Below are 115,343 nucleotides of genomic sequence, written 5' to 3'. Positions count from 1 at the left end.
TTTTAAATATGTAATTAGCTTTTTTCAGGGGTTTGGTTCGGGTTTCCTTCGGGAATTGTTCGGGTTTTCTCCGTAAAATAAGGTTTTTACCGAAGAATCCCCGAAGGAATGTCGAACATGACTCGAAGGAAACCCCTAAAATTGATTTTCAATTGAGTATGTATTTTCTTAAATAAATACAAGTTTTTGTAGGTGTTTATGTATATTTGGGTGTATGTATAATAAAAATAAACACACCAGTGTGTTTATTTTTATGTTGTGCGTAATTAAAATCAAGACTAAACAAAACTCTAAAAGCCAAAATATAATGACAAAAAAAACAATATTTCTCTTAGTCTTTCTTATAACTTCAATAATAATAAATGCTCAAAATACTGTAATCAAGGCAGGTCATTTCTTCGATGCTCGTAACGGCAAAATTTTGGAGAATCAAATAATAATTGTTCAAAATGGTAAAATAAAGGAGGTAGGAACTAACTTAAACTATGACAAGACAGATAGTATAATTGACCTATCAAACTCATGGGTGTTACCTGGTTTAATGGACTGCCATGTTCATATAACATCTAACTATCCTCATAGAAATGTTCAGATGGAAAAGAAATTCGTAGGCGAAAGCACATCTCTCCGTGCAATAAGGGGAACAGTTGTTGCTAAAGAATTTTTAGATAATGGATTCACAACAATTAAAGAAATAGGTAATGATGCAAACTACGCCACCGCAGACATCATTAAAGCTATTAATAAAGGTTGGGTTCAAGGTCCTACTATTATATATGCAGGTAAAATTATTGCCCCCTATGGTGGACAATCTAGCGGTGTGAATCCAGAGCACGAACATTTTTGGAATTTTGAATATATAGATGCAGATACTCCTGATGAAATAAAGAAAGCTGTAAGAAAGAATATTTATTATGGTGCTACTGTAATTAAATTAGTTAGTGAGGATAATGGAATTTATAATGAGGAAGATATAAAAGCAGCTGTTGACGAAGCAAAAAAATACGATATAAAAGTAACTGTTCATGTACAAGGAGGTATAGCAGCGACAAATGTCATTTCAGGAGGTGCAGCTGGAATTGAACACGGATTTGGATTGAGCAATGAACAGCTTCAATTAATGAAAGAAAAAGGAATCTTTCTAGTAGGCACAGACTTCTCTTATGACAATTGGTATGCTTATGGCATGGATTCTGAAACAGCAACAGCTTTAAACAATATGCTTATTGACAGACTTAAAAGAGCTTATAAAATTGGGACTCCAATGGCTTTTGGAACAGATATCATTGTTAACTTGCCAGAATTAAACCGTGTACAATCGAGTCTTAAAGTTTTAGAAACGTGGAAAGCAGCAGAAATACCAGCTTCATATATTTTACAGACCATGACAATCAAATCAGCTGAACTTCTAGGCATTGATAATGAAAGAGGAATCCTTGAGCCTAATTATTATGCTGATATAATTGCTGTTGAAAACAACCCTCTTAAGGACATTGAGGCAATAAAGACTGTTTATTTTGTCATGAAAGAAGGTGAAATAATTAGAAATGACAAAAAATAACCACGCACAACACCGTGTAAAAATAATTGCTTGGTTCTAGCCTACTCGGAAAATCCTGCGGATTTTCCTCTGGTTCGTTCCATTTTTAGTAAGTTAGTTGCTCGCACACGCAACTATCCTTACACAAACCGTTGGCAATAATTTGAAAAAAATGTTATGAACAGAATTAAATTATTAATTATCTCACTATCGTTAATATTATTTTTTTCTTGTGAGAAAGATGACGTTAGAGAAGAATTACCCGGAACACCGACATCAATCTCTGGAACTGTTAAAGACTATCATCGAAATTTAGATGTGAATAATTTTGAAATAAAACTAATTAAATATTGGTTGTGTCCTGATGGAGGAATGGGCCCCAATTATTGTACAAAAGAAATTGCAACAACTTATTCAGATATTGATGGAAACTACCAATTAGATTTTGACTATAATTTACGAAGTGATGAAAATTATCTATTAGCTTTTAATGAAACTGAAAACAACACCTATTATTATGAATTTGTTTCAAATTCTGGAGAATTTTATAGAGATTATGATACTTCGAATTTAGTTCAGGGGGAAAATAATATTCTAAATTTAAATGCTTTTATTCCAATTAAATTAAAATTTAACCTCACTGTTTTAAATAATCACACACCACCTTTAATTACTGGAATAGAATATAATGACAATTTTGACTTTGGTACTGAATTTACCTATGATAATTTTGAGTCGTTTGAAAGAAAAACTCGCCCAAATTCTGAAATTAATATTAAATTCTGGTATATCGAAAATTATAATTCCAATAGTCCGATTTTTCACTACGCACCAGTTGTCTCATATCAAACTGACGATAATGAATTGACAGAATTGAATTTTGAAATTGACTGTAATGAGTTTTAAAAAACTACTGCCAATAACTAAGCGTTCGTGTGGTCGGTACGGCCAAACATGAACGCCGTGTTGACTGAACCGGTAGTTGGTTAGCCTACTATGGGGATTGGTTTATTTTTTTAAGAGAAGTTTAAGTTTAACCGTTATGTAGGATTTGATGCAACGTTTTATATAAAGAAGCATCTACTTAATAAATATAAAGTATGAAGTCAAAAAATTTAATTTTAATCGGACTCATGTTAATTCTATCTTGTAACAGCGATGATGAAAGTCCGCAGGCTGTAATTAATGGTGAATACATTGGAATCTTTGAACGAGGCGAAAATAATTCAAATGTCGAGTTAATATTTAATAATGGAAATTGGAGAGGTGAAAGTGAAGTTGTAAAATTTCCGGCTTTATGTAATGGCACGTATTCAAGCTCAGGCAATGTAATTACCTTCGAAAATGCTTGTCCTTGGACAGCTGAATTTGATTGGAGTCTGATTTTAACTGGTGAATGGAATTATAGTCTGGATGGAAATTCGTTGATTTTGACAAAGACAAATGGAGATAAATACACTCTGACGAAACAATAAAAAATGCACTACAACAATGCTAACGCTAGTGCTAAACCGAAAAACAAAGTAAACCAAACCGATAACTGGCGGTTATACGAACCGTTGTGCAAAATTTAAAACCGAAACCTTAATGAAACTAATGACAAGATTCCTACTACTATCAATAACAATACTCTTTTTTAATTGTTCATCTAAAAGCGACTCGTTTCTTGAGATTAATGGAAAAACTGTAGGGACAGATACTGAGTCAATTCTGCTAGTCAAGGCTGGACAATATTTTGATTCTGACTCATTGATTGAAATACCTGTTAAAGATGGAACATTTCATTATAGAGCAAAGCTAGAGTTCCCAGAATCTGTTGAGTTATTTTTAGGAAAAGCAAAAAATCAAGGAGGAAGATATATGCCTTTATTCTTAGAGAATGACAAAATTAATTTGACAATATATTCGGAAGAAGAGTTTGATAAAAATTTAGTTATTGGCGGTAAACTAAATTCAGAATATAAAGAGTATAAAGAAAGTTATGACAATACATTCAACTCTAGAATACAACCTTTACACGACAGTATGAAAAAACTGTTTGAAAATGATCAGTATCATAGCGACAAAGCAAAAACACTATATGCAGAATTAAGGAAAGCTAAAAACCACGATGAAAAAATTATTATTTATAAAAAAATTGATGATTTAAAAGAGGTTAATCAACATTTAAGTCCTAAAGCAGAACGTATAGAAAACAAATTAAATCCAATCTACGATGAGCAAAAAAGGTTTCAGCAAACATATATAGAAAATAATCCTACTATAGTATCGTATTCATTCTTTATTAAAGACCTTATGTATAATAAAGATAATATGGATATTAATTTGGCAAAAAATAATTTTCAGAAACTTTCAAAAGCAAACCCTAATCATCCATACAACAAATTAGCTGCAAACTTAACAGAAGCAATTGAGAACATAAAAGTTGGAAAAAAATATACTGACTTTACGGCACCTGACTTAAATGGAAATAAAATAAAACTTTCTGAGAAAATCAATGGAAAAATAGTTCTATTAGATTTATGGGCAACTTGGTGCGGACCTTGTATAGCCAAAAGCAGAACAATGATACCTATATATGAAGAGTTTAAGGACAAAGGTTTTACAATAATAGGAGTCGCAGGAGAACGAAAAAACACTAAGAGATTAGTCAACTTTCTTGAAAAAGAAAAATGGCCTTGGCTAAATTTAGTTGAGCTCGACAGACAAAATAATATTTGGCAAAAATATAATGTTGATGGCGGAGGCGGTGGAATATTTCTAATTGATGAAAATGGACTTATTATTGCAAAAGACCCAACAGCAGAAGAAGTTAGAGAAGAATTAGAATCTCGACTGATTTAAATAAATTACTCATAATTATTTGATTTTGTGTTATGGCTCTAAATCATCATAGCCACTTTTTAAAATTATTGAAAGCATCTTAAACCTTTCATTAGCTTCTATTGTATATAATACATGACCAGGAATAATCATGGATTCATTCTTTTGTAAATATGTAGATTTATTGTCTACTACAATTTCTGCTTTCCCTTCAATGACATTCACAAAAGTTGAAAAAGGTGTTAGTTTTGGCTCATACACTTTACCATAGTCCAACGCTAAAGCCATTATATTGCCTGTTTTTTCATTTAAAATGTGTTTAACAATAATAGTATTCGAAACATATTTCAAATTATCGTTAATATTGAATGCCTTAAGTTTTTCAAATTCATAATTCTTCATAACTCGAATTGTATTTACTCATCCCTTTTTATTCGTTTCTTTTCTGCTTTAGCTTGTTTCTTTTCTTTGGCAGTCTTAGTTGGTGCTGTTTTACTATTTTTAGCTTTGCCGCTTTTTTCTTTAGACATGGTTATAATTTTTAACGTTAATTAATAAGGCGTTATACTTTATTTTATACAGATGAAAACTGTAGTTATATGCTTCATATATTTCATCAAAACAAGAAAGCAGACTTTTAAGTCTGCTTTTCTAATTCCAAATAAATTAATAATCTGAAACTCACTAACTGATTAATAGCTATGCAAATATAACTATGAGATAGCCTATTAAGTTATACACCTTATAGCTATAGTTACATAAATCACTGATTTAAAGTAAAACTGACAAAAAAAAACAGTTTAATAAAAAACTGTTCTTAATACTATAGACTTAACTTAAAATTCTAGATTGCATTTGCAATGCTATTATAATTTGATTTTAAGATACCTACAACTTCATTTCTGTCCTTCTGTAGCTTGTTTTCTAATCTTTTGATTAAATCTAGTTCTTTACCACTTTCAAATTTCACATCTTCAGAAGACAATTTTGGATATTTCACTTGCAATGCTTTTGATTGTTTATCCAAATCACCACTAAATTTAAATAGTTCACTTGTTTTTTTCTCCCCTTCTTTATTCTTGGTTTCCATAATTATTAATTAAAGTAGTGCTTAATTGTACTACTATCACAAAGATGATAACTAATGCCTCAAATTGTGTTACACAACTGACATCTATGATTACATATGTTACAGGTTCTCAAGATTCAACTTTCTTTTTTGTCCGATTTTTTTATAAAAGGAAGGTGTGTGTCCTGTAACTTTTTTAAATTGGTTGGATAAATGAGCAACACTACTGTAATTCAATTTATAGGCGATTTCAGTGAGATTAAGTTCATTGTAAAGAATCAATTCTTTTGCTCTTTCTATTTTGTGTTTGATAATAAAATGCTGAATAGTAATTCCTTTTACTTCTGAAAACAAATTAGATAAATACATGTAATCATAATTCAATTTTTGTGCTATGTAATCTGAATAATTAACTTTTGGGAATTCATCAGAATAATGAATCATTTCTATAATGACGTTTTTTATTTTATCTATAAGAATACTTCTATTATCGTCTATTAATTCTAACCCTGAAATAGCTAAATTTGATTTGAATTCCTGTTTTTGAGATTCAGAAATATCTTCTTTTATTTCAATCATTCCAAGTTCAATACGTATGTAGTGTAACCCTAGCTTTTCTAACTCGTTTTTAACGAAAAGTTTGCATCTTAAGCTTACCATATATTTAATATAAAGTTTCATCAATTTTTAGGAGTTAAAATGCGTTTGTTATTTAGTTAAAGATAAGCTATATAAGTCATTGCGATTAGAAAGTTGACTGAAATAAAGAATTTAGAGTCATTATGGTAGCCGTTGTACAAACCCATAATTTTGAAAAAGCATGATACATAAGCGCCCATATTAAGGGCGTTTGTTGTTTTTGAATGTGATTACAATCTAAATTCCAGATGACTATATGATCTTGTAATGGCGCCTATAACAGTTCTAAAACGATAAAAAACAAAGCGTAGACTTGCTGCCCCGCTTTTACTGTGTTTTTCTATAAATTTCAGGTGCTTTTAAGGTTATAAGTAATCGCGGATAGTTGCATACACCTATTGGCCTGCTTTATGCTTATGGAATTGACTTTTCTTAACCCCATAAACTGGGTGAGTGTTCCAAAAACGGGTTCTAGGGTATTGGTTTCTTTATACAGAAAGTCTAATGGTAAAACACCTTTTAAACGGTGGTATAAATTGTGCTCTGGAACGTGAACACTTAATTGAAAATTGTTGAACAATTTCTCCTGATCGTCTTTTTTGCTTTGCATTCCTGATAATAAGAACTTTCATGCAAATCTTAAAATTTTGAAGTATATTTGAGAAGTTGTGCAACAGGCACAACATTATAGGCAATGCCCTTAGGGACACTACGCGTAGCCAAATCGTTGTAATGCATTAAAACCGAATTCTTGAAATGAAGAAAATTATTCTTTTACTTTTTACTCTGTCACTCTTTTCGTGTGCTGAAAAACCGAAAGAAGTTGCATTTTCGAAAGAACAGGATGTAGTAAAGACCAATTTGGACGACTATTTTACTGCTTTAACGAAACTTAAAAAATTCAATGGAGTACTTCTTGCCTATACAAATGATACTTTGGTATTAAAAAAAGCTTATCTCATAAATGATCATGCTGAAAGTACAAGTTATGTTAGAGCTGATGACCAGTTCGACATTCACTCTGTCTCTAAATTAATGACTCATTATCTCATCGTAAAATTAAAAGAAAACAAGCATTTATCAGACGACCAAACTATCGACAAATTTTATTCTGATTTTCCAAAAGGAGATTTGATTACAATTGAAATGCTTCTTAACCATAGCTCTGGATTACCGCGGGAATTACAAAATTTGCCAGGAAAGGAAATCAATTTGACTTCTGATAAAATAGTTGATATGGCTAAAAAGGAAAAATTGCTTTTTCAACCAGGTTCTGACATACAGTATTCGAATGTTGGTTATGAACTATTGTATAATATCATTTCCAAAATTTACAAAAAGCCTTTTGCCCAATGTATTGTAGATGAAATATTTGTTCCTTTAAAAATGAATCATAGTGGCTCGCATTTCTTCACAATAGAAGACCGGAAACAAAACCTTGCAAAAAATCACATCTTAAAGGACTCGACTCTTACTGTAGTACCGAATATTTTGGAAGATGAATTTAAAACAGCCCGATTATATTCTACCGTTGATGATTTGAATAGATTCCTAGTTGCATTAGAAAAGGAGCCCTACAAATCTGTAATGACAAATAGTAAGGGGGTAATTGCTAAAGATGGTGGTTCAAAAGGAATAAGAGCTCAGGTTTATTCTGATTTAGAACGCAACTTCCGTTTTGTGCTTTTAGCGAATTATGACGGAATGCCGTTTTTTGAAACCATTGATGATGTTGCAAAAATTATGATGGGAGAACCTGTCGAAATACCGAAGGAATTGAATAGACTGGTAATTCCTGTTAAAAGAGAAATTCTTGAGCGCTACGTAGGTTCTTATTCATTTGCAGATTTTGATGGATTAATTTTAAAAATAGCTATAGATAGCAACAATCTTGTCGTTTTTCAAGACAAGGAAAAGATTGCTACACTGAAAGCTGAAACTGAAACAATCTTTTTTGAAAACCCAAAAGCAGCAGAATCCTTTGAGTTTATTAAGAATGATTCAGGTTCATATAACACGTTTATGGGATGGAAAGGTATAAGCGTTGAAGGTATAAAGGTGGATAAAAATTAAAAATAACGTATTACAATAATGGGTGTAAAACATAGAAAGGAAAGTGGTTTCCGCAAGTTTTGAATTCTCTCTTTGTCTCGGTCGGACAAGTTCGTCGTTTTTACTACATTTGCTCACAGACGTTTAGGTCTGTCCTTCGGTTGACCACCACGTCCGCATAGCAAGAGCGTTGACAACAAGCCGAAAAAAAATGTTTTGAAATAAAAATTCTTTAAAATGACTAAAATTATTTCAAGTCCAAATTGCGGAAATTCACCGAAAATGGAATTTCTAAAAGAATTTAATATTGCCTTTGCAAAAGGTAACGTGGAATTTATTACCGAAAGTGTAACGGATGGAATTGTTTGGAACATAATTGGCGATAGAAAAATTGAAGGAAAAGGAAAATTCATCGAGGAATTAGAAAAAATGAAATCCGAAAAGGCTACTGAGTTAATAATTGACCAAATTTTATCGCACGGAAAAGAAGGAGCTACAAACGGCATTATGAAAATGCAAAACGGAAAAAAGTATGCGTTTTCGGACTTTTATAAATTTAAAGGAGCAAAAGGAGTTAAAATAGAATCGATTACATCATACGTAATTGAATATAATGAAAAGTAAAAAAGGCCAGTTATTGTTCTTTACTTATACTTTCCTAGTGGAAAACCCTAGCGGATTTTCACGCAAAAACACCTTATCAAAACCGTTATACCTCACCAGTAAATTGAGGCAAAAACTAAACTTATACAGAATGGAAACTTTTGAAAGAAAAAAACATTGGGAGAACATATATCAAACTAAAGAACTAAAAGATGTTAGTTGGTATGAGCCTAATCCTCAAACTTCACTTGATTTTTTTAATCAACACAATGTATCCAAAACAGCTAAAGTGATTGACATTGGAGGTGGTGACAGTTTTTTGGTTGACCACCTGCTAGATTTAGGATACCAAGATGTAACTGTCCTTGATATATCAGAATCAGCAATTAAAAGAGTTAAGGAACGTTTGGGAGAACGAGCAAAACGGGTCAAATGGATAGTATCAGACGCAGCAACTTTCAAACCAACAGAAAAATATGACTTCTGGCATGACAGGGCTGCCTTTCACTTTCTAACAGACGAGGATGAAATTTCAAACTATTTAGAAACAGCTAAACAAAACATTAATTCTGATGGCGTTTTGGTACTAGGGACATTTTCCGAAAATGGACCTAAAAAATGTAGTGGAATAGATGTAAAACAGTATTCAGAAAAAACAATGACCGAGAGACTGAACAACTTCTTCGAGAAAATAAAATGTATAACGATTGACCACAAAACTCCATTTGATACGGTCCAGAACTTCGTGTTCTGTAGTTTTAAAAAATTGGAGACTATCTAAAATAAAAAAGGCGATGGCAGCATTCTTTATTAAATCATGGCTATTAAGTGGGTTAAGTAACTTTGGTTCTCTGTAGACAGTAAGTCAATCCTGCGAATTTACTCGATGTTAAACCGAAACTTTAGTAATTTAAAAACAGTCACGCTTCGTACAGGAGTGTTGGCAAATATTATAGCCAACCTCTATAAAAACCGAAAAACTTTAGTCAATTAATAATGAATATCGAAAAAGTATTAACTGAAATTGGGGAAATTTATTCGCCGATATCCAATGAATGTCAGCAAGAATTAATTACCAATTCAAAAATTAGTACGTACAAAAAGGGTGAGATTGTAGTACGTGAAGGACAATTTTCAAAAAAAGCGTACATTATTGTGCAAGGTTGTGCAAGAGCCTATTATTTAAAAGACGGTAAAGACATTTCGGATTGGTTTTCTTTTGAAAACGAAATTATGGCTGCAATAGTTAGTTTTTTCAGCAAAGAACCAAGTCCTCATTATGTGGAGTTTGTAGAAGATTCTGTTGTTATCGAGTTCTCAAAAGAAACAGTTGATAGTCTTTCAAGTAAATACCATGATTTTGAACGCTTTATTAGTAAAGTAGTAACCCAAACGATGTTAGGTTTGTGCGAAAGATTATATACCATTCAATTTAACAAAGCTGACGACAGATATAAACACTTATTAAATATTTATCCTGAAATAACAAACAGAATTCCGCTAACGCATATCGCTTCTTATTTAGGAATTACCCTTGAAACGTTGAGTAGAATAAGAAATCCTAAAATCCGAATTTGATTTATATCAAATGATATCTCTTCCATTAGTTTGACCTTTGTTACATGGAAGAAAAAAACGAACAACTCAAATCAATATGGGGAAAATGGTGGGAACCGATTAGAAAATGGTTTTACCCATCGTGGTTATTTTACGAACTCTCAATTCAGTTTTATGTCTATTCAACAGATGTTCATAATTACTTTATAGAACAACAAGATTGCTTTACTTCATTTATTGGAGAAATTGGGACTCAAATTTTAGCTCTTTTTAGTGGTGTAGTCACATTTGTTATTTGCACAATTTTTTTAACAATACCTGCTTGTTTCATACTTTATAAATTCTTCAAAATCGAAAATTTAACAAGCACCCTATTTGAAGAAAAAATGAAGAAATATTTATAGTACAGATGAAAAAAATACTGATAATAAACGGACATCCAGACAAGGAAAGTTTCGGTTTCGGACTTTCAGAATCTTATAAAAAAGGTGCTGAAAAATCAAATGCAGAAATTAAAGAAATTAATATAAGAGAACTGAACTTCAATCCAAACCTACAATTTGGATATAGAAAACGAACAGAATTAGAACCAGACTTATTAGATGCTCAAGCCAAATTAAAATGGGCTGACCATTTAGTTTGGATTTATCCTGTTTGGTGGAGTTCTGTACCCGCAGTAATGAAAGGATTTTTAGACCGGGTTTTACTTCCTGGATTTGCTTTTAACAGAAAAGATAATTCATTGTTTAATGATAAGTGCTTTACGGGAAAAACATCTAGAATAATTTGCACTTTAGACCAACCTGCTTGGTATTACAAGTTGATTTATGGAAACCCCAGTCACAATGCAATGAAAAAAGGAACGCTAAATTACATGGGAATAAAAAAGGTGAGAATTACCACTATTGGACCTATAAGACTTTCTAAGGAAAGTTTTAGGGAAAAATGGTTGAGAAAGGTTGAAATTTTAGGTCAAATGAACAAGTAACAAAGCACAACAGGTAGTGCGCTAGAGGGGAAAATAACGATTTGCAAACATCCTGTTTTATGTAAAGCACTAGTCAGGTTCTTTAAAGTTGACATGTGTGTTTTAACTGTCTCATTTTTATGTTTTTATACGTGTTTAATTGAGGGGGCAGGAATTAATCTTATCTTTAGGTTTAGAACTACCAAATCTGGTATACAAGCTAACGGCTTGAAATTAAGTTTAACTTATGGCTATATTTCAAGGGTGGACACAAAGCAGTGATTTGAATAAATTGTTTTAATAATGTTTCTTCTTTCTTTGTCCGGGGGCGTATGGTTTAGCTGATTTGCTACCTGTATATTTTTTTATTTGACCGGGTGCATGCGCTTTATTTGGATTGGGGTGAAATATATAAATCCTTTTACTGCAGCTTGTTGCAAAACAAAATAATAGTGTTAATAATGCTAGTTTTAAAAATTTTAAATTCATCCTTTTATATATTTATCATTGTTAAAATAGACTTTAAACAATAGTTGTTTGTATATTTAAATTACGAAAAGATTCAACATTTGGATGTTTTTTAGAATTACAAAACCAAAGTGATTTTAATTTAAATGAGCGGTAAACAATTAAAAAAAAAGCTTAATACTACCAGGTTTAATGTGTAGTTATATTTTAAAGACCAGACAATAACATCAACTATGAAACTTCAATCAATTACCTTTTATATTATTCTTTTTGCTGTTCAGTTTACATTCGCTCAACATGATAAAAATATTGTAACAGGAGAAAAAATCAAGATACATTCAGCAATTCTAAACGAAGATAGAGTGTGCCTATTAAGTCTTCCGGAGTTATACAATGACTCAACCAACGTCAAAAAAACATATCCTATTTTAATTTTATTAGATGGCTCTACGTACTTTAAAACAGCTTCAGGAATAGTTCATTTTATGAGTTCGGAGAGAAACCGAAATTATTTTATGCCGGAAACCATTATTGTAGCTATTGAAAACGTTGATCGCGAGAGAGATTTTACCGTAACAAAGTTGAAGACCAAACGTCCAAATCGTATGGGAGGCGGGAAGAATTTCTTGAATTTTATAGAAAAGGAGTTAATACCATTTATAGACAAAAATTATAGAACAGCACCTACAAGAACACTCGTAGGTCACTCTTTAGGAGGGCTTCTAACGTTAAATTCCTATATGAATGAAAATAGTATATTCGATGGCTATATTTCTATAGACCCAAGTATTTGGTGGGATGAAGAAACCATGAAAGCAAAAGTAGATTCTATCTCACCAATATCATTGAATAAAAAACTATTCATAGCAACAGCAAATCAAGGAGAGGCTAATTATGAAAGAAATAAAAAAAGACACGATCATCTTTATGACTTAATGAAAGAGAAATCGGGTGAGCATTTAAATATAGAGATTGAGTATTTTGAAAAAGAGAATCATCGCTCAGTTCCATTAATAGCTATTTATAATGGTTTAAAATATATAAATCAGGAACATTAAGATGGGGAGTATCTAGAAAGTAAAAGTACCTTTGCTAGAGGTGAAAACAGAAATTTAATGAGACAAAGCATAAGTATTTTAGGGTGTGGCTGGCTAGGATTAGCCTTGGCAAGTGATTTAACGGCTAAAGGATATGAGGTTTATGGTTCAACGACTTCAGTTTCTAAAATAGAGCACCTTGAAGAAAAAGGTATTAAATCGTTTCTAATAGATATTAGTAAGCCAGATCTTGATATTATTCGCGATTTTTTAAGTTCTAAGGTTCTGGTTATTGCTATTACATCCAAGAGTATTGACGATATTAAAAATTTGATAAAGCACATTGAAGTATCTGAAGTTCAAAACGTAATATTCATTAGTTCAACTTCTGTTTATCCGTTTACCAATGGCATTGTTACAGAAAACACCAACACACTCAGCACTCCACTGGCTGAAATTGAGCAATTGTTCATTAGTAACCCTTCTTTTAAATCCACTATCATAAGGTTTGGCGGATTATTTGGATACGACAGAAAACCAGGAAACTTCGTTAAAGACAATAAGCCTGTTGAGTATCCGGACGGATATGTTAATTTAATTCACAGAGATGATTGTATTGAAATTATTGAGCAAGTGATTTTTAAAAATGTCTGGAATGAAATTCTTAATGCTTGTGCTGATAGTCATCCAAAGCGACGAGATTTTTACCTTAGAGAAAGTCAAAAAACAGGAAAGTCTCAAATCGTTTTTAATGAAGCGACAGAAAGCAAGTATAAGATTATAAATAGCCAAAAATTAAAAAGATTACTGGACTATAAATTTATACATGCTGATTTAATGAATCTTGTATGATGATACAAAAATAAACAACATGTAGTCTATGGGATTCGCTCTGAGCTATAGGTGTTATATGCTGTCTTTTGTGAATCAAGCAACAAGATCGGCTGAATTTAAATTTAAATAATGAATCATAATTTTCCAAGAATAAAAACAGATCGATTGTTTTTACGAGAAATAACAGATTTTGATCAGGAAAACATTTTCAGGGGACTTTCCAATCCGAAAGTTATTCAGTATTACGGAATTAGTTTTAATAGTTTGGAAGCTACAAAAGAACAAATGCTTTGGTTTTCGGAAAAAACACAAATGTGGTGGGCGATTTGTTCTCCTGACAACCAAACATTTTACGGAGCAGGCGGATTAAATGATATTGACCATAAAGAAAAGAAAGCGGAAATAGGACTTTGGTTACTTCCTGATTTCTGGGGGAAGGGAATTATGAAAGAAGTCTTACCATTAATCGCTGATTACGGTTTTCAACAACTTAAACTAAACCGTATTGAAGGATTTGTGGAAAGTGAAAATATGAATTGTAAGAAGGCTATGTCTAAACTAGATTTTCAATATGAAAAAACATTAAAAGATTGTGAAATTAAAAATGGCAAACCAATAAGCATTGATGTATACGCCAAAACAATTTGATAAAAATGTATACTATACAAATCAGCGTTTGTTGTTTTTGTTTGAACATGACATATTCAAATTATAAAGTCTAATTGAATTGAAATAGTTACTATTTTAACCCCAGAATTATATACCCAATTATCTTGACTTTTTTATTATGTTTAAATTGAGATTACTCATTTTACCTTCGGTTTATTTTATAACACTACTAACGCAAGCCCAATCTCGAATAAACCAAGCAACTTCAGTTGTAGAGGGCATAGAATATGTTAAGCCTATTGATTGGAAACGTTTTGAAAACAATTCGAAAACCTCTCCTCAACAACTATTAATGGGGAAAATTTTACTCAACACCAATAAATATGCGCTTTCAACCTGGTGGGAAACCCGTGGTTTTTCAGAAACACAACCCGATGGTTATCTGAATTTAAAAGGGGTTTCCGAGCATTATATACGTCCTGTAGCTGTAGAAGCAGAGGCTTTAGCAACTTCATTAAGACTGGGACTTTACGATAGTGCAGTAACAGGAATATCTAAAACCGAAGCCGAAGCAAAGACTCTTCAACTCATCAGGAGTTTGGCGCATACGCATATTTCTAATTCTGAAAACGGATGGGGAAGAAAATGGCAATCGGCGTTATGGTCTGGGTATGCCGGTTTTGCTGCATGGATGATGTGGGATCAGTTGGATAAGCAAACACAGTTGGAAATACTGGTCATGATTTATAATGAGTGTGAATGGATTATGAATGATAAAGGGTTGCCTGCTATAAAAACGTATCGCGATTTGAAAGGGGAAATTGTTAGTCCCGGTGATACTGGTGCAGAGGAAAATGCATGGGATAGTCTCATTCTGTCTGTAGCCTGTGCTATGATGCCAGAGCATCCTAGTCATAATCAATGGATGAATAAAATGATATTTTTAAATCTGAATGCACTTGCTCGTCCGAGTGATTTGGAATCCAAGAAAAGATATCATGGAAAATTATTGAATGCCTGGTTGGTTGGTACCAATATTAATGAAGATGGCACGATAGTGAATCACCATTTTATTCACCCGGATTATATGACTTCACCTTTTGAATTTAATCCAATTATGTTTTTTGAGTTGGCAAAACAGCCGGCACCTAAGGCGGTAACCAGACATCTTGGTTTGGTTTTTGAAGCGTTTACAGTACTGGATTTTCATGTTGGAGATTCCATTACGGGTGGAGTTGTGAAGTTTCCGGGAGGTACTATATTTAAGGCTGATTCCGATGATATTTTTTATCCGTTAGGGACTGATTGGGGTAAAGGCCGACGAATGAACTTTGTGTCATTTAACAGTACTGTAGCAGCCTATGTTTCTGATAGAAAAACAAGAGAAGCCGCGACAAAGTTTGAGCTTAAGTATGGTCAGGCTGCTTTAGATATGCAAAATCGTTTTGATGATAGACGCACTTATTTAGATAAAAATGAAGATAATTATCCTTCACGAGAGGCATGGGTTGCCAATAAAGCTGCAACAGCTTATATTATTGAAACACTTAAACTATTAGGTAAACCAAAGTTTACGAATAAGGCTTATTCAAGAAACTTAGATCAAGAAATATAAAACAGATAATAGCGTATTCGGTTTGTTCGTGGATTTGGAGGGATGATGCACCTGGTATATTTTAGCCCTGAATTTAAATGATTAATATACTTTACTTTATAAAAAAAGACCACTTGTTTTTAAAGTGGTCTTTTTTATTTTAATTATTTACTTCTTATTCATTATTTCTAGTCGTTCTTTTCTCTTTTTGTTTAGATAATTACGAAGTGGGGTGTCATAAAATTTCATCACCAACCAGCTGAAAAGCACCATTGCAATAGTTCCAAGGATAATTATCCAGGTCAGGGTTTCTGTTGACGGGTTTTGGGTGGTGTAGTAATTTCCAAACCACCAGATGCCTACATAATGTGTCATATACAACGGGTATGAGATGTTTCCTAAAAATACGCATATTTTCTTAAAAGTTGAAGACAAAACGGAACCAGCGCCAAGTGATACGATTAGCGGAAAGTAAAACAATACCACTAAGGTTTGCGTTATCCAGTTAAGAGGCCCCCATGGCATAATGAATGCAGCGGTTAGCATAAGAGATAAACCTATAAATCCTAGTTTGTTTTTTATAATCCATCCTGATCGGTACACAACCAGTCCGGCAAGGAAGGAATAAAACATACGAATTCCGCCATCGGTAAAGGTGCCGCCGCTCCAGCCACCTAACAGATTTTCAGAAGAATATCCTACCCAAATTAGAGCTGCAGCTGCAGGGAATGGTAATATTCTTAATACTTTTTTTGATAGTCTTATGAGTATGAAAGCGTAAAGTAAATTGGCAATATATTCCCAGAATAAAGACCATGATGGGGCATTTATACTGAATAGATTAAAACCACGCTCTTCCATAGTGGGAAGTGGAATCATTAATAATGAACAAATCAAAATTAAAAGTAAAGCAGGAATAGAGTAGCCTTCAGCATGATTGGTAAACGGGTCGATTAATAATCCTATAAATCCAATTACCGATCCGAAAATTACCAAAGGGTGCAGACGAATAAGTCTGGATGTAAAGAAGGTTGTGAGTCCCATTTTTGGAAGTCGGTTGTCGTAAGCATACGCCATTACAAAACCCGAAAGACAGAAAAAGAAATCGACAGCTAAAAAGCCGTGTGCAATAAAATTTTTAGAAAAGTCGGAGTAGTAAATCCATTCCATGTAATGAAATACGACTACAGCCAATGCGGCGATGCCTCGTAATCCGTCTAAAATATGAAAATGTGTTTTGCTTTGTAGTAAAGAGGTGTCTTTGGGTAGACTCATTTAATTGATAGATTTGTAAGTTTATTTTTCTTGGCTGTAAACATATTAAAAAAGGCTGATGGTTGGAAATCTTTTTATTTTTTTGGCAAAAGGAATTACTGAGCTTGTAAAGGAAAGTTAAACATGTTTTATCCAGAATCTTATAGCTTTTAGTATCTTAGTAGAAGACGACCATTTTCAATAGGGAATAGATAATTTAAACCGATACACTATGCTGGGACTTCGAACAACCATTTACAAAGTGGGTCATATTGAGCAGGCTACCGAATGGTATAGCAAGGCTTTTGAAACCAAACCTTATTTTAACGAACCGTTTTATGTAGGGTTTAATATAGGAGGTTTTGAATTAGGGCTTCAGCCGGAAGACGAAACAACCACAGATAAAACTGAAAGTGTGGTATCCTATTGGGGTGTTGAGGATATCCATGAGGTATATCGTAAATTAATAGCTCTTGGTGCAACTGAACATGAAGCACCGTATAATGTGGGTGGCGAATTAATGACAGCTACGGTGAAAGATCCGTTTGGAAACATTCTGGGTATTATTTACAATCCGTATTTTAAACTGGAAACGACTTAAAATAATTAGGTTTATTATCTTCGTCTTTTATCTCCAAATCAAATGAATTTAAAGTATACCTTAAGCAAATCCGACTTTTTAGAATATCAGTTGTATGCTTCCTCTAAATCTAAATCCCAAAAAGGCCGTCGTTTTCGTAGTCGAATTATCATTCCTATTATTTATGTGGCCTTAGGGCTTTATGTTGGTAGCATAGATGAGAATTTTGCTGCCGGTTTGGTATTTGCAGCTGTTGGGGTGGTTTGGTTTATACTGTATCCGAAGTATTCCAAATGGCGTTATAAAAAACATTTTCAAAAGCATATTGAAGAACATTATGCTAGCCGTATTGATAAAACTGTAGCATTAACCATTCAGGATAATACATTAATCACTAAAGATTTTACTGCGGAAACCAAAGTGAATGCCAGTGAGCTTAATGAGTTGATAGAACTACAGCATCACTTTTTTATAAAGTTAACGACCGAACTGGCTTTAATTGTTCCGAAATCTGCGATTAGCGATTTGGAGGCATTTAAAAAGGAGCTTCTCACTTTAGGAGCCGATTATGTAGATGATTCAAGCTGGCAATGGAAGTAAAAGAATGTAGATTTTAAAGAAGACATGATTATGAAAACAAAAACAGCACTAGTAACCGGAGGGAGTAGAGGTTTAGGAAGAGATATGGCCATAAATCTGGCTAAAAAAGGCCTAGATGTTATCATTACTTACCACAGTAATGAAGTGGCGGCTCAAGAGGTTGTGAAGATTATTGAAGACATGGGGCAAAAAGCAAAGGCGGTTCAGTTAGACACCAGTACAACTTCGGGATTCGATTCATTTTTTGAAAACGTTACAGCATACCTAAATAAGGTTAATGGAAATCCCAATTTCGACTTCTTAGTCAATAATGCCGGAACCGGATTATATGTGCCTTTTATGGAAACCACCGAGGAGCAGTTCGACGAGATGGTTAATGTGCATCTTAAAGGCGTATATTTTTTAACCCAAAAAGCGGTTCCTTACCTGAATGACGAGGGCGGTATTGTAAATATTTCCTCAGGCCTGGCGCGATTTACTTTACCGAATTCATCAGCGTATGCGTCTATGAAAGGCGGGGTAGATGTGTTTACACGTTACTTAGCCAAAGAATTGGCTCATAAAAAAATCAGAGCTAATGTGGTGGCTCCCGGAGCTGTGGCAACCGATTTTGGTGGCGGTGAGAATAAGACGAATGAAGCTAAAAGGAAATTAATATCCGGTGCCACTGCTTTAGGTCGCGTCGGTGAACCTGAAGATATTGGTAGTATTGTAGCCTTTTTATGCACAGATGATGCCGGATGGATTAACGGACAGCGTATTGAAGCTACAGGAGGAGTGTTCTTGTAGGATATTAAAAGCGTAGCTTCTATTTAAAAATAATTGTGTAGTTTGGCTACGTTTTAAACCTCAATCCTTACATTATGAAATCCGTTCTGTTTTTTTCCTTTTTAGCGTCATTGGCAAAATCGGCCATTGTTATCTGTTTAGGCCTTTTGGTAAAAGATCATTTTAAAGCCTTTCTAACATTAATTAACAGAAAATCCATTCCGGAGAGTGAGGTAGAAACTATAAATTCTAAAAAGTTTAATGAAATTTTACGATGGATTGGTTTTTTCATAATGGCATTAGGTATTTGTATGGCTTTAGTGGCTTTTGCTAGTTTTATAGCAGGTATTGAAATGTCTTCAAATCGATTAAAACTTAATTTTTAAGGCGTAATTCGAAACTTGTTATTTATGAAGTTGTCATGTTTTTTAGTTTTAGCTGTTTTAATGTTTACCTCCTGCAAACAGGATAAACGCTCTATGATTGAAATTAAAACCGATTTAGGAATTATTGTTGCAGAATTGTACACTGATAAGGCCCCGAAAACCTGTGCTAATTTTATTCAGTATATAGAACAGCAAGCTTATGACGGCGCTCATTTTTACAGAACGGTACGTTTGGATAATCAACCGGAAAATAGTGTGAAAATAGAGGTGATTCAAGGTGGGATAGATCCCAAAGAAGCCATGTTTTCACCTGCGGAACATGAAACCACAAAAGTTACGGGTGTATTGCATGAAAATGGTACTCTATCGATGGCACGTTACGAGCCAGGAACTGCAACTACCGAGTTTTTTATTTGTATTGGTCGTCAACCAGAACTCGACTTTGGAGGCAAACGCAATCCTGATGGACAGGGATTTGCTGCCTTTGGTAGAGTTACAGAAGGCATGGATATTGTTAAAGCCATTCAGCAATTGAAAGATGAAGATCAGATGCTAGTTCATCCTGTGACTATTCAATCTATAATCATTAAATAAAACAAGTAGTAGGCTTAAGGTATAAGCCGCTATTTAATAGATGGGAATTTTAGTCATTCTAATCATTTTATCTTTTTATGGATTTGCTTATCACTATAAAAAGAATCTACTGCCAAGAATTAAAGGAGCACGAGGAGAAGATGAGGTTTCCAAAAAACTCAATCGGCTTAATAAACGCGCGTATATTGTTTTAAATGATATCTTATTAAAATTCGGCGATTCCTCAACGCAAATCGATCATGTGGTTATTTGTCAGTCGGGTATTTTTGTTATTGAAACTAAGAATTATAAAGGCTGGATTCACGGGCATCAAAATTCCGAATACTGGACGAAAACTATTTATAGATATAAAAAGAAACTTAGAAATCCTATCAAACAGAATTGGGTACATGTGTATGCGTTAAAGGACATTTTAGCTGAATTTGGCTTTATCGAATATTTTCCTGTGGTTGTTTTTGCTGGCGTCGGAAAGTTGATGAATGTAACCTCAGACTTACCTGTTATAAAAACCAAAAAGCTTCGTAAAACAATAAAGAAGTTAAATCGAACGGAATATTTATCGTATGATATCATGCAAGAGATTGCAGATACTATTTTAGAGTTAAATATTACTGATCGAAAGGAAACGAAGAAGCATATAAAACGGGTAAAAAGGCAAGTTCGAGTAAAGAAGGCGGATGAAGGCGGGAGGACTTGTCCTAATTGTGGTGGTAAACTGATTATTAGAGGCGGGAAATACGGAAGGTTTTATGGCTGTTTGAGTTTTCCGAAATGCAGATATACTCTCAAATATTAGTCCTGCTGTTTTTAATAGTATTAATAGGAATCGCCTTTGTGATGCAAAAAAAAACCTGTTCAATATAATTGAACAGGTTTTCTTTTATTTCTTTTTGTTGCGTTTATTATAGTTTTTGTCACCTCGGGTTTTTGGCTTTTTATATTTTTTAGCGATTTCCCGACGATACGATCCTCCAAGATTTTCTTTTTGGTTTTTGGCTTTCTTTTCATGAAATGCCGGTCCCGGAACGTCCTCATCGCTTCGCTTGGTTGGGTTGTTACGTTCTTTAACTTTTGTGCGTTCTTCTTCTAAAAGCTGATCAGATACTTCTACCACTTCAGGGAATTCCAACACCGGAATCTCCATATTCATTAGGCGTTCAATGTTACCTAGCCATTCCTGTTCTTTTTCCGTGGAGAATAATATTGTAGCCCCTTTACGTTCTGCACGTCCGGTTCTACCAATACGGTGCATATAATTTTCTGGGTAATCTGGGGTGTCAAAATTAATAACATGACTTACGTTATCAATATCCAGACCACGCGCCATGACATCGGTGGCGACTAAAATACGATTGTCTCCATTTCTAAATTGTTCGATGCTTCGTAAACGGTAGTTTTGCGTTTTGTTTGAGTGAATCACGCATAATTCTTCTTTAAAATGAAGATCTAATTCATCAAATAAGCGGTCAGCCATTTTTTTGTTTCCAACGAACACAATCACCTTATTAAAAGTCTCTCGGTCTCGAAGGATATGTGTTAGCAAATTCACTTTCGTGAAAAAGTTAGGTACATCGTAACGCGTTTGTTCGATGTTTTCTAAAGGTGTTCCTGATACGGCAATCGATACACGCTCCGGAATAGTGAAGAAATCGTTTAAGAGATCGTCGACATCTTCAGTCATGGTTGCCGAAAACATGATGTTCTGACGTTTTTCCGGAAGTATGTCAAAGATATTAATCAACTGATGTCTGAATCCTAAATCCAGCATGACATCGACTTCGTCAATCACTAACTTTTGAATCGATTTCAATTGTAACACGCGACTTAAGGCTAAATCGTATAAACGTCCTGGCGTGGCTACTAAAATATCTATGCCTTCGGCTACGGCCATCTTTTGTGTGTTGATGTTGGTGCCTCCATAAACGCCAAGTACTCTGGTGTTGATGTATTTGGTTAGCTTTTCAATTTCGTCAACCACCTGAACTACAAGCTCGCGTGTAGGCACTAAAATAAGCACACGCGGATTGTCTTGTTTCGAGAATTTTAAATTCTTTAAAATCGGTAACATGTAGGCAAAGGTTTTACCGGTACCGGTTTGGGCGATACCAACAATATCTTTACCTGAACTTACGGTATTAAAAGCCTCGGCCTGTATAGGGGTTGGTGTAGTAAAGCCTAAATCGTCTAAGGCGTTGTATAGTGGGGTATTTAAATTTAAATCTCTAAAAGTCAAAACGTGCTATTTATAGTGAGCAAAGTTACGCTTATTATTCTACTTACACTAAATGCGTCTTATGTATTTCTATACTGTAGGTTGCCATAAAGGTCTTACCGGGTTCTAAAGTTAAAATACCTTCTTTGGTTTTGAAATCCTGATTATGGGTTACACTATCGGCGATGCCTAACCAGGGTTCAATACAAACATAGTCTCCGGTTGGTTTGGCCCAGATACCTAAATAAGGAAAATCATGATAGCTTACCGTAAGGATATCACCAGAATTTTTGCTGTTTAAAGTGACTTTCTTCGATTTTAAATCTTTAAAAATAAGGGCGTCTTTATCGAATAAGTCATGAGTTAGCCGGATGATATTTGTATTATTGAAAAGCGGAGCTGTTTCATTAAAAATCAATCCATCAGTTAAACTAACCATATGTGTTTCTGAGTTTTCGGTATGTTCAAAAATCAAACTGTAATCGGTGTAGGTTTCATTATTGTGTACCGGACATTTAAAGGCCGGATGTCCTCCTAAAGAAAAGTACATAGTATTATCATCTAAATTTTTAATCGTATGGATGACATCTAAAGTTGAATCTTTAAGCTTATAGGTAATGAAAAACTCAAATTTAAACGGATATACTTTTAAAGAGGTTTCATCGTAAGAACGTTTAAAGGTTAAGCTGTCCTGAGTTTGTTTATGAAGCTCTATTTTGTCATTGTCTCTAATAAAACCGTGTTTCGGCAAATTATAAGCTTTATTATTCAGTAGGTAGGTGTTGTCTTTTAAAGCTCCTATGATTGGAAATAAGTTTGGAGCAAAGCCAGCCCAGACATCGGGGTTGGCATCCCACATAAACTGTGTTTTATTTTTTACAGCACTAATTTCGCATAATTCGGCACCGGTTTTTTTAACGCCAATTTTCAGCAGGTCGTTTTCTAATGTAAACATGAATAGAGTATTTTAAACTAATATACAAAACTTGTGAATTTTTAAGGATTCTGCCTAACTTTGTGCCATAATTTTTTCACTTGAGAGCAGTACAAAATCGGTTTATCGAAGATATTCAAATGTTTAAGCAGAAATTGTTGGTGTGGAGTCAGCAATTTGAAGATGTTGTTTGGTTAGATTCCAATAATTACAAGCAACAATACGGGCAATACGATGCTGTTTTGGCTGTTGATGCCTTTACCAGTATTAAAACCGATTATACACAGGCTTTCGAGCAATTAAAAGATTATCAAACACAAACTAAAGACTGGATTTTTGGGTATTTTACATACGATTTAAAAAATGCCGTTGAGCCTTTAGAGTCTAATAATTTCGATGGTTTAGGGTTTCCGGATTTATACTTTTTTCAACCAAAGCGACTGTTTTTTTTAAAAGATGATCAGGTTGACGTTCAGTATTTAAATATGGTGGATGATGAAATGGAAACCGATTTTGATGCCATTCAGGCGGTAAATATTTCAGAACATCAACACCATCGTGACCCTATAAGAATAAAGTTGCGTATTCATAAGGATGCTTATCAGGAAAAAGTGACCACAATGCTAGAGCATATTCATCGAGGCGATATTTATGAAGCCAATTTTTGTCAGGAATTTTATGCTGAAGATACACAGATTCCGCCCTTAGAGATTTACAATAAACTGAATAGCATATCTAATCCGCCTTTTGCTACCTTTTTAAAATGTGATGACAAATACTTATTATCGGCTTCCCCGGAGCGTTACATCAAAAAGGAAGGTAATAAAGTCATTTCTCAACCGATTAAAGGGACCGCGAAACGTGCTTTAGATTTAGTTGAAGATGAACAACTGAAAAAGGAGCTGTTTGAAAATGAAAAAGAGCGGAGCGAAAATATTATGATTGTCGATTTGGTGCGTAACGATTTATCGAAAACAGCCATTAAGGGAAGTGTTGAGGTCGAGGAGTTGTGTAAAATTTATACTTTCGATCAGGTACATCAAATGATATCAACGGTGACTTCGGAAGTCAAACCAGAAACACATCCGGTAGATATTATTGAAACCACTTTTCCTATGGGAAGTATGACTGGGGCACCAAAGTTTTCGGCTATGAAAATTATTGAAGCTTTGGAAGAAACCAAACGTGGGTTATATTCCGGTGCTGTGGGATATTTTTCTCCTACGGGCGATTTCGATTTCAATGTGGTGATTCGAAGTATTCTGTACAACGAAACCAAAAATTATGTGTCATACTCAGTAGGGGGGGCCATAACCGCAAAAAGCGACCCGCTAAAGGAATACGAGGAATGTTTAGTGAAAGCCAAAGCCATGCGTCAGGTTTTAGAGGACTAGTCTAAATTGGTTTCAAAGGCTTTTTTTACCCAGTTAATAATGTTTTCGATGCGTTTTTCTTCAATGTGTTTTATAGAAGCGATGTCTTTTACAGGCAATTTTCCGAAGACATATAAATCGATAATGTTTGATACATTTATGGGTAATCGGCTGTAAATGTTCCCAATGACTTGACCGGAATTATTGCGTTTAGAGGCTTTGGTGTTGAACGCATTTAATATGGAATGGTTATTGTCATCATATAAAAAAACAGGTTTGCCATGTCCGTTTTGCTGATAAGAAATATCATTTAAATCTTCCTGCATCACATAATCAAACCCGTCATCAATCGTGTATTTTTCCTCTAAAGCTTCTAATTCTTCTTCTAAAAAGTTGCGTGTGCTAATGGTGTTTTTGTGAAAAGCTTCTTTGTTATAAATATTATCCAATTGGGTATTCACCATTTTAAATAGCCTAAGTTTTAGGGAATAGCTGTCAATATCTATATCATAGCCTTTTTCGTAAAATGCCACCAAAGTATCGTCTACCACTCCATTTGATGAATACATTTTTCTGGGAATAATACCTGTAGATTCAGCAATATAAAGTCTGTGTTTTACATAAGGATGTAGTTGTTGAGAAGCTGAAAGAACCTTTTTGTTAAAAGCAACCTGTGTTGCTTTATCGTTTAATTTATCAATTGTACTCATATTCTCAGGTATTAAAATGACCCATAAAAGATACTAAATTTCGCGATTTAAAACTAAAATTTTATTGCATTTTAAATGCTTGTAGGATATCATTTTCAAAAGGCATTATTGTATATTTGAAGTATGCTTAAAGAATTTCAAGACCATTTAGAATCGCGTTTATCGTTCTTAAAGAATCGTAGATTACTCATTGCTATTTCCGGAGGCATTGATAGTGTTGTTTTAACGCATTTGTGTTACAAATATGACTTAAACATAGCCCTGGCGCATTGTAATTTTAATTTACGCGGCAAAGATAGTGATGCCGATGAGGACTTTGTGTTACAGCTGGCAGAAGATTTAGATTTAGAGGTGTTTATAGAAAGTTTTGATACAGAAGGTTACGCCGAAGAACACAAGCGTTCCATTCAAATGGCGGCACGTGAACTCCGCTATAATTGGTTCACAGAATTATCTGAACAGTTAAAGTTTGATTATGTGCTAACCGCTCATCATACCGATGATAACTTAGAAACTTTTTTAATCAATTTCACGCGCGGTACAGGGTTGGAAGGTTTAACCGGAATCCCGGAAGTAAATGATATTTTTGTGCGTCCGTTATTACCGTTTTCGAACGAGCAGATTGCCGATTATGCCAAAGTAAACCAGATTAGGTGGCGAGATGATAGTAGTAATAAATCCACTAAATATTTGCGAAATAAATTACGTCACGACGTGATTCCTATTTTAAAGGAAATTAACCCGAGTTTGCTACAGAGTTTTCAGAATACGCTGAGTAATTTAAACGACACTTCTTGTATTGTTGATGGTGCTATAGAAAGTTTTCGGAAAGAAACCATAGATAGTGTAACAAATCAAGACATAAAATATAAGGTTGAAGCTTTTAAAAAGTTGAAAGCACCCAAAGCGTATTTGTATGAAGTTTTCAAAGAGTACGGCTTCACTCAGTGGGATGATATTTTAAATCTGCTTACGGCCCAGCCCGGAAAATATGTGGCCTCATTAACACATCGATTAATTAAAGATCGTGATGTTTTAATACTAACAAGCATTAATAATGACGAGGCTGTTGAGGAAAGTATCACCGTTTTAGATACTAATAGCACCTTGAAAATTCCGTGTGGATTTTTAGAATTTTCCGAAGTCGATATGGTGAGTCATGAACATGATGAACATTGTATTTATATCGATAAAGGGTTACTTCACAGTCCGCTTACCATCAGGCAAAAAAAACAAGGCGACGCCTTTTCTCCGCTAGGAATGAAAGGTAAAAAGAAAAAGCTGAGTAAATTTTTTAAAGACGAGAAGTTTTCGTTAGTAGATAAAGAAAATACCTGGTTGTTTTGTAGTGATGATAATATTGTCTGGGTGATTGGCAAACGTGCTGACGACCGATTTAAAGTTACTGACAAGACTAAGCACATTTTAAAAATAGAACTTATACAATAATGACTGTATTACGAGGGCAGATTGTCGACATATTAAAACAACGGATTTTTAAAGGCGAAATTACTATTTCAGAAGGGAAAATAATCTCAGTTGAAGAAAAGGAGCATGATGTGAGCCATTATATACTTCCCGGTTTTGTCGATGGGCACATTCATATTGAAAGTTCTATGCTGGTGCCTAGTGAATTTGCTCGACTGGCAGTGACTCATGGTACGGTAGCAACGGTTTCCGACCCGCATGAAATCGCCAATGTCCTTGGAATTCCAGGTGTGGAATTTATGATAGACAATGGCAAGCAAGTACCGTTTAAATTCAATTTCGGAGCGCCGTCCTGCGTGCCTGCAACAACCTTCGAATCTGCCGGAGCAGTGATTAATTCCAATGATATAAAAACCCTACTTGAAAATCCGGATATTAAATATCTGGCAGAAATGATGAATTATCCCGGCGTTTTATTTGATGATGAAGAGGTGATGAAGAAACTGACTTGGGCGAAACATTATAATAAGCCTATAGATGGCCATGCACCTGGACTTAGAGGTGATGCCATTACAAAATATATCAATGCCGGAATAAGCACTGACCACGAATGCTTTACTTATGATGAGGCTTTAGAGAAACTTCAAAAAGGTATGAAAATATTAATACGTGAGGGTAGTGCAGCCAAAAATTTTGAAGCTCTCATAGATTTAGCTTCGGAAAATTTTGAGAATATGATGTTTTGTAGCGATGATAAACATCCGGACGATTTGCTCATCGATCATATAAACAAGCTTTGTGCGCGAGCCGTGGCTAAAGGTGTCGATGTGTTTAAGGTGTTGGAAATGGCGTGTGTGAATCCGGTGAAGCATTACGATTTAGAGGTTGGCTTGTTAAATATTGGCGATGCGGCCGATTGTATCATTGTTGAAGATTTAGTTGACTTTAAAGTACTTCAAACCTATATTAACGGTGAGTTGGTTTTCGATAACGGAGAATCTTTAATTAAACCTTTCGCTTTCGAAAATCTGAATAATTTCAACTGTGATAAAAAATCGGTTGAAGATTTCAAAGTCGAATCTTCAGCGAAGCAAATTCGTGTTATTGAAGCCTTAGAAGGTCAGTTAGTGACTAACGAACGCATTGAAGAAGCTTTAATTGAAAAAGGTAATCTGGTTTCTAACACCGACAAAGATATATTAAAGATGACGGTTGTAAACCGCTATCAAAATCAGAAACCAGCCATAGCCTTTATTAAAAATTTCGGATTAAAGGAAGGAGCTATAGCATCTTCAGTTGGTCATGATTCTCACAATATTATTGCAGTAGGCGTTTCAGATGAAGCCATTTGTAAAGCTGTTAATTTATTAATCGATAATAAAGGTGGAATTTGTGCCGTTTCAGAACGTGAAGAACAGTTGTTACCTTTACCGGTAGCAGGGATTATAAGTGATAAAGACGGAAAAACTGTTGGGGAAGCTTATGCGAAACTTGATGCCATGGCCAAACAATTAGGAAGCACGTTACAGGCGCCTTACATGACCCTGTCATTTATGGCATTATTAGTCATTCCATCATTAAAATTAAGTGATAAAGGGCTATTTGATGGCTCTCATTTTAAATTTACACCATTAGAAGTTCAGTAATTATGCCAGTAGTATACAGTACCTATAAACCATCATTTGTATTTAAAAACGGATTCGTTTCTACCGTGTATTCGGGATTGATTCGTTCAGTAAAACTGGAGCAGCAACGAGAGCGCATCACGTTAAGAGATGGTGATTTTTTAGATTTAGACTGGAGTTATGCTTCACAGAAAACCGATAAATTAATTTTGTGTTTTCACGGTTTGGAAGGCAATGGACAACGTCCTTATTTAACGGCTACCGCTAAGTTATTCAATGAAAATCATACCGATGCCATTTGTGTAAATTTTAGAGGCTGTAGTGGAGAGGATAATTTATTGTTCAGAAGTTATCATTCCGGAGCGACTGAAGATGTCGAGGATATCATTCAACATATTTTAAAAATGAATATCTACTCCGAAATTTACTTATACGGTATCAGTTTAGGAGCGAATCTCATTTTAAAGTATTTAGGAGAACGCAATGAAGTGCCTGCTGAAGTCAAAGCTGCAGTAGCTGTGTCCGTTCCGGCGGATTTAAATGGTTCTTGTAAAGAATTATTAAAACCGAAAAACCGACCTTACGCTAATCGATTTTTGAATCACTTAAAGAAGAAACTACTAAGTAAGGCGATTAAATACCCAGAAGATTTGTCGTTTGAAGCATTCTGCACCATCAACACATTAAGGGATTTTGATGATGTGTACACTGCCAAGGCTCATGGTTTTGAGGATGCTTCCGATTATTATGAAAAAAGTAGTTGTTTGCAGTTTCTTCCAAATATCACAACCCGAACACTTATTATTAATGCATTAAACGATTCGTTCCTCTCTCCAGAATGTTACCCGGTGAAAGAAGCCAAACAAAATCCGTATCTGTTTTTAGAAATGCCAAAGAATGGAGGACATGTTGGTTTCATTGATAAACGTAATGTGTATTACAACGAAAAACGGGCTTTAGAGTTTGTTTTGAAATCTTAAAAAAAACTTAAAAACCGAGAACAAGCATTCTTTTTTGTATTTTTAAACGAATTGGTTTTAACCAAATTATAAATAACCTTCTTTAACTTAAATACAAATTAATATGCCTGAATATAAATTACGCATTAATGGAGCTTCACATACAGTTAATGTTGATGAAGATACGCCGCTACTTTGGGTGTTGCGAGATGAATTAAATCTTTTAGGAAGCAAATTTGGATGTGGTATTGGTCAGTGTGGTGCCTGTACCGTGCATTTCGAAGGGGCTGCTGTGCGTAGTTGCTTGATAGAAGTTTCCACCATTGGAGAATCTGAAATCACAACTATTGAAGGCTTATCTGAAGACGGAGACCATCCGGTACAAAAAGCTTGGTTAGAGCATGATGTGCCGCAGTGTGGCTATTGTCAAAGCGGACAAATTATGAATGCTTCTGCGTTGTTAGCTGAAAATCCAAAACCAACAGATAAGGAGATCGATAATGCTATGAGCGGAAATATTTGCCGTTGTGGTACGTATGTGAGAATCAAGCAGGCCATTAAAACAGCATCTAACCAATAAAACCTAAATCATGACAAAAATAAAAACACAATATAATCGTCGTTCATTTTTGAAAATATCGGCAGCTGCAGGTGGAGGCATGCTCATTGGATTTAGTTGGTTAACCGGATGTGTTTCAGGAGGAAAAACTGAAGAGGCACTGGCGATTCCTAATGAATGGTTTGAGATTAATGGCTATATAAAAATTGGAGATACCGGTTTAGTGACCATTTATTCGCCAAATCCGGAAATAGGGCAGAATGTGAAAACGTCTATGCCTATGATTGTTGCTGAAGAGCTCGATGTGGATTGGAATAATGTCATTGTAGAACAAGCCCCGTTAAATACAGGCTTTTATCATAATCAGGTAGCAGGGGGAAGTCAGTCTATTCGTAAAGGTTGGCATGCTTTGCGTATGGCAGGAGCTACAGCCAGAAGAATGCTTTTAGAGGCTACGGCAAAAGCCTGGGGAGTTGAGGTTGCGGCCTTAACGGTTTCAGGTGGAATTATTAAAGAAATTAATGGTGATCGTACCATGGGCTATGGCGATATTGCTGCTCAGGCTGTTGCCATGGAAGTGCCTGAAGAAGTTGAACTAAAAGATATAAAGGACTTTAAGTTAATATCTACAAGTGTAAAAAATGTTGATGGTAAAAATATAGTGACCGGTAAACCTTTATTTGGATTAGATTTTAAACGCGAAGGAATGAAGCTTGCTATGATTCAGCATCCTCCGGCATTCGGCATGAAGGTGAAAGATTTTAATGAGGCTGAAATTAAAGCTATGCCTGGTATAAAAGATGCTTTTATTGTCGATATCACTGTTCCTGAACCCGGATATTTTGATGAAAAAGGATATCAGCAGTTGGTCGCTATTGTTGGAGATTCGACTTGGCAACTTATGAAAGCTAAAAAAGCACTTAAAACGAATTGGGAAGCGGTCAGCGAATTAGAAAATTCTGAAGATCACATGAAACGCATGGAGGCAACTTTGGCTTCAGGTGAAATGCATGAAAGTCGAAAAGATGGCGACCCGGAAACAGCATTTAAAAATGCTTCAAAAGTTATAGAGCGTACGTATAGTTCGCCGTTTCTTCCACATAACACCATGGAACCTATGAATTTCTTTGCAAACGTAACAGAAACGTCTGTAGAACTTATTGGTCCGACACAAACCCCTCAGGCTTTGGAAGGTTCGGTATCTAAACTATTAAATATTCCTATTGACGATGTAACGGTGAATATGACGCGCATGGGAGGTGGTTTTGGTCGACGTTTATATGTGAATTTTGGTGTTGAAGCCGCGGCCATTTCAAAACAAATAGGAGCGCCGGTAAAACTCATTTATACACGTGAGGATGACATGACGCAAGGCACCTATAAGCCAGCATATTTAACGACTTACAAAGCCGGTTTGGATGAAAATAATCATCTTATAGCCCTTTCGGTTAAAGGAACAGGTTTACCTGAAAGTCCGGTATTTGAAAACCGATTTCCGGCAGGAACAGTAGATAATTATCTTGCTGAAAAAGCCAGCACGAAAACCAATATTACAACAGGAGCATGGCGGGCACCAAGATCGCATTTTATAGCTGGAGCTGAGCAGTCGTTTTTAGATGAGGTTGCTGAGCTTGCAGGAAAAGACCCGATTGATTTCCGATTGGAATTGTTCGAAAAGGCAATAAAAAGTCCCGTTGGAAAAAGAAATGATTATGATGCCGAACGTTATGCCGGGGTATTAAAGCTGGTAAAAGAAAAATCGAATTGGGGATCCCCGATGCCTGGTATTCATCGTGGTGTTGCGGCATATTATTGTCATAATAGCTATGTTGCTGAGGTAGTTGATGTGGCTATGGAAGACGGAAAGCCTAAAATTAAAAAAGTGTGGTGTGCGGTAGATTGTGGTATTGTTATTAACAGAGATGCAGCCGTAAACATGGTGCAGGGAGGTGTTGTTGATGGTATTGGCCATGCCATGTACGGTCAGTTAACGTTCAAAGAAGGGGTGCCACAGCAAACCAACTTTAATCAATATCGTTTAATGCGTCATTCGCAGGCGCCAGAAGCGATTGAGGTGTTTTTTGTTGAAAATGATATCGATCCTACAGGATTAGGAGAGCCTGGATTACCTCCTGCTATCGGAGCTTTGGCAAATGCCTTGTATCAGGCAACGGGTGAGCGTTTATATCATCAGCCCTTTTCGTCATATAAGCCATTATTGGGGTAAATTGAATCTTAAAAATTATTTATGACACACGAACTGAAAACACTTATTGAAACCGCCATCACTTGGGAAAAAGAAGGTCTTAAAGCTGTTTTGGCAACTGTTGTTGCTTTGGATGGTTCGTCTTACAGACGGCCTGGAGTAAGAATGTTGTTGAATAATAATGGCCATTGGGTAGGAGCCGTAAGTGGAGGTTGTGTGGAAAAGGAAGTCTACAGAGAATCGCAAAGTGTCTTTGAAACTGGAGTAGCAAAGATGATGACTTACGATGGGCGTTATCGGTTAGGTTGCGAAGGTATTCTGTATATTTTATTGGAGCCCATTGCGTTGATTGATGGTTTTATTGATGCGTTTTTTTACTGTTTAAATGATAGAACAGAATTTACACTAACAACATATTATCATAAAAAAGAAGGAGTCTTTCCGGGGCTTGGTTCTGTGATGCATTTAAATAATATGGCGTTTTCACTTCAAGGTGAAGATGTTGCAGAAAACAGACAGGGAACGCAGGAAGCTTTGATTTTTAAACAAAGCATGACACCTTGTTTTAAGCTGATAATAGTAGGAGCAGAGCATGATGCTGTGAAATTATCTCAATATGCGAGTTTTACAGGATGGGAGGTGACCGTCGTAGCTAAAGCAACAGAGACTAAATCAAATAGGTATTTTCCGGGGGCAACCATGGTTCAAACGATGGTTCCTGAAGAAATAAGTAATCTGGTTATAGATGATCAAACAGCTGTTGTTTTAATGACCCATAATTTTGCTATGGATTTAAGGTACTTGGTAGCATTAAAAGATAAATCACCTAATTATATTGGTTTACTAGGATCCACAAGACGTCGAGATGATTTGTTGTCCCAACTTATTGAATATTGTCCTGAGATCTCAGATGAGTTTCTAGAGGTGATTTATGGACCTGCAGGTATCGACATTGGGTCGGAAACGCCGGAAGAAATTGCTATTTCTATTGTATCTGAAATTCTTGCTGTAACGCGAGACCGGGAAACCTATTCTCTTCGGAAAAAATCAGGAAAAATTCATTCAAAATCAAAATAATAAAATGTTATGATGCATTCAGCTCCAATAGCTTTGGTTGTTCTGGCCGCCGGAGCGTCGAAGCGCATGGGGCAGCCCAAGCAATTGTTACCTTGGGGAACATCGACGTTGTTAGAGCACAGTATTCAAACGGCTTTGCAGGCAGAAGTAAAAAAGATATTTGTCGTTTTAGGAGCCAATCATGATATATTAAAATCAAGTATAGAGAATAATCCCGTGGAAATTATTTTTAATTCCAATTGGGAACAAGGCTTAGGATCTTCAATTTCAAAAGCGATTCATCACATACAACAGTCGGATATGCAATTTGAAGGTGTGATGTTTATGTTAGCCGATCAGCCCTATATAACAGTGTTTTATTTAAATACGTTAATTCGTCGTTTTAAATCGAATAACAGACAAATTATTGCCACATCATACGAACATGGAGAAAGAGGTGTGCCGGTATTGTTTGATAAGGTTTATTTTAAAGAATTAATGACTTTAACCGGAGATAGTGGAGCTAAACCAATTATTAAAGCTCATGAATCTGAAGTCGACATTGTATTTTGTGGAATTAAAAACATAGATTTGGATACGCAAAACGACTATTTAATTGCTTACCAGGAAAATTTCACAAAGTAATATGAGTTCTTCAGCACAAGATAAAGCCAAAACACCAGAAACGTTTTCTAATTTAAAAGTGAAAACGCCTGCAACAAATAGTGCAGGGTTTCCAGCATTGGCTTCTGTAATTGGTCAGGTTTCAAAATATATGAATCTTGGTGATGCTTTAAAAATTTCACGAAAACTGAATCAAAAAGGGGGATTTGATTGTCCGGGCTGTGCCTGGCCAGATCCTGATGACGAGCGCTCGTCGCTTGGAGAATACTGTGAAAATGGAATAAAAGCTATGGCTGAAGAGGTTCAGAATAAAACCATTGGAGCGGATTTTTTCTCACAACATTCGGTTGATGAATTAGCAAGTTGGACGGATTTTGAAATTGGCAAATCCGGACGTTTGGCAGAACCTATGTATTTACCCGAAGGCGCTACGCATTACCAGTCTATTTCCTGGGATGAGGCTTTTAATAAAGTTTCCGAACATTTAAATGCTTTAGAGTCGCCTGACGAAGCAGTATTTTATACTTCAGGAAGAACAACTAACGAAGCGGCTTTTTTATACCAGTTGTTTGTACGTGAGTTCGGTACGGCTAACTTACCGGATTGCTCAAATATGTGCCATGAAGCCAGTGGTAAAGCCTTGTCTGAAACCTTGGGTATTGGTAAAGGCTCGGTAACATTAGACGATTTGTATAAGGCAGAATTGGTGCTGGTGGTTGGTCAAAACCCAGGCACTAACCATCCCAGAATGTTATCAGCGTTAGAAAAATGCAAAAAGAATGGCGGGAAAATTGTTTCCGTTAATCCATTAGCCGAAGCCGGTTTAGTACGATTTACCGATCCACAAAACCCGTTAAAAATGTTAACGGGCGGAACAAAACTAACCGATGTTCATGTGCCTGTATTGATAAATGGAGATGTGGCTTTTTTTAAAGCGATTTTATTGAAGCTCTTAGAAGCAGAGGAAGAAACGGGGAATGTTTTTGATAAAGATTTTATAAATGAGTTTACAAATGGTTATGATGATTTTATAGCGGATTTAAAACAATACAGTTTTTTTGATTGTTTACAAAAGTCTGGGGTAACTCAAGACATTTTTGATAGGGTGTTTGATTTAATTTTAAATCATGATAAAATAATCATTTGCTGGGCCATGGGATTAACACAGCATGAAAATGCCGTAGACAATATTCGAGAATTGGTTAATCTTTTGCTTTTAAAAGGGAGTATAGGTAAGGAAGGGGCAGGCACTTGTCCGGTGCGTGGACATTCTAATGTGCAGGGAGACAGAACGGTTGGAATTTGGGAGTCTGCACCTCAAAAGTTTCTGGATAAAATTGAAACAAAGTACGGGTTTAAACCAACAACAAAACATGGATATTCAGTGATTGATGCGATTAAAGCCATGTTCGAGAAAAAAGCTAAGGTGTTTTTTGGTTTGGGCGGCAATTTTATTTCTGCGGTACCGGATACTTTATATTCCGCACAAGCTTTAGCGAATTGTAATTTAACAGTGCATGTGAGTACCAAGTTAAATCGTTCGCATTTAGTAACCGGTAAAGAAGCTTTGATTCTACCTTGTTTAGGACGTGCTGAAAGAGACTATCAGAGAACCGGTGTGCAAATTCAGAGTGTTGAGAATTCTATGGGTGTTGTGTCATCTACCAAAGGAATTTTAGAACCATGTTCCAATAAGTTACTTAGTGAGGTTGCGGTGGTTTGTGGATTGGCACATGCTACTCTCAAGGAAAAATCAAAAATCAACTGGTTACAATATCAGGACGATTATAATTTGGTTCGAAAGGATATTGAAGAGGTCGTGGATGGTTTTGATGATTATAACAGCAGACTGAAACAACCTTCAGGGTTTTATTTGCCTAATTGTGCACGTATCAGGCAATTTCATACCCAAACAGGAAAAGCAAATTTTTCGATTAATAAATTACCTTCTCGGACATTAAAACCAAATGAATTAATTATGATGACTATACGTAGTCATGATCAATTTAATACGACTATTTATGGTTTAAATGACAGATATCGTGGTGTTTTTAATGAACGGCGTATCGTTTTTATGAATCGTGAAGATATGAACTCCAGAAACCTTCATGAGCAACAGATGGTTACTATTCGATCGGAATTTCAAGGCGTTGTGCGTAAGGCAGAAAAGTTTAAGGCTATTGGTTATGATATTCCTAAGGGCTGTTGTGCTACGTATTTTCCCGAAGCTAATATTCTTGTGCCTTTAGATAGTTTTGCACATACCGCTAAGACACCTGCATCAAAGAGCGTAGCAGTTACCATATCGACTAATTAGAAAACTTCAATCTTTTTAATTTCTAATACCTAAATTTTAATTAATACGTATAAAAACGTATTTTAATTTACGAATTATTAAATAATTCAGTGAATATACAATTTTGGTATATTTTAATTACGTATAATTACTTAGTTTTTACTTATATTTGTAATGTAAAATACGTAGTCATGAAAAAAATAATTGTTGTAGGTAACGGAATGGTAGGTTACAAATTTTGTGAAAAGTTTGTAGCTGAAGCTGAAAGTCAGGCTTATAAAATCACTGTTTTTGGTGAAGAGCCAAGACCCGCATACGATAGAGTGCATTTAAGTGAGTATTTTGAAAATCAGGATGCTAAAGCTTTGGAGATGGCACCTCGAGAATGGTATGAAGCGCACGGTATTGAATTGATAACCGGCGAGCGTGTGGCAGATATTCATAGAACATTGAAAACCATAACTACGGCAAAAGACAGAGAATTTGCGTATGATTTCTTAGTGTTAGCGACAGGATCTTCGCCATTTGTACCGCCTATAAAAGGGGTAGAGAAAAAGGGTGTTTTTGTTTACAGAACGATTGAAGATTTAGAAGGTATGCTGGCTTATGCTGCAGAATTGAAAACTAAAAACCCAAATGCCAAAGCAGCTGTTCTGGGAGGTGGCTTATTAGGTTTAGAGGCAGGAAAAGCGGTTTTAGATATGGGCTTAGAACCTCATATTGTGGAATTCGCTTCGAAGTTAATGCCTAGACAATTAGATATACGAAGTAGTCAGATTTTGAAGTTAACCTTAGAATCTATCGGATTACATATTCATTTATGTAAAGCAACGAATCAGATTTTAGGTGATGAAGCCATTACAGGAATGGAATTTGGTGAAGATGATGTCTTAGATGTTGATATGTTAATCATTTCAGCGGGAATTCGTCCTAGAGATGAACTAGGAAAAACCTGTGATTTAGAAATGGGTGTTCGTGGTGGTATTGTCGTCGATAATAAAATGCAGACGTCCGATCCTAATATTTATGCTATTGGAGAAGTCGCACTTTACAATCAAATGATTTACGGTTTAGTCGCTCCGGGTTACGATATGGCTGGAGTTGCGGTGCAGCAAATTCTGGGTAATGAAGATGTCTTAATGCCTGCAGATATTGATATGTCTACAAAGTTAAAATTGATTGGTGTTGACGTGGCGAGTTTTGGAGAACCTTTTATGCCGGCAAGTAAAGGGCATTCTATCATTTTTGAAAACAAAACACAACATTTATACAAACGAATTAATGTAAGTCTGGATGGTAAATCACTATTGGGAGGTATTCTGGTGGGTGATGCAGCGGATTATAATATGTTGCACCAGATTTATTTAAACGGCATGAAAATTCCTGAAGACCCTGCGAAACTAATTCTTCCGGTAAGTGAAGGCGGATCGTCTTTTGGAAGTGTGATGGATTTACCAGATGCTGCGCAAGTGTGTTCCTGTGAGAGTGTGAGTAAAGGCGCTATTTGTTGTTCTATTACCGAAAACGGAAGTAATACGTTAGGCGATGTGATTGCAGAAACCAAAGCCACAACAGGCTGTGGCGGGTGTAAGCCTATGGTGGTGGATTTGGTAAACGAAACCTTTAAATCTCTTGGTAAAGAGGTTAAAGAGGTCATTTGTGAACACTTTAGTTTTAACCGTCAGGAGCTATACGATTTGATTAAGGTGAATCAGGTTAAGGATTATGAGGAAGCCTTAAATTTATTTGGTGATGGCGATGGTTGTGAAGTGTGTAAGCCTGCTTTAGCATCCATTTTTGCAACGATTACCATGGAAACACCGAATAAGCAATTCGCTATTCAGGATACAAACGACCGTTTTTTAGCAAATATTCAGCGTAACGGAACCTATTCTGTGGTACCTAGAGTTGCCGGAGGAGAAATCACACCAGATAAATTAATCGTAATAGGCGAAGTCGCGAAGAAGTACGATTTGTATACCAAAATCACCGGAGGTCAGCGTATCGATTTATTCGGAGCACAAATTCATCAGCTACCGTTAATCTGGAAGGAATTGATTGATGCTGGTTTCGAAAGTGGTCATGCCTATGGTAAGTCCTTAAGAACAGTTAAAAGTTGTGTGGGATCGACCTGGTGTCGTTATGGTATGCACGAGAGTGTCACCTTTGCTATTGAAATAGAAAACAGATATCGAGGTCTGCGTTCGCCTCATAAATTAAAAGGAGGCGTTTCCGGATGTATACGTGAATGTGCCGAGGCCAGAGGTAAAGATTTCGGATTGATCGCTGTAGATGGTGGTTGGAATCTTTATGTGTGTGGAAACGGAGGTGCAACACCAAAACATGCTATTTTATTTGCAGAGCAGTTAGACGATGAAACGGCCGTTAAGTACTTAGATCGCTTCTTAATGTTCTACATTAAAACAGCTGGTCCGCTAGTTCGTACCGCACCGTGGTTAGAAAAATTAGATGGCGGTATAGAGTATCTGAAACAAGTGGTGATTGAGGACTCTTTAGGAATTGTAGACGATTTAGAGAAAGAAATGCAAAGCTTGGTGAATAAATACGAATGCGAATGGAAACAAGCTATTGAAGACCCTAATATAGCTAAACGTTTCAGACACTTTGTGAATTCTGATGATACAGACGATAACTTGGTGTTTGTACCCATGCGTGAGCAGAAAATGCCAAAAGCCTGGTAAATATTCAACCTTAAAATATAAAAAATGCAAGATATACTTAATCAATACAATACAGTAACCGAAGGCGATGTTACTACGTGGTTTGAAGTGGGTGCAGTAACCGATTTTCCTGAAAATAGCGGTGCCTGTATTAAGTACAAAACCAAGCAAATTGCGGTTTATAATTTTGTTAGAAAGAATAAGTGGTACGCTGCTCAAAATCTTTGTCCTCATAAAATGGAAATGGTATTATCCTTAGGAATGATAGGCGATAAGGACGGTATAGCGAAGGTGGCCTGCCCGATGCACAAGAAGAATTTTTCGTTGGAAGACGGGGCGAATTTAAACGGTGATGATTTGAAAATAGCGACTTATCCTGTTAAAATTAAAGACGGAAATGTGTATATTGGCTTTTCAGACTAATATATACCAAACCAAATGGAACCAACAAGATTTGAAACAGCTATAGCTTTAATTGATAAAAAAAATTCGGAAGACCCTAACGTGTATCACAGTCATGGTGTAGATTTTCCAAAGGAATTGTTGTATTCGCAGCGTATGTCTCAAAAACTCTTACAGTTTAAGCCAAACGCTTCAAGAGCGTTGCAACTGGCTGCCAGAGCGCAACATATTTGCCGATGGAAAATAGCCAGAGATGAATATCCCATGGATCGCGTAGGCTATTTAAAATGGCGTGAGACTCTAAAGAAAATGCATGCTGAAATTACGGCGGATATTTTAAAGGAAGTGGGTTATGAGGATGAATTTATCGATCGTGTTTCCTTTTTAATCAATAAAAAATTAATCAAGAAAAATGAAGAAAGTCAGACGATTGAAGATGTGATTTGTCTGGTGTTCTTAGACTATTATTTCGAAGAGTTTGCTGCGAAGCATGAAGATGAGAAAGTGATTGATATTCTTCAAAAAACATGGGTAAAAATGTCTGAAGAAGGACATGAAGAAGCTCTAAAAATTAAATTTTCAGAAAAAAGTTTAGCTCTGGTAAAACAAGCGATTTCTTAAACAATATTTAAATATGACAAATAACGGTAATTCATTAGATCAGCGTACGTTTGATAAGTTAAGCCGTTTGTATATTATTGCCTTAAGTACCATTGCGCTTTCGGTAATTATAAGTCAGATTCTTATTCGTAAGCATTTAAATGCCCAACAAAGTGACTCAACGGTTATCAATGTTGCGGGTAGACAGCGTATGCTTAGTCAGAAACTTACTAAAGATATTGTAACACTTTCTACTGAGCAGGAATTAGAAGAGCGTATTTTGCTTAAAGATAAAATTAAAGCAACACTAAAACTTTGGGAAACCTCGCATTTTGCACTTCAAGAAGGAAATGATAGTTTGGGGCTTCCTAGAGAGAATAGTGACATTATTTCTAATAAATTCCAGAAATTAAATCCAATATTTAATATCATAAGTAGTGCGGCGAAAACGATTATAGAAGATATCGAGAATGTACCGCCGTTACCAAATTCAGCCTTTTCGGAAGACATAAAAAAGGTAAGACAAAATGAAGGTGAATTTTTGTCTGTCATGGACGAAATTGTAAATCAGTATGATTTAGAAGCGAACGAAAAAGTAAGCTGGTTGCGTAGCTTAGAGATGCTACTTACCATATTAACACTTATTATTTTACTGGCTGAATTTTTATTCATTTTCTGGCCAACAGCAAAGTCGGTGAGAGCGACTTTAACCGAACTGTTATTAGCAGAACAACGCGCAAAAAAGATGGCTATTGATGCAGATGAATTTAGTGCCGCTAAAGAAAAATCGATGCGTGAGTTACGTGCTTTAAATCATGCTATGGATGAGACGCTTTTGTTTGCCAGAATTACACAAAATGGTCATGTGGTGCATATTGGAAAACGATTTTCACGATTGTTTAAATTTTCAGGATTTAATGTGACCACTAATTTTTCAGAAGTTATTTCTGTTCATGAAAAAGAGCAGCTGGTCATTGAGCAAATCATTTCCAAAAGCAAAAAAACAGGATGGCAAGGTGAGGTGAAAGCCACTACAAAAGATCATGAAGTGATCTGGCTGGAAATGTCTATTATTCCTTTTAGTCCAACCGATGACCGCTCGGAATTATTAATTATTGCTTCCGATATAACCTCCCGTAAAGCGGCTCAGTTGGAGATTGAGCGCTTAACAAAGGAGAGTTTCGAAGAGAAGATGGATCAGCAAAAAATCATCTCGAGTAAGATTATCGAAAATCAGGAAAAGGAGCAGAATCGTATCGCTAAGGATGTGCACGACGGCATTGGTCAAATGTTAACGGGATTAAAATATAATTTAGAAAGTATTGACATTTCTGATATTGAAAAAACAGCATCGAAAATTGAACATTTAAAGGAACTTACAACCAACATTATTAAAGGGGTTCGAACAGCAACGTTTAATTTAACGCCACCTGAGTTGACCGATCATGGTATTGTTCCGGCATTAAATAAATTAACGCGGGAACTGGCAAAGTTAACAGGAAAGCATATTGTGTTGTTTAATAAAACCGAGTTTAATCTGCGTTTAGATTCTCTGGTTGAGATTAATATTTACCGTATTGTTCAGGAAGCGATTAATAATGCTATTAAATATGCAAATTCTACACATATTTTAGTGTCTTTGTCACACAGTGAAAGCATATTAAGTATTGTGATTGACGATAACGGAAAAGGGTTCGATCCTTCAAAAGTGAAAAAGGTAAAAGAAGGTGATGGTGGAATGGGTATGACCTTTATGCGAGAGCGTATTAAGTATATCGAAGGTCGCTTTTTTATCCATTCCGAGCAAGATAAAGGCACCCGTGTCACTTTAAATATTCCAATAAAAGAGTAAGTATTTTCACTTAAAATTTATACTTTTGCTAAGTAAGTTTTTCGAGAGTATTATTATCAACTTTAAGGGAAGCTTTAGAATTTTAATTATCACTAAGTGATTAAATAAACCGTATTATGAGTGTAATAAATGTAGTTCTAGCCGACGACCATGTGTTAGTGCGAGATGGTATAAAGGCGCTTTTAGAAGATCAAGATGGTATTCAGGTAATTGATGAAGCTTCCAACGGATTAGAAGCTCTTGAAGTTATAAAGACGTGTAAACCACATTTATTAATTGTTGATATTCGTATGCCTGAAATGAACGGTATAGAGGTTGTTCAAAATATTAAAGAACAGAATATTGATGTAAAAACATTGGTGCTATCTATGCATGACTCCGAAGAATACGTGGTTAAAGCGATTCAGGCAGGAGCTGATGGTTATCTATTAAAAGGTGCCAGTAAGGAAGAATTTTTAAAGGCTTTAACCAGTATTGCTGTTGGAGGTAAGTATTTTACCGGAGATGTTTCGGCAATTATTATGAATAATTTTGTGAGTGGTAATGCGGGTAAAGAAACTCCAAGAGTAAAAAAGAAAATCAACGATCCGTTCAATCTTACCAAACGCGAACGTCAGATATTAGAACTGGTTTTGCAGCTTAAAAATAACAAAGACATTGCTGAAGAACTTGAGATAAGTAAGCGCACCGCTGAGGTTCATCGCTTTAACTTAATGAAGAAATTAGAAGTTAAAAACCTAATGGAATTAAGTAATAAAGCGAAAGAGTATCAATTGGTTTAACGGTTGTACTTCATTAAAATTTATTAATACTCGTATTATAAGCTGTAATACGAGTATTTTTTTTAGCAGATTCCTAAAATCATATTTCATTAATTAAGAAAATAGTATTTATCTAACAATACGTATTTTTTTGTTTTAAAAATTAAGTATTTATACTTAATTTTGTAATAACAGGAGGTGTTCTTAGTTGTTTTTTACTCGAAAATTTGTTAAATGTTATTTGTTTGGTAGGTAGTTTCTAGAACATATTCCCTTTAAAAACATAAGTTATGGTTCGTTGTGTTGTTAAATATAGAAAAGAAAGTATTCCTTTTTGCTGTATTCTCAATAATGTCGACTCCCGTGCTTGGTGAAATTAAAATGTTATAATTTAGTATAAAACACAGTGGTTTATGTTAAAAAATGAAATAAAAACAACGTGTTCGTATTGCGGTGTAGGTTGTGGAATTATCGTTAAAAAAGATAATAACAATAAAATCTTTGTTGAAGGCGATAAAGATCATCCTGTAAACAAAGGAATGCTTTGTTCTAAAGGAATGAACCTGCATTATGTTGCTAATGACACTTCAGACCGAATTTTATATCCTGAAATGCGCTGGAGTCGTTCGCACCCTCGTGAGCGGGTTAGTTGGGATGATGCTTTAGATCGTGCTGCGAGTGTTTTTAAATCAATAATTAAGAAACACGGTCCCGATAGCGTTGGGTTTTACGTTTCAGGACAAAGTTTGACAGAAGAATACTATATAGCCAATAAACTAACCAAAGGGTTTTTAGGAACAAATAACATCGATACCAATTCCCGTCTTTGTATGAGTTCAGCTGTAGTCGGATATAAAAAAACCTTTGGTGAAGATAGTGTGCCTATTTCTTATGCCGATATTGAATTGGCAGATTGTTTTTTAATTACAGGAGCTAATCCAGCCTGGTGTCATCCTATTTTATTCCGTCGATTAGAAAAGCATAAAGAGGAAAATCCCGATGTGAAAATCATTGTGGTGGATCCTCGTAAAACTGATACTGCTAATTTTGCCGATATCCATCTGCAACTCATTCCTGGAACCGATATCATTCTCTATAACGCTATAGCACGAAGTATTTTTGAACGCGGATTAATGAATGAAGAATTTGTTAAAAATTATACGGAAGGTTTTGATAAATACAATCAGCAATTAGGAGAAACTACTGTCAAGGAAGCTTCAAAATTATGCGGTGTTTCTGAAAAAGATATTAGAAAGGCTGCTGATTTTATTGGGTTGGCGAAAGGCTTTATTAGTATGTGGGCCATGGGGCTTAATCAAAGCGTGGTTGGGACCGATAAGAATTTTGCTTTATTGAACTTATCACTAATTACCGGTCAAATTGGTAAGCCGGGATCAGGACCGTTTTCGTTAACCGGTCAGCCTAATGCTATGGGGGGTCGAGAGGTAGGCGGTATGGCTAATTTATTGGCGGTTCATAAAGATTTAATGAATGAAGAACATCGCCGTGAGGTCGCTCAGTTTTGGGGGGTTGAAAAGATTTCACCTAATCCGGGTCTAACAGCAACACAAATGTTTGATGCTCTTGAATCAGGAAAATTAAAAGCCATCTGGATAGCCTGTACCAATCCGTTGGTGAGTTTGCCCAATACCCATCGTATAGAGAAAGCAATGAAGAACGCTAAGTTTGTCGTGGTTCAGGAAATTTCACATAAGTCAGACACGGTAGCCTATGCTGATTTGGTATTGCCAGCGGCAGCTTGGTTGGAAAAAGAAGGAACCATGACGAATTCTGAGCGACGTATTTCTTATTTACCTAAAGAAATTAATGCGCCAGGAGAGGCTAGACCGGATGTTGAGATTTTTTGCGATTTTGCGCAGCGTATGGGCTTTCGAGGTTTTAATTATAATAGTGCAGAGGAGATTTACGATGAGTATGCGTCTATGACCAAAGGGACTAATATAGATGTGTCTTTTTTAAATTACGATCGATTAAAGAAAGAAGGTACGTTTCAGTGGCCGGTTCCAGAATACAGACATCCAGGTACGCCGAGGTTGTTTCAGGATAAAAAATTCTATACGCCTTCACAAAAGGCCATATTTAATGTGCCGGCAGGTATCATTAATACATCGCTCCAGCCTAACGCAGACTATCCTTTAATTTTAACTACTGGTCGAGTACGCGATCAGTGGCATACCATGACGAAAACCGGAAAGGTATCCCGATTAAAAACTCATTATCCCACGCCAGTTCTAGAAATTAATCCGGTAGATGCGTTTTTATCTAAAATTAAAGATGGTGATATTACAGAGATAAAAAGTGAAAATGGTACCGTTCGAGTTCGGGCGAAAGTGACCGAAAACATAGGTAAAGGCGTGGTGTTTTTACCTATGCATTGGGGAAAACAATTGCAAAGCGACCTAAACAGAGCTAATAATTTAACGAATACACATGTCGATCCGCAGTCGAAAGAACCAGACTTTAAATTTACCCGTGTATCGGTTTCAAAATACAAAAAGCCGGTAGAAAAAATTATTATTGTGGGAGCAGGGGCGGCAGCGTTCAGGTTTGTGCAGAATTATAGAGAAAATAATCAGGAAGATGAAATTCATGTCTTTTCAAAGGAGCCGAATTTGTTTTATAATCGTGTATTGCTTCCGGAATATGTCACAGAAGAATTAACCTGGGAGCAACTGCTAAAAATCAAACAAACCGAGTTAAATAAACTGAATATTAAAATTCATACTGAAACACTAATAAATAAAATTAATTCAGAACAAAAAGAGGTAACCGATAGTTACGGAGAACAGCACACGTTCGATAAGTTAATTTTAGCGACTGGAAGCCGAGCATTTATTCCAAATGATGTTCAAATTAATCTTCCGGGTCGTTTTACCATGCGAAATAAAGGTGATGCAGATAGTTTTAAAGCCTATTTAGACGCCACAGGATTGCCTCCGGAAGAGCAGCACATCGTTATTGTTGGTGGTGGATTATTAGGGTTGGAGCTTGCAGCGGCGATGAAGCATAAAAATGTAAAAGTGACCATCATTCAGCGTGCTTCAAGGTTGATGGAGCGTCAGTTAGATGCGATTTCCAGTAAGTTGCTGTCGCTGGATGTTCAGGAGCGTGGGATTCAGATTTATTTTGATAACGAGGTAAGTACGGTGTTTGATGATGAAGATACCGGGGAATTAAACATTACCTTAAAGAGTGGTAAATTCATCACAGCTAACGCTATTGTTTATGCCATTGGTACGATTCCTAACGTGGAGATTGCTCGCGAAAATGGAATTGTTTGCGGACGAGGCGTTAAGGTTAATCAGCATTTACAGTCGTCACATCCCGATATTTTTGCCATTGGCGAAATAGCAGAATATAATAATCAGTTATTCGGAATAACTTCGGCTGCTGAAGAGCAAGCCAATATACTTTCAAACTTTATTGCGGGTGATATAAGTTGTGCATACAATGGCTCGGTATTGATGAATATTTTAAAATTTAACGATCTTAACCTGTGCAGTATTGGAGAAATCAATGTTCCTGAAAATGACGATTCTTACGAGGAAATTATCTTTACCGATATATCGAAACGCTACTACAAGAAATGCATTGTAAAAGATGATTTGTTAATTGGCGCGGTGTTAATGGGTGACAAAAATGAGTTTGCTGAATTTAAGACCATGATTGAAAGTAAAATTGAAATGGCCGATAAACGCAACACCTTGCTTCGCGGTGCTTCCAACGATGTGCCGGTACTTGGTAAGCTGGTGTGTTCTTGTAGTCAGGTGGGAGCGGGAAATATTGAAGAAGTTATTCAACATGGTTGTACAGATTTTACCGAGCTGTGTAATAAAACGGGAGCCGGTTTAGGGTGCGGAAGCTGCAAAACAGAAGTTAGAGAAATTTTAAGTAGCACAAAGGTTTTATCGTAAATAGTTATGGAAATTAAAAGAGAAGAATCGTATCGATTGAGAATAAACGGCGGTGTATTATCTCCGGGAGAGTTGAAATATATATGTGAAGCTGCCGAAGGTTTGGGTTTAGATGCCATTTCATTTGGTTCTCGACAAGATATTATATTCCCCGAACAAATAGATGAACGTAAATTTCCTGATTTCGATAAGATCAAGTTTACAAAACCCAAGCGAGATGGTATGGAAAATATCGTTTCGTCTTACGTGTCTGCCGATATTCTACCGAGTACTTCATGGTTAACCAGTGATCGGTATTTGTATGTTTTAGAACAGTTTAAACATAAGTTGAAACTCCGTGTTAACATTACTGATCCTAAACAGCGTCTAGTGCCTTTGTTTACGGGGAACGTTAATTTTGTAGCTTCAGAACATGAAGATTACTGGTATTTGTATGTGAGACTTCCGGAATGGAAAAAAACCGTGATGTATCCTGCTTTAATTTATAGCTGGGATATGTATAAAATAGAACGAGCCATTGAAAAGGTTTTAGTTGAAGAACCAGAAAACATAGAAACGCTTTTCGAACTGGTTAGTGATGCCGTCGACACAAATAACAGAACCGTAGACCGGCCTTTAGAAGTGCCTTTTTATCCCTTTCCGTATTATGAAGGGATGAACCGTTTTGGTGATAAATACTGGTTAGGCTTGTACTGGAGGAATAACCGTTACGACATTAGATTTTTAAAAGCTATGTGCGATTTATGTGCCGAAAATAAAATTGGTAAAATTTCCATTACGCCTTGGAAGTCTTTTATTGTAAAAGGGATTCCAATGAAATTTAAATTACAATGGGAAAAATTTTTAGGAAGTTACGGGATTAATGTACGGCATTCTATGTTGGAGTTAAACTGGCATTTGCCGGTTTTCGATTCAGCAGCATTAAATTTAAAAAAATACCTAGTCACCAATTTTGATCAGAATGATATTAGTACCTACGGACTCACCTTTGGTATTGCCAATTACGAAAGTAGAACCTATCATTTTACATCTATCGTTATTGAAAAAAATAAGCAACCCGAAAATTTAGGCGATTTTGTTATTCGTGATACCTATAATTTGCTGTATGCTAAAAATTTCGACCCGAATACCCGCGAATACATCATGCATGTTCAGGATGTAGATAAGGTAGAATTACCTGGATTGTTAATGGAGTTGAGTAAATTGTATTTTGAGCAATTAGGCACAGAATATGACAAAGAAGTGGAGAAGGATATTAAAAAAGAAGTTCACGAAGAGGAAGTCTACCAATGCAAAGAGTGTTTAACTATATACGACCAGATTTACGGCGATATAACGCAGCATATTTCTCCAAATACAGCGTTTGAAAATTTACCAGAGAGTTATGAATGTTCGCTTTGTGAGGCGCCAAAGAGCAGTTTTGAAAAGAAGGTATTGGTTAAGTAGGAAATTTAAAATCCATCCGTCGACACTTTTTTGTCATTGGTCTACACTTGAATTGAAATCAACGAAATCAAAGGCAGATTGACCGAAATAGTAATATTTTTGAGTTTCATTTTGATTAGATTTAATAATGAATCCCCCATTAAACATCTTACTTATTGAAGACGATGCTATTGAAATCATGAAATTACATCGTGCCATTTCATCGTTAAATCTTAGTCATAATATTATTGAAGCGCATCATGGAGAAGAAGCGCTTGAAATTCTGGAGCAAAAAGATAATCTTCCTGATATTATTCTTCTAGATTTGAATATGCCTAAAATTAATGGTATCGAATTTCTGTCAATTTTAAAGAATAATGACATTTTAAAATATGTACCAACCATTATTTTAACAACGTCTAGCAATCAAAAAGATTTATTGGAGTGTTATAAAATAGGAGTGGCCGGTTATGTTTTAAAGCCTTTAAAGTACGATGAGTATGTTTCAAAAATCGAAAATCTACTTAAATACTGGAGCATGAACGAGCTCATAAAATTATAATTTCAATAGTGCTTTTTTTTTTAGTCAAAAGCTTTCTTTTAAAAATTTATAAAGTAAATCCTACTTTTTTGTTTTCAATTCTCGTGTAATAATCGTTACTTTACTAAGAGAAACGAAATGTCGTGCCCTAATTTTAATACTATATTAATGAGTCAAGATGAAATTGACATATTAAAACAGCAATTAGCTAAAGAAACCGCTGCCCGTATTGCTCTAGAATCCCAGCTTTTGGAGATGAATAATCGTTTTGAGGATTCTAAAAATTTTCTTCAATTGGGATGTGAAAGTATTGTTGATGCTTTCTTAATTATGGATTTAACGGGTAACATTCTTAATATGAACGAAAGTGCCCGAAAAATCCTGAATTTAAAAGAGAATGGTATAGGTTACAACCTTATGGCTATGGTGAATGCTAACGATTTTGAAAAAGTTAGTTTTTCATTTAAACAGCTATTAAAAGAAGGTATTTTAACCAATTTCGAGTTAAAAATTACGACACCACTTCAACAGGAAAAAATAGTACATATTAATGCTAATGTTGTTTATGAAAACGGAGAAGCAATAGCCGCTCAGGGCATTATTCGTGATATTACCAAAGAAAAAGAAGCAGAAGAGAAATTAGTTGAGTCTGAAAACCGATTGGCTACGGTGATTTCAAATCTGGATAAAGGTATTTTGTTGGAAGATGAAAACAGAAATATTATTGTTACCAATAGTAAGTTTTGTGAGTTTTTCAATATTCCTTTAAAGCCAGAACAGATGGTTGGTTACGATTGTAGGGCAGCGGCAGAACAGGCCAAACATTTGTTTAAAGAATCAGACGCATTTGTTGATCGAATTGAAGAAATAATTGACGGCTGTGAAATGGTTTTGGGGGAAGAATTGGAGATGACTGATGGTCGGGTGTTTGAACGCGACTATGTGCCGGTTTTCAGAGATGGCGAACACAAAGGACATTTGTGGACCTATAAAGATTTTACCTTAAGACGTCAATATAGAGAAAACTTGGATCAGGAACGTTTAAAATACCGAAACGTCATTACTAAAATGAGTTTGGGTTTGGTTGAAGTAGACCTTCAAGATTGTATTACCGTTGCCAATGAAAATTTTTTAAGGATGTCTGGCTATTCTTCTGAAGAGCTTATGGGTCTCGATGCGAAAAACTTATTTAAGTTTGACCAGAAGTTTATGGAAGAGAAACGCGAAAACCGAGATCAAGGTTTAACCGATTCTTATGAAATTAAAATGATTACCAAAGCAGGAGAAGAACGGGATTGGTTAGTGAGTGTGGCACCTAATTATGATAGTACAGGTAATATGATTGGCTCTATTGGTATTCATTTAGATATTACCGATGTTAAAAGTTTAGAGCGTGAAAAGGTAAATCTATTGGAAGCTTTAGAGCGAAGTAATAATGAATTAGAGGAGTATGCCCATATTGTGTCGCACGATTTAAAATCGCCGTTGCGTAGTATAAATGCTTTAGTGAGTTGGATTAAAGATGACAATAAAGGGACATTAGACGCGCCCACAATTCAAAATTTAGGCTTAATTGAAACCACTTTAGAACGTATGGAGCATCTAATTTCAGATATTTTGGCTTATTCCAGTGTTGGGTTTTATGAAAATGAAAAAGAGCCTGTTGATACACAGGAGATCGTTCAGGATTTAATTCAGATTTTATACATTCCAGAACATATAACGATATACATACTAAAGCCGCTTCCGGTGGTGTTTGGACATAAAACTAAAATTCAGCAACTTTTTCAAAATTTAATCAGTAATGCCATTAAGTTTATTGATAAGGACAAAGGACTCATTTATATCTCTGTTGAAGAATTAGACGACTGTTATCAGTTTTCGATTCAGGATAATGGCATGGGTATCGAGAAGAAGTTTCATAATAAAATATTTAAGGTGTTTCATGCTTTAAAGAAGAGCGATGAATCTACAGGAATAGGCTTGTCTATTGTGCAGAAAATTGTGGAATTGCACAACGGAAAAATATGGTTGGAAAGTAAACCAAATAAAGGAACAACATTTTTATTTACGATAAAAAAAGGGTCAAATGGAACAGCCTAATATGTCATATATCCATAGTATGTCTGGAGGTGATAAAGTCTTCGAACAAAAGCTAATAGATATTATTAAGTGTGAATTTCCTGAGGAAAAAGCTGTTTTTTATTCTAATTTAGAATTGGAAGATTACCAGAAAGCAGCAGATAATGTTCATAAACTTAAACATAAAATTCTTATTTTGGGCCTTGAAAAAAGTTATCATACAGCAGTTGCATTTGAGGAGAAATTGAGAGAAGGAGACGTAAATTTAAAAGCTGAATTTGAAGCTATTTTAATAACCATAACCAATTACCTTAAAACATTATAATAGAGCTTTATGAATTGTATTATTATTGATGATGAAGAAACAGCTAGAGCGATATTAAGCCAACTGTGTTCTAAAACTGAAGATTTAACTGTTTTAGAGACGTTTCCTAATGCAATTCAGGCAATAAAGTTTTTAAATCAGCATCAGGTCGATTTAATTTTTCTGGACATTCATATGCCAGATTTTACAGGTTTCGACTTTATTCAGACCTTAAAAAATCCGCCCAAAATCATATTAACAACATCTGATTCTAAGTTTGCTATTGATGCTTTTGAATACGATTGTATTGTAGATTATTTAGTGAAGCCAGTGCTTCCTGCACGTTTTGAAAAAGCTGTTTTAAAAGCTAAAAAGACAGAGTTAAAGCAAGAGGTTATTATGGAGTCTGAACCTAAAGAGCCAACAGTTGCCGATAACGACCTGTATGTGAATATCGACAGACGACTGATAAAAATAGATATCCCAAGTATTTATCTTATCGAAGCTAAAGGAGATTATATTCATATTAAAACGCAAACTAAAAATTACACGGTACATTCTACTTTAAAGAAAATTGAAGAAAAATTACCTCACGATTTGTTTTTAAAAGTACATCGTTCATTTATTATTAATGTTGATGAAATTGTTGATATCGAAGATAATAGTGTGCTTGTAAAAAAAGATGTTGTGCCTGTAAGTCGATCAAATCGTCCGGAATTAATGAATCGCTTAAATCTGCTTTAACGAGTTAACATATCATTACTTCCATTCGTCTACACTAAAATTTCATTCGACGAAAAATACAGTTTAACTCATTTATAACGAATTACCTTTGTTATAGGTAAATAGTCATGGTGGGTTATTTTTAAGTGTTTTAACTTTTCATATTTTTTTAAGTTATTCTATTTACTCAATAATGTGTTAAAGCATGGGGGTGGTAGTCCATGCGACAAATAAAATAGAGGGACAATTATGTTTGAATGATTAATAGCAAAACTTCTATTTTAAAGGCAAAAACGAAAGTTTTTGCCTTTTCTTTTTAAATAAGATTTACTTTGAAAATTATCATTTTTAAGAATAATTATTAGATCATATTTCAACTAAAGTAAACAACCATTCGTCTACAGTAATTTGAATTTTAACTAAAATCATGAATCGATTTCGATAAAAATGACAAATTTGTGTAAATAAAATTGTAACGTTTGATGAGATTAGCAATAATAACCACATACCCGATAAGCAAAGATGCATTAGGTGATTATGCTTATCAATTAATTAAACATTTCAGGTTAAGCGAAGCTGTTTCCGAAATCATTTTATTAACTAATAAAAGATATGGAAGGAATGGTTTGTTTTTTACAGAAACAGGCTGCAGAATTCTGGTTAAAGATTGCTGGTCTTTAAATAGTTTATCAAATGGTTTTTCTATAAGTATAACAATCAATGACATTAAGCCGGATGCTGTAGTTTTTGATTACAGAGAATCGATGTTTGGAGAGAACAAGATAGCCAATACTTTAGTAGGATTAGTTCCTGTATTTTGCAGATTAAAAGGAATTCCTAATATCAATATTTGGCATCAGGTAGAAGATGAAAATCAGTTTGAATCGATTCGTAAATTTTTGTTAAAACAATTTAATAAATGGATGATAACAGCCAATCATATTATTGTAACCAACCTGTATGATGAACAACGTCTAAGGGAAAATTATAATATAAATAATATCTCATTTGTACCACAATGCATTAATATCCCTGAAGGACTAAATGTCTCTCAACTAACTAAACTAAACCGAATTTCGAACTTTGGGGGTATTATTGGGTACGATACAACAGAAGAATTGAGTGGGAAAACAGAAAAATCGATTTCGATTATTAAGGTGGTTGATGTTTGTGTAAACATGTTTGAAAATTTGGCTAAAACGGAAACAGGTTTATATGATAAAAAGGTGAGTCAAATTACCTTAAAAACAAGTTAGTGTATTGGGGTTACTCTCTCAATATTTGGTTTAAGCACCAAATTTTAACCCTTTCCTTCAAGGAAGTCTTTTGGCTTCCTTGATTTGTAAAAAAACACAGTATTACCCGCCAATAGTAATCATACTGCGGTTTAGGTTATGACGCTCAGGTTTCTGGAGTTTATCTAAGGTATTCATGCCACCACGAATTTTAAACTTTGCTTTTACAGCTTTTTCAATTACAGGATCTATGGAATTTCCTGCGCGAAGTGTTCCTAAAATATCAGATTCTGTAGCCGAGAACAAACAGTTTTTTAATTGGCCGTTAGCTGTTAAACGCAGTCTGTTACAGGAATCACAAAACGGATTAGTTACCGAACTGATTATAGCAAAACTGCCGGTGTAACCTTTTATTTTATAGTTTTTAGAGGTGTCGTTTGGAGCATCCTGTAGACGTTCGACTTGATTTTCAGAAAACGATTCGTAAACCCGATCCATAACATCTTTGTAGGATACCATTTTACTCATATCCCATTTATTACCATCAAAAGGCATGAATTCTATGAAACGCACCGATACCGGTAAGTCTTTCGTGAACTTTATGAAATTGATAATTTCATTGTCGTTAAAGTCTTTTATTAAAACGGCATTTACTTTGACTTTAAAACCTTCTTTAACTAAAAGTAAAATGTTGTTGTGAACTTTTTCAAAATTATCCCGGCGAGTAATTTCCTTGAATTTATCACGATGAAGTGAATCCAGACTAATATTCAAACTTTTTACGCCATAGGCTTTTAAGACGTCTACAAATTTGTCAATAATTACGGCGTTTGAGGTGATAGAAATTTCAACGGGGAGCGACGCCAGCTTTTCTAAAATTATCGGGAAATCTTTTCTAACCAAGGGTTCGCCGCCGGTTAATCTAATTTTTGTGACTCCATGTTTTACAAAGGTTTTTGCAATCTCGTAAATTTCTTCGTAAGTCATTAAATGGCTTTTAGGAGAAAGTGGCACACCTTCTTCGGGCATACAATAAGAACATCGCAGATTACAACGCTCTATTAACGAAATTCGTAAATAGGAATGGTCTCTACCAAAATTATCCTGTAATATGTTTTTTTCATTTTTCATGTTAGTCGTGTCTTACACCTCTTAATACTCCGAAAATATGTAATATTGAAGGGAAAACCGCGTCCATAGATTCTTTAGCTCCATTAGTGGAGCCTGGTAATGCCAGAACTAAAGTGTTTTTAATCGTTCCAGCCACACTTCTGGACAGCATCGCATAAGGAGTTCTATCCTGACCATAGTTGCGAATCGCTTCTTCAATTCCGGGAATGCGTCTGTCTAAAACGGGAATCAACGCTTCCGGGGTTACATCGCGATTTGAAAGTCCGGTACCGCCCGTATAAATGACTAAATCGATACCCGCTTCCTGATATTCTTTGGCTTTATTTTGAATGATTTCCGATTCATCAGGAATCACGATATAATCTTCAACTTCTACATTACTCGCTTCAAGTTTTTCAATAATGGCCTTTCCAGCTCTATCTTCTTTATCGCCTGCGGAAATAGTATCTGAACACACAATTACAGCAGCCTTAATATCAGTTCTAAAACGGTTTTTAAAATCTGATTTGCCGCCTTTTTTGTTTAGTAATTTAATGGCGTGAATTTCAATGCCTTTATCGATGGGTTTCAGCATATCATACATATTTAAAGCGACCACGCTAGCACCATGCATGGCTTCCACTTCAACACCTGTTTTGTAAATGGTTTTTACAGTGAATAACACTATAATTTCTAATCCGTTTATGTCGTATTCCACACCTGTGTATTCGATGGGTAAGGGATGGCAATCCGGTAAAATATCAGGAGTGCGTTTAACACCTAATAAGCCAGCGGCTTTACTCATAGCTAAAACGTTGCCTTTAGGAACTGTGTCGTTTTTGATGGCTTCAATAGTTTCCGGTTTACTGACTTTAACGATAGCTTGAGCCGTAGCAATTCGTAATGTGGTATTTTTGTGTGTAATATCTACCATTTTATGTTTTTTAGTTGGATGTTTTTTAGCTGTTATCGACTTAAGGATTTTACAACTAAACAAATCACATTTAATTATTCGCTTTCCATTGATGTGAGGCGTCTTCAAAAATTTCTTTTCCAAAAACGGGCACATGAGCTTTTATTTCTTCAACAATATATTCTAAAGCTTCAAAAACCACTTTTCGCCTTGGTGAAGACACAAAAACAAACAAACATATTTCGCCTGCTTTTACAGTCCCTAAGCTGTGGTAAATGTGCAGGCAGGTTAAATGAAATTTTTCAAAGGCAGCCTCACGAATCTCATGAAATTTTTCATTGGCCATACCTTCATACGCGGAATACTCAATGGCAGAAACCGTTTTTCCATCAATAATATCGGCGCGTACTTGCCCTAAAAATATATTATGAGCGCCAATGCTGGTTTTGGTTTGGTGTTTAGCAATAGAATTCCCAATGAATTCTGATGAAATAGCGCCTTGCTGAAACACATTTTTTATCTTTTTATCTGTCATTATTCTTGATTTTGTTGGATTAAGTATTCAATAATATCAGGAGCACCTTCTTTAATACTGTAACAATGTTTGATATTTAAATTTTGTAGTATAGAAGCCGCTTGTTTACTTCGGATACCAGACTGACAAAATATATATTTGTCTTTATTGGGGTCCAATTGATTGATATGCGCATTCAACTCACTTAAAGGAATAGAAGTTACAGATATGCCTTCAATTTTAGGAGTTTCATGTGTTTCTCGAACATCGATAAGCTGAATGTTATTTTTATCTAAAACGTCTTCAATTGAAACAACTATCGCTGGTATTTCGCAAAAAGTTTCTGTAGTTTGAGTGGTGAAACTGTTTTTGTTTTTTAGAACCTTTTCAATCTCATGATTGTTTTTAGAGATATTTAAAACAGTTGTTTGACTATGCAATGCATTGTAGCAAAGGAGTTTCCCTGAAAGTGTATTGCCGATTCCTAAAATGATTTTTAAGACTTCGTTAGCCTGCATGGAGCCAATAATACCAGGTAGTACACCTAAAACGCCAATTTCTGAACAATTAGGCACGGTGTTTTTCTCCGGTGCCTCCGGAAACAAACAGCGGTAGGTTGGTCCGTTTTGATAATTAAACACAGAAACCTGACCTTCAAACTTATAAATGGCTCCAAACACCAACGGTTTATTGGTAATCACGCATGCATCGTTGATTAAATAACGGGTTTCAAAATTATCGGTGCCATCTACAATGATATCGTATTGATCAAAAAGGTCTAACGCATTTTTATGGGTAAGCCTTTCTTGGTATTCGATAACAGAAATGCTGTCGTTTAAATCTTTTAGACGTTGTTTGGCGGCTAAAGCTTTGTTTTGGCCGATTGATGCTGTACCAAACAATATTTGTCGTTGTAGGTTGGTTATATCCACTACATCAAAATCTACAATGCCAAGTGTTCCAATACCTGCGGCGGCTAGGTATTGCAGAATAGGGCAACCTAATCCGCCTGCGCCAACTACGAGAACTTTGGTGTTAGAAAGTTTATCCTGACCAATTTGACCAATTTCTGAAAGTATAATATGTCTACTGTATCTATTCATGATTTTCATCCACCAGCAAATGGTGGTAATAGGGCAATTTCTTCGCCGGTTAATAAGGTTTCATTTGAAACTAATGTTTTGTTTTGAGCTACTTTAAATTCCTTTTGTTGTAAGGCTGGGTATTTTAAAGTGAGTGATTTTATTAATTCGTAAATTGTGGATTTGTCATGCTCGATAGTTTCTTCGTGTATTTGAGTTGCTTCAGCAATTTGGCCGAAATATTTAATAGTAATTGTCATTTTTAATTGGTTTAATTCTTCAAGGGTATTTATGTTTATCACACAATCGGCTAATTGATCATTTAATGTTATGGTTTTTACGCGGCATTGATTTACAGCGTATCGTAACCGACGTTCATCCTCATTTAAAAGGTTTATAAGGGTCTCGGCGCAGGACGTTTTGTAAAGTGCCACCAAAGGCATGGTTTTTCCGTAGCTTTCAACTTGAATAATATCGATGTCTTCAGAAGCATTATCAATCAATAATTGTAATGCTTCGGGTTTTATTAATGGAATATCGCAACTTAATACCAGATTAAACACTGTTTTTGAAGCTTTTAACCCAGAATAAATCCCGGCTAGAGGTCCGGAATCAGGAATAGCATCTTCAATACGACGTTGATTAAATATATCATAATCAGCATGGTTTGAAACGATAATAATTTCAAAAACCAGAGGAGATAATGCATCAATAACATGTTGCGTAAATGGTTTTCCGTTAAGGGAAATGAAGCCTTTATCGGTACCCATGCGGCTGCTTTTTCCTCCGGAAAGAATTATCCCCGTTATGTTATTTTTTGTTATCATGTTAGGTGAGGACTAATTTAAAACAAGCAATAACCAATACAAAAGCTAAAATGTAACGCAATGCTGTGTTGTTTATTTTTTTACTTCCCAAGTACCCTCCTAAAACTCCTCCGATAAGCGCAACGGCAACCAGGATAAAGGATTCTTTTTCTAAAGTGACGCCACTACTAAACTGACCAATGAGTCCTGATGCCGAATTAACCCAGATAAACAGTGCTGAAACGGCAGCAGCTTCTTTCATTTTACCCCAATGTAATAATAAAATTATGGGTGTAAGAATGATGCCGCCACCAATACCGATAAGTCCTGAAAAGAATCCTATAATACCGCCAACCAAAAGGCCTTGCCAAAGCTTAACCTCTTTAGTAGTTTCGTTCTCTTTTCCGAAGACATTCAGCATTTTTAAAATAGCGAAGACTAATAAAATGGCCAATATCTTTTTATAAATAGAAGCATCAATTTCAATAGTTCCGCCTAAAAAAGCGAGTGGAATAGAAGTGATGGCAAATGAAATAAATAGTTTTTTATTGAAGAATCCACCGCGGTAATAGTAGTAAAACGATATCCCGGCGACAAACAAATTTAAAAGCAGGGCAGTAGGTTTCATAGTTTCTGGAGCAAATGAAAACAACGCCATTAAGGCTAAATACCCGCTGGCGCCACCGTGACCTACACTGGCGTATAAAAATGATACCACAGGAAGTAGTAGCAAAAAGGCATATATATGTTGATTATCTAAAAGCATATTATAGGAGCTATGGGATTAAAGAGCTTTAATTTTTTCTAGTTGAAGTTCTAAAAAATCCCAGCAGTTTTTATTGATGTCATCAAAAGCGAGAATTAGCGATTTACCATATCCTGTTAATTCGGCTCCACCACCACCTTTACCACCAATAGTGTTTATGGTTACTGGTTTTTTAGCTGATTTGTTTACCGAATCGATTAAATCCCATGCTTTTTTATAGGAGATGTTTAAGGATTTGGCTGCTTTAGATAAGGAACCGGTTTCATCAATGGCTTTTAAGAGCTGTACTCGACCTTCGCCTAACAACACATTATCTTCATGCTCAATCCAGATGCGGCTTTTTATCTTGTAACTCATAACAATGGGGTTTTAGACAGGAAGCAAAATGACTTCAACCAAATCATCAACTTTTATTTTAGATTGATCTTCGGGCATAAATACCAGGGCGTTACAAATAGCATAGGTTTGCAGCATAGATGAGCTTTGACCTTCTAAAATAGTAACCGTATTGCCGTTATAGGTAGCTTTTAAGAATTGTGGGCGATCGCCATGTTTTTTGAATATAGAATCTGATTTTACCTGAATTCGAGGTAATTTATAAAATTCGCTATTCATTAGGCGTTGTAAAGCTGTAAATACATAAATATAAAAACATGTTAATGATGCCGCGGGGTTACCTGGTAATGCAAATATGTAAGTATCTTGTTTTGTTCCAAAAAACAGGGGTTTTCCTGGTTTTTGATTGACTTTATAAAAATGCTCTTCAACCTGTAATGCTTTTAAGGCCTGACCAACAAAATCGTAATCGCCAACCGAAATACCTCCGGAGATAATTACTAAATCATGTTCTTTAATAACATGATCTAATGTGTTAAGGGTTTCATGATAATCATCTTTTACTTTATGAATAGTTACATCGTAGAATTTAAAACTATATAAGGCGCTTAGTAGCATTTGCGAATTACTTTCATAAATCTGTCCGTATTCTAAGTGTATTCCAGGTTCCACTAATTCGTTTCCTGTGGTTAAAATCGCAACGGAAGGTTTTTTATAGACGTTCACTTCTTTAATGCCTAGTGAGCTTAAGTAACCAATGGCTGCTGGAGTAAGTTTAGTGCCTTTTGCTAAAGCCAACTGGCTTTTTTTTACCTGCTCACCAACATCTCTGATATTCATATTTATAGCAATAGGATTCTCCAGTTTAATGGTATTTTCGTTTCTAGTAACTTTTTCCTGCATGATTACTGTATTCGCAGAATCGGGAACCGGGGCGCCAGTAAAAATGCGAACGGCTTCCCCTTTTTTAAGAATAGGCTGATGGTTGTCACCAGCTTTTATTTCAGCAATTACAGTATAAGTCAGCTTATCGTGCCAGTTTAAAGCGTAACCATCCATAGCTGACTGCCTGAATGGAGGCATATTCATAGGCGCGTAAATATTACAGCTTAATTTGTAACCTCCTGATTTTTCCAGAGGTTTTGTGGTTTCTATTAGTAAAGGTAAACATTTGGTTTTTACTATGTCTATAGCTTCGTTAATTGTAATCATAAGAAGTCGTTATATATAAACAAATATAACGATATTTTTAAAATAAGAATAATAAATACGTAATTTTTGTATTTTGTTAAGTATTAATACTTATATTTGTTGTGGGTAGAAATTAATATTATAGTTTAATCATTCGTTTTTTAGTTGGAAACCACCATTCTAAGACATAAAGTTTTAACCGCAACACGTAAAAACATGCCAAACCATTCATCGTGTCATAACTGTGAAAATCAGAATTGCTTAATTAAGAGTAATATGTCTGTTTTTGAGGATGATGAGTTGGTTGTGAAAAAGAATAATCTACGTTGTAAAAAGGGGCAGCAGTTTATTATAGAAGGTGCACCAGTTAACGGGTTGTTTTTTGTTTTAAAAGGAAAGGTTAAGGTTTTTAGGACAGGAATTAATGGGAGAGAGCAAATTGTTCGTTTTGCTCGCGAGGGTGAAATTATTGGGCACCGTGGTTTTGGAACAGAGGAGTATTATTCCATTGGAGCTATTGCTTTAGAAGATACGGTGTTGTGTTATTTTTCTAAACACCTGTTACAGCAGGCTTTGATGAGTAACCCTAAGTTTGCTTACGATCTTATGTTGTTTTATGCTAATGAATTAAATAAGAGTGAATCTAAGGTGAAATCTATTTCGCAAATGACGGTTCGTGAGCGAGTGATTGATACTTTATTATATATTAATAGAAAATTTGGAGTGAATAAAGGGTTTTTGGATGTAAACTTAAGTAGAAAGGAGTATGCTGATTATGCAGGAACAACAGAAGAGCAGGTGATTAGAGTGTTTTCTGCTTTGAAAAAGGAAAAATTAATTATAGCGAGAGGAAAAAAAATAGGAATTAATGATATAAGTCTGTTAAAAGGAGAAATAAATGAGCATAATTTCTTCTTAGATAGTTAAAAGAGTTTGTTTTAAGTACTTTACCAACTTTATTAGTTATTGCCATGCGTATTTTACGTATGGCTTTTTTGTTTATAAGTAGTTTGTTATCTCTTGGTTTTATTGGGGTTTTTTAATAAACCTGTGTTTTAGCAGGTTTTTTATTGCTTAAAAAGATGATTTTCTATGTGATATCCCATTGAAAGGATTATTTACTACGTATATATTTGTTGAAAAATAAGTATAAATACGTAAATTAACTAAAATCCTTCAATATGAAATCAGTATTAAAAAAATCAGCATGGGCACTATCAGTTTCATTACTGTTGTTTTCTTGTGGTGGAAAAGATTCTAAAAAGAAAGCGATAACCGAAGAAATCGCAGAAAATGTATCTAAAACAAAAACTTTAGATATAGAGAAACCTCAGTTAACCTTTGGTTTCATAAAATTAACAGATATGGCGCCTTTAGCTATTGCTAAAGAAAAAGGCTTTTTTGAAGACGAAGGCTTATTTGTATCTGTTGAGGCGCAATCAAACTGGAAAAATGTTTTAGATCGAGTTATTGATGGTCAGTTAGACGGATCTCACATGTTGGCTGGTCAGCCTATTGCTGCTGGAGCCGGTTTTGGTAGGCAAGCAGAATTGGTAACAGCTTTTTCAATGGACTTAAACGGAAATGGTATTACCGTATCAAATGATGTCTGGTCTAAAATGAAGGCTAATGTACCTATGGGAGAAGATGGTAAACCAATACATCCAATTAAAGCAGATGCTTTAAAGCCTGTAATTGCTGAATATAAAAATAATGGTAATGCTTTTAAAATGGGAATGGTGTTTCCGGTGTCTACACACAATTACGAAATCAGATATTGGTTAGCGGCAGCCGGAATTCATCCGGGGATGTATACGGCAGAAAATGTGCAAGGACAGATTGATGCTGAAGTGTTATTATCTGTAACGCCTCCGCCACAAATGCCGGCAACTTTAGAAGCAGGAACGATTTACGGATACTGTGTGGGTGAACCATGGAACCAGCAAGCCGTGTTTAAGGGGATTGGAGTACCGGTAGTAACGAACTATGATATCTGGAAAAACAATCCTGAGAAAGTTTTTGTTATGACTAAAAAGTTTGTTGAGGAAAATCCTAATACAGCTATTGCGGTAACTAAAGCCTTAATTCGTGCAGGAAAATGGTTGGATGAACCAGGAAACAGAGCGGAAGCTGTGAAAATATTATCCATGCCGCAATACGTAGGTGCCGATGAAGTGGTGTTAGCGAATTCCATGACCGGAACCTTTGAGTTTGAAAAGGGTGATAAGCGTGAAATGCCTGACTTTAACGTGTTCTATAAGTATAATGCAACCTATCCGTTCTTTTCAGATGGTATCTGGTTCTTAACTCAAATGCGTCGTTGGGGGCAAATTCCGGAAGCAAAGCCTGCAGATTGGTATGCGGAAACAATTAAAGATATTTACAGACCAGATATTTGGAAAAAAGCAGCTTCCCTTTTAGTTGAAGAAGGATACATTCCGGCTTCAGATATTCCTCAAACCGACGGGTATAAACCAGTAACAACAGATTTTATTGACGGTACATCGTACGATGCAAAAGATCCAATAGGATATATCAACAGTTTCAAAATAGGAAACAAAGACAAGTAATACATTCAATATAAAATTTAGCAATCATGAAGCAGACTGTAACATTAGATAGAGTAACCAAATTTATGGGACTTGGGTTTTTAATGACAATAAAATCCTTGTTCACCGGAGATTTAGATAAAGAAGGGTTTAGAAACTTCTTAAGAAAAGTAGTTGTGCCAATCGCTTCCATATTCTTATTTATTGGCTTATGGCACATGGGCGCTAAATCGTTATATAATATAGAGGCGGATTATAAAATTGAAAAGGCATTAACCGAACAAGGGCAGGAGGCAGCAGATGTTATGAAAGCTTGTATAGCTTCTGGAGATATAAGTTGCCAGCCAAATACATTACCATCTCCTGCTCAGGTTTGGGAGTCGTATAGATCTTTGTTACGAGATCATCAAATTATTAAAGCTGATAAAGATGCTTTTGCGGAGAAAACAGCTACTCTAAATGCTAAGCGCATTGCAGAAGGTAAAGATCCTATTACGTATACTGGTCGTCCATCATTTGTTGATCAAATTTTAACCAGTTTGAAAACGGTTTTTGCAGGGTTTTTATTGGCTTTGGTTATTGCTGTACCGATTGGGGTTATTATCGGTTTAAGTAAAACCTTAAGAAGCTCGGTTAACTGGTTGATTCAGATTTTTAAACCGGTATCTCCTGTAGTGTGGTTGCTATTGGTGTTCATGATTGTGAAAACTTTGACTAAAGATTCAAATTCCGATAGTGCATTTATTATTTCGTTTATAAGTGTGGGCTTATGTTCTATGTGGGCAACTTTAGTAAATACCGCAATGGGTGTGGCGTCGGTAGATAAAGATTATATCAATGTGGCTAAAGTTTTAAAATTAGGACCAGTTCAGAAAGTATTTAAGGTGATTTTACCATCATCATTACCGTTAATATTTACAGGTTTAAGAATTACGTTGTCTGTAGCCTGGATGGTTCTTATTGCTATTGAACTGTTAGCGCAAAGTCCGGGCTTAGGATCTTTTGTTTGGGAAGAATTTCAGAACGGTGCCGTAGATTCCAATTCAAAAATTATTGTTGCCATGTTTGTTATTGGGGGAATCGGGTTTTTGCTAGATCGTATTATGTTAACCATTCAAAATGCCATATCCTTCAATAAAACAAGTGGTATTTAACGAATTAATTATTAACTTTTAAGGGTATAAAATGGCATACTTAGAACTAAATAACGTATACAAAACCTACGGACAAGGCGACTATGCAACCGAGGTACTTTCTAATATCAATTTAACCATTGAAGAAGGTGAGTTTGTGGCTATCGTAGGGTTTACAGGAAGTGGTAAAACAACTTTAGTAAACCTGATAAATGGGCTGTTGCAACCAACCCGAGGCGAAGTGCTTTTTAAAGGGTTACCTGTTTTGGGAACCAGTCATGAGCGCGGTGTGATTTTTCAAAATTACTCATTATTACCTTGGTTAACGGTGGGACAGAACATATTTATGGCGGTAAAAGAAGTTTTTCCTAAAAAGACTAAAAAGGAGCTTCAAGAACTTGTGGCAGAATATGTTGATATGGTAAATTTAACACCAGCAATAAATAAAAGACCAAAAGAATTATCTGGTGGGATGCGTCAGCGAGTGGCTGTCGCCAGGGCTTTGGCTATGAAACCAGAGATGATTATAATGGACGAACCACTGGGGGCATTGGATGCTTTAACTCGTGGAAATCTTCAGGATGAAATTTTAAATATCTGGGGCAAGGAAAAACGAACCGCTTTACTAATCACAAATGATGTAGATGAAGGTATCTACATGGCAGACCGCATTATTCCATTGCGTCCGGGACCAAAAGCGACTTTAGGACCAGAGTTTAAAATTAATATTGAACGTCCGCGAGATAAAACCGAACTTAACGATAATGCTAACTTTAAAGAAACCAGAAACGCTATTATTGAGTACTTAATGGATATAGGAAATGAGCGGAAGTCGGTAGAGCAGGAAGTTTACGAATTACCAGATTTAACACCGAAAAGCTTTGTTGGACGCTTTTAAAACATGGAAAATATGATTTCAAATACAATACACAATGACTTAGTTATCGAAAATGGCATTGCATTTCATGAAGATGTGATGTTGGATTTAAAACATCTTAAGAAAGTTTACCCAACACCAAAAGGAGATTATGTGGTTCTTGAAGATTTAAACCTTCAGATTATGAAGGAGGAATTCGTAACCATTATAGGGCATTCGGGTTGTGGTAAAACCACGATGTTATCCATGATTGCGGGGTTAAACGAAATTTCGGGAGGTAATATATCGGTTTTAGGACGTCATATTAAAGGACCTGGACCAGATCGAGGTGTTATTTTTCAGGCGCCAAGTTTAATGCCCTGGATGACCTCGCTTCAAAATGTGATGTTGGGTGTAAATCAGGTATTTCCTCATGCAACCAAGTCTCAACGCAACGATATTGCTAAATACTATCTTCAAAAAGTAGGTTTGGAAGATGCCTTTCATAAAAAAGCCTCCGATTTATCTCAGGGGATGCAGCAGGGTGTTGGTATTGCCAGAGCGTTTGCAATAAAACCCAAAGTATTGTTGCTGGATGAGCCTTTTGGTATGTTAGATTCTTTAACACGTGGTGAACTTCAGGATATTCTTATTGAAATCTGGAATAAAGAAAAAATTACAGCGGTTATGATTACACATGATGTAGATGAAGCCATTTTTTTAGCAGATCGTGTGGTGATGATGACTAGTGGGCCAAAAGCTAAAATCGGAGATATTCTAAATATAGATTTCGAAAGACCTAGAACACGAAAATCGGTTTTAGAGCATGACGATTATTATAAATACAGAAAACATCTTATTGATTTCTTAGAGCATTAAATAGGGATATGAGTTTTGTCATAAAATGAGACAAGGTTATCCTATATTTTTGAGAAATTGATTAAAAAGAAAAACAAACTAACCAATTTTTAAACTTAAAAAATAACAGATGAAAAAACAATATGTAATTCTAGGGCTATTATTAGGATGCTTGCAATATGTACATGCACAATTTACTTTAGATGGTGAATTTCGACCAAGAACCGAATACCGCCACGGATTTGGGAGTATAATTGCGGATGGTGCTGATGCGGGTTTTGGGGTATCGACCAGAGCACGATTAAATGCAGGGTTTGCAACAGAATCATATAAATTTTATTTAAGCCTGCAGGATGTGATGGTTTGGGGTGAAAACAGACAGATTTTGCCTTATGATCAAAATAATTCGTTTGCTGTGTTTCAGGCTTGGGCAGAACTTAATTTAGGTTCAGGTTGGACTACTAAATTAGGGCGTCAGGTACTATCATATGATGATCAACGTATTTTAGGAGGTTTAGACTGGGCACAACAGGGGCGTAATCATGATGCTGCATTGTTAAAATATAAAAAGGAAAAATTTGCTATAGATGTGGCCTTCGCATTTAATCAGGATTATTCGAATCCGGGAGGATTTGTAAATACAAGTACAGCATATAATACAACTGGGTTTTTCTCATATAAAACTATGCAAATGGCTCATTTAAGTCAGTCTTGGGAGAAATTATCAGGAAGTTTATTATTTATGAATAATGGATTTCAAGAATTTGATGATACCGATGCACCAGACGGAACAAGTAACCTTCAAACCTTTGGAACTCATTTAGATTATAAATCAGGAAGTTTTGGAGTAGCAGCAAATGCCTTTCTTCAAACAGGACAAAGACAAGGGGAAGTTGATGTGAAGGGGGCTTATTTAGTAGGACTTGATTTGAGTTATAAAGTGTCTCCTAAAGTAGGTTTAGGTGCCGGACTTGAAATTATCAGTGGGAGTGATGGTGATGCTGGAGAAACTGGTGCATTTTTCCCTTTATATGGAACAAATCATAAATTTAACGGATTTATGGATTATTTCTATGTAGGTAACCATGCAAATTCAATTGGGCTATTTGATGTGCATATTAGTGCTAACTTCACGTTGAGTGAAACCTCAAGTTTGTTGGTTAAAGCTTTAAACTTTAGTGGAGAGCAGGATTTGCCAAGTGGAGATAAAGCTTTAGGAACAGAAATAGATTTAGTGTTTACAAAGAAATTTAAGGGCTATACCTTAGTTATGGGATATTCTCAAATGTTTGCTGCAGATGGCATATACGAGTTAAAAGGAGTGTCTGAAGACGCTGCTGCTGATGGTCAAAATTGGGCATGGGCCATGTTAGTGTTGAAACCGAAATTTTTAAACTAATTAAAAAAGTGTCTATATAAATTGAGAGAATAAATTTATTGACTCTAACAAAATCCCGCTTGATGCGGGATTTTTTGTTAGAAATTGGTTTTTAGGGATTTAAAATACTTTTCTTACATTTATAAGGGAAAAATGATCATATATGCTGAAGAAAGTATTTGGAAGTGCCGTTTTTGGTGTTGAAGCTACCACCATCACTGTTGAGGTAAATTGCGATTCGGGTATTGGCTATCATTTGGTAGGTTTGCCTGATAATGCCATTAAAGAAAGTAATTACCGTATAGCGGCTGCATTGCAGAATAACGGTTATAAAATTCCTGGGAAGAAAATTACCATTAACATGGCGCCGGCCGATTTGCGGAAAGAAGGTAGTGCTTACGATTTAACTTTGGCGATTGGTATTCTTACTGCTTCCAAGCAGATTCAAGCCGAACATTTAGAAAAATATATTATCATGGGAGAGCTTTCACTTGACGGAAGTCTGCAACCCATAAAAGGTGCGCTGCCTATTGCGGTAAAAGCACGACAAGAAGGCTTTAAAGGTTTTATTTTACCGAGTCAAAATGCAAAAGAAGCTGCCATAGTGGATAATTTAGAGGTGTATGGTGTTGATAATATTAAACAGGTTATTGATTATTTCGATAAAGGAGTGTCGCTTGAGCAAACTATAATTAACACGCGAGACGAATTTTATAAAAATTTAGAATTTCCGGAATTCGATTTTAGTGATGTAAAAGGTCAGGAAGGGATTAAACGTTGTATGGAGATTGCAGCTGCCGGCGGACATAACATTATTTTAATCGGACCTCCGGGGGCAGGAAAAACGATGTTAGCCAAACGTTTACCCAGCATTTTACCGCCTATGACGCTTCATGAAGCTTTAGAAACGACTAAAATTCATTCTGTGGTTGGTAGGGTAAAAGATAGTGGACTCATGGCGCAACGTCCGTTTCGCAGTCCGCACCACACAATAAGCGATGTTGCTTTGGTTGGTGGTGGTGCGTTTCCGCAACCTGGAGAAATATCGTTGTCGCATAACGGCGTGTTGTTTTTAGATGAATTGCCGGAATTTAAACGTAGTGTATTAGAGGTATTGCGACAGCCTTTAGAAGATCGGGAAGTGACAATTTCCAGAGCAAAATTTACGGTAACATACCCGTCATCGTTTATGTTGGTTGCTAGTATGAATCCGAGTCCTGGTGGGTATTTTAACGATCCCAATGCTCCGGTAACATCAAGTCCAGCTGAAATGCAGCGTTATTTAAGCAAGATTTCAGGGCCGCTGTTAGATCGCATCGATATTCATATAGAAGTGACGTCTGTACCGTTTGAAAAGCTTTCAGAAGATCGGAAAAGTGAATCTTCAGTAGAGATTAGAAAACGTGTAACCGAGGCCAGAGCAATTCAAACGAAACGATTTTCAGAATCTGATACCGTGCATTACAATGCGCAGATGAATACAAAACAAATTCGTAAGCATTGTGTTTTGGATGAAGCCTCAAAACAGTTGCTTAAAACGGCTATGGAGCGTTTAAATTTGTCGGCGCGCGCCTATGACAGGATTTTGAAAGTTGCGAGAACAATTGCCGATTTGGAGCATTCAGAACGTGTGAATGGTTCTCATATAAGTGAAGCGATTCAGTATAGAAGTTTGGATCGGGAGGGGTGGCTTGTGTAAAAAAAAAGAGCAAGAATACATCTTGCTCCTTAATTTGTAGCTTGTAAAAGCTATTCCGTTACTTTTTCGTAAGTCGAAGTAGTCACAGAAGTAATAACAACATCGTTCACGTCAACAAAATTATAAGTCGTTTCAATGGTGAATTCGGTGTTTGTTTCGTTAACTTCAATTAAAGTTGATTGTTTAGCACAACTAGCAACAAGAGATAGAACAGAGGCTTCATTTAATTGCCAGGTTCCTGAAATGGTTTGTTCGTTTTCGCAGTCTGCTGCGGTTGTTCCAGCCAAAAAGGAATAGCTGCGATCGCTGTTAAATTCGTAGGCAACATCTTGTTGGCATTCGGTGTATTGACTAAATAGATCTGTGGTTGGATTTTCAACATCATCATCAGTTAAATCAATTTCTTCTTCCGTAACAATACTTTTAAGTTTCCAAAGTCCTGTAACATTAGTTTCAGTCTCTGTTAATTCGCCTGTAAATGCTTCTGGACATTTGTAGTCGTTGTCGTCATCGCAACTAACAGCAAGAAGACTTGCTACTATTAAGCTTTTTACAAGTAGAATAGGTTTTTTCATAGTTTAATAATTTTTTAATTCCCTTAAAAGATGTTGAGATTGCTAAATAGTTGCGTGAACTTGGTGATAAATTTTGATTTAAGTGAAGTTTTTTCTTGTAAGGTTTTGGTTTTGTGTAGTATGTGTTTTTTTGAAATTTCAGTTTTATAATGGAAATAAATATTGTCCGCGAATTTGTGTAGTTTTGATCTGCTAAGTTGATGATATTGCTTTTAAATAATGATATGATTACCTTAGATTGAAAAGTAAAAGGATAACTAAAATTGCGGATGTTATGGAACAGTTTCATGTTGATGTAAATGCTGATGTAGGGGAAGGAGTGGGTAATGAAGCGGAGTTAATGCCTTTTTTATCATCATGCAATATTGCTTGCGGAGGTCATGCCGGCGATACTGCTACTATGCGAAAGGTAGTGGCTTTAGCGAAGGTTCATGGAGTGAAAGTAGGGGCGCATCCGTCATTTCCAGATCGAGAGCACTTTGGAAGGCAGCCTGTAGAAATGTCTTGCGTAGCGTTATTTGCCTCCTTGAAACATCAAATAGATAGTTTATTGGCTGTTTTAAAAGAAGAGCAGGTGGGGTTGCATCATATAAAACCTCATGGCGCCCTTTATAATATGGCAGCTACCGATATAAAACTGGCTGAGGTTGTAGTTGAGGTTATAAGAAGTTATGCATTGCCCATGCAGTTGTATGTCCCTTATGGTTCGGTGATTGCTGATGTGGCGACTCAAAATAACATACCGATTGTTTATGAAGTGTTTGCAGATAGAAATTATAACGACGATTTATCTTTGGTATCGAGAGCTAAAAAGGAGGCTTTAATTCATGATGTTGACACCATGTTTGAACATGTTTACAGAATGATTTCTTTACAAGAAGTGAAAACCATTGATGGTACAAAAGTGCCGATTCGAGTGAATACTATTTGTGTTCATGGTGACAATATGGAAGCTATAAAATTAGTTCAAAATCTTTGGGGAAAGTTAGTCGATAAAGGTGTCAAAATTTACTAGTTTATGGCTTATAATTTATCATATAAACCCTATGGAGAACGTGCTATTTTTATCGAATGGCCGGCAATTATTGATGAAGAAATATTGAGAGATGTGCTTAGTTTTAAACACAAAATAGAAAAGTTAAATATTAAATCTTTACTTGAAATAAGGCAATCATATAATTCATTATTAGTTGTTTATGGTTTTGTTGAAATAAATTTTAAAGCTGAAATTGAGACTATAAATAAAATCTATAGTAAGTCTGAGAGTGCTATTTCATTAGATTTAATGCAGTGGACTATTCCTGTATGTTATGAAGAAGAATTTGGGATAGATTTAGAGGAGTTGTCTGGTTTGAAAAACGTGACAAAATCTCAAATTATCGAATGGCATTCTCAGTCCATTTATACGGTTTATTTTATAGGTTTCTTACCAGGGTTTTTATATTTAGGAGGCTTGGATAAAAGGCTTCATACGCCTCGAAAATCAACTCCTCGATTACAAATTAGAAAAGGGTCAGTCGCTATTGGCGGAAGCCAAACAGGAATTTATCCAATGGCGAGTCCGGGTGGTTGGAATGTTATAGGTAACACGCCGGTAACCTTATTTGATGCTACGAAGCAGTCGCCCTGTTTTGTGAAACCGGGAGACAAGGTGCGATTTAAGCCTGTATCGCTTGATGAGTACAAGAGCATTAAAATACTTGTAGAAGCAGGTGTGTATCAAATAGAAAGTGAGGTGATTCGTGATTAAAGTGTTGAAGCCGGGATTATATTCCAGTATACAGGATTTCGGGCGTTTTGGATGCCAACAATATGGGGTGCCGTATTCTGGTGTTATGGATCGCTATTCTGCGGGTTTGGCGAATATCATTTTAGGGAATGCTCCGGATTTAGCGGTTATTGAAATGACTGTAATGGGAGGGGTATTTCAGTTTGATTCAGATACGGTTATTTGTGTTACTGGTGCAGATATGTCACCAAAGCTTAACGGAGAAACTATTCCTCAAAATTTACCTGTAAAAATTGTAACAGGAGATGTCTTGTCGTTTGGGAAATTACGAAAAGGTGTTCGATGTTATGTGGCGGTTTTGGGAGGTTTGCTTTCTGAAAAAATACTCGAAAGCCGAAGCATGTATCAGGGAGTTACAAAGCAAAGTGTTTTATTAAAAAATGATATAATTGAAATCACTACAAGTAGTTCATTTTTAATTATTAAAAATGCATTAGTTAAACTTAAAGATGAGGTTTTTGAAAATGATTATTTGGAAGTTTTTAAAGGTCCTGAATTCGATTTGTTAACTAAAAATCAGCAGACATTTTTAATGTCAAATAGCTTTTCTATTTCAAAAAATAATAGCCGAATGGCATATCAATTAGAGGAATGTTTAGAAAATGTTTTAGAGCCGATTATTACCTCGCCCGTACTTCCGGGAACGGTGCAATTAACACCTTCAGGACAATTGATTATTTTAATGCGCGATTGCCAGACAACAGGAGGATACCCCAGAGTACTTCAGCTTAAAGAATCATCAATAAATGTGTTGGCTCAAAAATTCACAGGGGATAAAATTCAGTTTAATTTGCTGGAGTATTAACCGGAAGTTATTTTCCGGTAACAATAGTAATACCAGCCGAAGTACCAATGCGATCAACGCCTAGTTTGATGTATTCTATGGCGGTTTTAAAATCTTTAATGCCTCCGGATGCTTTAATCTTGGCATGATCTTTTGCGATAGATTTCATCAATCTTACGTGTTCAATGGTTGCGCCATGAGGACCAAATCCTGTAGAGGTTTTAATAAAATCTGCACCTGCTTTAATGGTTAGCTCTGAAGCTGTAATAATTTCGTCTTCGGTTAAATAGCAGGTTTCAATAATAACTTTTAAAACCTGATTAGGGAGGCGGTTTTTAACAGATGCAATATCTCTAATTACGCCTGTATAGTCTTTTGCCTTGAGGAGACCTAAATTAATTACCATATCAATTTCGTCGGCACCGTCTTTCAGAGCTTGAATAGTTTCGTAAATTTTAGCTTCTGTACTCATGGCGCCTAATGGAAAACCAACAACCGTACATACTTTCACGTTGCTGTTTTGTGTATGTTCTTTAGCTAATGATGTGAAATAACTGTTGGTGCAAACCGAAAAGAATCTGAATTTCTTTGCTTCTTCACATAGTTGAATAATCTCAGCTTTGGTAGCTGTAGGTTTTAAAAGGGTGTGATCGATATAACTGCTAAGGTGTGTCATAAAGTGTGGCGGTTATACTTAAAAGATAAAAGCAAAGCGTTCAGTAAATATAATACAAAGTACGTGTAAAAAAAATAGCGCAACAAACGTATTAACATTTGCTGAACGACTTGATGAGGAAATTTAAAGTCAGGTATTATCTAAGAGATGGGTCTGGCTTTTTTTGCTTTTTTATTCAGTAAGGCATTAAAGCCAATGCGATGCACGCCAACTTCTAAGTATTTCATGCTGGTTTCAAGATCTTCTATGTCGCCTGAGGCTGTTATTTTAGCTGAATCTTTAATGGTTTTTTTTATGATTTTTGTAGCTGTTAAAGTAGCGCCGCCTTTCGAAAAACCGCTTGAGGTTTTAATGAAATCGACATTAGCGTCCAAACAGATTTCACAAGCTTTAATGATTTCGTTTTTATTTAATTCTGAAATTTCTAAAATGACTTTTAGAGTTGTATTACCAATAGCCATTTTAACATCGCTGATATCTTTTAGTACAGATACATAATTTTTACTTTTTAAAAACCCAAGATTAATAACCATTTCGATTTCTTCAGCGCCGTCTTCAATCGCTTTTTTAGCCTCAAAAACTTTGGCATCGGTAGACATGGCTCCAAACGGAAAACCTACTACCGAGCATACCTTTGTAGGTGAATTTTCTAGTAGCTGACTTGCTAAAGCAACATAAGAGCTATTAATGCAAACACTATAGAAGTCATTTTGAATGGCTTCGTAGCAAAGATCAATAATCTCTCGTTCTGTTGTTGTAGGGGTTAATAGAGTATATTCTATATGCTTAGATATATTCATAGGGATAGGTAGGTTTTAAATGCTATTAATTTCTCGTTAATATATATACGAGTCATGTAGTTTTGGGGACTATCATTGACGCAAATTTAACTATTTTTATTTTACATTTTTTTAGAGTATTGGCTACTATTTATTAACAATTTAATACTCAGTTTATTGTATTTAGGGTTTTGTTAAGATACAATTATTCTTTTTTAAATGAAAGAAAAATCAACTTTTTCAATTGTTTTTGTTTTATAGATTTTTTTTAATGTTCTTATTTTGTTGATTTTAAGTTTTGTTATCTAAAGTTTAAGTTTGCTGAAAAAAAACAGGGTTTCCGTACGGAAACCCTGTTTTTAAATTAATAATTTGTTAGTCATACGTTCTCTGAAACCAAATCGCTTTGATTTCTGAAGACCAGTTGATCATCGAAGGCATCAAGTAAGATAATGCTGTCTGTAGTGACAGTTCCTGCGAGTATTTCTTTACTTAAGGCATTCAAAACTTCTTTTTGAATCACGCGTTTTACAGGTCTTGCGCCGTATTCCGGATTGTAGCCTTTGTCTGCCAAATAATCCACAGCTTCCTGCGTGGCATCAAAAGTGATGCCTTGTTTGTTAATCATTTTTGTGATGTTTTTAAGCTGTAATTCAACAATATCTCTGATGTTTTCCTTGGTTAGAGGGGTGAACATAATCGTATCATCTATACGGTTTAAAAACTCTGGTCGCACACTTTGTTTTAATAGTGCTAATACATCTATTTTTGCTGTTTCAATAGCGGAATCTATGTCTTTTGTGGCTTCAAAACGTTCTTGAATAATCTGACTACCAATGTTAGACGTCATAATGACGATGGTGTTTTTGAAATCAGCAACACGTCCTTTGTTATCTGTTAAGTGCCCTTCATCTAATACTTGTAATAAGATGTTGAAGGTGTCCGGATGTGCTTTTTCAATTTCATCCAACAACACTACAGAATACGGTTTACGTCTAACTGCTTCGGTTAACTGACCGCCTTCGTCATAACCTACGTATCCCGGAGGCGCACCAACTAAGCGACTAACTGCATGACGTTCCTGGTATTCACTCATATCAATACGTGTCATGGCGTTTTCATCATCAAATAGATATTCGGCAAGTGCTTTCGCTAGTTCCGTTTTACCAACTCCGGTTGTTCCTAAGAATAGGAAGGTGCCTATTGGCTTTTGAGGGTTTTGTAGACCGGCACGACTTCTGCGTACGGCATCACTAACCGCTTCGATAGCTTCTTCCTGTCCGACCACGCGCTTGTGTAATTCGTCTTCCAGTTTTAAAAGCTTTTCACGTTCACTTTGAAGCATTTTAGTTACTGGAATACCTGTCCATTTTGCAACAACTTCGGCAATATCATCATAAGTTACTTCCTCTTTTATTAGAGAGTTTTCAGATTGTGCCTGTAATTGTTTTTGGTAGCCCTCTAGTTGTTCTTGAGCTTCTTTTATTTTGCCATAGCGTAATTCGGCAACTTTTCCATAGTCTCCATCGCGTTCAGCGCGTTCAGCTTCCAGTTTGTAATTTTCAATATTCTGTTTAGTGTTCTGGATATTGTCAACAACTTCTTTTTCGCTTTTCCATTTCGCATTAATCTCGTTGCGTTGTTCTTTAATGTTTGCTAAATCGGCTTGTAAAGCTTTTAGTTTTGTTTCGTCTTTTTCGCGCTTAATGGCTTCAATCTCGATTTCCAGCTGCATAATCTTTCTGTCTAAAACATCTAGTTCTTCAGGTTTTGAGTTGATTTCCATGCGTAATTTTGATGCAGCTTCATCCATTAAGTCAATCGCCTTATCGGGTAAGAATCGATTAGTAATGTAGCGTTGTGATAATTCTACAGCACCAATAATAGCTTCGTCTTTAATACGAACTTTATGGTGCGTTTCGTATTTTTCTTTAATACCACGTAAAATAGAAATCGCACTTTCTGTATCTGGTTCATCAACCATGACTTTTTGGAAACGACGCTCTAAAGCTTTGTCTTTTTCAAAGTATTTCTGGTACTCATCTAAAGTCGTAGCTCCAATCGCGCGAAGTTCTCCGCGAGCTAAGGCTGGTTTTAAGATGTTTGCTGCATCCATAGCACCTTGTCCGCCACCAGCACCTACCAGTGTATGAATTTCGTCTATAAATAACACGATATCGCCTTCGCTGGTTGTTACTTCTTTTACAACAGCTTTTAAGCGCTCTTCAAATTCTCCTTTGTATTTGGCACCAGCAATTAAGGCACCCATATCCAGAGCGAAAATTTGTTTGTCTTTTAGGTTTTCAGGAATATCACCATCTACAATTCTATGCGCTAAACCTTCGGCAATGGCGGTTTTTCCTGTTCCAGGTTCACCAACCAGAATCGGGTTGTTTTTGGTGCGTCGTGATAAAATCTGTAATATTCTGCGAATTTCTTCATCACGCCCAATAACAGGATCCAGTTTCCCGTCTTTAACCAGTTGATTCAGGTTTTTGGCGTATTTGTTTAATGAATTGTAGGTGTCTTCCTGGCTTTGAGATGTTACATTTTCTCCTTTACGTAGTTCTTGAATACTAGCGGTTAAGGTTTTTTCTGTTACGCCTTGGTCTTTTAGCATCTGGGCAATTTTGCTGTTTGATTTAAAAATGGCGATGATTAAATGTTCTATCGAAACATAGTCATCTTTCATTTTTTTTGCAATAATAGATGCTTCGTTAAGTGTTTTTCCTGCTTCACGAGACAATATTAGTTCGCTACCTGTAACTTTTGGGAAGCTCTCAATTTGTTTATCTAAAGCTTGTTCTAAAATGTTAATATTTACATTCAGTTTTTTTAAAATGAATGGTAATACGTTTTCATCTACTTCAAGAATCCCTTTAAAAAGGTGTTCGTTTTCAATTTGTTGATGACCCAAGCCTTGCGCTATTTGTTGCGCTTGTTGTATGGCTTCTTGCGATTTAATAGTATAATTATTTAAGTTCATAAGTGTTCTTTTATTTGTGTTTCGCCAGAGCGATTCGTTAAATTTTAGTTTCTTTACACCTTGAATAAGTCAATAATCTTACCATCGCAAAAAGAGAGACAAAATGTCTTGTTTTGTTGGGTTTTTGGTGACGATTAGTCAGATGTAAGGTTATTGAATTATTTCGACTTAGGGCATAAACAGAATAAATATATGGGATTATTTGATAAAATATTTAACGGTTCGTCTGAAGAAAAAGAAGTTAAAAACTTACCGTGGATTGATTTAAAGGCTGTTGAGCAATTGCAACGTATAGTTGGGAAATCTTCCGAAAAACCTCAGATTATATTTAAACATTCTACACGTTGTGGTATTAGCCGAATGGTAAAAAGTCAGTTTGAATCAGATTATAAAATATCGGAAGGCCAGGCTGATTTGTATTATCTAGATTTACTAAACTACCGAGATATATCAAATGAAATAGCTCAAAAATTCGGTGTTTACCATGAATCACCACAATTACTAATTATAAAAAATGGCTCAGTTGCAGCACATGATAGTCATGGTGGAATAAACGATTTAGAATTGTCAAAATATATTTAAAAAAGCAAGAATTATAACATGTATAATACGCGTACAACGTACTTATTTGTTTACGGAACGTTATTGGAAGACAGTAAAAATGAAATGTCTGACTTTTTAAAGAGGCATTCAGAATTTTTGGGAAGAGGATTTTTTTGCGGTAAGCTATATGATGTAGGTGAGTTTCCGGGAGCTGTTTTGAGCGATAGCTTACAGGATAAGGTTTATGGGAAAATTTATGAAATTTCAGATGCTAATGAAGTATTCAAGATATTAGACGATTACGAAGGTATAGAATCCCTTGAAACTGAAAAAGGGCTGTTTAAGCGTGTGGTCGTCGAGGCTTTTCTGGAAGCCGGTCATACAGTAAAAACCTGGGTTTATTTATATAATAAGTCTGTATTGAACTTGAGGTTAATTCCTTCGGGAAATTATATAGATTCCTAGAAAGTAGACTGAAGTTTTAATTCTTTTATCTTTGCAGCGCCTTTAAAACCTGATATGACTCATTTTTGCGATTCCCGATTTCATCCTTTAAAATTTAGCGATAAGATAACGTTGCCTGAAAAGTTTACGTTTCCATTTTATTACGAGCCACATCCATTGTGTATTGAAGCCGCAAAGGATTTGCAACAGTATTTAGAATCTCAAACCGAGTTTGTTCATAATTTCGGATTAGATGCGAATATGGAAGGTTTGGTTATCGGGAAGATGTTCGGTGTTATGGTTGTTAAAAATCAGGCGGGAGACTTAGGGTACCTCGCGGCGTTTTCCGGAAAGTTAGCTGAAAGTAATTATCTGAATGGTTTTGTGCCTCCAATTTATAATACTTTAAATACTGATGGCTTTTATAAAAAAGGGGAAGCTGAATTAAATACGCTAAACCGACGTATTGAAACATTAGAAGCTGCTACGGAATTAAAGGAAGCTAAAGATATTTTGAAGCAAAGCAAAGATGAAGCTGAGGCTGAAATTCATGCCCATAAAGCTTTGATGAAGGCTGAAAAGAAAAGACGTAATCAGGAGCGAGATAAAGCTAAGCAGGTGATGAGTGAAGATGCCTTTCAAAAGCTTTTTGATGAGTTGAAGGAAAAAAGCATCGGCTATCAATTACAGTTGAAGTATTTGAAATACCATTGGGAGCAGAAGATAAATGAAGCTGAAGAGGTTTTAAATCGATTACAGCAACCTATAAACGATTTAAAAGCACAACGTGCCGCGCAGTCTGCTGGTTTGCAGAAGCGTATTCACGAGCAATATCAGTTTTTAAATGCTCATGGAGAAACCAAAGACCTCTTAGATGTTTTTCAAGACACAACGTCTCCTGTGCCTCCAGCCGGGTCAGGGGAGTGTGCTGCGCCGAAATTATTTCAGTATGCTTATGAAAATGGTTTTGAGCCGATTGCTATGGCTGAATTCTGGTGGGGAGCTTCCCCAAAATCAGAAGTGCGTCAACATAAACAGTTTTATCCATCCTGCCGAAGTAAGTGTGAACCCATTTTAGGGCATATGATGCAAGGATTGAAGGTGGATGAAAATCCTATAGAGCAATCTATAAGTTATGAAGCCGATTTGGAAATCGTTTATGAAGATGAGTATTTGTTGTTGGTAAATAAACCACATGAGTTTTTGTCTGTGCCTGGGAAAACGTTTAGTGAATCGGTATTAACCAAAATGAAAACTTACTTACCAAAAGCAAAAGGGCCATTGTTGGTACATCGTTTAGATATGTCAACTTCAGGATTGTTATTGGTAGCAAAAAGCGAGCGTATTCATAAGCATCTACAGAAACAGTTTATCGAACGTTCGGTAAAAAAACGTTATGTTGCCTTGTTGGATGGTGAGTTAAAAACAAAATCAGGTCAGATTAACTTGCCTTTACGCGTTGATTTAGATAACCGACCACAGCAGTTGGTGTGTTATGAGCACGGCAAACCAGCTGTGACTAATTTTGAAGTTCAGGCTATTGAAAATGGTAAAACCAGAATTCATTTTTATCCGGTTACTGGTCGCACGCATCAGTTGCGTGTACATGCTGCCCACAGCAAAGGTTTGCATATGCCTATCATTGGAGATGATTTATACGGCGTGAAAACCAACCGTTTGCATTTACATGCCGAACAATTAACGTTTACTCATCCTGTAACCAAAGAAGTGTTAACGATAACTTTTGAAGCTCCGTTTTAGGGGTTTATTCGTTTTTTAATCTATTGGAATTCGAGATTTATTTAATGTCAGCCATTTGTCAAAATTTTGCATTTCAGGATTCAGCTCTAATGAAAATATTTCATCTCGAATGCTGTTAAAGTCGTCGTTAAAATCTCTTTTAAATTGAAACATATTACCTAAGTCATCGGCACCAGGAAAACCAAAACTACGGTAAGTGTCTGCACTCACATTATTGTAAATCACATTTATATTTAAAGCTTTTGATAGCTTTTTAGCCATGTCGACCCCGCTTAATTTTTCACCTGCAATACCAACGGTTTTATTTATGAGTTGAGTTCCTTTTTTGAAGATACCGTAAGCGCATTTTCCAATATCTTCAGCAGCTATTCCGGCCAAAGTTTTATCCTCCATAGGAAATGCAATGTAGTAATTACCATCTTCACCTTTTTGTGGACCCATCCCAAAATAAATAAAATTATCCCAATAGAAAGAAGTTCTTAAAAATGTTACGGGCAGGCCGGCTTCGGTAAATAGTTTGTCGGATGCGCCTTTCTCATCGAAGTGAGGAACTTTATATTTTTCTTGTAATGTTGGCATGCGGTCATCATCTAAAGATACCCAGTTTCTAGTATCCTCTAAAGTAGACCAAATGATGTGTTTAATATCAGAATCTTTAGCGGCTTCAATAAAATTTAAAACTTCCTGATGTTCTTTTTCTGCTGAAAAATGTTCCCAAAAAAAGGTAACAAAGTAAGCGCCGTAAGCACCATGCAGTGCTTTTTTTATGCTTTGGGTATCATCAATATTGGCTTCAATAACATCTGCGCCTAAGTCGGCCAATATTTTTGCCTTTTCTGAGTTTGCATTTCTAGTTACAGCTCGTACTGTGAATTTTGAGTTGGAATCTGTAAGGATGGCTCGAACAAGTCCGCCTCCCTGAGCGCCAGTGGCGCCAAATACAATTATAATCTTTTTGTTTTCCATGATTTACTTTTTTTTTAAGTTTAAACAAGTAGACAAAAAGGAAAATGGTTTCTTTGGAGTATGTCCTCTAAAGATAAGAAAAAAATGAATTCAATTTGAAATTAGGATACCGATGAATTATAAACTTGCCATATCTTTAGAGTGGTCGGAGGTATGTTGTTGGTATACCTGTTTTACAATTTCTTTTAATTCCGGAATTACGTTTGAAGCAATTTTAGAGTGACTGTTTAGAAGCACACAAATTCCTAAGTCGTCTTCAGGAAATAAGGCAATTTCATTTCTAAAATCATTAACACTGCCACCATGATGTAGGATGGTTTTTTCTTTTTTAGTGTCTCCATCTGAATATTTATGAATTCGCCATCCAAAGCCGTAATACGATTTTAAATGCCCAGGCCAGCGTTGATAGTATTTACTGTGACCGCCGATTTCAATAAAAGGTTTAAACGCATCAAATAAGGCTGATTTATCCATAACTTCAGGATTGTGACCTAATAAAAATCGCATCCATTTTGCCATATCTAAAGCGCTAGCATTGATGCCGCCTGCAGCTATAGCGTTGTAGTATTTGTTAGTAAGTTTTATTGGTTTCCAACCATGTGTTCTTTTGATGTGTGGGAAGGCGACATTGTTTGCATGCGTTAATGTTTCGTGGTCCATGCACGTCGAGTGCATGTTAAGAGGTTTGAAGAAACGATTCATTAAAGCTGAAGCTAAATCCTGTCCGGTTTCTCTGCGAATAACCTCACCACAAAGAGCAAACATGGCATTTTGGTAACTGTACATAGCACCAGGTGCGCTAACCGGAGTAATGTCTTTGAAGCGGTCAACAATATCAGATAGAGGCAAGCCTGCTTCTACAAGATTGGTGAAACTGTGATATGGTGTTCCAGCAGTATGAGATAGTAGATTCGCTAATGTGATTTTATCGGTGTTGCTTTTATCGCCTAAACGAAACTCAGGAATATAGTCGCTAACTTTATCTTCCCAGTGTATAAGCCCTTCGTTTTCAAAGCTGGCAGCTAAAATTCCTGCAAACCCTTTAGATATAGAACCTAATCGAAAAATAGTTTCGCTATCAACCGGCTCTTTAAGATTAGCATTTCGTTTACCAAAGCCTTCAGAAATGACAATAGAATCTCCTTTTACAATACTTACTCCAGCACCTATAATATCCCCTTTTGCCAAGGCATTTTCAAAATAGGTTTCAATAGCTACTTTTAACTCGTTTTGTTTTGCTTTGTATTCCTGTAAAACTTTAGGATTTATAGCTGGCTTTTTTGGTAACTCAGCCGCTTCAACAACTTTTACACCTGGAGTTGATGTAAATTTAAATACGCTATACGTCAGACCGGTGATGGCCACGGTAATACATGCAGATTTAACTAAGACTTTTGATCTTCGCATTGGGTTAAGTTAAGGTTTACTACGGGTTGATTTTCGCAAATATAGGATAAAATGCATTGATAATCCGATAAAAAACATAAAATTATATCTTTTTTAAGAAATCAAGATATTGTTTGTCAGTGTATTGTGTGGTGTTTTTTTGTTGGATTTTTTTATTTTGAGCTATAAGAAGATGTGATGCAGATGTTGAGTTGATATTTTTAATAGGTTCAGTAACTAAAAGGGCCCAAACTCAGTTTGGGCCCTTTTAATTATATCTTAGTTATCTAATCGTATAAGAATTTATAATTTGCTTGAGTTGTGCTTTAAGATCTTCACCTGTATCATAAATCATTTGAGATTCACTAGGGAAGGGTACACGCTGATTGTTTAAATACTGCAATAAATCGGTTTCCAAAGCGCGGCGATCCCCTCTTGAGGTAGCAAAAATATGCTGAAACACAAATTCACTGGTAATCGGGAAAGCGTCTTCCAGTTGTTTGGTGTTTAAATTTACATATTCAACATTTCCGGTAACTTGGACCGATTTAAACTGTGTCGATTCGTAATACTCGCAACGCACGGTTTTTAAATTATCAACCTGAATGGCATTACCTAGACTGTCTTTTACCTGATTGCCGTTTGCGTCCAGTAAGTTTTTTTTGCCATCAACAATTTGTTTTTCCTTAATGATTTGTCGCTCCTTAATTTGCTCAGGCGAGATACCTATTTCTCTTAGGTTTACTCGCATGCTGTAATCGTATTTTACTTCTTTAACAGCTGTATTGTGGTATACCGTCCATAAATTATTTAGACCGTAAGTGCTGAAGTTTAACAAATCGTCTTCCAAACGTTCCGGTATTACTTTTTTGGTGTCGTTTACCATATCAACTATTACAAAATCGGTTCCTTTGGCATGAGCAACATCCATGAGTTGACGAACATCTTTGAAGTTCGGATTAATGTCTTCTATGGTTTTAAAATCGTTATAAGCCTGACGATAGTCCATTTTGTTTTTTGAGTCTAATAAAGCTAAAGCAGTGTTGTACATTTGTTGCGAGGCGTTGTTTTTAAACGAAATGATGTGATTTGAATAATCGTTAAAATCAAATTTAACCTCTTTCCCATTAACAAATAAAGGTAAAATCGGTTTGATGTGTTCCTGACGTTGATCGAGATTTACATAAGTATCATAAATACGAATGTAGTTTTCAGGATTATTATCTTTTTTTAAGAAGTTAACCGAATTTAAATCGCGTTCGGTAGCTTTATTGTAAGCTTCATGAAGCATTACAATATAATCTGCTTTTCCTTTTTTGTCTTTATTCGTTCTTAATTTACTAATGGCATCGTAAATTGCCTGATCGTAATTGCCGGAACTCAGTGATTTTTCAATTTGCTTGCTACTACTACAAGCACAAAGTATAAACAAGGAAAGAATGGAGAGTAGTTGTTTTTTCATGCTTAAAATTTTGGGTTTTGATTAGGGGTAAACAATAGTAATGCTATTTTATAATAAAAGAACCCTCAAATATATAATTTGAGGGCTTATAAATAGAAGTTAAATACTTTTTATTTCTTTTTGAAAACCGGGAGTAATTTCGTTGATACTTCACCGAAACCAATACGCGTGCCATCTTTTTCACAAAAGCCGCGCATAATTACCGTATCGTTATCGTTAATAAATTTACGTTCTGTGCCATCTTTTAATTTAATTGGCTTTTCGCCTTTCCAAGTAAGTTCCAGCATTGATCCGTAAGAATCTGGCGTTGGTCCTGAAATGGTTCCGCTACCCATTAAATCACCAGAATTCACAGGGCAACCATTAATGGTATGGTGCGCCAGTTGTTGTGAAATGTTCCAGTACATGTATTTGAAGTTAGATTTACTTACAAGGTTTTCCTTTGCGCCTTCCGGCTGAATAGAAACTTCTAAGTGAATATCGAAACTTTTCTTTTTGCTTGTAGATTTTAAATAATCTAACTGAGGTTTTATTGGTTTAGGACCTTCAACACGATAAGGTTCCAAAGCATCTAAAGTAACAATCCATGGTGAAATGGAAGTGGCAAAGTTTTTAGCTAAGAAAGGGCCAAGAGGCACGTATTCCCATTTTTGAATATCGCGCGCACTCCAATCGTTTAGCAATACTAGACCGAAGATGTATTCTTCGGCTTCATCAACTGGTATAGGTTCTCCTAAATCGTTTGCAGCTGTAGTGATAAAGGCCATTTCTAATTCGAAATCCACCAATTTACTTGGTCCGAAAACCGGTTCGGTAGCACCATCAGGTAAGGTTTGTCCTTGCGGTCTGTGTACCGGAATACCAGATGGAATTACTGATGAACTTCTTCCATGGTATCCCACAGGAATGTGAAGCCAGTTTGGCAATAAGGCGTTATCCGGGTCTCTAAACATGGTTCCAACATTGGTGGCATGTTCTATACTTGAGTAAAAATCGGTGTAGTCGCCTACCTCAACAGGAAGTTGCATTTCTATTTCGTCTAAGCGAAACAAAACAATTTCCTTGTGACTTTTATTGTTTTTTAAGGTGGTGTTATTGCTGTCGAAAATTTCAGCAATGCGATCTCTAACCGCACGCCAGGTTTTTCTGCCATCAGCAATAAAATCGTTTAACGAATCCTGAAGAAAAATATCATCGGTTAATGGGATGCCATCAAAATACCCCAACTGATGTAAGGCCCCTAAATCTATAGCGGTATCACCAATACGGGTTCCTATAGTAATGATATCATCACGTGTTAAAAACACACCAAATGGAATGTTTTGAATAGGGAAATCGGAGTTCTTATCGACGTGTAACCACGATGTTCTATCTGGATTGTTAGCTGATAACGGCATAACTTATATAATTTTTTTAATATGAATAATGTTCAAACCTACATAAAATTTTCATTTTTCAAGAAAAAAATAAATAAAAATTGGGTTTGAATAGTGGGTTAATAAAAAGGACAAAAACTTAATAGTAAATATATGTTTTTTGGTGAATTTAACTAATCTATTTGTTACTTTTGCTGCATATTTAACTAGAATTTAATTTTATATGCAACGCGACGAACAAATTTTTGAATTAATTCAAGCTGAGAAAGAGCGCCAACTACATGGTTTAGAGCTTATTGCGTCTGAGAACTTTGTTAGTAATCAAGTTATGGAGGCAGCTGGTTCAGTATTAACTAATAAATATGCTGAAGGATACCCTGGCAAACGCTATTACGGTGGATGTGAAGTAGTTGATGAAGTAGAGCAAATAGCAATTGATAGAGCAAAAGCTTTGTTTGGTGCAGAGTATGTAAACGTACAGCCACACTCAGGAAGTCAGGCTAATACAGCAGTTTACCATGCTTGTTTAAATCCTGGTGACAAAATTTTAGGATTCGATTTATCACATGGAGGTCACTTAACACATGGATCACCGGTAAACTTTTCAGGAAAATTATACAATCCTGTATTTTACGGTGTAGAAGAGGAGACAGGTGTGTTAAACTATGATAAAATTCAAGAGATTGCTACTAAAGAACAACCAAAATTAATTATCGCTGGAGCTTCGGCTTACTCACGTGATATTGATTTCGCTCGTTTCAGAGTCATTGCCGATAGTGTTGGGGCTATCTTAATGGCTGATATCTCTCATCCGGCAGGTATGATTGCAAAAGGTATTTTAAACGACCCAATGCCACACTGTCACATTGTAACCACAACGACTCACAAGACGTTGAGAGGTCCAAGAGGCGGTATGATTATGATGGGGAAAGATTTCGATAATCCATTCGGAATCACTTTAAAAGATGGTAGCTTACGTAAAATGTCTTCTTTATTAGATTCTGCTGTATTCCCAGGAAACCAAGGAGGACCATTAGAGCACATCATTGCTGCTAAAGCAATTGCTTTTGGCGAAGCGTTAACCGATGAGTTTTTACACTACCAGTTACAGGTAAAAGCCAATGCGGCTGCTTTAGCGAAAGCTTTAGTTGGAAAAGGATACAACATCATTTCTGGTGGTACAGATAACCATTGTATGCTTATCGATTTACGTAACAAAGATATTTCAGGTAAAGATGCAGAACAGGCTTTAGTAAAAGCAGATATTACGGTTAATAAAAACATGGTGCCATTCGATACGCGTTCTCCTTTCGTAACTTCAGGTATCCGTATTGGTGCTGCTGCAGTGACGACAAGAGGTTTAAAAGAAGCTGAAATGGAGCAAATCGTTGAGTTAATTGATGAAGTGATTATGAACTACCAAGACGAAGCTGTTTTAGAAGCTGTAGCCGATAAAGTAAATGCATTAATGGCAGATAGACCGTTATTCGTAGCTTAATAAGCTTTTCATGCTGAACTGGTTTCGGCATCTATAATAAATAAATCCCGCCCATTTAGCGGGATTTTTTGTTTTTGGGCGTTACCCTTCGTTGACACTTCGGGGCGGGCTTTACGCGCTACATGGTAGCTTGCTCCAATCCCTAACGCAATTAGATTTAGAATCTTAAAATCAATATAAAATTAGGTGTAAACTAAACCAATATTGCTAGTTTTGGGTAACGACTATAAAAACAAACTATCCTATGAGTATATTCGATATTGAACACACTGTTGAAAATTATTTTGTAAAGAATAATCCTAAATATTTAAAAATGGTTTTGGGTACAGATGATGTGATGCCGTTATGGATTGCCGATATGGATTTTAAAGTCGCATCTCCTATTACCGAAGCCTTACGAAACATTGTAGAACGCGGTATTTATGCCTATGAAGATATTAGTCCGCAGGTTAAAGAAGCTATGGCAAACTGGAATTTAAAGCGTCACGGCTTACAGATGAACCCAAATGCGTTCATTCAGGTGAATGGCGTGCTTACGGCTATTGCTGTTATTTTACGGGCGCTAACAAAAGAAAGTGATGGCATCATGATTCAAACGCCGGTGTATCATCAATTTTATAATGCTATCAAAACCGCCAATCGTACCGTTATAGAGAATCCGTTAAAAATTGAAAATGGACATTATGCTTTCGATTTTGAGCATATGGAGCAGCAACTTAAATCGGGTAATACCAAAATGATTTTGTTATGTAATCCGCATAATCCTGTTGGTCGCGTCTGGTGCCATGAAGAATTACAAAAGTTGGTGGATTTAGCCAATCAATACAATGTGATTATAGTCAGTGACGAAGTACATTCTGAAATTGTATTCAGTAAGACAAAATTCAACAGTATTTTATCACTTGAAAATATAGAAAATCATATTGCAGTTTTAGGCTCGCCGGCAAAAACCTTTGGTATGCAAAGTATTGCCAATGGATATATTTATGCTGAAAACAAAGCACAGTTTGAAGTTATAAACAGTTTGGTAACCTCTATGTATTTGCATCAAGGAGGTGCTTTGTCAGCTTATGCTATTTTGGCGGCCTATACAAGTGGTCATGCCTGGGTAGACGAGTTGGTCTTGTATTTAGAAGAAACGGTAAACTGGATTGAAGACTTTTTAAAAACTGAATTGCCACAAGTAAAAATGATTCGTCCGGAAGGCACGTATCAAGTATGGTTAGATTTTTCAGCACTTAATCTTAACAAAACCCAATTAAAAGCCTTAGTATTTAATAAAGCAAAGGTGGGGTTAGCTTTAGGGTCGACATTTGGAGCCGATTACGAGTTGTTTATGCGTATGAATATCGCATCGCCATTAGCTAAAATTCAACAAGCATTTCAGCGAATTAAAGCAGCGATTGACTCTTTATAGTTTGAATTACAATAAAAAAATCCCGCTGAAAGATGCGGGATTTTTTATTATAATGTGGTATGTTTTCTATAAATTATCGACGATATACAAGTATAATAAACCTATTGAAATGGCTAATCCGAAACTGATTAAGGTTCCTATTAATATGTATTCAGTTAGCTTTCTGTCTTTGGCTCTGGACAGGTCTCCAAATCTAAAAACCGATTTTGCGGCTATCAATAATCCAATAGCACTCCATTGATTGAGGAGGATAAATCCAAAAACGAACAGACGCTCCAGTATTCCTATATATTTACCGGCACTTTCTAAAGAATCTTCCGACTTGTCTTCTTCTAAAATCCATTTCCCCATGATTATTTTCATAATTATTGAAGATACAAAAGTTAGCGTTAGTAAGGCGAGTACAAACAGAAGGGCTTCCGTAGAATATATTTTGTTGAATTCGATAACGTAGGGCGTGTGCATATAAACCACGATGCCAATAACACCTAAATGTAATATTTGATCAAGGGAAAACAGTACTCTCGAATTAACGTGACCCTCCAGTTTTAGTTTAACAAGATCAATAATCAGGTGACTGACAACAATTAGGATTATGGAACCTAGGTAAGACCAGTTAAATTGCAGTAAAACTAATAGCGCTATAAAGTGAACCAGGCCATGTAAATAGAGGTGTTTAGATTTAAAGGTTTTGTTTTTTTTCGATTCGACCCAACTGTTAGGCTGTAGAACAAAATCACCTATAACATGAGCAACCAATAATTTTATTATAAGATTCATCATAATTTAGAAATATTTTTTACGTAAAACGCGTTCATGTTCATGATTTCTTCGTAGCCGCCTCTTTTTAAAGCTTCACTAATATTACTTTGTGATCGGTTTAAAAGTTTAGCCAAGTCCTGCTGATTTTTTTCGGGGTGCTCAATAGCTGCTTCAATCACTTTCGAGACTACACTACTCCAGTTATTGGTGGTTAAAAGCGATAATTTTAACATGATGTTTAACGATTCATCTATTGCTGGATAATCAGATTTCAGTGCCAGAGTATATTTTTTTAAATCTTCAAAGCATTCACCTGAATACACAAATGCCGGACCATTCGATTCGGTTATTTTAGAAGCGTTGTACTTTGCTTCACCAATACCTATAGCCATTCTAACATCACGTGTTTTAGCTTGTTTTATTGTCGATTTAATATGAATGGCTGCAAGCAGCGCTTTTTCAGGAGCTAGTACCAACTGAAAACTATCGCCTCGGTATATTTCCCAGTGTTCAGGTTCGTTTCCGTAATGGTTAAGCGTCTCCTTTAAAGGAGCTATCCAGCTTTCAATGTCTCCTTTTCGGGAATTAATGATATCTCCGGTTATAACAGCAATCATGGTTTTGTTTTTCTCAAATATATCTATAAAAAAGCAGATACGCAAAAATATCTGCAATTAAGCAGATATTGTAAAATATCTTGTTTTAAGCAGATATTTGTGTGTTTAAGAATAACCATAACTTAAAGTTTAATAAAAATAGGAGGGAAACTTTTACAGGTTAATTCTGCATTTCCTGCAGTTTATACAAATCATATAGTTTTTGATTAAACGGATAATCCCAGCATCCCATACGGTGGTATAAATCGCCACCAAAGCCTTTTTTGTAAACATGTACACCGTGAAGCGGATGGCTTCGGTTTAGGTTAGGTGCCGAGCCAAACATATCGTATTCAGTGCAACCCCATGCTTTCGAAATCTTCATCGATTCCCATTGCAAAGCATAACTGGCGGTTAAATTGTTTTTATCATTTGCCGATGCGCCGTATAAGTAGGTGCCTCGTTTTTTAGACAGTACTAAAAACATAGACGAGAGGAACTTCCCATCTATATCGGCCATTAGCATTTTTACGGTAACGCCTTGTTTGCTGTTGTCCTGATTGTTAAAGATGGTGGAAAAGAAGGTTTCGTTTTGTGCAGGCATACCGTGTCGGTTGGCGGTTTCCAGATATAATTTATACCAGTCTGCCATGTGGTCTATGCCGTACTCACGAACGTTGATGCCTTTTTTACTCGCTCGTCTGATGTTGTATCGGGTATTGTAGCGCATGTTGTACAAGAGATCTTCCTCATCTAAGGTTAAATCCAGGAAGAAGGTGTTTTTAGGCAGGTTATCGCCAACGCTTTTTTGAAGGTTCCAGTTGTTGGTATTAAAATTTACGCGGAATTCCTGTGTTTGATTAGGTGGCGGACCAATCCAGTTACCGTTTTGATCGAAATATTCTTTTTCGGTAGCCCATTGGTTTTCCCAGATTAAATCGTAACGAATAAAAATGCAGTTAGAAGGGAGGTGCGGTTTAATAGATTCTGAAAGCTGCTCTAAAAATAGCCCTTGATTTTCAAAGTCCGGTTCTAATTTAGGTCCGTAAGGGACATAGGCAAAGCAGTGGTTTTGGTCGATGTACTTGATAAGTATTAGTAAATCTTCGCCTTTTTTTTCAATAGAACTCGCATCGCTAACCAATAAGTCTTTCGAAATGGTAAGTTCGAAGCCTTTAGGAATGAAACCCTGATTTTCTTTTACACGTCCCCAAAAGGGCGTTTGTGGTAGTATGTTTGTTGCATCAAATTCTTGAATATTCTTTTCGCGTAGCTCACAAATCATTTTTTTGGCGGCAAAACTACTGAATCATATAGATAATATGAAATTATTGGGGTGTTTATCTGGGAAATGAGAGGTTTGTTAAAATTTAATAATCTTCAATTTCATTTTCATCAAAATTTTTGTCCCAATATTCATAGTTTTCTATAAACCAAGTTAAATGTTTTGATAACCCTTCTAAGTCAGGGAATAGATTTAAATAATTAATTCCATATTGATTGAGCATATGGATAATTTCAACTTTGAGATTTGAAGGAATGATAATTTTAATTAAAGAACCATCTAAAGTATTATTGTTTAAAGGCGTTTCAGGGGGATTATGAACTGTGAAATGACCATATTGATTTGCAACTCTATCAGAAGCAGCGCTAGGATGATGCATTATAACAGGAATTTCAATATTAAACGGATCTATTTTTTCGTGTAAAATACTTTTGTTCGGTTTAAATACAAAAAAAGCTCCATCTTTATCTTGGTTTTCTGAAGCAGCAAAAAATAAAGCTACTGTCGGAACATGAGTCCAATCTAAAAACCTCGTAGGGAGACCTGTATGTTGCGCTACTGCTAAAAGTTCCCAGTCAGAGTAATTTTCTTTATTTAAAAAAGATATAGCTCTTCGTTTCCACTGATAAAAAATAACTTTGTCTGGAACTTTATCAAAACCTTTCCTTCCTGCCTTAGGAACTAAATCCCAAGAGGAATCGCTTTGCCCTCTAAATTTAAAAATGTTACTTTTTCTATATTTAGAAAGTAAGTCATGAATTTCGTTTAGAGAGTTAATTCTTATTTCGTTCAAATTAAAGTTTTTAAAATTTATTAATCTTAAAATTTGGGCATAATTTTTAATTCTCCTCTTCCGGAAACGTAATATGCTGGTAGGCTCCTAAATCGGGAGCAGTGGTGCGGTTTACGTTTAACAAATCGGTAGGCACTTGCGTAGCAAAACCAGATAACCCCTGATTAATGGCTGCTGAGTTTTCGCCAATAATAAGCATATTTTCGTTAGGCTTAAAGAAGTCTGGTGACTGATTGAAGATATTTCCTTCGTAATGCGTTGTGTCTTCAAAATTGTAATTAGGGCCATCAAAATAATTGCTGTTATCCTGAAAGCGAATCAAACAGTTCGTAAACTTAAAATTAAAAACAACTTCTTCATTTTCAACTTCATCTAAAAGTAGTTCCGGATTGTCGTTTCCGTAAATGATGCAGTTGTTAAAATTGGCTTCGGTTAAATCGGTAATTACCGTGTTATCGTCAGCGTCAATCATAAAGTTATTTAAAAGCAGAGCAGGGAACTGTCTGGAATTACTCCAGTAATTGGCAATGGTACAGTGTGTGAAATTGTAGCTTCCGCCAAAAGTACCGGCGAAGGCCGATTGTCCGGCATTATTTAACACCAGATTTTCTGCAGTAATCGATGTGTTTCTTCCTAAGATTCCGAATCCAGAGTTATTATAAATTTGAGTATTCGTAATTTTTAAAACATCTTCGGAAGCTTCAGCACCACCATCGCATAAAATCCCAATGGAACCATTTTTAATCGTCGCATAATTAATAATGTTGTTATCACTACCTTCAAATAGCCAGATGCTGCCCCATTGACCTGGAATATCAGCAAAGTCAGGTTCTAAGCGGTCGCCTTCAAAAATGACTTCGTTTTCCATCAAGTCTTGATTTGCACTAAGCTCACCATTCACGTGAAGTGAAGCGCCTTCAGACACCAATAGCCCTGAACTTTCATGAAAATGAATGCGCGCTCCGGCATCTATGGTTAAGGTGTAGCCGTTTGGCACGGCGGCATAACCGTAAATGACATAAGGTTTTTCGTTTGTAAAGTGGAGTTCGTTAGGTTGTAAGGTGCGTCCTTGAATATCGGTTTCGTATTCCTTACCGCCAATATTTAAAGTTAAGGTTTCAATGACTTTAGTGTCGTAATCGCGATTCGGATAAATAAATACCGCATCCTGAACCAAAGTTACTAATTCTACATTTTGTTGGTTGGTACCTGTATCGAATTGAATTTGATCGGTATATAAAAAGGTTCCGTTATTATCCAAATCGTTTATATTTATAGTCGATTCAACAAAAATATAAATAGAGTCTTTCGCCTGAATTTGCACATTATTGAATACTTTTCCAGCCATACCGTCGATGTTTAAGCGGTAGTTTGAAGCATTACCAAAACCTAATTGCACCGACGGAATATTGATGTCGGTACTACTGCGGTTATATACTTTTAAGGTGTAAGTACTGGAGCCGATGTTGGTAAAAGTGGTGTCTAAATACACAGTGTCTTTAGAGAATTCCAGATTTCCGGTACTTGGTGAAAACTCAAAATCTTTACGACAAGAACTCCATAATATTAAAAATGAAAAAGTAAGTAAAAAGTATATGTAGCGTTTCATTAAAGGCATTTCTTTTGTAGGCTAAAAATATAACTTTTGAAGTTATGATTTAGTGTATGACTTTAAAAAATAAAACCTGATGGGTACATCAGGTTTTATTTGGTTTTTATAGATGCTGAATCTTAAAGTAAGTTTCGAAGCATTTTTACAGCGCTTTCAGCTGTAATATCTCGCTGTGGCGAACCGAACATTTCGTAACCCACCATGAATTTCTTAACCGTTGCACTGCGTAATAACGGAGGATAGAAGCTCATATGCCAGTGCCAGTGACTGTTATCTTCACCATTGGTCGGTGCCTGATGTATACCACTTGAATAAGGAAACGAAGTATTGAATAACTTATCGTATGCCTTAGTGATTACCGAAATAGCTTCAGCAAATAGCAATGTATCTTCGCCGGTCATTTCAGAAATATTGGTCTGATGCTTTTTAGGAACAATCATCGTTTCAAACGGCCAAACCGCCCAGAATGGAATTAACACCACAAATCCATCATTTTCAAAAATGATACGTTCTTGTTGTTCTAATTCCTGAGTTAAATACGTTCCTAATATACTTTTTTGATGTTCCTTGAAATAGTTTCGTTGTTGTGTATCTTTCTTTTCAACTTCGTTTGGTAAGGTGGTCTGACTCCAGATTTGACCATGTGGGTGCGGATTGCTACAACCCATCACAGCACCTTTATTTTCAAAAATCTGGACGTAGTTGATTAAGTCGTTATCACCAAGTTCTTTATATTGATTTTGCCATTCTAAAACCACTTGCTCAATTTCGGTAGGAGCCATATCGGCTAAACTTTTAGAGTGGTCTGGGCTAAAACAAATCACTTTACAAATGCCTTGTTCGCTTTGCGCTTTTAATAAGCCATCATTAACCGAAAAGCTTTTTGAATCGGTTTGAAGTGCAGCAAAGTCGTTGGTGAATACATAAACATTTTCGTATTTCGGGTTTACCTCGCCGTTTATACGTGTATTACCTGCACATAGGTAACAGCTGTCGTCATAAGACGGTCGTACTTCGTTTGAAACTGCTTCATTTTGACCTTGCCATGGGCGTTTTGCGCGGTGTGGTGACACCAAAACCCATTCGCCGGTAAGTATATTTAATCGTTTGTGTGAGTAATCTTGTAAATCGGTATTCATCATTAATAAGTTTAGTCAGTTATCAATTTGGTTCCATCGGCTAATTCTACAGAATAGATAGAACAGTCTTTACCAAATTTGTTTTTATAACGTTCTGATATTTTTGTTTTAAAATCGTTAACGGCTGATTTTGCAATCAGGTTAATGGTGCAGCCACCAAACCCGCCACCCATCATACGAGCTCCCAGAATTTGGTGGTTTTCTTTAGCCTGATCCACCAAATAGTCAAGTTCCTCACAGCTTACTTTGTATTGATGTTGTAAACCATGGTGTGACCCATAAATGAGTTCCCCCAGGGTTTTTAAATCGCCATCAGTCATTGCTTTTGAAGCCAATTCAGCACGTTTGTTTTCCTGAATAACGAATAGAGCCTTCTGGTAATTTTCTTCGGTAACGTTGTCTTTTATTGTTTCTAAGTCGGCTTCAGTAGCATCTCTTAAGGCTTTAATGTTTAGCATTTCAGAAATGGATTCGCATACGGAACGGCGATCGTTATAAGCACTATCAGATAGACTGTGCTTTACGTTGGTGTTTATCAGCATCAATTCGTAACCTTCAAAATCAATATGAAAAGGTTTGGCTTCAATCGAGCGACAATCTAAAAGTAAAGCATGGTCTTTAATGCCAAACATGCTCGCGTATTGATCCATGATGCCACAGTTTACACCTACATAGTTGTGCTCTGCTTTTTGTGAAATGAAAATCATCTCTTCTCGGGTTAATCCTAAATCGAATAATTCATTTAATCCGAAGGCTACACTGTTTTCAAGTGCTGCAGAAGACGACATGCCCGAACCTGCCGGAATATTTCCGCTAAAAACCACGTTAAAGTTCCCAACGGTGATTCCTTTTTTTTGAATTTCAGCAATAACACCCAATACGTAGTTTCCCCAGCTCTCTTTGGCTAAAGGTTGAATGCTGTTTACTGAAAATTCTATGGTGTCATCCACATCAATAGCGTAGGCTACCGAGGTATCTGAATCGTTCTTTTGAAAGGCTGCCACTATACCTTTATTTACGGCTGCCGGGAATACAAAACCGTCGTTGTAATCGGTGTGTTCCCCAATAATATTAATACGCCCCGGTGAAAACACTACGAGTGGTTGCGTGTTAAATTTATCTACAAAGGTGTTTTTTACCTTGTTCACTAATGCATTATTCATAATTAACTATTGTAGTTTAATATTCCAGTTAAGGTGATAGGTCTCATTTGGTTTTAAGGTTTGTAACCCCATAACATTGTTAAAGCTATTTGAAACACCAGTGGTAGGCTCAATGGCCACATGTGTCTTTTTAGGAGGTGTATAGATTTGTAAAAAGCTTTCTTTTGAGGAGCTACTCATTACAAAACTGTATTCGGGTGTGTTAAATGTAATATTGTTGTGGTTTAACAAGAAACAATCATCAAGATATTTATCTTTGATTTCAAAACGTTCAGTCCCTGAAACATCTTTGGTTCCTGTGGTAATGCAACGATCGTTAAATGTTAATTGCTTGTTACTATCAAACTTTAAAGTGCTATCGAAAAGGTTTGCTGATTCAAAATACGGATGCCATCCTAAGGTAAAAGGAAACGTTTTGCTATCGGTATTTTTTACAGACACATTTAAATCTAAAGAGTTGGCTGTTAAAACATATTCCAATTGAATAGTAAATGTATATGGGAAACCTTTAGATACGTTTTCCTCAACATATTCCAAAGTTATTGCCGCCTGATGTTCATCTGTTACCTGTTTAATGAGCTTAAAAGTTTTATTAAACACTAATCCATGTAAAGCATTATTATTTCCCGGTTCATTAATTGGGAATTGAAATGTTTTCCCCTCAAAAGAATATGCGCCTTTGTCTATTCGGTTAGCAAAAGGAAACAAAATAGAAGAGGCGTAAGTGTCAGAATAAGGTAGCGGGTCTAATGCTGTGATTATTTGTTTTCCATTAAGGGTTAAAGCTTGTAAACTAGCCCCTAGACTAGTATATATTTTTGCGGAGGTTTGAATTGAGGTATTCTCAATTTCAATATATTCTAAACCGTTTGAATTATCCGTTTTAAGATTTATTGTGTACAATTGTGATTAATTAATAGATTGAGAGTACAAATATAAGAACTAAGACTCTATTTTGATATAAATAAATGTATTTTTTACCTTTATTTGGAATAGTATTTTTTTGAATAATCCAGCCTTTATTGCATTTTATTAAAAAAAAGCCCGTAAATGAATTTTACGAGCTTTTGAATTATGATAGAATTGATGTTTTATTGCTTTTGAAATTTCTTGCTGAATTCCAGAAATAAAACCCCACACATTATCCATGTTGGTAAGGTAACAAACGATAAAAAGATATCGAATTGAATAGAAATGAAGTAGAATAATCCGAAGCTAATAGCCCACGCAAATAGCACTGATTTATTGAATTTAATATTCGCATGTTCTGCGTAGTTTTTAATGATACCATATTTTTTAGCAAAGAAATGCTCGAATACAATCACAGCTCCAACTGGCGCTAAAATAAATCCGTAAAACGCGACGAAATCCAATAATTTCATTGCGAATGCAGGGAATAAGCCAGCCAAAGTTGCAATAGTACCAGCTATAATGGTTACCCAAAAAGTAGATACTTTAGGAATAATCGCCTGAAAGGCCAAACCTGCTCTGTAAATAGTTGGGTTAGCTGTCGTCCATCCTGCTAAAATTACAGCGATAATTCCGAAAACACCAATAGCGTTATAGGCTAAAGGCCCTGGAGCAACTGAGGGCGCTTGCCCATCACTAATTAAGGCTTGTGCCTCAGGTGACTGCAAATATACTGCGTATAACAAACAAGCCGCAATCCAGGCCATGTAGTGACCTACATACATTCCCGCAGCTGTAGTCCATCCTGAGCTTGCTTTTTTAGCAAAACGGAATACTGATAAATCCGACATGCCAATGTGCATGGCTGCGTTAGCAAACCAAGACCAGATTACTACGTGCCAGAAGGTGTATTTTATTTGTCCGGGGAAAGGGTCTGAACCTTCTCCCCAGATGTTCCAGAATTCAGAAAAACTACCGACACCTAACTGATTTAAAGCAACAATACCACAAGCTAAAAATGCTAAAACAATAATAGGAGACATATAGTTTGCTGCTTTCGAAACGGTATCGTAACCACGTGCAGCGATGATAGAAATTACCGCACCAATAGCCAATACAATAACAATCCATGTCACGCCATTAGGCATGGTATCGGTAAGCTTAGGCATAGGCATATCAAAAGGAATACCTACAGCTGTTGCCGACACTGTTATCATGGAGCCAGCCAGGAAACAGAATAAAATACCGTTGGCTAAATTATAAACGGTGACTAAGTTTTTACCACTAATTTTTTCAAGTTGAAAATATAAGGTTAAACGGTTTTTTACGGCAACTTCAGCAGTAAGGAAACGCCAGCTTAATACAGCTAAAAGGTTTCCTAAAAGTAATCCAATAATTAAGTCGAAGGCACTTACTCCGGCGGTTAAAAATAAAGGACCGATAACAAATTCGGTACCTGCGGCATGTTCACCGGCATACATGCCTAAAAAGCTTTTCCAGCCTTTTAATTTTGATTGCGGGACCGGGATTCTTTCAAATTCTCCTCCAGCAATATCTTCGATCATGTCTTCTTCTTGATGATATTGTGTCATACGTTTAAGTATTTTAATTTAGTTAGTTATTAGTTCAATAGGCTATTTTATAATGAATGGCACGTGTTTTTTTAATGAATAATTCTTTTTAAGGAATTTAGAATTCAGTTTGCTATCGGAAATACAAATGGCAGCGCCTAAAGCCGATCCTAATGAAGAATCGGTGGTTCTTAATTTCATATTTCTGAAATTATGCGATAATAGTTTAATGAATAAATCGTTGTCGCTAAAACCACCATCAACATACAAACGTTTAATTTCGTTGTCGTCAATCACATCTTCTATACTTTTTATCTGAAGTTCTACCAATTCCATCATTAACTGATGAAAGGCATGCTCAAAATCGGTATAAGGGAGTTTTGTTTCCGCGGGCATATCTTTTGACGACAGACTTTCCCATTTAAACATATGCTCAAAATTATCTACAATTTCGGTATAGATATCGTAATTAAATTTGATATGGCGGTGAGTATCTTCAGAAACGTTGTAATGTTTGTGAAGTTTACCAACCTGAATTTTGTATTCGTTACCTAGAAATAAACGTGTTGCTTTTACAGGTTTTCCGTTGATACGCATGTAATTGATAGAATCCTTATCATGTGTATCTTCAATAATCGGATGGTCTGCAAACGGATTTAAAGTAATGCTCCAAGTACCTGTTGATATTAAAACAAATTTCTTTTTAATGCTTCGTGCGTAAGGTAAAAGAGCTGAAGAACTATCGTGAATACCAACGCCAATTTTAATGCGTCGGCCGTTATAGTTCATATTAATGCTTGTTTCGGTAGAAACAATTGAGGGAAGAATATGATGTAATTCTTCTTTATATGCCCACTCGTGGTAATCTTTTTTTGTGTAATCCCATAGCGCAGTATGACAACCAATACTGGTGTATTCGCTTAATGGAATTCCGGTAAACACATAGCTTAGATATTGTGGGAGATGTAACGAATATTTGATTTTTTTGAATATCTCAGGTTTACTGTACTTTAACCAATACAATTGTAAACCTGAATTTAGCAAGCTTAAATCGAAACACCCGGTAGTTTTTAAAAACTCCTCTTTAGGACCGTATTTGTTTAAAAATGAATCAACAATCTCTTGGTCGAGAGGTTTTGTGTAGTTGTAAAGCGGCGTAAGTACCTCTCCGTTTTCATCGATATGCACAAAACTAGCTCCGTAAGTCGAAAAGTTAATCGCTTTAACATTAAACTCCTGAGCATCTAAAATGTTTTGAAACACACTTTTTAACCATGTTTGAAGCGCTTCTAAATTTTCGGTAGGATGACCATCTTCATCTTCAATTTCCTCGAAACTTGTATATTCTTTATAAACTTCTTTGTAGTCTTTATCGAATAGGAAGAATTTTTTATTGGTCTTTCCTATGTCAAATACAGCAGTTACATCTATCATACTTTTATAAACCTGTTGCGACAGTGTGTTTTCCTCTTTCTTCAATTAATGTATCTCTAACACCTAATGTGCGGTATGCGTTAATTGGGCTTAAAGCACCACCAGCCAGACGTCTGGCTTCAGCTAAAAGCGGACGAACATCGGTTCTGTAAGCGTCTTGTAAAATTTCCTGACACTTCACAACGTCATGATTTAATTGCGCTGCTTTTAATTCAGCCTGATCAACTAATAAAGCTTTAGCGTAAGCTTCCTGAATAGCTTCTAAAGATTGAATTAAATCCTCTAAAGGGTCTTTTACGTTGTGGCTGGCATCAATCATCCAAGCTAAATCCGGGTTTTGCGGATTGTTTTGCATACCGTAAACTAATTCGTTGAAAATTAAGAATAGGGCATAAGGCTTGATGCTTCCAACGGTTAAGTCGTCGTCACCGTATTTACTATCGTTAAAGTGGAAACCACCTAATTTACCTTTTAACATTAACACAGAAACAATCTGCTCAATATTACTGTTTGGTAAATGGTGACCTAAATCTACTAATGAGTACGCTTTTTCTCCACAAGCATTGGCTAACATGAACGATGTTCCCCAATCCTGAATAACCGTACTGTAGAAGTTAGGCTCGTAAGGTTTGTATTCGATTAACATACTCCAGTCGTCAGGAAGACCTTTGTAAATGTCTTTTAAACTGTTTTCAGTATGTTGTAATGCTGTTTGAAAATTATTTTGCCCAGGGAAACAAGAACCATCGGCTAACCAAACTGTTAAACTTTTAGACCCTAATTTGCTACCAATATTGATAACATCTAAGTTATGTTGAATAGCCTGTTGTCTTACCGCCTCGCTTGTGTTGCTTAAAGAACCGTATTTGTACGTTTCTTTAGCATCTTTTTGATCTTGAAAGGTATTCGAGTTAACGGCATCAAACTTAATGTTTAATCCGTTTGCTAAATCTTTAACTGCAGCGTAATCTTGCGGTATATCCCATGGAATATGTAAAGATACCGCGCCAGCTGTTTGTGTTAATGAGTGGATTAACCCGATATCCTGAATTTTTTGTTCTAAACTAGATGGCTCTCCGTAGAAAGAAAAACGTCCGAAACGCGTTCCGCCAGCACCTAAAGCCCAGCTTGGAATAGCGATTTGAAAGTCTTTTAATTTATTAATAATCGCTTCTACATTAGCACCTTTTTTAGAAAGGTTATTTGCTAAGAAATCGAAATTTTCCTTATGTGATTGTAAACCAGATTTATTCGTATCCTGAATGTGGTTTTGCTCTATTTTCATCTCTCTTATTGTAATTGGTTACTACAAGATACAATCATTTTTCAGTAAATTAAGTAAAGAAAATGAGGTATCTAAAATTGAAAAAAAAACTCCCATATATATTTGACTATAGTTATGGAAGTTTTTTACAAACTAAAACTAACTATCCTTTATCTTACAAATGCATTAGCCATTCCGCCATCTACATTTATAATATTACCTGTCGATTTATCCAAGATACCTACAAAAGTGAAGACACCGTTAGCAATATCCGCAGGAGTAATGATTTCGTTTAATAAATTTCTTTTGGCATAAAATGCAGGAAGTTCTTCTACGGTAATTCCGTTAGCTTTTGCACGACCTTCGGCCCAAGCGCCTTCCCAGATTTTACTTCCAACAATAACACCATCAGGGTTTACTGTATTTACACGTACTTTATCTTTAGCTAACTCGGCTGCTAATAAACGCACCATGTGTTGTTGTGCAGCCTTAGCTGTACCATAAGCGACATTATTTGGTCCGGCAACTAAACCATTTTTACTAGCGATAGCAATATAATCACCACCTAAGTTTTGTTGACGAGCAATAGTAGCGAATTGTTTCGCTAAGTCAAACTGCCCTTTCACTAAGATGCTTTGTAATATATTCCAGTCTTTATCTGTTGTGTCTTCTAGAGATTTAGAGATTGCTAAACCAGCACTGTGTACTACAATATCAACACCTCCAAATTCTAAACATGCTTTTTTGTAAGCAGCAGCAATAGAATCCGTATTGGTAACATCGCAAACCGCATAAGTAGAAACGTCGCGTTTGTAAGTAGCGTGAGCTTCTTTTAAGCTTTCTTCGTTAATATCTGTTAATACCACGTTAGCACCTTCTTCAGCTAATTTATCGGCAATTGCTTTACCAATTCCACCTCCTGCACCAGTAACGAACGCTACTTTACGAGATAATGGTTTTTCTTTTGGCATACGTTGTAATTTAGCTTCTTCTAGCAACCAGTACTCGATATCAAAAGCTTCTTGTCTAGGTAAGGACGTATATTCTGTAATCGCTTCAGCACCACGCATTACGTTAATAGCATTGATGTAGAACTCACTAGCTACACGTGTGGTTTGTTTGTCTTTAGAGAAACTGAACATACCAACGCCAGGATAAATAATAATTACCGGGTTTGGATCACGCATGGCAGGGCTGTTATCTCTTTTACAAGTATTGTAGTAATCTGCGTATTCTTGTCTGTATTGTTCGAAAGCAGGTTCTAGTTTTGCTAAAACAGCTTCAGCGTCTGATAAGTCTTCTTTAGGATCTAGCGTTAATACTAAAGGCTGAATTTTTGTACGTAAGAAGTGGTCTGGACAAGATGTTCCCATTGGCGCTAAACGCTCAAGATCGTTACTGTTAATGTATTCCATTACCACATCACTATCCGCAAAGTGACCAATCATTCTGTTTTCAGAAGAACATAAACCTCTTAATAACGGCATTAATTGTGCAGCTTTTTCAAGACGCTCTTCTTGTGGAAAACTTTCTACTTTTTGTCCGCCAAAAACAGAACCTTTTTCAGCTATCTTTTTAGTGATGTATTCAGAAGCCATTTCAATAACTTCTAAACTGTTCATATAACATTCGTAAGACGTGTCTCCCCAGGTAAATAACCCGTGGCTACCTAAAACAATACCTCTGATACCTGGATTTTCAGCTAAACATTTTTCTAACTGTAAGCCTAAATCGAAACCAGGACGTTGCCAAGGCACCCACCCCATAGTGTCACCCCAAATTTCTTTGGTTACTTTTTCACTGTCTTTTGCAGCAGCAACCGCGATAAGTGCATCTGGGTGTAAGTGGTCAATGTGTTTAAAAGGTAATAAACCGTGAAGCGGCGTATCGATTGACGGTGCTTTACTGTCTAAGTCATATATACAATGGTTAAATAACCCAACCATACGGTCTTCATCTTCTAAACCTCCATATACATTTTTTAAATCGCGTAATCTTCCAGTGTATAATCCAGCAATACCAGAACGAGTTAAGGTACCTATATCTCCACCAGAACCTTTAACCCACATTACTTCAACTTCAGCATTGGTTAATGGATCTTTTTCGATGGTTTTACAGCTTGTATTACCTCCACCATAGTTGGTAATTCTAAGGTCTGCACCTAATATATTTGAACGGTATAAAAATAAAGCTACCTGGTCATCACCTAAACTATCTGCTTTTTTATCATCCCAAAGATAATCTACGTATTTAAATTTTTTTTCAAGTGTATTCATGAGAATGTTTAAAATATTTGTTTCAAAATTAATTGAAGTGATTTTTGTTTCTATCCTGTACTGTACTGTAATATGATTAAAATTTTGATAAATTGATATTATTTTAACCTGAAAACCGAAATATTGTTATTATTTGAAAAGGTTTTTCGTGTCAAATTATCAGTTCTTTGTTTTTTGATTGTTAATAATTTAAAGAATTTTTAAAAGGAATATTTATTTTTTAAAAAATGAATAAACAGTACAGTGCAGTACAGTAAATGTAAAGTATATATGTAAATTTGCTTGCATCATCATGATTTTATAAACTAATCAAAGAATAAATGAGCCAATTTAATTTAGAAAATAAAGTTGTACTGGTTACCGGCGGCGGCGGTGTTTTAGGTGGCAGTATGGCCGAGTACCTTTTAGAGCAAGGTGCTACGGTAATTATATTACATTACAAGCAAGATACTGTAGATGCTACTGTTGAGCGCATGAAATCGATTAGCGAAAAGGTTGATGGATTTTTGTGTAACGTTGTAGATGAAGCAAGCTTGCAAAACGTATCGGATGCGATTATAGCAAACTACGGAAAAATCGACGTGTTGATTAATGCAGCCGGAGGTAATATGCCGGGAGCGACTATAGGACCAACACAATCGTTTTTCGACATCAATATGGATGACTTCAGAAAAGTAGTCGATTTAAATTTATTCGGGAGTATTATTCCTTCTATTATTTTTGGTAAAGAAATGGTGAAGAATAAATCAGGGGTCATTATTAATATTTCTTCTATGGCAGCCGAAAGAGCGATTACACGCGTAGCTGGATATTCAGCATCAAAAGCAGCGATTGATAATTACACCAAATGGTTAGCAGTAGAGTTAGCTACAAAATATGGAGATGGCTTACGTGTAAATGCCATAGCTCCGGGATTCTTCATCGGAAATCAAAATCGTGCTTTATTATTAAATGAAGATGGAAGCTATACCGATAGAGGAAATACTATTATTAAAAACACACCAATGAAACGTTTTGGAGAAGCCGACGAGTTACATGGGGCGTTACATTATTTATGTTCTGATGCTTCAAAGTTTGTAACCGGAATTGTAATTCCAGTTGATGGCGGATTTAGTGCGTTTAGTGGGGTTTAATTTTATTCAGATTTAAAACAATGCAAGAAACATTTAGATGGTTTGGGGTTTCAGACTCTGTTAAATTATCAGATATAAAACAGGCAGGAGCAACAGGTGTGGTAACGGCATTACACCATGTGGCGAATGGAGAGGTTTGGGAAGTTAGCGAAATTCAAAAAGTGAAAAATCTTATTGAAGATGCTGGATTGGCTTGGAGCTTTATTGAGAGTATTCCTATTCACGAAAACATAAAATTACGTAAAGGTGATTATTTACAACGTATAGAAAACTACAAGCAAAGTTTACGTAACGTGGCAGCTTGTGGTATTAAAAACGTATGTTATAATTTTATGCCGGTGTTAGACTGGACACGTACGCAGCTTTTCTGGAAACTGGAGGACGGAAGTACAGCGTTGCGTTTTGATAAAGTTGAAATGGCGGTTTTTGAAAAATTCATTATGGAACGCAAAGGGGTAGAAGAAGCCTATACTTCTGAAATTCTAACTTTAGCTGAACAGCGTTTTGCTGACATGTCTGCTGAAGAAAAACAAGCTCTTGAAGACAATGTGTTAAAAGGTTTACCAGGAACGGTAGATGATTTAACGATTCCTGTATTTAAAGACATGATAGCGCAGTACGATAACCTATCGCATGCTGATTTAAAAGCGAATTTATCATTCTTCTTAAATGAAGTGATTCCGGTATGTGAAGAAAACGGTATTGTGATGGCCATTCACCCAGACGATCCACCAATGGATATCATGGGTTTACCACGCATTATTAAATCGGAAGCCGATTTAGAAGATTTAGTGAACTTTATAGATAGTCCATCAAACGGAATTACATTTTGTACAGGCTCGTTAGGAGCAAACCCGGATAACGACTTACCGAGTATGATTAGAAAATTTGCTGATCGTATTCACTTTTTACACCTTAGAAATGTAAGACGGGAAGCTGATGGTAGTTTTTATGAAGACAATCACCTTGACGGTTCTACAGATATGTACGATGTAGTAAAAGCCGTTTTAGAAATAGAAAAACAAAGAAATATACATTTACCAATGCGCCCAGATCACGGTCACCAAATGTTAAGCGATTTAGAAAATAATAAAGCTTACGCGGGTTACACGGCTATTGGTCGTTTACGTGGTCTAGCAGAATTACGTGGTTTAGCACTTGGTATTTCAAGAAGTAATTAATAGTAATTAAAAATATATAAAAATGAAAGTCGGTTTATTTATACCGTGTTATATAAATCAACTCTACCCGCAAGTCGGAATTGCATCATTAGAACTTCTGGAGAAACTGGGAGTCGATGTAGAGTATCCATTGGGGCAAACTTGCTGCGGACAACCCTTAGGAAACTCAGGATACGAAGACGATTCTAAAGGAACTTGTCAGTTGTTTGTAGAGAATTTTAAAAATTATGACTATATCGTTGAACCTTCGGGAAGTTGTGTGTATCATGTAAAAAAGCATTTTGATATTTTAGAACAAACCGAAGATGTTATACGTGTTCGAGATAATACTTACGAATTATGTCAGTTTATATATCAAGTACTTGGTAAAACCGATTTAGGAGCATCTTTTCCGCATAAAGTAGGTATTCATAAAAGCTGTCATGGCTTACGTGGCTTACGTTTGGGGTCATGTTCAGAGCGTATGGATCCCCATTTTTCAACTGAAGAAAATCTATTGAAAGAAGTAAAAGGCTTAGAGCTTAAAACATTGAACCGTGCTGATGAATGTTGTGGATTTGGAGGAACATTTTCGGTGTTTGAAGAAGCCATTTCAGTGAAAATGGGTAAAGATCGAATTCAGGATCATATTGATAGCGACGTAGAAGTGATTACCGGTGCCGACCATTCGTGTTTAATGCATTTGGAAGGGCTAATCAACAGAAATAAACAGCCACTTAAGGTGATGCACATAGCAGAAATTTTAAACAGTAGTATCTAATTATGGCACATGCAGAAGCAGCAGCAAAATTTAATGAAAACGAAGCCAAGGTAAACTGGCACGATAAAGCGTTATGGTTTGTTAGGCAGAAACGCGATAAGCAAGCTCATAAAGTACAAGGTTGGGAACAACTTCGTGATTATGCCTCAGCACTAAAAGCCAATGTATTATCTAATTTAGATAGCTATTTGGTGCAGTTTGAAGAAAATGCCAAGAAAAATGGTGTTATTGTGCATTGGGCAGCCAATGCCGAAGAACATAATAAAATTGTTCACAGTATTCTTCAAAAACACAATGCTAAAAAGATTGTAAAAAGTAAATCGATGCTAACTGAAGAATGTCATTTAAATCCGTTTTTGGAAGCTAATGATATTGAAGTAATTGATACCGATTTAGGTGAGCGTATTGTACAGTTGGCTCAAGAACCACCAAGTCATATTGTGTTACCGGCGATTCATAAAACCAAAGAAGAGGTCGACGAATTGTTTCAGGAACATTTGGGCACCAAGCCAAGTGGCGGAAACCCGGAATACTTAACCCGTGAAGCCAGAAAGCATCTCCGTAGTAAGTTTTTACAAGCCGATGCAGCGATTACCGGTGTAAACTTTGCTGTGGCCGATACAGGCGGATTTGTAGTATGTACAAACGAAGGAAACGCCGATATGGGAGCACACCTAGCTAAAGTGCATATTGCCTGTATGGGAATGGAAAAATTAATTCCGCAGGAAAAACATTTAGGAATCTTTTTACGTTTATTAGCAAGAAGTGCTACCGGGCAACCTATTACCACGTATTCTTCATATTTCAATAAACCAGAAGAGGGTAAGGAAATGCATATTATTATCGTTGATAATGGAAGAACCGAGCAATTAAGTCGTGAAGATTTCAGAAGATCATTACACTGTATCCGATGCGGGGCGTGTATGAATACCTGTCCAATTTACAGACGTAGCGGCGGACATAGTTATGATGCGACTATTCCAGGGCCTATCGGTTCTATTTTATCACCAGGAAAAGACTTAACTAAGCACAGTTCGTTGCCATTTGCTTCTACACTTTGTGGGTCATGCAGCGATGTTTGTCCGGTAAAAATTAATATTCACGAACAGTTATATAAGTGGCGACAAATTATCGTTAAAGAAGTGCCACAACCCTTCGTAAAGAAAATAGTAATGAAAGCAGCTGGTAGTGTTTTAGCTAAACCAAAAACTTACGATTTTGTTGGTAAATCCACGCGATTCATGTTGAAGCATACGCCAAAATCTTTAATAAATTCGAAAATAAACACTTGGGGTCACGCCAGAGATTTACCTGAAGTAAAAGGTGATAATTTTGAAGATTGGTATAAAAAAAGACAGAAAAATGAGTAGAGAAGCTATATTAAAAGCTGTAAAAGCAAACAAGCCGGAAGCCTTACCATTACCAGATATCGATTTAAGTGTTTTTGATGAAGACATCAATCTTATTGAACGCTTTAAAGAAAATATTGAATTTGTTGGCGGCCGTCTTTTAGAAATAAATGGATTAGATACTATCGATGCTGAAATAAAAGCCTTGTATCCCGAAGCTTCAAAGATTGTTTCTTGTATGAAAGAATCTGCGTTAGGAACGGTTCCTGTTTCAAAAGATACCAATCCACATACACTGGAAGATATTGATTTAACCATTATAAAAGGAAACTTCGCTGTTGCTGAGAATGGAGCGGTTTGGGTTTCAGACCAGGAAATTGTTGTACGTGCTTTACCTTTTATTACCAACGATTTAATTTTGGTAGTCCCTAAAAATGCTGTTTATTTGCACATGCATCAGGTTTTTGATGCTATTTCTGAGCGTGAAAGAACCTTTGGAACCTTCATTTCAGGACCCTCAAAAACAGCCGATATAGAACAATGTTTGGTGGTTGGTGCTCATGGAGCCATCAGTTTAACTGTGGTTTTGTATTAAAAGACAGTCATTAGGATAAACTTCATTTTATCTGTGTACATAGCTTAATCGTTTAAGCAAAATAATTTAAAAAACTAAAACTATAAATTATGTCAGTTAGTTATGAATCGCGTTACGCATCAAGCCCTCAAGGAGTAAAAGGGTATGATACAGCGCAATTGAGAAACGAATTTTTAATTGAAAATCTTTTTGAAGCCGATAAATTAAATTTAGTGTATTCGCACTACGACCGTTTTATTACGGGAGGTGTGTTGCCGATTTCTAAATCCGTTTCATTAGATGCTATCGATCCGCTTAAAGCAGAATTCTTTTTACAAAGAAGGGAGCTTGGTATCATTAATATTGGTCAGACGGGAACAGTAACTGTAGATGGTACTGTTTATGAGTTAAACCACAAGGAAGCTTTATATGTAGGTCAGGGTAATAAAGACGTTGTATTTGCAAGTGCATCTGGCGATAGTCCTGCAATGTTCTACTTAAATTCAACACCTGCGCATAAAGCGTATCCAACAAAGAAAATTGGAACAGATGATGTTGAAGTGATTGAGTTAGGATCTCCTGAAACAGCTAATGCGCGTACTTTAAGAAAGTACATTGTAAATAGCGTAGTAGATGTATGTCAGTTACAAATGGGAATGACCTCTATTAAGGTAGGAAGCAGCTGGAATACCATGCCTGCGCATGTTCACGATCGTAGAATGGAAGTGTATTTCTATTTTGAAATTCCTGAAGGACAGTCAGTTTGTCACTTTATGGGAGAGCCGCAAGAAACAAGACACATCTGGATGCAAAATAATCAGGCAGTGATTTCTCCACCATGGTCTATTCACTCAGGTTCGGGTACAAGTAACTACTCGTTTATCTGGGGTATGGCTGGTGAGAATTTAGATTATGGCGATATGGATGTTTGTGCTATTCCAGAGTTGAGATAGTATTTATAACAGATTAAAAAGGCGTTAAGACATAGTTTTAACGCCTTTTTTTATGTTTAATTTATAGTAGTTCTAAGTCAAAATTAAGTTACATTTATACTACAATTTATTGTGTGATTTTAAAGATAAATATTTTGACTATCTCCCTTAATTCTCGTGCTGTTATAAGTTTATTTAGCGTATTTATTTCAATTGTTTTATTGGTTTCCTGTAAAGAAGAAAAAAAATATGAAGCCATAACAAAGAATGATATTTTTACATCTACAGCTCTAATTCCTGATGATCATTTTTTAGGTGATGAAACTTGTAAAACATGTCATAATTCAGAATTTAAAGACTGGCAGGGTTCTTATCATGATAAAGCCATGCAAATTGCAGATAGTACTTCTATTTTGGCAGACTTTAAAGGAGAAACATTTACCAGTCAGGAAGTCACTTCAAAGTTTTATAAAAAGAATGGTGATTATTATGTCAATACCGAAGGACCAGATGGTGCGTATCAGGATTATAAAATTGTTTATACTTATGGTGTAACACCTTTGCAGCAGTATATTGTGCAATTTCCCAATGGCGCTTTTCAGTGTTTAAGCACAGCGTGGGATTCTGTTGAAAAGAAATGGTTTAATCTGTTTCCGGATTTTAGGGTAGTCCACGACGAGTGGTTACACTGGACGAATAAAGGCTTAAACTGGAATACCATGTGTTCCGATTGTCATTCCACAAACGTTAGAAAAAACTACAGTTTAAAGAACGATAGTTATGACACCAAATATGCTTTAATCAATGTAAATTGTGAAGCCTGTCACGGTCCGGGAAAACAACATGTTGACGACGTTAAACGTTTGGGGAAAACATATGCGCCAACAGGAACTATGAAAATGACTAGTAATATAGAGCCAAAACAGTTGGTTGATGAGTGCGCTCGATGTCATGCCCGTCGTGAACAATTCACTGAAAATTATAATTATCAGGGTTCATTTTTAGATCATTATTTCCCGCATTTAATTGTAGAACCACAATATTATCCAGACGGACAGATTTTAGATGAAGATTATGTTTACACATCTTTTGTGCAAAGTAAAATGTATAAAAATGATGTGGCTTGTAACAATTGTCATAATTCACATTCATTGAAATTAAAAATGGAAGGCAATGCGCTTTGTACACAGTGTCATGTGCCTGCAAGATATAATACTTCAGAGCATCATAAGCATGAGATGGGAACTGAAAGTGCCGCATGTATTAATTGCCATATGCCTGGACGTTATTATATGGGTAACGATTTTAGACGTGACCATAGTTTTAGAGTGCCTCGACCTGATTTAAGTTTAAATTACAATGCGCCAAATGCCTGTGTAGGTTGTCATGAAACCAAAGATAATACATGGGCATGGGAATCTTTTCAGAAACTTTACGGAACAGTAGACTCATTACATTTTTCAGATAAGTTGGCTCCAGGTGTACTGGGAGTCGCTCATGCTGATGCCGGTTTAATTGATTTAATTCATAATACTTCAGAAAACGAATTGGTGAGAGCTTCCGCTTTGCGGGCGTTATCAAATTATGATATGCAGCAACATATAGACGAATATATAACCCGATTAAATGATGCATCACCTTTGGTTCGTGCAACGAGTGTCGATGTATTGAGTAACATCAACAATACCGATTATCTTAATTATTTGCTACCACTTTTAAAAGATCCTAAAAGAACGGTTCGTGTAAAAACATTTTATGCTTTGGCAGGAGTCAATGAACTTCAAATTCCAGAGGAGTATAAGGAAGTTTACACTAAAGTGAAAAAGGAATTTGATACCTATATCAATCTGAATACCGATTTTGCTGGTGGGTTGGCAAGAAAAGGCAATTATTATATAAAACAAGGCAATTTGCAACAGGCTATTTTTTATTATGAAAAAGCCTTGGAGGTTGATAATCTAGAAAATAATTTAAGGTTAACGCTAGCGAATTTATATTACAATACAGGAGATTATAAAAAAGCAGAAGACACATTTAAACTTATTATTCAACAAGAACCAGAATATGGTCCAACCTATTATTCTTTAGCCCTGTTGTTAGCCGAATTAAATAGGGAAGAAGAAGCCATTACATATTTAGAACAAACCATTATCAAAATGCCTGAGTATATTAGAGCTTACTATAATTTAAGTTTGCTCTACGATAAATTAAATCAACCTAATAAAGCAGAATCAATCTTAGCTAAAGGGTTGAAAGTAGATTCAAATAACGAAAGTTTATTGTATGCTTTGGCATATCATTATGCGAATCTCAACAATGAAAGTAAAGCAAAAAATATAGCCAAACGATTGGTCGAATTATATCCAAGCAACCAACAGTATGCAGTTTTTTACCAGCAGTTATCAAATGTGCAATAGAGAACTTTTAATTTATATCTTTTTACCGAATAGATTTAGATTATACATTTAATCATAAAATTTGTTAAAATCTATTATTCTAAGTTAATAAACCTGATGAAATAGTTATGAATATCCGCTAAATTTAATATGTTTGTGTACGAACACATTTTAAATCATTTATGAAAAACAAGTTAACAAACTTAACGCTCTTTTGTTTTAGTAGTTTATTATTTGCTCAAGAGTTACCTAATGACCTGAGGCATTATATTGAAAATCCGCAAGTGATTTCAGAGAATAAGGAAGAAACACATACCACATTTTATTCGTTTGCTTCAGAAAATGAAGCCTTGAAAAATAACTGGAAAGCGTCTGCTAACTACATTAGTTTAGATGGACAGTGGAAATTTAAGTGGGTTCGTAAACCGGCCGATCGACCTCAGGATTTTATGAAACCAGAAGTAGATGTTACTGGTTGGGATGATATTAAAGTACCAGGAAACTGGGAGGTTGAAGGGTATGGTGTTCCTATTTATGTAAACCATCAGTACGAGTTTGCCGATTATAAAGCGCCGGTTTCAAAAGAAATCACTTTTAAAGAAAAAATTTATCCGTCTAATCCTGGACAAGTACCATTCGATTATAATCCAGTTGGTTCTTATAGAAGAACATTTACGGTAAATAAAGGATGGAATGAAAAGGAAGTCATTTTACATATAGGTGCCATGAAATCAGGTGGATTTGTATGGATTAATGGTCAATATGTAGGGTATTCTCAAGGAAGTAAACTTCCGGCGGAATTTAATATTTCAAAATATTTAAAAGAAGGCGAAAACATGATTGCACTTCAAATTTTCAGATGGACAGACGGCTCGTATCTGGAATGTCAGGATTTCTGGAGAATCAGTGGTATCGAACGTAGTGTTTATGTATATGCTCAGCCTAAAGCTCGTATCAAGGATTTTGAGGTTATGGCTACTTTAGATAAAGGTTTTGAACATGGAAATTTAGATTTAACGGTTGCTGTTAAAAATTCAGATGTAAAATCGAAAACGGTTGATGTTTTTTATGAAGTGTTAGATGCTAATGCCTCTGTGGTTGCTAAAGGAAATCAATCCGTTAAGATTCCTTCAGACGGGACGATGAGTGTTAATTTGAAAACGCAAATTTTCAATGTATTACCGTGGACAGCTGAAACACCAAATTTGTATCAAGTAGTTGTTACTTCAAAGGAAAAAGGAAAGGTTTTAGAGTCTACGTCTTCAAAAATTGGTTTTAGAACCGTTGAAATTAAAAACGGATTATTACTTGTAAACGGACAGGTGATTACTTTAAAAGGTGTAAATACTCAAGAGCACAATCCGGAGACTGGCCATGTTGTCCCTGAAGCGCAAATTTTAAAAGATATTCAGCTTTGGAAAGAGAATAACATCAATGCTGTTCGACTAAGTCATTATCCGCAACAAGAAAAATTTTATGAGCTATGCGATATCTACGGAATTTACGTGGTAGATGAAGCTAATATAGAATCTCACGGTATGTATTACGGAAGCCATTCGCTTGCTAAGAAAGAAAACTGGGAAAAAGCACATGTCGATCGCATGATTCGTATGGTAGAAAGGGATAAAAACCATCCGTCGGTGATTATTTGGTCTATGGGTAACGAGGCAGGAAATGGCATTAACTTTTTTGAAGGCTACAAAGCTATAAAAGCGCATGATAAACAAAAGCGTCCGGTACAGTACGAGCGTGCTTATAAAGACGTTGATGGGAATTTATTCGATATGGATGAGAACACCGATATTATCGTACCACAATATCCATCACCAGCATCATTTGAAAATATAGGACGTTCGAAGACCGATCGCCCGTTTATTCCTTCGGAATACGCGCATGCTATGGGGAATAGTACAGGTAACTTCCAGGATTACTGGGATGTTATTGAGCAACACGATAATTTACAAGGCGGTTTCATTTGGGATTGGGTAGACCAGTCTATCTGGAAAACTAATGAAAAAGGTGAGAAGTTTTATGCCTATGGCGGTGATTTCGGAGAAGGTATGCCAACCAACAATACATTTTTAAACAATGGTATTGTTTTTCCAGATCGTACTGCGCATCCCGGTTTATATGAGGTTAAAAAGGCTCACGAGTTTATCAACTTTAAAAATAAAGGAATTAATGGAGATAATCAGGTTCGTGTTTTAGTAGAGAATCTTTACGATTTTACAAATTTGGATAAATTCGATATCAAGGCAAAAATTAAAGCAGATGGAGAAGTTTTAGATACTTTTGATGCCGGAAGTATTTCAGTAGAGCCTCATACAGGTAAATTGGTTAGAGTACCACTTAGTAATATTAATTTTAAGGAAAACACCGAATACTTTTTAGAAATTGAAGCGGTTCTAAAAGCCGATTGGGGACTTTTAAAAGCGGGATATGTCGTGGCTCATGAGCAGATTTTATTGGACAAAAAAGTGAAATGGCAAACGGAAACTGTTGCAGCTAATTCAGATGTAAAAGTGAATGATGCTAAATCGACATTAGCGCTTTCAGGCGATGATTTCAAAGTGGTGTTCGATAAAGCCGCAGGAAAAATGGTGTCTTACATTTTTGCCGATGAAGAACTGATTAAAGATCAAAACGGACCGAAACCAAACTTTTGGCGAGCACCAACCGATAACGATTTTGGTAATCGCATGATGAATAACAATATCGCATGGAAAGAGGCGTCGCAGAACTACAAAGTAGCATCGTTTGCTTTTGAAAAAACACAACAAGGAGAAGTTAAGGTAAATGTAACGTATCAATTATCGGGCGTGGAAACAACATTTGTGTCTTCTTATACAGTGTTTGCTAATGGAATTATAAAAGTAAACAACACGCTGAATGCGACGACTTACCAAGCTGATATTCCTAGAGTAGGTATGCGCATGCAGTTGCCTAAAGTTTACAATAATATGACGTATTACGGACGCGGACCATGGGAAAACTACACAGACAGAAAAGCTTCAGCATTTGTCGATGTGTATAATTCTTCAGTTTCTGAACAATATGTGCCATACATCAGACCTCAGGAAAACGGTTATAAAACTGATGTCCGTTGGGCTGCTTTTGCTAACAAAAATAATAAAGGGTTGTTAGTTGTGTCTTCTGCCGAAAATAAAAAGGATCTAGGATTAAGTGCTTTGCATATGCTTAATGAAGATTTCGATGCTACACCTGGACTTTCTTATGCTACAGAGGAAAAGGTAGAAGTACATACAACTAAAGATGAAAATTACAGCGATGGTATGCCAGAAGTAAATGTAAGCAAACACACAATTGATATCGTAGAACGCGATTTGGTTCAGTTGAATATCGATATGGATCAACGTGGTGTTGGAGGCGATAACAGCTGGGGAGCAAAACCGCAAAAAGAATACTTGTTATCAGGAGACCAAGTCAATACCTATAGTTTTTATATGATTCCGTTTAAAAATGGAAATAAAGAAAAGTTTACCGAATTATTCAAATCGGTGTACACGAGTAAGTAAGTTTCAGTTTTACTGAATTTTAAAAATCCGCAGTTGCAATAGCTGCGGATTTTTTGTTTGTTGAAGTAAAGTTTATTTAGAATGGTGTAACGTTTTATAAATTTAATAGTCTAACATGTATCAATCAAAAAAATCAATCATGAGACAAGATAACCAGCTTTTAGTTATAACCCATTTAAGTCAGTTAGTCACTTTGGTATTAGGCTTCGGTAGTTTACTATTACCGTTAATCATTTGGTTAACGCAAAAAGATAAAGTCTACCAAATGGATGAACACGGAAAAAACATTGTAAATTTTCAACTGAGTTTAATAGTGTATTGTTTACTGTGTATTCCTTTAATGTTACTATGTGGTATTGGACTTATTGGGTTTATTATAATAGGTGTTATATCTCTTATCTTTCCAATTATTAATGCGATAAAAGCCAGTAATGGTGAAGTTGCCAAATATCCGTTATCTCTTAATTTTATTAGTTAGTTTAGTTAGTTGAGGTAATAAAAAACGCTCACCATTGGTGAGCGTTTTTCTTTATATAAAATTATAATTTTTTTAGCTATTTAACATAACTGGCATCACAAGCATAGTAATTTGCTCGCCATCGTCTAATCCGTCGATAGGGGTTAAGATTCCGGCACGGTTTGGCATACTCATTTCTAACTGTACTTCATCAGAATTTAAGTTGTTAAGCATTTCGGTTAAGAAGCGCGAGTTGAAGCCGATTTGCATATCGTCACCCTGATAATCACAAGTTAAACGTTCTTCTGCCTTGTTGCTGTAGTCGATATCTTCAGCAGAAATGTTTAATTCAGCGCCTGCAATTTTTAAACGAATTTGGTGCGTGGTTTTGTTAGAGAAAATACTAACACGACGCACAGAGTTCGAGAATTGTGTTCTGTCGATGACTAATTTATTCGGATTTTCCTTAGGGATTACCGCTTCGTAGTTAGGGTATTTACCATCAATTAAACGACAAATCAAAGTCGAATTTTCAAAGATGAATTTTGCGTTAGAATCGTTGTACTCAATGGTTACATCTTCTTCGCTACCAGCTAAAATACCTTTCAATAAGTTTAAAGGTTTTTTAGGCATAATGAATTCTGCGACCTGACTCGCTTTAATATCTTCACGAGTATATTTCACCAATTTATGAGCATCGGTAGCTACAAAAGTTAAACCTTCAGTTGAGAATTGAAAAAACACACCGCTCATTACCGGACGTAAGTCGTCGTTTCCGGCAGCAAAAATAGTTTTGCTAATGGCTGTAGCTAAAACATCACCTAAAACCACTGTTTTACTAGGGTCTTCAAGTACCACGGCTTTTGGAAATTCTTTCCCGCTGGCATAAGCTAAAGCATATTTACCATGATTTGAGCTTATTTCAACCGTGTTATTATCTTCAATAACAAAGGTTAAAGGTTGCTCAGGAAACGTTTTTAAAGTATCTAATAACAAACGTGCAGGAATAGCAACGCTACCTTCACTATTACTTTCTACTTCTAAAGTAGAAGACATAGTTGTTTCTAAATCGCTTGCAGAAACGGTTAACTTAGATTGGTTTAATTCAAATAAAAAGTTATCTAAAATAGGTAAGGTATTAGAGCTATTAATAACCCCGCCTAAAACTTGCAATTGTTTTAATAAATAGGTACTTGATACTATAAATTTCATGTTTTAACTTTATGGTTTTGGTTGATTACATGCGACCATTACAAGCTAAAACTGTGTTTTGTGACACAGAAGTAACATGATGATGTGTTACATGTAAAAGAACTTCGTTTAAGTCTTGAATTATACTACTTACAAATATATTCCTTAGCTATTAATAAAGGAAACAAACTTATTAACATTTAAGCGCCGTATTTTTTCTTTCTTACGTAATTATAAGTAAAACCAAAGATTGTAAGCAATACAAGCGGTAGCGCAATGTTTATAAGTTGCCATTTGGTCTTTTCGGCGGCTATTTTTTGTAAATTTAAAAAAGCAACATCTATGCGTTTAGAACGAATGTTTATAAGTCCGGTATCGTCTAAAAGATAGTTCACAGCATTTAATAAAAACTCTTTGTTGCCGTAGGTTTGTCCGGTCCAGCGGTCGAAACCCAATTCCTGAGGAACACCTCTAACCACATCGTTTTTAATCACGTCGCCATCGGCTATCACAATCATTTTTGTTGGAACGCTTACATTTTTTTCCTGTTGTAATTTGAATGGTTTTATGCGATTGCCATAAACCGAAGGAAATTCGCCTTCAAGTAATACGGCAAGTGTCTGGTTGCCTTTATTGAAAAGCGCCGGATTTTGTTCTTTGGTAACTAAATCTAAACTAATTTCTCTTGGTGTACCTTCCAGTTTGGTTAACGGTGCACTTTCTAAAAGAATGGTTTTAGAAACGTTATTTTTTAAGGTATCAATCTGATTTGCGAAATCGAAGCGCACCAGATTTAAATTATTTACAATCGGGTGATTGATGTTATTTGAAGCTAACGGAGAATACGGCCAGCGTAAATTTTGAAACTGAGAATTACTGCCTTCACCAATAGCCAAAGTG

At 35.8% G+C, this 115,343-nt stretch carries 102 protein-coding genes and 1 pseudogene (1 of these 103 cut by a window edge); 65 read left to right on the top strand and 38 right to left on the bottom strand.

What is annotated here, in order from left to right:
* Nucleotides 1-307 precede the first annotated feature (307 nt).
* The 4 genes from ICJ84_RS10495 to ICJ84_RS10480 all read left to right on the top strand — a co-directional run bounded on the left by ICJ84_RS10495 (nt 308) and on the right by ICJ84_RS10480 (nt 4,384).
* The gene (locus tag ICJ84_RS10495; protein ID WP_188216349.1) at nt 308-1,561 is read left to right on the top strand and encodes an amidohydrolase family protein; all 1,254 of its coding nucleotides are present in this window, start codon (nt 308-310) and stop codon (nt 1,559-1,561) included.
* Nucleotides 1,562-1,717: 156 nt separating this feature from the next.
* Nucleotides 1,718-2,446 (top strand): hypothetical protein, encoded by a 729-nt coding sequence (locus ICJ84_RS10490; RefSeq protein WP_188216348.1) that lies wholly within the window; start codon nt 1,718-1,720, stop codon nt 2,444-2,446.
* A gap of 227 nt (nt 2,447-2,673) precedes the next feature.
* The gene (locus ICJ84_RS10485) at nt 2,674-3,015 is read left to right on the top strand and encodes an META domain-containing protein (RefSeq protein ID WP_241748736.1); all 342 of its coding nucleotides are present in this window, start codon (nt 2,674-2,676) and stop codon (nt 3,013-3,015) included.
* Nucleotides 3,016-3,127: 112 nt separating this feature from the next.
* The gene (locus tag ICJ84_RS10480; protein WP_188216346.1) at nt 3,128-4,384 is read left to right on the top strand and encodes a TlpA disulfide reductase family protein; all 1,257 of its coding nucleotides are present in this window, start codon (nt 3,128-3,130) and stop codon (nt 4,382-4,384) included.
* A gap of 30 nt (nt 4,385-4,414) precedes the next feature.
* Here ICJ84_RS10480 and ICJ84_RS10475 read toward each other — a convergent pair whose 3' ends face one another.
* The 4 genes and pseudogenes from ICJ84_RS10475 to ICJ84_RS17195 all read right to left on the bottom strand — a co-directional run.
* Nucleotides 4,415-4,765, bottom strand: coding sequence for a cupin domain-containing protein (locus tag ICJ84_RS10475; protein ID WP_188216345.1), 351 nt, complete (start codon nt 4,763-4,765; stop codon nt 4,415-4,417).
* A 442-nt stretch (nt 4,766-5,207) separates the two neighbouring features.
* The gene (locus ICJ84_RS10470; RefSeq protein WP_188216344.1) at nt 5,208-5,453 is read right to left on the bottom strand and encodes a hypothetical protein; all 246 of its coding nucleotides are present in this window, start codon (nt 5,451-5,453) and stop codon (nt 5,208-5,210) included.
* A gap of 99 nt (nt 5,454-5,552) precedes the next feature.
* Nucleotides 5,553-6,113: a helix-turn-helix domain-containing protein gene (locus ICJ84_RS10465; RefSeq protein WP_188216343.1), complete on the bottom strand. Its 561-nt coding sequence runs from the start codon at nt 6,111-6,113 to the stop codon at nt 5,553-5,555.
* Nucleotides 6,114-6,301: 188 nt separating this feature from the next.
* Nucleotides 6,302-6,561: pseudogene (locus tag ICJ84_RS17195) on the bottom strand (hypothetical protein); the annotation flags it as partial.
* Between the two features lie 266 nt (nt 6,562-6,827).
* Here ICJ84_RS17195 and ICJ84_RS10455 point away from each other — a divergent pair.
* The 10 genes from ICJ84_RS10455 to ICJ84_RS10410 all read left to right on the top strand — a co-directional run bounded on the left by ICJ84_RS10455 (nt 6,828) and on the right by ICJ84_RS10410 (nt 15,813).
* Entirely contained in the window at nt 6,828-8,144 is a 1,317-nt protein-coding gene (locus tag ICJ84_RS10455; RefSeq protein WP_188216342.1) for a serine hydrolase domain-containing protein, read from the top strand.
* A gap of 216 nt (nt 8,145-8,360) precedes the next feature.
* The gene (locus tag ICJ84_RS10450; RefSeq protein ID WP_188216341.1) at nt 8,361-8,747 is read left to right on the top strand and encodes a nuclear transport factor 2-like protein; all 387 of its coding nucleotides are present in this window, start codon (nt 8,361-8,363) and stop codon (nt 8,745-8,747) included.
* 130 nt (nt 8,748-8,877) lie between these two features.
* The gene (locus ICJ84_RS10445; protein ID WP_188216340.1) at nt 8,878-9,507 is read left to right on the top strand and encodes a class I SAM-dependent methyltransferase; all 630 of its coding nucleotides are present in this window, start codon (nt 8,878-8,880) and stop codon (nt 9,505-9,507) included.
* A 215-nt stretch (nt 9,508-9,722) separates the two neighbouring features.
* A complete protein-coding gene (locus tag ICJ84_RS10440) occupies nt 9,723-10,304 on the top strand; it encodes a Crp/Fnr family transcriptional regulator (RefSeq protein WP_188216339.1) in 582 nt (193 codons plus the stop codon).
* Between the two features lie 44 nt (nt 10,305-10,348).
* Nucleotides 10,349-10,687 carry a hypothetical protein gene (locus ICJ84_RS10435; protein ID WP_188216338.1) on the top strand — a complete coding sequence of 113 codons (339 nt, stop codon included), beginning with the start codon at nt 10,349-10,351 and terminating at the stop codon, nt 10,685-10,687.
* Between the two features lie 5 nt (nt 10,688-10,692).
* Nucleotides 10,693-11,271: an NAD(P)H-dependent oxidoreductase gene (locus tag ICJ84_RS10430; RefSeq protein WP_188216337.1), complete on the top strand. Its 579-nt coding sequence runs from the start codon at nt 10,693-10,695 to the stop codon at nt 11,269-11,271.
* A 680-nt stretch (nt 11,272-11,951) separates the two neighbouring features.
* Complete coding sequence (locus ICJ84_RS10425; protein ID WP_188216336.1) at nt 11,952-12,776, top strand: alpha/beta hydrolase; 825 nt, start codon at nt 11,952-11,954, stop codon at nt 12,774-12,776.
* Between the two features lie 57 nt (nt 12,777-12,833).
* Nucleotides 12,834-13,607, top strand: coding sequence for an NAD(P)-binding domain-containing protein (locus ICJ84_RS10420; RefSeq protein ID WP_188216335.1), 774 nt, complete (start codon nt 12,834-12,836; stop codon nt 13,605-13,607).
* 111 nt (nt 13,608-13,718) lie between these two features.
* Nucleotides 13,719-14,237, top strand: coding sequence for a GNAT family N-acetyltransferase (locus tag ICJ84_RS10415; RefSeq protein ID WP_188216334.1), 519 nt, complete (start codon nt 13,719-13,721; stop codon nt 14,235-14,237).
* A gap of 139 nt (nt 14,238-14,376) precedes the next feature.
* Nucleotides 14,377-15,813, top strand: coding sequence for a hypothetical protein (locus tag ICJ84_RS10410; protein ID WP_188216333.1), 1,437 nt, complete (start codon nt 14,377-14,379; stop codon nt 15,811-15,813).
* A 147-nt stretch (nt 15,814-15,960) separates the two neighbouring features.
* On the opposite strand, the gene ICJ84_RS10405 is transcribed toward ICJ84_RS10410, so the two are convergent.
* Complete coding sequence (locus ICJ84_RS10405) at nt 15,961-17,067, bottom strand: acyltransferase family protein (RefSeq protein ID WP_188216332.1); 1,107 nt, start codon at nt 17,065-17,067, stop codon at nt 15,961-15,963.
* 211 nt (nt 17,068-17,278) lie between these two features.
* On the opposite strand from ICJ84_RS10405, the gene ICJ84_RS10400 reads away from it, so the two are divergent.
* The 6 genes from ICJ84_RS10400 (at nt 17,279) to ICJ84_RS10375 (ending at nt 20,770) form a co-directional block, all read left to right on the top strand.
* The gene (locus ICJ84_RS10400; protein WP_188216331.1) at nt 17,279-17,647 is read left to right on the top strand and encodes a VOC family protein; all 369 of its coding nucleotides are present in this window, start codon (nt 17,279-17,281) and stop codon (nt 17,645-17,647) included.
* Nucleotides 17,648-17,689: 42 nt separating this feature from the next.
* Nucleotides 17,690-18,226 (top strand): YcxB family protein, encoded by a 537-nt coding sequence (locus tag ICJ84_RS10395; protein WP_188216330.1) that lies wholly within the window; start codon nt 17,690-17,692, stop codon nt 18,224-18,226.
* 24 nt (nt 18,227-18,250) lie between these two features.
* Nucleotides 18,251-19,015, top strand: coding sequence for an SDR family oxidoreductase (locus tag ICJ84_RS10390; RefSeq protein WP_206688700.1), 765 nt, complete (start codon nt 18,251-18,253; stop codon nt 19,013-19,015).
* A gap of 74 nt (nt 19,016-19,089) precedes the next feature.
* Nucleotides 19,090-19,380, top strand: coding sequence for a hypothetical protein (locus ICJ84_RS10385; protein WP_188216328.1), 291 nt, complete (start codon nt 19,090-19,092; stop codon nt 19,378-19,380).
* Nucleotides 19,381-19,404: 24 nt separating this feature from the next.
* Nucleotides 19,405-19,974: a peptidylprolyl isomerase gene (locus tag ICJ84_RS10380; protein WP_188216327.1), complete on the top strand. Its 570-nt coding sequence runs from the start codon at nt 19,405-19,407 to the stop codon at nt 19,972-19,974.
* 40 nt (nt 19,975-20,014) lie between these two features.
* Nucleotides 20,015-20,770, top strand: a complete 756-nt coding sequence (locus ICJ84_RS10375; RefSeq protein ID WP_188216326.1) for an NERD domain-containing protein — start codon at nt 20,015-20,017, stop codon at nt 20,768-20,770.
* 84 nt (nt 20,771-20,854) lie between these two features.
* Here ICJ84_RS10375 and ICJ84_RS10370 read toward each other — a convergent pair whose 3' ends face one another.
* Nucleotides 20,855-22,207, bottom strand: coding sequence for a DEAD/DEAH box helicase (locus ICJ84_RS10370; RefSeq protein WP_188216325.1), 1,353 nt, complete (start codon nt 22,205-22,207; stop codon nt 20,855-20,857).
* Between the two features lie 43 nt (nt 22,208-22,250).
* Nucleotides 22,251-23,141, bottom strand: coding sequence for an aldose 1-epimerase family protein (locus ICJ84_RS10365; protein ID WP_188216324.1), 891 nt, complete (start codon nt 23,139-23,141; stop codon nt 22,251-22,253).
* A gap of 80 nt (nt 23,142-23,221) precedes the next feature.
* On the opposite strand from ICJ84_RS10365, the gene pabB reads away from it, so the two are divergent.
* Nucleotides 23,222-24,514, top strand: coding sequence for an aminodeoxychorismate synthase component I (gene pabB / locus ICJ84_RS10360; RefSeq protein WP_394367624.1), 1,293 nt, complete (start codon nt 23,222-23,224; stop codon nt 24,512-24,514).
* On the opposite strand, the gene ICJ84_RS10355 is transcribed toward pabB, so the two are convergent.
* The gene (locus tag ICJ84_RS10355) at nt 24,511-25,203 is read right to left on the bottom strand and encodes a hypothetical protein (protein WP_188216323.1); all 693 of its coding nucleotides are present in this window, start codon (nt 25,201-25,203) and stop codon (nt 24,511-24,513) included. The genes pabB and ICJ84_RS10355 overlap by 4 nt on opposite strands.
* A gap of 123 nt (nt 25,204-25,326) precedes the next feature.
* Between ICJ84_RS10355 and tilS the strand changes: the two genes are divergently transcribed.
* From tilS to ICJ84_RS10255, 20 genes are all read left to right on the top strand, one after another.
* Complete coding sequence (tilS, locus tag ICJ84_RS10350; RefSeq protein ID WP_188216322.1) at nt 25,327-26,652, top strand: tRNA lysidine(34) synthetase TilS; 1,326 nt, start codon at nt 25,327-25,329, stop codon at nt 26,650-26,652.
* Nucleotides 26,652-28,277, top strand: a complete 1,626-nt coding sequence (gene ade, locus ICJ84_RS10345; protein WP_188216321.1) for an adenine deaminase — start codon at nt 26,652-26,654, stop codon at nt 28,275-28,277. The genes tilS and ade overlap by 1 nt, the downstream gene beginning before the upstream one ends.
* 2 nt (nt 28,278-28,279) lie before the next feature.
* A complete protein-coding gene (locus ICJ84_RS10340; RefSeq protein ID WP_188216320.1) occupies nt 28,280-29,236 on the top strand; it encodes a YheT family hydrolase in 957 nt (318 codons plus the stop codon).
* A 103-nt stretch (nt 29,237-29,339) separates the two neighbouring features.
* Nucleotides 29,340-29,795, top strand: coding sequence for a (2Fe-2S)-binding protein (locus ICJ84_RS10335; protein WP_188216319.1), 456 nt, complete (start codon nt 29,340-29,342; stop codon nt 29,793-29,795).
* A 10-nt stretch (nt 29,796-29,805) separates the two neighbouring features.
* Entirely contained in the window at nt 29,806-32,001 is a 2,196-nt protein-coding gene (locus ICJ84_RS10330; RefSeq protein ID WP_188216318.1) for a molybdopterin cofactor-binding domain-containing protein, read from the top strand.
* A 21-nt stretch (nt 32,002-32,022) separates the two neighbouring features.
* Nucleotides 32,023-33,057: an XdhC family protein gene (locus tag ICJ84_RS10325; protein ID WP_188216317.1), complete on the top strand. Its 1,035-nt coding sequence runs from the start codon at nt 32,023-32,025 to the stop codon at nt 33,055-33,057.
* A gap of 9 nt (nt 33,058-33,066) precedes the next feature.
* Nucleotides 33,067-33,681 (top strand): nucleotidyltransferase family protein, encoded by a 615-nt coding sequence (locus tag ICJ84_RS10320; protein WP_188216316.1) that lies wholly within the window; start codon nt 33,067-33,069, stop codon nt 33,679-33,681.
* A 1-nt stretch (nt 33,682) separates the two neighbouring features.
* Nucleotides 33,683-35,977: an FdhF/YdeP family oxidoreductase gene (locus ICJ84_RS10315; RefSeq protein ID WP_188216315.1), complete on the top strand. Its 2,295-nt coding sequence runs from the start codon at nt 33,683-33,685 to the stop codon at nt 35,975-35,977.
* Nucleotides 35,978-36,147: 170 nt separating this feature from the next.
* Nucleotides 36,148-38,658: a nitrite reductase large subunit NirB gene (nirB, locus tag ICJ84_RS10310; RefSeq protein WP_188216314.1), complete on the top strand. Its 2,511-nt coding sequence runs from the start codon at nt 36,148-36,150 to the stop codon at nt 38,656-38,658.
* Between the two features lie 24 nt (nt 38,659-38,682).
* The gene (gene nirD, locus ICJ84_RS10305; protein WP_188216313.1) at nt 38,683-39,060 is read left to right on the top strand and encodes a nitrite reductase small subunit NirD; all 378 of its coding nucleotides are present in this window, start codon (nt 38,683-38,685) and stop codon (nt 39,058-39,060) included.
* A gap of 15 nt (nt 39,061-39,075) precedes the next feature.
* Nucleotides 39,076-39,660, top strand: coding sequence for a DUF4202 domain-containing protein (locus ICJ84_RS10300; protein ID WP_188216312.1), 585 nt, complete (start codon nt 39,076-39,078; stop codon nt 39,658-39,660).
* A 13-nt stretch (nt 39,661-39,673) separates the two neighbouring features.
* Complete coding sequence (locus ICJ84_RS10295; protein WP_188216311.1) at nt 39,674-41,491, top strand: sensor histidine kinase; 1,818 nt, start codon at nt 39,674-39,676, stop codon at nt 41,489-41,491.
* A 116-nt stretch (nt 41,492-41,607) separates the two neighbouring features.
* Nucleotides 41,608-42,273, top strand: coding sequence for a response regulator transcription factor (locus tag ICJ84_RS10290; protein ID WP_188216310.1), 666 nt, complete (start codon nt 41,608-41,610; stop codon nt 42,271-42,273).
* A gap of 392 nt (nt 42,274-42,665) precedes the next feature.
* Nucleotides 42,666-46,187, top strand: a complete 3,522-nt coding sequence (locus ICJ84_RS10285; protein WP_188216309.1) for a nitrate reductase — start codon at nt 42,666-42,668, stop codon at nt 46,185-46,187.
* 6 nt (nt 46,188-46,193) lie between these two features.
* Complete coding sequence (locus ICJ84_RS10280; protein ID WP_188216308.1) at nt 46,194-47,633, top strand: rubredoxin domain-containing protein; 1,440 nt, start codon at nt 46,194-46,196, stop codon at nt 47,631-47,633.
* Nucleotides 47,634-47,760: 127 nt separating this feature from the next.
* Nucleotides 47,761-48,174: a response regulator gene (locus tag ICJ84_RS10275; RefSeq protein ID WP_188216307.1), complete on the top strand. Its 414-nt coding sequence runs from the start codon at nt 47,761-47,763 to the stop codon at nt 48,172-48,174.
* A gap of 147 nt (nt 48,175-48,321) precedes the next feature.
* On the top strand, nt 48,322-50,256 hold the full coding sequence (locus tag ICJ84_RS10270; RefSeq protein ID WP_188216306.1) for a PAS domain-containing sensor histidine kinase: 1,935 nt from the start codon (nt 48,322-48,324) through the stop codon (nt 50,254-50,256).
* Complete coding sequence (locus ICJ84_RS10265) at nt 50,243-50,560, top strand: Hpt domain-containing protein (protein WP_188216305.1); 318 nt, start codon at nt 50,243-50,245, stop codon at nt 50,558-50,560. Before ICJ84_RS10270 ends, ICJ84_RS10265 begins: the two co-directional genes overlap by 14 nt.
* A 9-nt stretch (nt 50,561-50,569) precedes the next feature.
* On the top strand, nt 50,570-51,283 hold the full coding sequence (locus ICJ84_RS10260) for a LytR/AlgR family response regulator transcription factor (protein WP_188216304.1): 714 nt from the start codon (nt 50,570-50,572) through the stop codon (nt 51,281-51,283).
* Nucleotides 51,284-51,744: 461 nt separating this feature from the next.
* Nucleotides 51,745-52,518: a glycosyltransferase family protein gene (locus ICJ84_RS10255; RefSeq protein WP_188216303.1), complete on the top strand. Its 774-nt coding sequence runs from the start codon at nt 51,745-51,747 to the stop codon at nt 52,516-52,518.
* 102 nt (nt 52,519-52,620) lie between these two features.
* Here the strand turns inward: ICJ84_RS10255 and moaA are convergent, their stop codons facing one another.
* From moaA to ICJ84_RS10215, 8 genes are all read right to left on the bottom strand, one after another.
* Nucleotides 52,621-53,628 (bottom strand): GTP 3',8-cyclase MoaA, encoded by a 1,008-nt coding sequence (gene moaA, locus ICJ84_RS10250; protein WP_188216302.1) that lies wholly within the window; start codon nt 53,626-53,628, stop codon nt 52,621-52,623.
* A 1-nt stretch (nt 53,629) separates the two neighbouring features.
* Nucleotides 53,630-54,541: a bifunctional molybdenum cofactor biosynthesis protein MoaC/MoaB gene (gene moaCB, locus ICJ84_RS10245; protein ID WP_188216301.1), complete on the bottom strand. Its 912-nt coding sequence runs from the start codon at nt 54,539-54,541 to the stop codon at nt 53,630-53,632.
* Between the two features lie 70 nt (nt 54,542-54,611).
* Entirely contained in the window at nt 54,612-55,055 is a 444-nt protein-coding gene (locus ICJ84_RS10240; protein WP_188216300.1) for a molybdenum cofactor biosynthesis protein MoaE, read from the bottom strand.
* Complete coding sequence (gene moeB, locus ICJ84_RS10235) at nt 55,055-56,137, bottom strand: HesA/MoeB/ThiF family protein (protein ID WP_188216299.1); 1,083 nt, start codon at nt 56,135-56,137, stop codon at nt 55,055-55,057. Before moeB ends, ICJ84_RS10240 begins: the two co-directional genes overlap by 1 nt.
* A 5-nt stretch (nt 56,138-56,142) precedes the next feature.
* Nucleotides 56,143-56,943, bottom strand: a complete 801-nt coding sequence (locus ICJ84_RS10230; RefSeq protein ID WP_188216298.1) for an NTP transferase domain-containing protein — start codon at nt 56,941-56,943, stop codon at nt 56,143-56,145.
* Between the two features lies 1 nt (nt 56,944).
* A complete protein-coding gene (locus ICJ84_RS10225; protein ID WP_188216297.1) occupies nt 56,945-57,688 on the bottom strand; it encodes a sulfite exporter TauE/SafE family protein in 744 nt (247 codons plus the stop codon).
* 18 nt (nt 57,689-57,706) lie between these two features.
* Complete coding sequence (locus ICJ84_RS10220; protein WP_188216296.1) at nt 57,707-58,045, bottom strand: winged helix-turn-helix domain-containing protein; 339 nt, start codon at nt 58,043-58,045, stop codon at nt 57,707-57,709.
* Between the two features lie 12 nt (nt 58,046-58,057).
* Nucleotides 58,058-59,236, bottom strand: coding sequence for a molybdopterin molybdotransferase MoeA (locus ICJ84_RS10215; protein ID WP_188216295.1), 1,179 nt, complete (start codon nt 59,234-59,236; stop codon nt 58,058-58,060).
* 255 nt (nt 59,237-59,491) lie between these two features.
* Here ICJ84_RS10215 and ICJ84_RS10210 point away from each other — a divergent pair, with 255 nt between their 5' ends.
* The 7 genes from ICJ84_RS10210 (at nt 59,492) to ICJ84_RS10180 (ending at nt 67,688) form a co-directional block, all read left to right on the top strand.
* Nucleotides 59,492-60,142 (top strand): Crp/Fnr family transcriptional regulator, encoded by a 651-nt coding sequence (locus ICJ84_RS10210; RefSeq protein ID WP_241748735.1) that lies wholly within the window; start codon nt 59,492-59,494, stop codon nt 60,140-60,142.
* A 254-nt stretch (nt 60,143-60,396) separates the two neighbouring features.
* Nucleotides 60,397-61,785 (top strand): CmpA/NrtA family ABC transporter substrate-binding protein, encoded by a 1,389-nt coding sequence (locus tag ICJ84_RS10205; RefSeq protein WP_188216293.1) that lies wholly within the window; start codon nt 60,397-60,399, stop codon nt 61,783-61,785.
* Nucleotides 61,786-61,811: 26 nt separating this feature from the next.
* On the top strand, nt 61,812-62,918 hold the full coding sequence (locus ICJ84_RS10200; protein ID WP_188216292.1) for an ABC transporter permease: 1,107 nt from the start codon (nt 61,812-61,814) through the stop codon (nt 62,916-62,918).
* 31 nt (nt 62,919-62,949) lie between these two features.
* Nucleotides 62,950-63,795, top strand: coding sequence for an ABC transporter ATP-binding protein (locus tag ICJ84_RS10195; protein WP_188216291.1), 846 nt, complete (start codon nt 62,950-62,952; stop codon nt 63,793-63,795).
* A gap of 12 nt (nt 63,796-63,807) precedes the next feature.
* Complete coding sequence (locus tag ICJ84_RS10190) at nt 63,808-64,632, top strand: ABC transporter ATP-binding protein (RefSeq protein WP_188216290.1); 825 nt, start codon at nt 63,808-63,810, stop codon at nt 64,630-64,632.
* 109 nt (nt 64,633-64,741) lie between these two features.
* The gene (locus ICJ84_RS10185; RefSeq protein WP_188216289.1) at nt 64,742-66,010 is read left to right on the top strand and encodes an alginate export family protein; all 1,269 of its coding nucleotides are present in this window, start codon (nt 64,742-64,744) and stop codon (nt 66,008-66,010) included.
* Between the two features lie 142 nt (nt 66,011-66,152).
* Nucleotides 66,153-67,688 carry a YifB family Mg chelatase-like AAA ATPase gene (locus ICJ84_RS10180; protein WP_188216288.1) on the top strand — a complete coding sequence of 512 codons (1,536 nt, stop codon included), beginning with the start codon at nt 66,153-66,155 and terminating at the stop codon, nt 67,686-67,688.
* A gap of 50 nt (nt 67,689-67,738) precedes the next feature.
* Here ICJ84_RS10180 and ICJ84_RS10175 read toward each other — a convergent pair whose 3' ends face one another.
* On the bottom strand, nt 67,739-68,263 hold the full coding sequence (locus ICJ84_RS10175) for a DUF5004 domain-containing protein (protein ID WP_188216287.1): 525 nt from the start codon (nt 68,261-68,263) through the stop codon (nt 67,739-67,741).
* 274 nt (nt 68,264-68,537) lie between these two features.
* Between ICJ84_RS10175 and pxpA the strand changes: the two genes are divergently transcribed.
* The 3 genes from pxpA to ICJ84_RS10160 are packed head-to-tail and all read left to right on the top strand — an operon-like array spanning nt 68,538 to nt 70,857.
* Nucleotides 68,538-69,278: a 5-oxoprolinase subunit PxpA gene (gene pxpA / locus ICJ84_RS10170; protein WP_188216286.1), complete on the top strand. Its 741-nt coding sequence runs from the start codon at nt 68,538-68,540 to the stop codon at nt 69,276-69,278.
* Between the two features lie 3 nt (nt 69,279-69,281).
* On the top strand, nt 69,282-70,013 hold the full coding sequence (gene pxpB / locus ICJ84_RS10165) for a 5-oxoprolinase subunit PxpB (RefSeq protein WP_188216285.1): 732 nt from the start codon (nt 69,282-69,284) through the stop codon (nt 70,011-70,013).
* Nucleotides 70,006-70,857, top strand: coding sequence for a 5-oxoprolinase subunit C family protein (locus ICJ84_RS10160; RefSeq protein ID WP_188216284.1), 852 nt, complete (start codon nt 70,006-70,008; stop codon nt 70,855-70,857). The genes pxpB and ICJ84_RS10160 overlap by 8 nt, the downstream gene beginning before the upstream one ends.
* 7 nt (nt 70,858-70,864) lie before the next feature.
* Here ICJ84_RS10160 and deoC (ICJ84_RS10155) read toward each other — a convergent pair whose 3' ends face one another.
* The 3 genes from deoC (ICJ84_RS10155) to clpB all read right to left on the bottom strand — a co-directional run bounded on the left by deoC (ICJ84_RS10155) (nt 70,865) and on the right by clpB (nt 75,277).
* Nucleotides 70,865-71,512, bottom strand: a complete 648-nt coding sequence (gene deoC, locus ICJ84_RS10155) for a deoxyribose-phosphate aldolase (RefSeq protein ID WP_188216283.1) — start codon at nt 71,510-71,512, stop codon at nt 70,865-70,867.
* A gap of 140 nt (nt 71,513-71,652) precedes the next feature.
* On the bottom strand, nt 71,653-72,312 hold the full coding sequence (gene deoC, locus ICJ84_RS10150; protein WP_188216282.1) for a deoxyribose-phosphate aldolase: 660 nt from the start codon (nt 72,310-72,312) through the stop codon (nt 71,653-71,655).
* A gap of 358 nt (nt 72,313-72,670) precedes the next feature.
* The gene (gene clpB / locus ICJ84_RS10145; protein ID WP_188216281.1) at nt 72,671-75,277 is read right to left on the bottom strand and encodes an ATP-dependent chaperone ClpB; all 2,607 of its coding nucleotides are present in this window, start codon (nt 75,275-75,277) and stop codon (nt 72,671-72,673) included.
* 192 nt (nt 75,278-75,469) lie between these two features.
* On the opposite strand from clpB, the gene ytxJ reads away from it, so the two are divergent.
* From ytxJ to ICJ84_RS10130, 3 genes are read left to right on the top strand one after another with little or no spacing between them, the layout of a single operon-like run.
* Complete coding sequence (gene ytxJ, locus ICJ84_RS10140; RefSeq protein WP_188216280.1) at nt 75,470-75,859, top strand: bacillithiol system redox-active protein YtxJ; 390 nt, start codon at nt 75,470-75,472, stop codon at nt 75,857-75,859.
* Between the two features lie 18 nt (nt 75,860-75,877).
* Nucleotides 75,878-76,285 (top strand): gamma-glutamylcyclotransferase family protein, encoded by a 408-nt coding sequence (locus ICJ84_RS10135; protein ID WP_188216279.1) that lies wholly within the window; start codon nt 75,878-75,880, stop codon nt 76,283-76,285.
* Nucleotides 76,286-76,339: 54 nt separating this feature from the next.
* Nucleotides 76,340-78,025 (top strand): RluA family pseudouridine synthase, encoded by a 1,686-nt coding sequence (locus ICJ84_RS10130; protein ID WP_188216278.1) that lies wholly within the window; start codon nt 76,340-76,342, stop codon nt 78,023-78,025.
* Between the two features lie 15 nt (nt 78,026-78,040).
* On the opposite strand, the gene ICJ84_RS10125 is transcribed toward ICJ84_RS10130, so the two are convergent.
* The 4 genes from ICJ84_RS10125 to fahA form a co-directional block, all read right to left on the bottom strand.
* Entirely contained in the window at nt 78,041-78,991 is a 951-nt protein-coding gene (locus ICJ84_RS10125) for an NmrA/HSCARG family protein (protein WP_188216277.1), read from the bottom strand.
* Between the two features lie 117 nt (nt 78,992-79,108).
* Nucleotides 79,109-80,398, bottom strand: coding sequence for a serine hydrolase domain-containing protein (locus ICJ84_RS10120; protein ID WP_188216276.1), 1,290 nt, complete (start codon nt 80,396-80,398; stop codon nt 79,109-79,111).
* Between the two features lie 262 nt (nt 80,399-80,660).
* A complete protein-coding gene (locus tag ICJ84_RS10115; protein ID WP_188216275.1) occupies nt 80,661-81,839 on the bottom strand; it encodes a hypothetical protein in 1,179 nt (392 codons plus the stop codon).
* Nucleotides 81,840-81,949: 110 nt separating this feature from the next.
* Nucleotides 81,950-83,236 carry a fumarylacetoacetase gene (gene fahA, locus ICJ84_RS10110; protein ID WP_188216274.1) on the bottom strand — a complete coding sequence of 429 codons (1,287 nt, stop codon included), beginning with the start codon at nt 83,234-83,236 and terminating at the stop codon, nt 81,950-81,952.
* A 202-nt stretch (nt 83,237-83,438) separates the two neighbouring features.
* Between fahA and glyA the strand changes: the two genes are divergently transcribed.
* The gene (glyA, locus tag ICJ84_RS10105; RefSeq protein ID WP_188216273.1) at nt 83,439-84,713 is read left to right on the top strand and encodes a serine hydroxymethyltransferase; all 1,275 of its coding nucleotides are present in this window, start codon (nt 83,439-83,441) and stop codon (nt 84,711-84,713) included.
* 244 nt (nt 84,714-84,957) lie between these two features.
* Nucleotides 84,958-86,130: a MalY/PatB family protein gene (locus ICJ84_RS10100; RefSeq protein ID WP_188216272.1), complete on the top strand. Its 1,173-nt coding sequence runs from the start codon at nt 84,958-84,960 to the stop codon at nt 86,128-86,130.
* Nucleotides 86,131-86,196: 66 nt separating this feature from the next.
* On the opposite strand, the gene ICJ84_RS10095 is transcribed toward ICJ84_RS10100, so the two are convergent.
* From ICJ84_RS10095 to ICJ84_RS10040, 12 genes are all read right to left on the bottom strand, one after another.
* Nucleotides 86,197-86,913: a DUF3307 domain-containing protein gene (locus ICJ84_RS10095; protein WP_188216271.1), complete on the bottom strand. Its 717-nt coding sequence runs from the start codon at nt 86,911-86,913 to the stop codon at nt 86,197-86,199.
* Nucleotides 86,910-87,509 carry a SatD family protein gene (locus ICJ84_RS10090; protein ID WP_188216270.1) on the bottom strand — a complete coding sequence of 200 codons (600 nt, stop codon included), beginning with the start codon at nt 87,507-87,509 and terminating at the stop codon, nt 86,910-86,912. The genes ICJ84_RS10095 and ICJ84_RS10090 overlap by 4 nt, the downstream gene beginning before the upstream one ends.
* 160 nt (nt 87,510-87,669) lie before the next feature.
* Entirely contained in the window at nt 87,670-88,773 is a 1,104-nt protein-coding gene (locus ICJ84_RS10085; RefSeq protein WP_188216269.1) for a lipid II:glycine glycyltransferase FemX, read from the bottom strand.
* Between the two features lie 85 nt (nt 88,774-88,858).
* A complete protein-coding gene (locus ICJ84_RS10080; protein WP_188216268.1) occupies nt 88,859-89,566 on the bottom strand; it encodes an FRG domain-containing protein in 708 nt (235 codons plus the stop codon).
* A gap of 46 nt (nt 89,567-89,612) precedes the next feature.
* A complete protein-coding gene (locus ICJ84_RS10075; protein WP_188216267.1) occupies nt 89,613-91,175 on the bottom strand; it encodes a hypothetical protein in 1,563 nt (520 codons plus the stop codon).
* Nucleotides 91,176-91,297: 122 nt separating this feature from the next.
* Nucleotides 91,298-92,317 (bottom strand): UDP-glucose--hexose-1-phosphate uridylyltransferase, encoded by a 1,020-nt coding sequence (locus ICJ84_RS10070; RefSeq protein WP_188216266.1) that lies wholly within the window; start codon nt 92,315-92,317, stop codon nt 91,298-91,300.
* Between the two features lie 11 nt (nt 92,318-92,328).
* On the bottom strand, nt 92,329-93,480 hold the full coding sequence (locus ICJ84_RS10065) for a galactokinase (protein WP_188216265.1): 1,152 nt from the start codon (nt 93,478-93,480) through the stop codon (nt 92,329-92,331).
* A 6-nt stretch (nt 93,481-93,486) separates the two neighbouring features.
* Entirely contained in the window at nt 93,487-94,383 is an 897-nt protein-coding gene (locus ICJ84_RS10060; RefSeq protein ID WP_188216264.1) for an aldose 1-epimerase, read from the bottom strand.
* A gap of 188 nt (nt 94,384-94,571) precedes the next feature.
* Nucleotides 94,572-95,981: a purine-cytosine permease family protein gene (locus ICJ84_RS10055; protein ID WP_188216263.1), complete on the bottom strand. Its 1,410-nt coding sequence runs from the start codon at nt 95,979-95,981 to the stop codon at nt 94,572-94,574.
* A gap of 42 nt (nt 95,982-96,023) precedes the next feature.
* On the bottom strand, nt 96,024-97,394 hold the full coding sequence (locus ICJ84_RS10050) for an FGGY-family carbohydrate kinase (RefSeq protein ID WP_188216262.1): 1,371 nt from the start codon (nt 97,392-97,394) through the stop codon (nt 96,024-96,026).
* 4 nt (nt 97,395-97,398) lie between these two features.
* Nucleotides 97,399-98,679 (bottom strand): sugar isomerase, encoded by a 1,281-nt coding sequence (locus ICJ84_RS10045; RefSeq protein WP_188216261.1) that lies wholly within the window; start codon nt 98,677-98,679, stop codon nt 97,399-97,401.
* Nucleotides 98,680-98,828: 149 nt separating this feature from the next.
* Entirely contained in the window at nt 98,829-100,934 is a 2,106-nt protein-coding gene (locus ICJ84_RS10040; RefSeq protein ID WP_188216260.1) for a bifunctional aldolase/short-chain dehydrogenase, read from the bottom strand.
* Between the two features lie 320 nt (nt 100,935-101,254).
* Between ICJ84_RS10040 and ICJ84_RS10035 the strand changes: the two genes are divergently transcribed.
* The 9 genes from ICJ84_RS10035 to ICJ84_RS09995 all read left to right on the top strand — a co-directional run bounded on the left by ICJ84_RS10035 (nt 101,255) and on the right by ICJ84_RS09995 (nt 113,273).
* Nucleotides 101,255-102,067 (top strand): SDR family oxidoreductase, encoded by an 813-nt coding sequence (locus tag ICJ84_RS10035; RefSeq protein WP_188216259.1) that lies wholly within the window; start codon nt 101,255-101,257, stop codon nt 102,065-102,067.
* Nucleotides 102,068-102,087: 20 nt separating this feature from the next.
* On the top strand, nt 102,088-103,248 hold the full coding sequence (gene uxuA, locus ICJ84_RS10030; RefSeq protein WP_188216258.1) for a mannonate dehydratase: 1,161 nt from the start codon (nt 102,088-102,090) through the stop codon (nt 103,246-103,248).
* Nucleotides 103,249-103,270: 22 nt separating this feature from the next.
* Nucleotides 103,271-104,008, top strand: a complete 738-nt coding sequence (locus ICJ84_RS10025; RefSeq protein WP_188216257.1) for a (Fe-S)-binding protein — start codon at nt 103,271-103,273, stop codon at nt 104,006-104,008.
* Nucleotides 104,009-104,010: 2 nt separating this feature from the next.
* Nucleotides 104,011-105,378, top strand: coding sequence for a lactate utilization protein B (locus tag ICJ84_RS10020; protein WP_188216256.1), 1,368 nt, complete (start codon nt 104,011-104,013; stop codon nt 105,376-105,378).
* The gene (locus ICJ84_RS10015) at nt 105,371-105,952 is read left to right on the top strand and encodes a LutC/YkgG family protein (RefSeq protein ID WP_188216255.1); all 582 of its coding nucleotides are present in this window, start codon (nt 105,371-105,373) and stop codon (nt 105,950-105,952) included. Before ICJ84_RS10020 ends, ICJ84_RS10015 begins: the two co-directional genes overlap by 8 nt.
* Nucleotides 105,953-106,041: 89 nt before the next feature.
* Nucleotides 106,042-106,884, top strand: a complete 843-nt coding sequence (gene kduI / locus ICJ84_RS10010; protein WP_188216254.1) for a 5-dehydro-4-deoxy-D-glucuronate isomerase — start codon at nt 106,042-106,044, stop codon at nt 106,882-106,884.
* Between the two features lie 134 nt (nt 106,885-107,018).
* Nucleotides 107,019-109,280, top strand: a complete 2,262-nt coding sequence (locus ICJ84_RS10005) for a tetratricopeptide repeat protein (RefSeq protein ID WP_194408549.1) — start codon at nt 107,019-107,021, stop codon at nt 109,278-109,280.
* 161 nt (nt 109,281-109,441) lie between these two features.
* Nucleotides 109,442-112,795 (top strand): glycoside hydrolase family 2 TIM barrel-domain containing protein, encoded by a 3,354-nt coding sequence (locus ICJ84_RS10000; RefSeq protein WP_188216253.1) that lies wholly within the window; start codon nt 109,442-109,444, stop codon nt 112,793-112,795.
* Between the two features lie 139 nt (nt 112,796-112,934).
* Nucleotides 112,935-113,273, top strand: a complete 339-nt coding sequence (locus ICJ84_RS09995) for a DUF4870 domain-containing protein (RefSeq protein WP_188216252.1) — start codon at nt 112,935-112,937, stop codon at nt 113,271-113,273.
* A 72-nt stretch (nt 113,274-113,345) separates the two neighbouring features.
* On the opposite strand, the gene dnaN is transcribed toward ICJ84_RS09995, so the two are convergent.
* Both dnaN and gldG read right to left on the bottom strand, forming a co-directional pair.
* Entirely contained in the window at nt 113,346-114,464 is a 1,119-nt protein-coding gene (gene dnaN / locus ICJ84_RS09990) for a DNA polymerase III subunit beta (RefSeq protein WP_188216251.1), read from the bottom strand.
* Nucleotides 114,465-114,643: 179 nt separating this feature from the next.
* Nucleotides 114,644-115,343: the end of a gliding motility-associated ABC transporter substrate-binding protein GldG gene (gldG, locus tag ICJ84_RS09985; RefSeq protein ID WP_188216250.1), read on the bottom strand. 968 nt of this gene lie beyond the right edge of the window; 700 of the gene's 1,668 nt are visible here — the last part of the coding sequence; its start codon lies beyond the right edge, outside the window; its stop codon occupies nt 114,644-114,646.

Source organism: Aestuariibaculum suncheonense, from assembly GCF_014596935.1.
Lineage (GTDB): Bacteria > Bacteroidota > Bacteroidia > Flavobacteriales > Flavobacteriaceae > Aestuariibaculum > Aestuariibaculum suncheonense.
This window is presented reverse-complemented; position numbering and strand designations above follow the sequence as displayed.

Coding starts and splice junctions, on each gene's coding strand:
- ICJ84_RS10495 (WP_188216349.1), top strand. CDS start 308: ATGACAAAAAAAACAATATTTCTCTTAGTCTTTCTTATAACTTCAATA.
- ICJ84_RS10490 (WP_188216348.1), top strand. CDS start 1,718: ATGAACAGAATTAAATTATTAATTATCTCACTATCGTTAATATTATTT.
- ICJ84_RS10485 (WP_241748736.1), top strand. CDS start 2,674: ATGTTAATTCTATCTTGTAACAGCGATGATGAAAGTCCGCAGGCTGTA.
- ICJ84_RS10480 (WP_188216346.1), top strand. CDS start 3,128: ATGAAACTAATGACAAGATTCCTACTACTATCAATAACAATACTCTTT.
- ICJ84_RS10475 (WP_188216345.1), bottom strand. CDS start 4,765: ATGAAGAATTATGAATTTGAAAAACTTAAGGCATTCAATATTAACGAT.
- ICJ84_RS10470 (WP_188216344.1), bottom strand. CDS start 5,453: ATGGAAACCAAGAATAAAGAAGGGGAGAAAAAAACAAGTGAACTATTT.
- ICJ84_RS10465 (WP_188216343.1), bottom strand. CDS start 6,113: ATGAAACTTTATATTAAATATATGGTAAGCTTAAGATGCAAACTTTTC.
- ICJ84_RS10455 (WP_188216342.1), top strand. CDS start 6,828: ATGAAGAAAATTATTCTTTTACTTTTTACTCTGTCACTCTTTTCGTGT.
- ICJ84_RS10450 (WP_188216341.1), top strand. CDS start 8,361: ATGACTAAAATTATTTCAAGTCCAAATTGCGGAAATTCACCGAAAATG.
- ICJ84_RS10445 (WP_188216340.1), top strand. CDS start 8,878: ATGGAAACTTTTGAAAGAAAAAAACATTGGGAGAACATATATCAAACT.
- ICJ84_RS10440 (WP_188216339.1), top strand. CDS start 9,723: ATGAATATCGAAAAAGTATTAACTGAAATTGGGGAAATTTATTCGCCG.
- ICJ84_RS10435 (WP_188216338.1), top strand. CDS start 10,349: ATGGAAGAAAAAAACGAACAACTCAAATCAATATGGGGAAAATGGTGG.
- ICJ84_RS10430 (WP_188216337.1), top strand. CDS start 10,693: ATGAAAAAAATACTGATAATAAACGGACATCCAGACAAGGAAAGTTTC.
- ICJ84_RS10425 (WP_188216336.1), top strand. CDS start 11,952: ATGAAACTTCAATCAATTACCTTTTATATTATTCTTTTTGCTGTTCAG.
- ICJ84_RS10420 (WP_188216335.1), top strand. CDS start 12,834: ATGAGACAAAGCATAAGTATTTTAGGGTGTGGCTGGCTAGGATTAGCC.
- ICJ84_RS10415 (WP_188216334.1), top strand. CDS start 13,719: ATGAATCATAATTTTCCAAGAATAAAAACAGATCGATTGTTTTTACGA.
- ICJ84_RS10410 (WP_188216333.1), top strand. CDS start 14,377: ATGTTTAAATTGAGATTACTCATTTTACCTTCGGTTTATTTTATAACA.
- ICJ84_RS10405 (WP_188216332.1), bottom strand. CDS start 17,067: ATGAGTCTACCCAAAGACACCTCTTTACTACAAAGCAAAACACATTTT.
- ICJ84_RS10400 (WP_188216331.1), top strand. CDS start 17,279: ATGCTGGGACTTCGAACAACCATTTACAAAGTGGGTCATATTGAGCAG.
- ICJ84_RS10395 (WP_188216330.1), top strand. CDS start 17,690: ATGAATTTAAAGTATACCTTAAGCAAATCCGACTTTTTAGAATATCAG.
- ICJ84_RS10390 (WP_206688700.1), top strand. CDS start 18,251: ATGATTATGAAAACAAAAACAGCACTAGTAACCGGAGGGAGTAGAGGT.
- ICJ84_RS10385 (WP_188216328.1), top strand. CDS start 19,090: ATGAAATCCGTTCTGTTTTTTTCCTTTTTAGCGTCATTGGCAAAATCG.
- ICJ84_RS10380 (WP_188216327.1), top strand. CDS start 19,405: ATGAAGTTGTCATGTTTTTTAGTTTTAGCTGTTTTAATGTTTACCTCC.
- ICJ84_RS10375 (WP_188216326.1), top strand. CDS start 20,015: ATGGGAATTTTAGTCATTCTAATCATTTTATCTTTTTATGGATTTGCT.
- ICJ84_RS10365 (WP_188216324.1), bottom strand. CDS start 23,141: ATGTTTACATTAGAAAACGACCTGCTGAAAATTGGCGTTAAAAAAACC.
- ICJ84_RS10355 (WP_188216323.1), bottom strand. CDS start 25,203: ATGAGTACAATTGATAAATTAAACGATAAAGCAACACAGGTTGCTTTT.
- tilS (WP_188216322.1), top strand. CDS start 25,327: ATGCTTAAAGAATTTCAAGACCATTTAGAATCGCGTTTATCGTTCTTA.
- ade (WP_188216321.1), top strand. CDS start 26,652: ATGACTGTATTACGAGGGCAGATTGTCGACATATTAAAACAACGGATT.
- ICJ84_RS10340 (WP_188216320.1), top strand. CDS start 28,280: ATGCCAGTAGTATACAGTACCTATAAACCATCATTTGTATTTAAAAAC.
- ICJ84_RS10335 (WP_188216319.1), top strand. CDS start 29,340: ATGCCTGAATATAAATTACGCATTAATGGAGCTTCACATACAGTTAAT.
- ICJ84_RS10330 (WP_188216318.1), top strand. CDS start 29,806: ATGACAAAAATAAAAACACAATATAATCGTCGTTCATTTTTGAAAATA.
- ICJ84_RS10325 (WP_188216317.1), top strand. CDS start 32,023: ATGACACACGAACTGAAAACACTTATTGAAACCGCCATCACTTGGGAA.
- ICJ84_RS10320 (WP_188216316.1), top strand. CDS start 33,067: ATGATGCATTCAGCTCCAATAGCTTTGGTTGTTCTGGCCGCCGGAGCG.
- ICJ84_RS10315 (WP_188216315.1), top strand. CDS start 33,683: ATGAGTTCTTCAGCACAAGATAAAGCCAAAACACCAGAAACGTTTTCT.
- nirB (WP_188216314.1), top strand. CDS start 36,148: ATGAAAAAAATAATTGTTGTAGGTAACGGAATGGTAGGTTACAAATTT.
- nirD (WP_188216313.1), top strand. CDS start 38,683: ATGCAAGATATACTTAATCAATACAATACAGTAACCGAAGGCGATGTT.
- ICJ84_RS10300 (WP_188216312.1), top strand. CDS start 39,076: ATGGAACCAACAAGATTTGAAACAGCTATAGCTTTAATTGATAAAAAA.
- ICJ84_RS10295 (WP_188216311.1), top strand. CDS start 39,674: ATGACAAATAACGGTAATTCATTAGATCAGCGTACGTTTGATAAGTTA.
- ICJ84_RS10290 (WP_188216310.1), top strand. CDS start 41,608: ATGAGTGTAATAAATGTAGTTCTAGCCGACGACCATGTGTTAGTGCGA.
- ICJ84_RS10285 (WP_188216309.1), top strand. CDS start 42,666: ATGTTAAAAAATGAAATAAAAACAACGTGTTCGTATTGCGGTGTAGGT.
- ICJ84_RS10280 (WP_188216308.1), top strand. CDS start 46,194: ATGGAAATTAAAAGAGAAGAATCGTATCGATTGAGAATAAACGGCGGT.
- ICJ84_RS10275 (WP_188216307.1), top strand. CDS start 47,761: ATGAATCCCCCATTAAACATCTTACTTATTGAAGACGATGCTATTGAA.
- ICJ84_RS10270 (WP_188216306.1), top strand. CDS start 48,322: ATGAGTCAAGATGAAATTGACATATTAAAACAGCAATTAGCTAAAGAA.
- ICJ84_RS10265 (WP_188216305.1), top strand. CDS start 50,243: ATGGAACAGCCTAATATGTCATATATCCATAGTATGTCTGGAGGTGAT.
- ICJ84_RS10260 (WP_188216304.1), top strand. CDS start 50,570: ATGAATTGTATTATTATTGATGATGAAGAAACAGCTAGAGCGATATTA.
- ICJ84_RS10255 (WP_188216303.1), top strand. CDS start 51,745: ATGAGATTAGCAATAATAACCACATACCCGATAAGCAAAGATGCATTA.
- moaA (WP_188216302.1), bottom strand. CDS start 53,628: ATGAAAAATGAAAAAAACATATTACAGGATAATTTTGGTAGAGACCAT.
- moaCB (WP_188216301.1), bottom strand. CDS start 54,541: ATGGTAGATATTACACACAAAAATACCACATTACGAATTGCTACGGCT.
- ICJ84_RS10240 (WP_188216300.1), bottom strand. CDS start 55,055: ATGACAGATAAAAAGATAAAAAATGTGTTTCAGCAAGGCGCTATTTCA.
- moeB (WP_188216299.1), bottom strand. CDS start 56,137: ATGAATAGATACAGTAGACATATTATACTTTCAGAAATTGGTCAAATT.
- ICJ84_RS10230 (WP_188216298.1), bottom strand. CDS start 56,943: ATGATAACAAAAAATAACATAACGGGGATAATTCTTTCCGGAGGAAAA.
- ICJ84_RS10225 (WP_188216297.1), bottom strand. CDS start 57,688: ATGCTTTTAGATAATCAACATATATATGCCTTTTTGCTACTACTTCCT.
- ICJ84_RS10220 (WP_188216296.1), bottom strand. CDS start 58,045: ATGAGTTACAAGATAAAAAGCCGCATCTGGATTGAGCATGAAGATAAT.
- ICJ84_RS10215 (WP_188216295.1), bottom strand. CDS start 59,236: ATGATTACAATTAACGAAGCTATAGACATAGTAAAAACCAAATGTTTA.
- ICJ84_RS10210 (WP_241748735.1), top strand. CDS start 59,492: ATGTCTGTTTTTGAGGATGATGAGTTGGTTGTGAAAAAGAATAATCTA.
- ICJ84_RS10205 (WP_188216293.1), top strand. CDS start 60,397: ATGAAATCAGTATTAAAAAAATCAGCATGGGCACTATCAGTTTCATTA.
- ICJ84_RS10200 (WP_188216292.1), top strand. CDS start 61,812: ATGAAGCAGACTGTAACATTAGATAGAGTAACCAAATTTATGGGACTT.
- ICJ84_RS10195 (WP_188216291.1), top strand. CDS start 62,950: ATGGCATACTTAGAACTAAATAACGTATACAAAACCTACGGACAAGGC.
- ICJ84_RS10190 (WP_188216290.1), top strand. CDS start 63,808: ATGATTTCAAATACAATACACAATGACTTAGTTATCGAAAATGGCATT.
- ICJ84_RS10185 (WP_188216289.1), top strand. CDS start 64,742: ATGAAAAAACAATATGTAATTCTAGGGCTATTATTAGGATGCTTGCAA.
- ICJ84_RS10180 (WP_188216288.1), top strand. CDS start 66,153: ATGCTGAAGAAAGTATTTGGAAGTGCCGTTTTTGGTGTTGAAGCTACC.
- ICJ84_RS10175 (WP_188216287.1), bottom strand. CDS start 68,263: ATGAAAAAACCTATTCTACTTGTAAAAAGCTTAATAGTAGCAAGTCTT.
- pxpA (WP_188216286.1), top strand. CDS start 68,538: ATGGAACAGTTTCATGTTGATGTAAATGCTGATGTAGGGGAAGGAGTG.
- pxpB (WP_188216285.1), top strand. CDS start 69,282: ATGGCTTATAATTTATCATATAAACCCTATGGAGAACGTGCTATTTTT.
- deoC (WP_188216283.1), bottom strand. CDS start 71,512: ATGACACACCTTAGCAGTTATATCGATCACACCCTTTTAAAACCTACA.
- deoC (WP_188216282.1), bottom strand. CDS start 72,312: ATGAATATATCTAAGCATATAGAATATACTCTATTAACCCCTACAACA.
- clpB (WP_188216281.1), bottom strand. CDS start 75,277: ATGAACTTAAATAATTATACTATTAAATCGCAAGAAGCCATACAACAA.
- ytxJ (WP_188216280.1), top strand. CDS start 75,470: ATGGGATTATTTGATAAAATATTTAACGGTTCGTCTGAAGAAAAAGAA.
- ICJ84_RS10135 (WP_188216279.1), top strand. CDS start 75,878: ATGTATAATACGCGTACAACGTACTTATTTGTTTACGGAACGTTATTG.
- ICJ84_RS10130 (WP_188216278.1), top strand. CDS start 76,340: ATGACTCATTTTTGCGATTCCCGATTTCATCCTTTAAAATTTAGCGAT.
- ICJ84_RS10125 (WP_188216277.1), bottom strand. CDS start 78,991: ATGGAAAACAAAAAGATTATAATTGTATTTGGCGCCACTGGCGCTCAG.
- ICJ84_RS10120 (WP_188216276.1), bottom strand. CDS start 80,398: ATGCGAAGATCAAAAGTCTTAGTTAAATCTGCATGTATTACCGTGGCC.
- ICJ84_RS10115 (WP_188216275.1), bottom strand. CDS start 81,839: ATGAAAAAACAACTACTCTCCATTCTTTCCTTGTTTATACTTTGTGCT.
- fahA (WP_188216274.1), bottom strand. CDS start 83,236: ATGCCGTTATCAGCTAACAATCCAGATAGAACATCGTGGTTACACGTC.
- glyA (WP_188216273.1), top strand. CDS start 83,439: ATGCAACGCGACGAACAAATTTTTGAATTAATTCAAGCTGAGAAAGAG.
- ICJ84_RS10100 (WP_188216272.1), top strand. CDS start 84,958: ATGAGTATATTCGATATTGAACACACTGTTGAAAATTATTTTGTAAAG.
- ICJ84_RS10095 (WP_188216271.1), bottom strand. CDS start 86,913: ATGATGAATCTTATAATAAAATTATTGGTTGCTCATGTTATAGGTGAT.
- ICJ84_RS10090 (WP_188216270.1), bottom strand. CDS start 87,509: ATGATTGCTGTTATAACCGGAGATATCATTAATTCCCGAAAAGGAGAC.
- ICJ84_RS10085 (WP_188216269.1), bottom strand. CDS start 88,773: ATGATTTGTGAGCTACGCGAAAAGAATATTCAAGAATTTGATGCAACA.
- ICJ84_RS10075 (WP_188216267.1), bottom strand. CDS start 91,175: ATGAAACGCTACATATACTTTTTACTTACTTTTTCATTTTTAATATTA.
- ICJ84_RS10070 (WP_188216266.1), bottom strand. CDS start 92,317: ATGAATACCGATTTACAAGATTACTCACACAAACGATTAAATATACTT.
- ICJ84_RS10065 (WP_188216265.1), bottom strand. CDS start 93,480: ATGAATAATGCATTAGTGAACAAGGTAAAAAACACCTTTGTAGATAAA.
- ICJ84_RS10055 (WP_188216263.1), bottom strand. CDS start 95,981: ATGACACAATATCATCAAGAAGAAGACATGATCGAAGATATTGCTGGA.
- ICJ84_RS10050 (WP_188216262.1), bottom strand. CDS start 97,394: ATGATAGATGTAACTGCTGTATTTGACATAGGAAAGACCAATAAAAAA.
- ICJ84_RS10045 (WP_188216261.1), bottom strand. CDS start 98,679: ATGAAAATAGAGCAAAACCACATTCAGGATACGAATAAATCTGGTTTA.
- ICJ84_RS10040 (WP_188216260.1), bottom strand. CDS start 100,934: ATGAATACACTTGAAAAAAAATTTAAATACGTAGATTATCTTTGGGAT.
- ICJ84_RS10035 (WP_188216259.1), top strand. CDS start 101,255: ATGAGCCAATTTAATTTAGAAAATAAAGTTGTACTGGTTACCGGCGGC.
- uxuA (WP_188216258.1), top strand. CDS start 102,088: ATGCAAGAAACATTTAGATGGTTTGGGGTTTCAGACTCTGTTAAATTA.
- ICJ84_RS10025 (WP_188216257.1), top strand. CDS start 103,271: ATGAAAGTCGGTTTATTTATACCGTGTTATATAAATCAACTCTACCCG.
- ICJ84_RS10020 (WP_188216256.1), top strand. CDS start 104,011: ATGGCACATGCAGAAGCAGCAGCAAAATTTAATGAAAACGAAGCCAAG.
- ICJ84_RS10015 (WP_188216255.1), top strand. CDS start 105,371: ATGAGTAGAGAAGCTATATTAAAAGCTGTAAAAGCAAACAAGCCGGAA.
- kduI (WP_188216254.1), top strand. CDS start 106,042: ATGTCAGTTAGTTATGAATCGCGTTACGCATCAAGCCCTCAAGGAGTA.
- ICJ84_RS10000 (WP_188216253.1), top strand. CDS start 109,442: ATGAAAAACAAGTTAACAAACTTAACGCTCTTTTGTTTTAGTAGTTTA.
- ICJ84_RS09995 (WP_188216252.1), top strand. CDS start 112,935: ATGAGACAAGATAACCAGCTTTTAGTTATAACCCATTTAAGTCAGTTA.
- dnaN (WP_188216251.1), bottom strand. CDS start 114,464: ATGAAATTTATAGTATCAAGTACCTATTTATTAAAACAATTGCAAGTT.